We start from the raw sequence: 113393 nt of genomic DNA, 5'->3' as shown, positions 1-113393 counted from the left end.
AGGGCGGTCGGCATCGACTCGGTCGGCACGATGGCACTGCCGAGGAACGGCAGGAACGTCAGCGGCATCGGGATGTTGCTGGCCGTCTCGGGGTTCTTGGCGACCAGGCCGATACCGGCGGCGAGCCAGGTCAGCGCCAGGGTGAGCAGGGCGAGCAGGCCGAGGGCGGCGAGCCATTCGACGGGGGTGGCGGCGGGGCGGAAGCCCACCAGGAGCGCGACGGCGACGACGAGGACGATGCTGATCATCGTCTGGATCAGGCTGCCGACGACATGGCCGGTCAGGAACGAGGCGCGGGAGATCGGCATCGTACGGAAGCGGTTGACGATGCCTTCGGTCTTGTCCATGCAGACGCTGATCGCGGTGGTCAGGGCGCCGGAGGTGGCGGCCATCAGGATGATGCCGGGCGCAAGGTAGTCGATGTACTCGCCGCCCCCGGCGGCCGACGCCCCGATGCCGCTGCCCAAGGCGGTGCCGAAGGCGTAGTTGAACAGCAGCAGCATCATGACGGGCATGATGACGACGGTGAGCGTCAGGGACGGGTAGCGCAGCGCCTTCTTGAGGTTGCGCCGCAGCATCGTCCTGGAGTCCCGGACCGCGTAGGACAGGGTGGCCATCAGACGTTCTCCTCGGTCGGTGCGGCGGTGCCGGCGGTGCCGGCGGGGCGGGGCTGACCGGTGAGGGTCAGGAACACGTCGTCCAGATCGGGGGTGTGCACGGTGAGCGACTCGGCCCGTACGGCGGTCGTCTCCAGGGTGTCCAGGACGGCTCGCAGGGTGGTGACGGAGCTGTCGCCGGGGATCCGCAGGGTGAGGGCTTCCTCGTCCCGCGTGGCGAGGCCGAAGACGCCCGCGGCGGTGTCCAGGGCCCGGGCGTCGGCGAACCGCACCCGGATGTGGCCGCCGGGGATGCGCTGCTTGAGCTCGTCGGCGGTGCCCTCGGCGATCAGCTTGCCGTGGTCCAGCACGGCGATGCGGTCCGCGAGCTGGTCGGCCTCTTCGAGGTACTGGGTGGTCAGGAAGATGGTCACGCCGTCGTCGGCGACCAGGTTCCGGATGATCTCCCACATGGTGCGGCGGCTGCGCGGGTCGAGCCCGGTGGTGGGCTCGTCGAGGAAGATGATCCGCGGATCGCCGACCAGGGTCATCGCCAGGTCCAGCTTGCGCCGCATACCGCCGGAGAAGGTGGCGGCGGTCTTGCGCGCCACCTCGGACAGGTCGAAGCGGCGCAGCAGGTCCTTGGCCCGCCGCTTGCCCTCGCGCCGGTCGAGGTGGTGCAGGTCCGCCATGAGGAGGAGGTTCTCCTCGGCGGTCAGCAGGTTGTCGACGGCCGAGAACTGGCCGGTGACGCCGATCGCGGAGCGCACCGCGTCGGCGGCCCGGGTCAGATGGCGGCCCGCGATCCAGGCGTCGCCCGCGTCGGCGTCGATGAGGGTGGAGAGGATCTCCACGGTGGTGGTCTTGCCGGCGCCGTTGGGCCCGAGCAGGGCGAAAATGGTGCCTTCGGCGATGTTCAGGTCGATGCCGTCGAGCACGAGCTTGTCGCCGTAGGACTTGCGCAGTCCGGTGGCGGCGATCGCCGGTGCCGTGGTGTCCACGGCGATCGGCGCGGAGATCTGAGTGACGGTCATGCCGCTGTCCCTTCGGGTGCGGTGCGGTGGGCGTACGTGCGGTCAGGCGCGACGGACGACGACGTCACCGGTCGCGGTACGGGCGTGCACCTCGACGGTCTCGTCGGAGTCCGCGGGGCCGGCGGCGGAGCCGAGTTCGTTGCGTACGGCGCCGTACTTGGTGTTCAGGTCGAGCCAGGCCGCGGTGCCCTCGTGAATGCCCACGAGGAGGTCGCCGACGGAGGTGCGCAGGTCGATCCGGCCGCGGACGACGTCGCCGACGCGGATGCCGCCGCAGGAGGAGGAAGCGTCGACCCCGGCCAGGGCGACGTCGATGTCGATGCGGCCGTTGGCGCACTTGGCGCCGACGCTGCCGTGCGCGGTACCGACGGAGATGTCACCGTTGGCCGCGCTGGTCTTCAGGTCCCCGGCGACCTCGGCGATCCTGGTCGCGCCGTTGCCGTTCTTGACGGTCGCCGTACCGGTGACGGCTCCGACCTCGATCCGGCCCGCGCCGGTGATCTCGATGTGTCCGGCCGAGCGGTCCAGGCGGATGTCGCCGAGGTCGGTCTTGAGGTCGCCGCCGGCCACCTCGTCGATCTGGAGGTCGCCGAGCGAGGTCTTGAGCGTGACGTTCCCGAAGCGGCCCGCGCAGTGGAAGTGGCCCATGCCCGTGGAGCCCCGGACCTCCGACCCCGCGGGCAGTTCGACGCTCACCTCGACGGCGCCCGGCTTGCCGAACAGGGACCGCTTCTTGGGCGTCTTGACCGAGAGGCGACCGCCCGAGCAGGTGACCTGGGTCTGCTGCACGGCGCGCATGTCGTTGTCGTCGGCTCCGTTGCGCGGCAGCACCTCCACGACGGTGTCGGTGCGCTTGCCCGCGGTGATGCGGGCGGTGCCGCAGTCCAGCTCCAGGGTGGCGATGATCGGTTCCGGGGTCTCGAACGTAGGCATGGCTGTCCCGTCCTCTTGACGTGAGTGGTTGTTCCCGCTGGTGAGGCGGGTGCTGAGCGGGTCGGCGGGGCCGGTGTCCCCGGCCGGTGGAAGTGGGGTGGGGCGGGGCTCTAGCGGGCCCAGCCGACGAGGCCCTGGTTGTCCGGGTCCGGGCCGCGGTCCGTCGGGCCGGCGCGCTCCCCGCCGTCGAGGGCGGTGGACACGGCCCGCACCAGCCAGGCGTTGACCGACAAACCCTCCACGGTCGCGGCGCCCTCGGCTCGGACCTTGAGGTGGGCGGGGAGCCGGAAGTTGATCCGCGCCACGGCACCGTCGTCGGGGTCCGCGGGCGGCGGTGACGGTATCGCCGTGCCGGGTGCCGTGACCGGCTCCCGCGCCTCCCGGAACGGTTCGGGTACGGGCGGCGCCGTCACCACGAACTCCGGGTCCAGGCCCCGCAGCCGTACGTCGACCGAGCCCGGCGCCAGTTCCCGCGTGACCTCGCCCATGGCGGCGGACAGCGCGTCCAGGAGGGTCAGACGGGCGGCGGATTCCAGGGGCGCGGCGAGCCGCTCGGCGAGGGCGCGGGAGTCGTCGCCGCCGGTCTCCGCGGCGACAGCCAGCTCCTGCCGGAGGTTGTCGACGTAGGGCGTCAGGTCCATGGCGTCATCATGGCACATCAATGGCACCACTGACGAGCCAGATTGGCGTTCTTTCGTCGCTCAAGGCTGCGACCAGCAGGTTCACGGGTGAATCGGCGCGCCCTGATGCCGCACTGACAGGCCGAAGCTGGCAATGGCGCCACAGCGACACCACGGCGACACCGCGCGCACGGAGGGGCTTCCCGCGCCGCATCACGGCATTGCACCAGCGAAACGCCGTTATGGCGCCATGCCGCCGCCGGCTGGCGCCATTACTCCTCCGACCACCGACACCGGCCTGACGCTCGTGCCGAAGCCGCGCCGCCGTCGCGCCGAGTCCGTGCCGAGGCCCGCCCCGTTCGGCCTGCACCTCTTCCGCCCTTCCAGCGCTGCGGACACTGTCGCCGTAGCCATCGCTGTCGCCGTCCTCGTCGCCCTCACCGTCGTACCGGCGCTGCTCGGCTCAGCGCCGGTCGAGGTCCTACGCCGCCGGGACCGCGAGCACGTCTCCGGCAAGCCGCCCGGTGCCCGCGGTCAGCACCAGGCCGCCAGGCACGCGGCGAAGGAAGCCCGCCACCAGCCCGGCCTCGGCTCCCGGCGGGCCGGTCACGTCCTGCGCCACCCCGGCGCCGAAGTCCCGGTCACCGGCCAGATCGCGACATTCGTCGACTTCTCCCGGACCCACGACGACGACGCGCTGCTCCCCCACCTCGGGCCTCGCGACGGACTACGAGGTGTTCCGGGTGAGCCGGATGCCGGAGGCGTACGCCCAGCGCCTTCGTACCGCGCGACCACGAACTGGTCGGCTGACGGCGCGGACCGACCCCGGCCAGGCCCGGCTGCCGGACGCCGGACGCCGCCGGGCCTGCCGCGTACCTGGGCGGGCGCCCGGCCGCGCCCCGGACACGGGATCTAAGGTCGGAGGCGACCCGACCCGCGGACGGAAAGCACCCCCATGAAGGCCAGGACCAGCGCGAACGCGCTGCTGCAACTGCGCGGCGTCAGCCGTCGCTACGGCGACCGGCAGGCGCTGCACCCGATCGACCTCGACCTGGCCGCCGGGAGCTGCACGGCCCTGTTCGGCCACAACGGGTCCGGCAAGTCCACCCTGCTGCGCATCGCGTGCGGCCGGGACGCGCCGACCACCGGCACGGCCCGGTTCGCGGGCCGCAAGGTCGCCGAGGACGACCCGGAGGTACGGGCGCGGGTCGCGGTGGTCGGCGACAGCGTCGCCTGCTACCCCGACCTGACCGTCCGCGAACACCTGGAACTCGTCACCGTGGCGCATGCCGTGGACGACGCCCAGGCATGGATCGACCAGGTGCTCGCCGACCGCCGGCTGGCCGGTCACGCCCACGCGCTGCCGGGTTCGCTCTCCTCGGGCCAGTTGCAGTCGCTGCTGCTGGCCGCCGCGCTGGTCCGGCCGCGTGACCTGCTCGTCCTCGACGAGCCCGAGCAGCGGCTGGACCCCGACGCCCGCGCGCGGTTGGCTGCCCTGCTGGTCGCCGAGAAGGCGGACGGCGTGGCCGTCCTGCTCGCCACGCACCAGGCGGAGCTGGCCCTGGAGGTCGCCGACCGCATGATCGCGCTGGAGGACGGCGAGGTCGTCGAAACCGGCAGCCCGGCCGAGGTACTGGCGAAGCTGGGCGTCCGCTCATGACCGTACGCGATTCTGCGGAGGAGGCCGGGGAGCAGGCCGTGTGGAACGAGGCCGACGACGACCGCACCGCCGAGACGCTGCACTGGCTGCGCGCCAAGCGCCGCGCCCACCACCGGCAGCGCCGCCGCGACCGCGCCGTCCTCGTCTACTGCGTCGTCCTCGCGGCCCTGGGGTACGGCAGCGGCTACGCCCACCGCTTCCTGCGCGAACTCAAGCTCGGCGCGGACCACGGCAGCCTCGGCGCCGACCTCCAGCGCACCCTGCCGGCCGCCTTCGTCGCCGTCACCCTCGGGCTGGCCGTACTCGCCGCGCGCGACGCGCTGTGGCGCGGGCCGGTCGTGGTGTCCGGGCCTTCCGTCGGCTGGCTCCTCGCCCAGCCCGTACGGCGCGGAGCGGTGCTGCGCCCCGGCTTCCGTCGCTCCGCCGGACTGGCCGTGGCAGCGGGGCTGCTGGTGGCGGCGGCCGTGGCCGTGGTCCTTCAGGTCACCGGTCAGGCCTCGTTCGGCGGTGGGTTCCTGGCCCTGCTGCCGGCGGCGGTCTGTCTGCCGCTGCTGGCCGTCTCACTCGGCATGGCGGTGGAGCGCAGGCCGCACCTGGCACCGTACGTACGGCGCGCGACCGCACCCGCGGCCCTGCTGTGCGCCCTCGGCGCGGGCCAGGCCGCCCTGGCCGGCGCCGGCCACCGCTGGGCGCCCCTGGAACGGGCCGAACTGTGGTCCGGCCCGTGGGGCTGGGCGGCGCAGCCGGTGGTGTCCGTGACGGGCGGACCGGCGCACGGATGGCCGGTTGCGACCGTGCTCCTCGCGGCCGTGACCGCCGCGGCCGTCCGGTACGCCCACCGGGACGCCGCCCACGTACCCAACGCCCAACTGCGCAGCCGCGCGGCGACGGCCACGGCCGTCACGTCCGGGGTGTTCGCCCTGGAACTGCGGGCCGCGAAACTGGCTGTCCTGGAGGCCGGCGGCGACGAACCGAAGCGCTGGGTCCGCCTGCCGGCACCGCGGAACCGGCACCTGGTCGTCGTCTGGCGCGACCTGCTGGCCCTGCTGCGCGCGCCCGGAAGGCTGGGCCGCGCCGTCGCCTGGACGGCCGCTGCCGCCTCGGCGGCGGGGCTCGGCGCGGCGACGGCGGGCGAGAAACGCGTCCTCGGCCTGGCCGTGGGACTGCTGTGCGGCTACGCGGCGGTCGGCGCCCTCGCCGAACCGGCCCGCCTGGAGACCGACAACGTACGGCGGGCGGCCTGGTCCCCGTTCCGGCTGCGGACGCTGATGCTGCATCACGCGATCGTGCCCGCGGTGCTCGGCGCGCTGCTGGGCCTGCTCGCGGCCGTGCCGTACGCGGTGGCCGGCGCGGCGTGGACGCTCCTGCTCATGCCGCTGTGCGCGGTGCCGTTCGCGGCGGCGGCGGTCTTCGGCGCGTGCCGCGGACCGGCCCGTACCGACCTGCTGTTCGTCGGCGGCGCCACTCCGATGGGCGGCCCGGGACCGTTCGTGTTCGCCGCGTGGTACGCCGCCGGACCGCTCGTGTCGGTCACCGGCCTCGTCCTCGTCCTGAACGCGGCCCTCGGCCACGGCCTCGACCCTCGGTCCGTGGCCTCCGTGGCCACCGTGGCGGCCCTGCTCACGGCCGGTCTGCTGTGCTTCGTGGTGCGCTCGGCGGACCGGCTCGTCAAACACTGACTCGACACCGTCAGGGCTGCCGCGGGCGGCAGGGGCGCGTACGTGAGCGACGAACGCGCGGGCCTGGATTCCGGTAACCCGCCAGGAGGTGCCTGGCGGGTTACCGACGGGGCCCGTGGCACGTACCGCCCATCACTGTTCCCCTTCCCGCAGCCGGAACGGGGACGCCGGACCGCGGGCGGCCCTTGGCGTCCCGTGGTCGTCCGCGATCTCGGGTACAGCGCCCGCAGCCCGGCCGAAGCGGCGCACGCCCGGGAGGCCACGGCCGCTTCCCGTCCGCGCCAGGTGGGCCCCCGGCACCACCGGTACCGTTCCGTGGCCCGGTGGTCCACCGTGGAGGAACGCCGGGCGCGCCGGCGGCTGCGGTCCAGGTCGGGATTCTGCTGCACCGGGTGAACTCCGGTGGCGAGGAAAGCGTGCTCGACCTCGCGGACACGTCCGCAGGCAGAACCGCATCCGAAAATCGGCTGCCGTGCGCCGGGGCACCTGCGACGGTATGTCCATGAACGTCATGGAGCCCCGCCCCGTCGTCCGCCCGGCCGTGCCCGACGACCTCCCCGTCCTGCGCGACATCGAGCGTGCGGCCGGGGAGGCGTTCCGTGCCGTGGGCATGGGGCCGATCGCCGACGACGAGCCGCCTTCGCTGCCGGAGTTGGCGCGCTGTCAGGAGGCGGGGCGGGCGCTGGTCGCCTGTGCCGGGGTGGCACCGGGCGGTGTGCCGCTCGCGTACCTGCTCTGGGAGCCGGTCGACGGCTGCGCGCACATCGAGCAGGTGTCCGTCCACCCGGACGGCGCGCGGCGCGGGCTCGGCCGGGCGCTCATCGAGCGGGCCCGGCGGGACAGCGGGCTGCCGTCGGTCACCCTCACCACCTTCGCGGACGTGCCGTGGAACGCCCCGTACTACGCCCGGCTCGGCTTCCGTGTCCTGGCCGACACCGATCTCACCCGGGGCCTGCGCGAGATCCGGCGCCGGGAGGCGGAGCTGGGGCTGGACCGGTGGAAGCGGGTCTGCATGCGGCGGGACGGTTGACGCGAGCAGGGGGTGGCTGACTCGGGCGGCCGGAGGCCGATGGCCTGGTCGCGTGACTCGCCGGTGCGTCCCTGTTGCCCGGCGCTTCGGCTGACGGGGACCATCGCGGGATGAATCCACGTCAACCGGTCTCACCGCCCACCCCCGAACCTGTCGCGACGGGCGGCGACGGCGGCGGTGTGTCCGGCGCGGACGGGGCGCCCGCGCGCCTCTCCCCCGCTCGGCGGGTCTGTGCCGTCACCGCGGCGGGCTGCGTCGCCGTCCTGGTGCCCCTGCTCGGTACGGGGCTCGTGGTCGACGAGTCGTACGAGATCCGATTGCCCGGGGACGGGGGCACCGCGCTGCTGCGGGCGGTGCTGCTGGCCGCGCTGTGCGTGCAGGCCGGCGAGCTGGCCGGGGCGTGGCTCGCGCGGGGTGTGCGGGGCGCGTCGGCCGGGTTGCCGCGGGGCTGGTCGAAACGGGCCGCGTGGGTGGGAGCGGCGGTGGCCGTGGGGCAGTTGCTGCTGATCGCGGGGCGCGGATCGCCTCTGGCGGGGCTGTCGGGGCCGGCTCTGGTCGACGCGTACGCCACCCGGCCCGGCCTGTCGGCCCTCCTGGAAGCCAACGCCTTTCTGCTCGCCGCCTTGTGTGCCGCCTCCGGCCGTCCGGGATGGGCGGGTGTTCCGCTGGCCGCCGTCGTCATCGGCGAGGCGCTGCGGGCCCACCCCGAGACGGACACGCCGGAGATCGGCGTCGCGCTCACCCTCGCCCACCTGACCTCGACGGCACTGTGGGCCGGCGGCCTGCTGCACGTGCTGCGGATCCGGTGGCACTGGCGGCACGACGCGGCGGCGGGGCGGGAGTTGCTGCTGCGGTACGCGCGGCCGGCGGCGCTGCTGTTCGCCGCGATCACGGTGACCGGTGTGTGCAGCACACTGCGCCGGCTGCCGCTCGCGGAGACGTTCGGCACGGCGTACGGCCGTGTCCTGCTGGTCAAACTCGTGCTCGTCCTGGTGGTGAGCGGGCTGGCGCTGGTAGCCCGCAGGCGGTTGCGGCGGGAGGTGGCGCTGCCGGGGGCGGCGACCGGGCCGGCCCGTGCGGAGGTGGTGGCGCTGGCCGCGGTGGTGCTGGTTTCCGCCGTTCTGACCGCCGTACCGCTGCCGCCCGCGCCGTGAGGCTCGCGCCGTGCGCACGCATTTCCGTGCCGCTCGCGCGCGATAATGGCCGCATGTTCGATGCGAAGCGGCTGCGGGCCGTCTGCCTGGGCTTCAACGGGGCGGTCGAGGAGTTCCCGTTCCCCCGGAACCAGGAGGTGTGCACGTTCAAGGTCGGCGGGAAGATCTTCGCGTTGAGCAGCCTGGACGCCGGGCCGCTGAGTGTGAGCCTGAAGTGCGATCCGGACCTGGCGGAGCGGCTGCGGGCCGCGCACCCCGAGGTCGTGCCGGGCCACCACCTCAACAAGCGGCACTGGAACACCGTCTCACTGACAGGGACACTGGACGACCGGCTGGTCCTGGACATGATCGAGGACTCGTACGACCTCATCGTCGCGCGGCTGCCGCGTGCGCAGCAGCTCGTGCTGGACTGGCCGGGCCACGCCTGATCCCAGGGCGCGCGGCCCGGCCGTGCCGGCCGTTGCGTCCGGCCGTCAGGTGTGCGCCGCTTCGACGGGACCGGACGGTTCCGGAGCGACGGCCGGTGCGGCCGCGGCCTCCGGTTCCGGCGTCAGCCGCGCCGCCAGCCGCTCCCGCAGCTCGATCTTCCTGACCTTGCCGCTGACCGTCATCGGGAAGGTGTCGAGGACGTGTACGTACCGCGGCACCTTGTAGTGCGCCAGGCGGGAGCGGCAGAAGCGGGCCAGCTCGTCGCGGGTGAGCCCGTCCGCGGTGTCGCGCAGGATGACGCAGGCGGCGATCTCCTCGCCGTACTTGGCGTCCGGGACGCCGACCACCTGCACGTCCGCGATCTTGGGATGGGTGTGGAGGAACTCCTCGATCTCGCGCGGGTAGACGTTCTCACCACCCCGGATGATCATGTCCTTGATGCGGCCGACGATCCGCACGTACCCGTCGTCGTTCATCACCGCGAGGTCGCCGGTGTGCATCCAGCGCTCCGCGTCGATCGCCTCGTCGGTGCGCTCCGGCTCCTCCCAGTAGCCCAGCATCACGCTGTAGCCGCGGGTGCACAGTTCGCCCGGCTCGCCGCGCGGTACCGTCGCGCCGGTTGCCGGGTCCACCACCTTGACCTCGATGTGCGGCAGCACCCGGCCCACCGTGCCGGTGCGGTGCGCCAGGTCGTCGTCGCGCCGGGTCTGGGTGGAGACCGGGGACGTCTCGGTCATGCCGTAGCAGATGGAGACCTCGGCCATGTGCATCTCGGAGACGACCCGCCGCATCACCTCCTCGGGACACGGCGAGCCCGCCATGATGCCGGTGCGCAGCGACGACAGATCGTACGAGGCGAAGTCCGGGTGGTCCAGTTCGGCGATGAACATCGTCGGTACGCCGTACAGGGACGTGCAGCGCTCCTCCTGGACGGCCCGCAGGGTGGCCGGCGCGTCGAAGGCGGGGGCCGGGATGACGATGCAGGCACCGTGCGAGGTGGCGCCGAGGTTGCCCATGACCATGCCGAAGCAGTGGTAGAAGGGCACCGGCAGACAGACCCGGTCGTGCTCGGTGTAGCCGACCGTCTCGCCCACCCAGAAGCCGTTGTTGAGGATGTTGTGGTGGGAGAGGGTGGCGCCCTTGGGGAAGCCGGTGGTGCCGGAGGTGTACTGGATGTTGACCGGGTCGTACGGCGACAGTTCCTTCGCGCAGGCGGCGAGCTTCTCCCGCGGCACCCCGGCGCCGGCGGCCAGCAGACCGTCCCAGGTGGGGTCGTCGATGTAGACCACGTCGCGCAGGGCCCGGCTCTCGGCCCGCACCTGTTCGATCATCCGCCGGTAGTCGCTGCTCCTGTGCGCGACGGCGGAGACCAGCACGCTCATCCCGGCCTGCTTGAGCACGTACGCCAATTCGTGCACCCGGTAGGCGGGATTGATGTTGACCATGATGGCGCCGATGCGGGCGGTGGCGTACTGCACCAGCACCCACTCGGGGCAGTTGGGCGCCCAGATGCCGACCCGGTCGCCCTTGCGGACGCCCTTGGCGAGCAGCCCGAGCGCCACCTCGTCCACCGCCCGGCCCAGCTCCGCGTAGGTCCAGCGGCGCCCGCCCGCCACGTCGACCAGCGCCTCGCGGTCGCCGAACCGGCCGATCGCCCGGTCCAGGTCGGCGCCGATGGTGCGGTCGAGCAGCGGCCGGTCGCTCTCCCCCCGCGCGTACGCCTCCGGGCGGCGCTCCGTGCCGCTCTCCCGCGGTCCCGGCGGGTGGCTCGGCGGCCTGCTCATGTCGGTCATCGGTGGTCTTCCTCTCGGTACTCGGCGGCGCCGCCGCCCTCTTCGGCGGTGCGCTCGCGCAGTTCCACACGGCGGATCTTGCCCGAGACCGTCTTGGGCAGGTCGGCGAACTCCAGCCGCTTGACCCGCTTGTACGGGGCGAGCACCGCGCGGGAGTGCGCGAAGAGCTCCGCCGCGGTCTCCGGTCCAGGCTCCCAGCCGGCCGCCAGCACCACGTACGCCTTGGGTACGGCCAGCCGTACCGGGTCCGGCGCCGGCACCACGGCGGCCTCGGCGACCGCTTCGTGCTCCAGCAGTGCGCTCTCCAGCTCGAAGGGTGAGATCTTGTAGTCGGATGCCTTGAAGACGTCGTCGCTCCGGCCCGTGTAGAAAATGTAGCCGTCGGCGTCACGCGAACCGATGTCGCCGGTGCGGTAGTAGCCGTCGGCCATCGCCTCGGCGGTGCGCTCCGGGTCGCCGTGGTAGCCGGTGGTCAGTCCGACCGGCCGGGCCGACAGGTCCAGGGCGATCTCGCCCTCGTCGGCGGGCTCGCCGGTGACCGGGTCCAGCAGGACGACCTCGAAGCCGGGGGTGGGACGGCCCATGGAGCCCGGTTTGAGGGGCTGGCCCGGGGTGTTGGCGACCTGGACGGCGGTCTCGGTCTGCCCGAAGCCGTCGCGGATGGTGACGCCCCACGCCTCCCGTACCCGTTCGATGATCTCCGGGTTGAGCGGCTCGCCGGCCGCGACGATCTCCCGCGGCGGGTTCTTCAGCGCGGTCAGGTCGGCCTGGATGAGCATCCGCCACACGGTCGGCGGGGCGCAGAAGCTGGTGACGCCGGCCCGGTCCATCTCGGCCGTCAGCCGGGCCGCGTCGAAGCGGGTGTAGTTGTGGATGAAGACGGTGGCTTCGGCGTTCCAGGGGGCGAAGAGATTGGACCAGGCGTGCTTGGCCCAACCGGGTGAGGAGATGTTCAGGTGGACGTCGCCGGGTTTCAGGCCGATCCAGTACATCGTCGCCAAGTGGCCGACGGGGTAGGACGTGTGGGTGTGCTCGACGAGTTTCGGGCGGGCCGTGGTGCCGGAGGTGAAGTAGAGCATCAGGGGGTCGTCGGCCCGGGTGGGGCCCGTGGGCTCGTACGTCTCGGGGGCGGTGTACGCGTCCTCGTAGGCGAGCCAGCCCGCGGCGGCCGTCCCGGCGTCCCCGCCCACCGCGATCCGGGTGTAGTCGCCGGGCACGCCGGCGAACTTGCCGGTGTCCGCGGCCCGTACGAGCACGTGCCGGGCCCGGCCCCGCTCGACGCGGTCGGCCAGGTCGAGCGGGCCGAGCAGCGGGGTGGCGGGGATGACGACGGCGCGCAGCTTCATCGCCGCGAGGGCGGTCTCCCACAGCTCGGCCTGGTTGCCGAGCATGACCACGATCCGGTCGCCGGCGCGCACGCCCTGCGCGGCCAGCCAGTTGGCGGCCCGGTCCGAGACGCGGCGCAGTTCGTCGAAGGTGCGGCGGGTGTGGGTGCCGTCCTCCTCGACGATGTGCAGGGCGGTGCGGCCGTTGCCGTCGGCGATGTGGTCGAACCAGTCCAGCGCCCAGTTGAAGTACGCGGGGCGGGGCCAGGTGAAGCCCGCGCGGGCGGCGTCGTAGTCCTCGCGGTGGCGGAGGAGGAAGTCCCGCGCCGCGCGGAACTCGGCGGTGGGACCCGAGGACGTCCTCTCTCCCGTCACTTCCGTAACCCCCTTAACCCCACCCATACCGTCCGTACCACCCGTCGCACCTGTCGTATCCGTGTCCGCCATGTGTCCTCCTCATTGCCGCACCGCCTACCGCCATCGTGTAATCAGTGACGCAGGTCTCACCACCCCCGAACGGGGGGAAGCGGAGGTTTCGGCGTGCGGGTCGAATCGGAGTGCGGCGGGTCCGCCGACGTACGGGCGGCGCTGCTGCGGCTGCGGCGGACGAGCGGGCTGCCGGTGGCGTTCGGCGGGCTGCGGGACGGCACCGGCCGCTACCGCATCAGCGAGCTGACGGGTGCCGGAACCGCCGCGCTGCACGGCCTGGCCGTCCGGCACGGCAACGGCCTCGGCGGCAAGGCGGCCGAGCTCACCCGCCCCTTCGCGGTGACCGACTACCACGCGTCCGCCGTCATCAGCCACGAGTACGACGCCGCCGTGGCGGCCGAGGGACTGTGTTCCGTGCTCGCGGTGCCGGTCGTCGTGCGGCGGCGGGTGCGCGGGGTGCTGTACGGGGCGCTGCGCCACCCCGTACAGCTCGGCGACCGCCCGCTGTCCGCCGCGATGGAAGCGGCCCGCGAGCTGGAGCAGGCCCTGCTGCTCCAGGACGAGGCGCAGCGGCTGCTGTCGGTCGCCCGGCAGCCCGCGGCCGCCGATCCGGCGGCCTGGGAGGAGGTCCGGGAGGCACACGGCGACCTGCGGGGTCTGGCCCAGCGCGTCGCCGACCCGGTGCTGCGGCACGAGTTGCTGGCGGCGTGCGGACGGCTGGCGGCGGCGTCCGCTCCCGGGCGCGGCCGTACGGGCGACGGGCACGGCCGGACGCCGGGCGGGCACGGCCGGCCGGACGGCCCGGTGCTGGCGCCGCGCGAGGTGGACGTCCTGGCGTGCGTGGCCTCCGGCGCGACCAACGCGATGACGGCGGAACGGCTGGGCCTGCGCCCGGAGACGGTCAAGAGCTACCTGCGGTCCGCCATGCGCAAGCTGGGGGTGCACTCGCGGCTCCAGGCGGTGGTGGCGGCGCGCCGGGCGGGGCTGCTGCCGTGAGCCGGGTGGCGGTTCCTGCGGGGCCGTGGCTGTCGGTCAGTCCGCCCGGCCGGGGGAACCGGCGGCGGCCCGCATGCCCCGTACCGTCCGCAGGTAGTCGGCGATCGCGTCCCGGTTGCGGGTCAGGCAGTCGATGCGCCGGCTGAGCTGATCGTGTTCCTGCTCCAGAATGCCCGTCATCTCCGGTGTCAGATCGTCGAAGTGGATGCTCCGGGGCTCGGCCAGGCAGGGCAGGATCTGCCGGATGATCCGGGTCGGCAGCCCGGCGTCGAGGAGTCCCTTGATCTGCAGTACGCGGCCCACGTGTGCTTCCTCGTACGCACGGTAGCCGTTGCCGGACCGTCCCGGCGTGATCAGCCGCTGTTCCTCGTAGTAGCGCAGCAGACGCCGGGAGGTGCCGGTGCGCTCTGCCAACTCTCCGATCCTCATGCGCCTGAGCCTACGGCTCCGCTTCCGGCCCTCCGCTTGACCTTCCCATCGATGTGAAGGTCCGAGACTCGCGGGGCGGCCGGAACGCGGCCGCGGTGCGTCTGCGCAGGAGGAGGACCAGTATGGTCACGATCGATGTCCCCGCGTTCTACCGGGAATGGGCGGCTCGCAGCAGCGGCGTCCTCGACGCGGCCGCCGGGCAGGGGCCCGACAGCCTGGAGGACGTCCGGCTCGCCTACCGGCAGTTCTTCCAGGACTGCTTTCCGGCGCCGGACGGCGTGACGTTCACCCCGGTGGACGCCGACGGGGTGCCCGCCGAGTCGGCGGTCCCCGCGGACGCCGTCCCCGGCCGGTACCTGGTCTACCTGCACGGCGGTGCCTACCTCGTCGGCGACCCGCAGGGCTACCGTGGCCTGACCGGCGAACTCGCCCGGCGGCTGCGCGCCCGCGTTCTGGTGCCGGACTACCGGCTCGCGCCCGAGGCGGTCTTCCCCGCCGCCGTCGACGACGCCGTCACGGCCTACGGCTGGCTGCTGAAGCAGGGCGCCGCGCCCGAGAACGTGGTGTTCGCCGGCGACTCGGCCGGCGGCGCGATGGCGGTCAGCGTCCTCGTCGCGGCTCGCGACCGGGGACTTCCCCGGCCGGCCGCCTCGATCGCCGTCTCGCCCTGGGCGAACCTCGAACATACGGGGGCGACGATGCGCACCCTCGACGGCGTCGATCCGTCCGTCAGCCGTGCGGGGCTGCGCCGTGCCGCGGACGTCTTCCTGGGCAGCGCCCCGCCGAGCAGCCCGCTGGCCTCCCCCGTCTTCGCCGGCACCCGCGGGCTGCCGCCGGTCCTGATCCAGGTCGGCGGTCACGAGGTCATGCTCAGCGACGCCGTCCGACTGGCCGCCAAGCTGGCCGAGGACGCCGTGTCCGTCCGTCTGGACGTCGCACCGGGGATGGGACACGTGTGGCATCTGCTCACCGGTCACCTGCCCGCCGCCGACCGAGCCGTCGCCGACGCCGTCGCCTTCGCCGAGGCACACCTGCCCGCTGTGTGAGCGCGCCACGGGAGGGCGGGGCTGGGCTGGGCTGGACTGGACACAGCACGGCCGAGGACGGGGCACGAGAGCCCCGCCCTCGGCCGGCGACAGGTCAGGCCGGGCCGGTCACTCGTGGTGCGGCTGGTAGTACGAGCCGAGTTGCTGGTGGTAGTCCGGGTTGCCGAGGTGCTTCTCCTTGTCGAACTCCGGGGAGTTCTTGATCTCTTCCTTGGTGCGGGAGACGTAGATCTTGCGCTCGGCGGTGTCGACGGACGCGATGACGCCGGCCGGCAGCAGGACGTGCTTGCCGAAGATCCAGACTCCGGTGTCGACCACGATCCAGGCGGAGCCCATCTCGTCGGAGTGCTTGTCGACCTTGCCGATATGGCCGTCCGTGGCCTCGACCTTGTAGCCCGCGAGGTCCGTACCGGCCGTGTGGCCGGCGCCGGCCGGGTAGCCCCAGATGTCGGTCATGGAACGCTCCTTCGCGCGATCGGGACTCGGAACACGGCGCCGGGTGCCCGGCCGCACCTCACCCAAACGGCGGGGTGCGGCACGGTGCTCCGCTTCCGGCCACCGCGCCGCCCTCAGCGGTCGTCAACCGTCTCCAGCCGTCCTCGGCCGTTCTCGGCCCTTCTCGGCCCTTCTCGGCTCAGGAGCCTTCACCGGCGAACGGCAGGTACTCCGTCTCCAGCGCGGCGTCCAGCACCCGGGCCGTGCCGGGCGTGCGTTCCTCGACCAGCCCGGCGTGGACCAACCGCCGCAGCCGGACGCCGCCGAGGTAGCAGGCCGACAGGTCCCGTACGTCCAGGGCCAGGTCGGCCGGGTCGCCGGTCGGCCCGTAGGCGGTACCGGACGGGTCCGCGGTCAGGCGGAAGCGGCCGGCGTTGGCGGGCAGGGTGGCGTCGCGTATCTCCAGTACGAGGTCGACGGGGGCGGCCCAGGAGCGGGCGGTCAGGGCCCGTGCCACGTCCACCAGCCGGAGCCACATCGCGGGCCACTGGCCGGTGACGCGTACCTGGTCGCGGTCGGCGGCGAAGTGCAGCAGCGGGTCGTCAGGGGCGACCGCCCATGCCTGTACCTTGCGCGTCAGGTCGATGGAGGCGAGGTAGGACCAGAGGGCGGCGGCGGCCGGCGCGTCGTCCGCCTCCAGTTCCTCGACGGTGACGATGCCCTTCTCCCCCACCCGGTAGACGACGTACCCGACGGCGGGCGCGTCCTTGTCGCCGAGGACGACGACGCGCGCCGGGCCGCCCTTGGCGTCGTCACCGTCCTCGGCGTCGGCGCGCACCGCGCGCCGCCACCACGCCTCGCTGCGGGAGAGCCGTCCGCCGCGCCGCGCCCGGCCCGTCTCGTACAGCGGCGCGAGTAGGGTGACGGCGTCCGCCGGGGCGATCAGCCGCAGCGGGCGCCGGTCGGGCGTGATGCGCAGGGCCAGGGGCCGGGTGGTGTTGACCTCGACGGCGTACGCCTCGGTGGCGGGACCGAAGCCGAAGCGGCCGTAAATCGCTTCCTCCGACGCCCACAGGCAGGCCAGCGGCCGGTGGTCGGCGGCGCAGCGGCGCCACAGTTCGCCCATCATGCCGGTCAGCACGCCGCGCCGCCGGTGGGTGGGCGCTACCGAGACGAAGTCCAGTTCGGCGACGGGCAGTTCGCCGCCCGGCACGGAGAGGCCCAGGCGGTGTGCCGCGGCGAAGCCGACGATCTCCTCGTCGTCGTACGCCCCCACCCGCTCGCAGTTCAGCAGCAGTTCGCGCTGGCGCTTGCGGGTGGCGTCACCGGCCGTCACGTGGAAGGCGAGGTGCGCGAGGTCGAGTGCCCGGTCGACGTGAGCTTCGGGGATGCCCCGGATGTCCGTGGTCACCTCAGGGACGGTAACGCCGGGCCCCGCGCGCCGTCACCCGTTTTTACGCGACGGGCCACCGGGCCCGGCCGGACCGCCCGTCCCCGAGAAGAAGTCCCGCACCCGGTGGCGGCGCCCGTGCCGCCCGCGGTCGCCGTAGTCCGCACCGTACGGCTCGTCGTAGTCCCCCTCGCCGCCGTCCGGGTTGTTCAGGACGGCCCAGCTCACGGCCGACACCGCGGGCTCCAGCGACAGGCGGCTGACCGCCTCTTCGAGGAGGCTGTCGTCGCGCCGCTCGGTGGTCAGCTCGGCGGCGACGGTGACCCTCGGCGGCGTCCCGCCGTCCGGCCGTTCGGCGCCTTCGTCGCGGCTGTGCACCGCCCGCAGCCGGAAGCCGGGCCGGGTGACGGCCTGTACGACCAGCGTCCTGATGTGCGCCTCCTCGGTTTCCAGGCACACCGCCTCGAAGTAGTAGTCGGTCGCGACCTCCGCGCCGCCGCCCGGCTCCCGGTCCATCCGCCGGCCGAGCGGCCGCAGCACCAGGTTCGCGCCGACCACCCCGGCCGTGCCGAGCGCCGCGACCACGTACAGCCCGGTGCCCGCCAGGGCGCCGACCGCGGCCGAGCACCACAGCGTGGCGGCGGTGTTCAGGCCGCGTACGTTCAGTCCGTCGCGCATGATGACGCCGGCGCCGAGGAAGCCGATGCCGGAGACGATCTGCGCGGCGACCCGCGATCCGTCGTAGCCGGTGGTGCTGGTCGCGGCCGCGAAGCCGTACTGGGACAGCAGGACGAACAGCGCGGCGCCGGCGGCGACCAGCGCGTTGGTGCGCAGTCCCGCCATCCGGGCGCGCCACTGCCGTTCCAGGCCGATGACCGCGCCGAAACCCAGGCCGGCGGCGATGTTGCCGGCCAGCTGCCACTCGTTCACCATGATCCGCGCTCCTCCTCCGTGCGCCGGTGCGGGGCCGCCCGGAGGCGGGCCCCTGCTCCGGCTTGCTCTGTCGGCCTTCTCCATCGGCGGTTCACAGCCAGGTGTTGAACCGGCGGATGTACCAGGTCTTCACTCCCTGGGTCAGCAGGCAGTACGCCAGCAGCGTCCCGGCCAGCCACGGGAAATAGCTCAGCGGCAGTGCCGTCAGGCCGAGCGCCGGGGCGAGCGGCGAGAACGGCAGGGCGATGCCGAACGCCATGACCAGGGCGGTCATCAGCAGGACGGGCCGGGTGGCCCGGGACCGTACGAACGGGATCCTGCGGGTGCGCAGCATGTGCACCACGAGCGTCTGTGTCAGCAGCCCCTCGACGAACCAGCCGGACTGGAACAGCGCCTGGTGCGCCTCGCTGTTCGCCCCGAAGACGTGCCACATCAGCAGGAAGGTGGTGATGTCGAAGACCGAGCTGGTCGGTCCCAGGACGAGCATGAAGCGTCCGATGCCCCGGGCGTCCCAGGTCCGCGGCTTGCGCACGTACTCCTCGTCCATCCGGTCCCAGGGGGTGGCGAGCTGCGAGATGTCGTAGCAGAGGTTCTGTACGAGCAGTTGGGTGGCGAGCATCGGCTGGAACGGCAGGAAGGCGGAGGCGGCCAGCACCGAGAAGACGTTGCCGAAGTTCGAGGAAGCCGTCATCTTGATGTACTTGATGGTGTTGCCGAAGGTCCGGCGCCCCTGGAGGACGCCCTGTCCGAGGACGGTCAGGTCCTTCTCCAGCAGGATGATGTCGGCGGACTCCTTGGCGAGGTCCACGGCGGTGTCGACCGAGACACCGACGTCCGCCTCGCGCAGCGCCGCGGCGTCGTTGATGCCGTCGCCGAGGAAGCCGACGGTGTGTCCGGCGCCCTGCAGCGCGCGGACGATCCTTGCCTTCTGCACGGGGTTGACCTTGGCGAACACGGTCGTCGTACGGACCAGGGCGGCCAGCTCCGGCTCGTCGAGCAGATCGAGGTACGGCCCGGTGACGACGGTGCCCGCCTCGATACCGACGTCGGCGCACACCCGCGCCGCGACCAGCTCGTTGTCGCCGGTGACGACCTTGACGGCGATGCCGCTGCCGGCCAGCGCCCGCAGGGCCTCGGCGGCGTCCCGCTTCGGCGGGTCGAGGAAGGCCAGGAAGCCGCGCAGGGTCAGCTCCGCCTCGTCGGCGACGCCGTACGTCTCGCGGGTGGCGGGCAGCGTACGGGTCGCCACCGCCAGGACCCGCAGGCCCTGCCGGTTGTGGTTCTCGGCGGTCAGGGCGACCTGCCGGCGCAGTGCGTCGGTCAGCTCCAGCCGCTGCCCGCCGTCGGTGAGGTGGGTGCACAGTGCGAGGACCTCCTCCACCGCGCCCTTGGTGACGAGGAGGTGTTCGGCGGCCGGCCCGTCGAGGTCGTCGCGCCGCAGCACCACCGACATCCGGCGCCGCGCGAAGTCGAAGGGGACCTCGTCGACCAGCGTGAACCGCGCGTCGACGACCACCTCCTCGGCCTCGTGCATCCGGTCGACGACGGCCTGGTCCATGAGGTTGCGCAGCCCCGTCTGGAAGTGGCTGTTGAGGTAGGCGTACTCCAGCACCTCGCCGTCCTCGTGGCCGCGTACGTCGAGGTAGCGGTCCAGGACGACGCGGTCCTCGGTCAGGGTGCCGGTCTTGTCCGTGCACAGCACGTCCATCGCGCCGAGGTTCTGGATGGCGTTCAGGCGCTTGACGACGACCTTGCGCTTCGCCATGGCGACCGCGCCGCGCGCCAGGTTGGTGGTGACCACCATCGGCAGCATCTCGGGCGTCAGGCCCACCGCGACGGCCACCGCGAAGGTGACAGCCTCGGCCCAGTCGCCCTTGGTGAGGCCGTTGACGGCGAACACCAGCGGCACCATCACCAGCATGAAACGGATCAGCAGGAAGCTGACCTTCTTCACCCCGGCGTCGAAGCTGGTCTCCGGGCGCTCGCCCGCCAGCGAACCGGCCATCGACCCGAAGTAGGTGTCCCGCCCGGTGGCGACGACCACGCCGGTCGCGGTGCCGGAGGTGACGGAGGTGCCCGCCAGCGCCAGGTTGTCCGCCTCCACCGGGTCGGCGGTCGTGTGCTGACCGCCGTCCTCGGCCCGGGTGTCGGCCTTGGCGACGGGCAGCGACTCGCCGGTGAGCGCGGCCTGGGCGACCATGAGGTCCTTGGCGGACAGCAGTCGCAGGTCGGCCGGTACGAGGTCACCGGCGGCCAGCACGACGACATCGCCGCGCACGACGTCCGCCACCGGCACCTCCACGGTGGCCGGAGCCTGCGTACGGGCGGCCCTGCGCTGTACGGCGGTGGTCGTGGTGACCAGGGCGCGCAGCGCGGCGGCGGAGCTGCCCGAGCGGTACTCCTGCCAGAACCGCAGCAGTGCGCTGATCAGCACCATCGCGCCGAGGATCGGGATCTTGGGGTCGAAGGGCTCCTCGTCGGCGGCCTGGAGCCACTGCACGTACATGACGGCGGCCAGGCCCGTGAGCACGAGGATGAACGGGTTCCAGAACGCCTTCGCCAGTTGCGCGTACCAGCGCGGCGGACGCTCGTGCGCGATGACGTTGGGGCCGTCGTGCTCCAGGCGGGCCTCGGCGTTCTCCTGGAGCAGGCCGTCGCGTCCGGTGCGCAGGTCCTGGAGGACCCCGGACGCCGGGCGCGCGCTGATGGCGGCCAGGTGCTCGCCGACGGCGCGGGTGCGGGCCGCCAGTTCGGCGGCCTTCCGCTCCCGGCGGCACGGGCGGCGGCCCGGCGGAGCGAGCTTCTCGGGGGTGAGCAGATCGGTCATGACAGAACCTCCCTCCGTGCGGGGGCGCGGCGGCATGGGGCCATGACGGCATGCGGGCATGACGGCATGACCGGGCGGCGCGGGGCCCCGGCACAGGGAATTGCGTTATCGGTGATGTGGAATCACGGGAAAGGAAAGAGAGTGCGCGCACGCCGAAAAGCACCACGGCACAGCCGTACGCATTTCCGCGCGCCGGGCGTTGTGCGCGGCACACGGAAAAGGGAACGGAAATACAGAGCGCGGAGCAGGAGCAGCCGGGGGCAGCGCACACCGGCGGCCGCCGTCATCGCCACGCTCGGCGGCTTCCGGCAGCGGACATCCGGCACTTCTCAGCGGTAGTGGCCCACAGCGCGGCGGTACACCGGCCCCTTGCAGGGCACCGGTGTCAGCTCACGGGGAATTCAGCAGTCAGCACACTGCAACGCTGCGGCAAGGACTTCCTTCGGGACTCATCCCGATCACCTCCTTGCTCGCGCGGACACAAACCCGGGCGCCGCGCGTTCCGGCACCCGCACCACCGAATAATGCCATACCCGGCCCGCCGGCCTCTCCCCCTTTCGGCCAAGAATTTCCCAAGCACCGGTGTGATTCACCTCGCACCCGCCCTCCGGTACGGCATCATCGTCCGATGGGGACGGGAAATGCCACGGCCGTTGCGACCGGCACGGCATCACGGCGGCGGGCGGCCACGGCCGTCGCGGGCGCCCTCCTCCTCACCGCCACCGTTCCCCTCGTCTTCCGCGCCGCCGGTTCGGACGGCGTGACGCCCGTACCGCAACTGCTCGCCTTCCTGCCCTGGCTGCTGGTGCCCGCCGCGCTCGCCCTGGCACTGTCCCTCGCGGCGCGCTGGCGGCCCGGACTGTTCTGGGCCGCCGCCGTACTGCTCGGCCTGACGGCGTTCGTCCGGCCGTACGGCGACGACGCCCCCGCGCCGCGCGGAGAGCCCCTCGCCCGCCTCCGCGTCCTCACCGCGAACCTCGAATTCGGCCGCGCCACGGACGGACTGCTGGCCACGCTGCGCCGGGAGAGCCCCGACCTCGTCGCGGTCCAGGAGTGCGACCCGGAGCGCTGCGCCGCCGCCCTGGCCTCCCCCGCCGTCCGCGCGGCCTACCCCTTCCGCCTCCTCGCCGGACACGGCGCGTCCGAGGGCTCCGCCGTACTGAGCCGGTACCCGCTGCGCACGGACGGCGCGGTGGCGGGCGAACTCGCCATGCCCCGCGCGTCCGTCACCGTCCGAGGCCACCGCCTGCGCTTCCAGGTCGCCCACCCGATGCCGCCGCTGCCCGCCTCCCTGGCCACCTGGCGCACCGAACTCGGCCGCCTCCGCGACCTGGCGGCCACCCGCGGCCGCGAACCTCTCGTCATCGCGGGCGACTTCAACTCCTCCCAGGACCACGCCGCCTTCCGGGCCGTCCTGGACACCGGCCTGCACGACAGCGCCGAGCGGACCGGCAGCCCCCGCACCCCGACCTGGCCCGCCCGCACCACTCCCGTGCTGGGCGCCCAGATCGACCACGTCCTGGTCAGCGGCGCCCTGCGCCCCCGCGCGGCCCGCTTCCTGGACCTGCCGGACACGGACCACCGGGCGCTGGCCGTCGACTTGGAGCTGCACGCGGCGCGCTGAAGTGGCCCCTCCGTCAGCCCTCCCCCGGCCCCTGGTCCCGTTCGCGGCGGTCGTACGCGGCACGGGCCTCGGCGATCTCTTCCTGGTGCTCCTCGGTCCAGGTGACCAGCGCCTGGATGGTGTCGTGCAGGGTCGCGCCCAGGGGCGTCAGCTCGTAGTCGACCCGGGGCGGGACGACCGCGTGCACGGTACGGCGGACGAGGCCGTCGCGTTCGAGCTGGCGCAGTGTGACCGTCAGCATCCGCTGGCTGATGCCGTCGACCTCGCGGCGCAGTTCGGTGAAGCGCAGCGTGCGGCGGTCCAGCAGCGCGATGACGAGCAGCGACCACTTGTCGGCGACCCGGTCGAGGATCTGCCGGACCTCACAGCCCTCCCGTACGTCCCACTGCCGGGCGTCGTAGCCGCACGCGGCGCCGGGGGCCGTGCCGGGTCCGTGCGCGCCGTCGTCGCACGGCTCGGCCGGACGGGTTACCCCGGTGTGCCCGGGTGACTTCGAAGTGCCTTCTTCCATGGGGGTTCACGGTGCCGGAAGATGCGGTCGGTAACAAGAGGTAACCGACCGGCACAGGGAGCACCGACCATGGACCTCACCACCGCCACCTGGCGCCCGGGGACGGCGACCGTATGAGCGGCCGGAGCTGGGGCGTGCTGCTGGTGCTGTGCGGAGCGATCTTCCTGGAGGGCATCGACATCGCCATGCTGAACGTGGCGCTGCCGTCGATCCGGGCCGATCTCGGGCTGTCCACCGGCGCGTTGCAGTGGGTGATGAGCGCGTACGTGCTCGGCTACGGCGGCTTCATGCTGCTCGGCGGGCGGGCGGCCGACCTGTTCGGACGGCGGCGGATGTTCCTGCTGCCGCTCGCGGTCTTCCTCGTCTTCTCGGGCCTCGGCGGCATCGCGGGCGACGGGTGGACGCTCGTCCTGGCCCGGTTCGTGACGGGTGCCTGCGCCGCGTTCATGATGCCCGCCGGGCTGTCCGTCATCACCACCGGCTTTCCCGCGGGGCGGCAGCGCACCAAGGCCCTGCTGGTCTACTCGGGCACCGGGGGCGGCGGCTTCTCCGTCGGGCTGGTCGCCGGGGGCCTGCTCACGGCGGCCGACTGGCGGTGGGTGTTCTTCGCGCCGGTCGTCCTGGCGGCCGTGATCCTCGCCGCGGGGCTGCCGCTCATTCCGCGTACGGAGGCGATACGCGCGAAAGAGGTGCGTGCGGCCGGGACGCGTGCGACGCCACGCCCCCGGCTGGACCTCCCCGGCGCTGTCACCGTCACCGGCGCGATCCTCCTGTTCGTCCTGACCGTCGAGCGCGCCTCGCACGCCCCGCCGGTCCGGACCCTGGCCACCTTCGCCGCCGCTCTCGTCCTCCTGCTCGCGTTCGTGCTGATCGAACGCCGGTCGGCGGCGCCGCTGGTGCGGCCGGGCATCTTCCGTACGCGCTCGCTGGTCCGCGCCGGCCTGACCGGGCTGCTGTTCACCGCCGGCTTCTTCGGGTTCCAGTTCATCGCCGTGCTCTACCTGCGCGAACTGCGCGGCTGGTCCACGCTGCAGACGAGTTTCGCGATGCTGGCCATGGGTGCCGACGTGGTCCTCGCGCCCGTTCTGACGCCCCGGCTGGTCCGGCGGTTCGGCACCGCGCGGGTGATTCTGGGCGGCCTGCTGCTGGCGGTCGTCGCGTACGCCGCCTTCCTGCCGCTCGGCATGGACCGCGCGTACGCCGCGATGTTCCCGAGCCTCCTGCTGATCGGCATCGCCTTCGCGCTGGTCCACGGGCCGCTCACGATCACCGCGACGGAGGGTGTCGCCGAGCACGAACAGGGTCTGGCCGCCGGGCTTCTGTACACGTCCTTGCAGTTCGGCGCCGCGCTGGGCCTGTCGGCTGCCACCGCTGTCGCCACGGCCGTCGCGGGCGCCGCCACGGCCCCCGGCGACGGCGGTCTCCTCACCGCGTACCGCGCCGCGCTCCTGGTGCCCCTTCTGACCGCTGTGCTCGCCGTCCTGATCAGCCCGCGGAATCACCGCAGCCGTCGGCTCCGCCCCCTCACGCCACCGAAGCCGGCCCTATGCGGTCCAGGGGCGCGGGGTGGTCGTGGTGAATAGGGGTGTGGGCGCCGGTCAGGGGGGTGCCGGTGCCGCCGCGGCGGTTGGCGACGATCTCGGCGGCGATGGACAGGGCCGTCTCCTCGGGGGTGCGGGCGCCGAGGTCGAGGCCGATGGGTGAGCGCAGGCGGTTGAGTTCGAGTTCGGTCAGGCCGATGGCGCGGAGGCGGGCGAGGCGGTCCAGGTGGGTGCGGCGGGAGCCCATGGCGCCGACGTAGGCGACGGGGAGGCGCAGGGCGCGTTCCAGGAGGGGGACGTCGAACTTGGCGTCGTGGGTGAGGACGCACAGGGCGGTGCGGGCGTCGAGTTCCTGGGTTTCGAGGTAGCGGTGCGGCCAGTCGACGACGACCTCGTCCGCGTCGGGGAAACGGGCGCGGGTGGCGAAGACGGGACGGGCGTCGCAGACGGTGACGTGGTGGCCGAGGAACTTTCCGGCGCGTACGAGGGCTGCGGCGAAGTCGATGGCGCCGAAGACGATCATGCGCGGGGCGGGGACGGAGGTCTCGACGAGGAGGCGGACGGGTTCGCCGCAGCGGGAGCCGTCGGCGCCGATCTCGACGGTGGCGGTGCGGCCGGCGTCCAGCAGGGCGCGGGTCTCGTGGGCGGCGGTGCGGTCCAGGCCGGGGTGGCCGCCGAGGGTGCCGGTGACGCCGCCGTCAGGGCGTACGAGCAGGGCGCCGCCCAGGAGGCGGGCCGGGCCGCCGACGACCCGGGCCACCGCCGCGGCTTCGCCCGAGGCCGCGGCGGCCAGGGCGGCGGTGAGGGTGGCGGCGCGGCCCGTACCGTCCTCCGCGCGGGCCGCGCCACCGTCACCCGGTGTGCCCGGCGTGCCCGGTGCGTCCGTTTCGTCCACGCCGTACGGCTGTACCGGAGTGACGAGGATGTCGATGACGCCGCCGCAGGTCAGGCCGACCGCGAAGGCGTCCTCGTCGCTGTAGCCGAAGCGCTCCACCACCGTTTCCCCGGTGCGGAGCGCTTCCAGGCACAGCTCGTAGACCGCCCCCTCCACACACCCGCCGGAGACCGACCCGATCGCCGTGCCGTCGCGGTCGACGGCCAGGGCGGCGCCGGGCTGGCGGGGGGCGCTGCCGCTGGTGGCCACGACGGTGGCCACCGCGAAGGGGCGTCCCTGCCGGGCCCACCGGTGCAGCTCGTCGGCGATGTCCAGCATGTCGGTCTCCTTACGGGTGGGTGCGGGGCGGGTGCTACTTGACGCCCAGCCAGTTCTCGATCGGGTGCAGCGCGAAGTAGACGAGGAAGATCAGGCTGAGTACCCACATGAAGGCGCCGACCTCCCGCCACTTGCCCTGCGCGGTCTTGATGGCGGTGTAGGCGATGACGCCCGCGCCGACGCCCGCGGTGATGTTGTACGTGAAGGGCATCAGCGCCACGGTGAGGAACACCGGGACCGACACGGATCGGTCGCTCCAGTCCACGTGCTTGGCGGCGCTCATCATCATCGAGCCGATGACGACGAGGGCGGCCGCGGCGACCTGGGCGGGCACGAGCTGGGTGAGCGGGGTGAAGAAGAGGCAGGCCGCGAAGAACAGACCGGTGACGACCGAGGACAGGCCGGTACGGGCGCCTTCGCCGACGCCGCTGGCCGACTCGATGAACACGGTCTGGCCGGACGCGCCCGCGACACCGCCGATCGCGCCGCCCGCGCCGTCGACGAACAGCGCCTTGGACAGGCCGGGCATCCGGCCCTTGTCGTCGGCGAGCTGGGCCTCCGTACCCACGCCGATGATGGTGGCCATGGCGTCGAAGAAGCCGGCCAGCACCAGAGTGAAGACGATCATGCCGACGGTGATCGCGCCGATCTGGTCCCAGCCGCCGAACTCCACGTGTCCGAAGAGCCCGAAGTCGGGCGCGGCCACCGCGCTGCCGTGCAGCTCGGGCGAGGTGCCGCCCCAGTCCTTGTCGGTCAGGCCGCCGAGGCTGGTGGCGAGGACGGACAGGACGGTGCCGATGACGATGCCGATGAGGATGGCGCCGGGGATGTTGCGGGCCTGCAACATGAAGATCAGCAGCAGCGTGACGGCGAAGAAGAGGACCGGCCAGCCGGAGAGTTCGCCGGTCAGGCCGAGCTGTACGGGGCCGCCGGCGCCCTTGCCGACGAAGCCGGCCTTCACCAGGCCGAGCAGGGCGACGAACATCCCGATACCCATGGTGATGGCGTGCTTGAGGGCCAGCGGGATGGCGTTCATGATCATCTCGCGGAGGCCGGTGACCACCAGGAGCATGATGACGACGCCGTACAGCACACACATGCCCATCGCCTGCGGCCACGTCATGTACGGGACGACCTGCGAGGTCAGCGCCGCGGACACGTTCAGCCCGGCGGCCAGGGCCAGCGGCACCTTGCCGACGAAGCCCATCAGCAGGGTGCAGACCGCCGCGCCGAACGCCGTGGCCGTCACCACCCCGGCGCTCGCCAGGGTGGTCTTCTCGACGTCCGGCGTGGCCAGGATGAGGGGGTTGAGCAGGAGGATGTAACACATCGCCATGAAGGTGGTGATGCCGCCGCGCACCTCGCGCGCGACCGTCGACCCTCTGTCGGATATGTGGAAGTACCGGTCGAGCCAGGACCGGCCGGCGGGCTGCCGCGAGCCGGCGCCCGCGTCTTCCGCCGTGGTCTTCGGCTCCAGGAACTGCTGGGTCATGGTGCCTTACTCCCAAGGTTCATAGGGGCCCTCGCGTCACGCGCGCACCGCGCCGCGAGATTTGGGATGGAACATCGGCTGCACGACCCGGGGGACGGCCCAGGCGCCTGCGGCGGGGCAGCCGTACGGCGGTGACCGGCACCGCGTACGGCTGCCCGGCCGGAGCGGCTATGTACCGGTGAGGTGCTCCGGACGGACCGGAGTCCTGTTCAGTTCGAGCCCGGTCGCGTTCCGGATCGCCGCGAGGACGGCCGGGGTGGACGACAGGGTGGGGGCCTCGCCGATGCCGCGCAGCCCGTACGGGGCGTGCTCGTCGGCGAGTTCGAGCACGTCGACCGGGATGGTCGGCGTGTCGAGGATGGTGGGGATCAGATAGTCCGTGAAGGAGGGGTTGCGCACCTTCGCGGTCTTCGGGTCGACGATGATCTCCTCCATCACCGCGACGCCGAGGCCCTGCGTCGTACCGCCCTGGATCTGGCCGACGACGGAGAGCGGGTTGAGCGCCTTGCCGACGTCCTGGGCGCAGGCCAGTTCGATGACCTTGACCAGGCCGAGTCCGGTGTCCACCTCGACGACCGCGCGGTGCGCGGCGAAGGAGTACTGGACGTGGCCGTTGCCCTGGCCGGTACGCAGGTCGAACGCCTCGGTGGGGCGGTGCCGCCACTCCAGCTCCAGATCGACGGCCTCGCCCTCCAGGACGTCCACGAGGTCGGCGAGCACCTCGCCGCCGTCGGTGACGACCTTGCCGCTCTCCAGGACGAGCTCGGCGGTGGCCCACGCCGGGTGATGGGTGCCGAACTTGCGGCGGCCCAGCTCCAGGACCTGCTCGCGCACGTGCTCGCAGGTGTTCTTCACCGCGCCGCCGGTGACATAGGTCTGCCGGGAGGCGGAGGTGGAGCCCGCCGAGCCGACCTGGGTGTCCGCCGGGTGGATGGTGACCTGCTCGACGCCCAGCTCGGTACGGGCGATCTGCGCGTGGACGGTGATGCCGCCCTGGCCGACCTCCGCCATCGCGGTGTGCACGGTCGCGACCGGCTCGCCGCCGACGACCTCCATGCGGACGCGGGCGGTGGAGTAGTCGTCGAAGCCCTCGGAGAAGCCGACGTTCTTGATGCCGACGGCGTAGCCGATGCCGCGCACGACGTCCTCGCCGTGCGTGGTGTTGGACAGTCCGCCGGGCAGCGCGCGGACGTCGGCGCCCTCGGTGGTCACCCACTGGTGCTCCGGCGGCAGCGGCATCGCCTTGACGCGGCGGAGCAGTTCGGCGACCGGCGCCGGGGAGTCGACCTGCTGCCCGGTCGGCAGCAGGGTGCCCTGCTCCATGGCGTTGAGCTGCCGGAATTCGACCGGGTCCAGGCCCAGCTTCTTCGCCAGCTTGTCCATCTGCGCCTCGTAGGCGAAGCACGCCTGGACGGCGCCGAAGCCGCGCATGGCGCCACAGGGCGGGTTGTTCGAATACAGGGCGATGGCCTCGATGTCCACGTCCTCGACGGCATAGGGGCCGACGGAGAGGGAGGCGGCGTTGCCGACGACGGCCGGGGAGGCGGACGCGTAGGCACCGCCGTCCAGCACGATGCGGCACTTCAGGTGGGTGAGCTTGCCCTCCTTGGTGGCGCCGTGCTCGTACCAGAGCTTGGCGGGGTGCCGGTGGACGTGGCCGAAGAAGGACTCGAACCGGTTGTAGACGATCTTGACGGGCTTGCCGGTGCGCAGCGCGAGCAGGCAGGCGTGGATCTGCATCGACAGGTCCTCGCGGCCGCCGAAGGCGCCGCCGACGCCGGAGAGCGTCATCCGGACCTTCTCCTCGGGCAGGCCGAGGACCGGCGCGATCTGACGCAGGTCGGAGTGGAGCCACTGGGTGGCCACGTACAGGTCGACGCCGCCGTCCTCGCCCGGTACCGCGAGGCCGGACTCCGGGCCGAGGAACGCCTGGTCCTGCATGCCGAAGACGTACTCGCCGGTGACGATCACGTCGGCGCGGCGGGCCGCCGCGGCGGCGTCGCCGCGCACGATGGGCTGGCGGTGCACGATGTTGGGGTGCGGTACGTGCCCGGCGTGGGAGTCGTCGCGGTTCTCGTGGACCAGCGGCGCGCCCTCGCGGGTCGCGGACTCCTCGTCGGTGACCAGCGGCAGCTCGGCGTACTCGATTCTGATCTTGGCAGCGGCGCGGCGGGCGGTCTCCGGGTGGTCGGCCGCGACCAGCGCGACCGGCTCGCCGTGGTGGCGGACCTTGCCGTGCGCCAGGACAGGCGTGTCCCGGATCTCCAGGCCGTAGTTCTTCACGTCCGTGGGCAGGTCGTCGTAGGTGAGGACCGCGTACACGCCGGACTGGGCGAGCGCCTCGGAGGTGTCGATGGAGACGATCTCGGCGTGCGCGACGGTGGAGCGCAGGGTGAAGCCCCACAGCATGTCCTCGTGCCACAGGTCCGAGGAGTACGCGAACTCGCCGGTCACCTTGAGGGTGCCGTCCGGGCGGAGCGTGGAGGCGCCGATGCCCGCGTCGGTCTTGCCGCCCTGGGTGAGGTGGGTGGGCGTGCGGGTGACTCCGGTCATGGTCAGGCCCCCGTTCCGACGGTCCGCACGTCGCCGCGGGCGGCGGCGAGCCGGACCGCGTCGAGGATCTTCTCGTAGCCCGTGCAGCGGCACAGGTTGCCGGACAGTGCCTCGCGGATGTCCGCGTCGGACGGCTGGGCGTTGCGCTCCAGCAGTTCGTCGGCGGCGACCAGCAGACCGGGCGTGCAGAAACCGCACTGCACGGCGCCCGCGTCGATGAACGCCTGCTGGATCGGCGCGAGCCCGGCCTGCTCCCCCGTCCGGCCGTCGGCGCCGGCCGGCTTGGCCTGCCAGCGCCGCGCCGCGTCCAGGCTCGTACCGGCTGCATCGCCGGCCGCCGTGCCTGTCTCCGTCCCGCAGGCGCCGGTGGCGCAGCCGCCGCGCTGCGCGCGCTGCCCGGCGAAGTCGGCCAGCCCCTCGACGGTGACGACCTCGCGGCCCTCCGCCTGGCCGGCCGCCACCAGGCAGGAGCACACCGGCACACCGTCCAGACGGATCGTGCAGGAGCCGCATTCGCCCTGCTCGCAGGCGTTCTTCGAACCGGGCAGGCCCATCCGCTCGCGCAGCACGTACAGCAGGCTCTCGCCCTCCCATACGTCGTCGGCCTGCTGCTCGCGGCCGTTGACGGTGAATGTCACGCGCACTGGGCGCTCCTCTCGTTGCCGCGGTAGGACTCCCAGGTCCAGCCGAGGGTGCGGCGCGCCATGATCCCTACCGCGTGGCGCCGGTACTTCGCGCTGCCGCGCACGTCGTCGATCGGGTTGCAGGCGCCCGCCGCCAGCTCCGCGAACTGCTTCGCCACGGACGGCGGCACGGGCCGCCCCGACTCCCAGAAGCCGCCCTCCTCCAGCGCCGCCGCCAGGAACTCCTCGGCGGCCGTGGCGCGTACGGGGGTGGGCGCTGCCGAGCCGATGCCGGTCCGTATCGTCCGGGTGCGCGGGTGCAGCGCGAGACCGAAGGCGCACACCGCGATGACCATCGCGTTGCGCGTGCCGACCTTGGAGAACTGCTGCGGGCCGTCCGCCTTCGGCAGGTGCACCGCGCGGATCAGCTCGTCCGGCTCCAGCGCGTTGCGCTTGACGCCCAGGTAGAACGCGTCGATCGGGATCGTGCGGCGGCCGCGGACCGACTCGGCCTCGACCTCGCCGCCGGAGGCGAGCAGCGCCGGGTGCGCGTCGCCGGCCGGGGAGGCGGTGCCCAGGTTGCCGCCGACGCCGCCGCGGTTGCGGATCTGCGGGGAGGCCACGGTGTGCGAGGCGAGCGCCAGGCCGGGCAGCTCGGCGCGCAGGTTCTCCATGATCTGCGTGTACGGCACGGACGCGCCCAGCCGTACGGTCTCCTCGCCCACCTCCCACTCCCGCAGGTCGTCGATGCGGTTCAGGTCGAGCAGGTACTCCGGGCGGCGGTGGTCGAAGTTGATCTCGACCATCACGTCGGTGCCGCCCGCGATCGGCACAGCGGTGGGGTGCTCGGCCTTGGCGGCGAGCGCCTCCTCCCAGCTGGCGGGGCGAAGGAAGTCCATACGGGGGCTCTCTTCCACGAATCTTCGGTGCGGCGGAACGCCGGGCCGGCCGGGCACCGGATCCGCTCGCGAAATCGGGTCGTCCGCTGCCCGGAACGAGGACTTTCGGCCCTCGCGTCCGCCGGGCTGTTCATGTCGTGTTTACGCGGTCGGGCCAAGTGAACGCGCCGGGCACCCGCCGGGTGCAGTCACCGAAACCATGAAGCGGTTGGCTGGCCACGGCGCATGTCTTGTAGATTCGAACGAAAGGCGGGGCCCAGAAACCTCGCGGCATTCCACCGGCAACATCGGACAGAAAAGAACGGCGGGCGAGAGACCATGCGGCTCCGCGCACTCCTGGACACCGGCACGCTCGGCCTGCGGCTGCTGGGCGGCGAGGAGGAACTGGACCGGACCGTGCGTGGTGTGATGACCACCGACCTGCGCGACCCCAGCCGCTACCTGTCCGGCGGCGAACTGGTGCTCACCGGGCTGGCCTGGCGCCGCGAGCCGACGGACTCCGAGCGGTTCGTCCGCATACTGGCCGCGGCCGGGGTCGCCGGACTGGCCGCGGGCGAGGCCGAACTGGGCTCGGTCCCCGACGACCTGGTGGCGGCCTGCGCCCGGCACCGCCTGCCGCTGTTCTCCGTCGTCGAGGCCGTCTCGTTCGCGTCGATCACCGAGTACGTCGTACGGCAGGTCTCCGGCGAGCGGGCGGGCGACCTGGCCGCCGTGGTGGACCGGCACCGCCGCCTGATGACGTCCGGGCCGGCCGGTGGCGGCCCCGAGGTCGTCCTGGACCTGCTCGGCTCGGACCTGGACCTGCGCGCCTGGGTGCTGTCCCCCACCGGCCGGCAGATCGCCGGGTCCACGCTGGCCGGGTCGGGCCCCGAGCTGCCCGCCGAGGTGGGCGCACGGCTGGCCGGGGAGCACCTGGCCGCGTCCCGCACCGGCCGCCGCGGCCCCTACCGGCTCCCGCTCGGCGGCACCACGTACTCCCTCTTCCCCATCCGGAGCACCGGCCGGGACCTGCGCGAGACCGTGCTGTCCGACTGGCTGCTGGCCGTCGAGGCGGACGCGGGCGACTGGGCCGAGGAGCGGCTGGACCTGCTGCACGGCGTCACCCAACTGATCGCCGTCGAACGCGACCGCCGCGACGCGGCCCGTACGGTCCGCAGGCGCCTCGCCCAGGAGGTCCTCGAACTGGTCCAGACGGGCGCCGCGCCCGCCGAGATCGCCGCGCGGCTGCGGGTGGCCGCCCCGGTGCTGCTGCCCGGACTGGGCACCGCCCCGCACTGGCAGGTCGTCGTCGCCCGCGTCGAGTGGGAGGGCGGGGACGTGCCCGGCGGGCCGGTCGCCCAGTCGCTCCTGGAAGAGGTGCTCGTCGACCCCGGTACGTTCGGGCCCGACCCGTCCGACCGGATCGCCGTCGCGCACACCGGCGACGAGGCGGTGGCCCTGGTACCGCTGCCGGCCGTACCGGAGGACGGCGACGCGCGGGAGAGCCGGGACGCGTCCGCCGCCGGGCTCCAGGCCGACACCCTGCTGTCCGTCGTCCAGGAACCGCTGTCCCGCGGACTGGCCGACGACGGGCGGCTGACCCTCGGCGTCAGCGCCTCCGTCCACTCGGCGGAGGGCCTGCGCGGCGCCCTGGAGGAGGCCCGGCACGCCCGCCGGGTCGCCGCCGCCCGCCCCGGCCGGGTCTGCGCGGCGGGCCACGAGGAGCTGGCCTCGCACGTCCTGCTGCTGCCCTTCGTGCCCGACGACGTACGCCGCGCCTTCACGGCCCGCCTCCTGGACCCGCTGCGCGACTACGACCGCCGCCACCGCGCCGAACTGATCCCCACCCTGGAGGCGTTCCTCGACTGCGACGGCTCCTGGACCCGCTGCGCCACCCGTCTCCACCTGCACGTCAACACCCTCCGCTACCGGGTCGGCCGCATCGAGCAGCTGACGGGACGCGACCTGGCGCGCCTGGAGGACAAGCTGGACTTCTTCCTGGCGCTGCGGATGAGCTGAGACGCGTACGCGGGCGGGCGGCAGGGCGCACATCCGGCCATAGCCGAATGGCGCGTATGTACCGCTCCGGCGGCCGATACACAACTGGTCACCTTCCGCCGTCAGTTGACTCACTGTCAGCAGTGCCGGGAAGCAACGGACCGGCATCACCCGTTCGGGCGTATCCCGGCAGCCCGGCCGAACGGCGCGCCCCGAGCCCCCCGGCCCATGGGGCGCCGCACCCCGCCCGCCCCCCGAGCGCGCCGTCGACCCCGTAACGCGTCCAAGAGATTGTGAAATCATTCACCTTCCCCCTTGGCCGGGCGGCGGAATCCGTGCTGAGATGCGCCCACTGCTTCTCAGATCCAGCTCAACGGTGCGCTCGGGGAGGGCAATGTGGCGGACACCGCCATGTCAGGAGCCGCAGGATCCGCGGAAACGGTGGGAACCGCGGAACCGGCGAAACCCGCGGAAACCCCACACACCGCGGGGCCGGCGCCGGGGGTTCCGGCGGCCAGGTCGGCGGCCGGGGCGGACGCCCTGGGCCGCGCCGTGTGGCGGCTGCGGTCCCGTGGCTGCTGGGACGACGCGGCGGCGCTGCTGGAACCCCACGCGGCGGGATTCCCCCCGTACGCGATCCGCCGCGCCGCGCTCCTCGTGGAGCGCTGCATGTTCACCGCCACCGGCTGGGCCGCGGCCGAGGACGCGCTGCGCGCCGCCGAGGCGCTGGCGGGCGACAACGACGAGCGCGGCGCCGCGGCCTGCGAGCGCGGCCAGCTCGCGTACGCCGCCACGGTCCTCGGCGTGCGCGACCGCGCCGACGAGGCACGCTCCGCGCTCGGCCGCGCCGCGGCACTGCTGGCACCGGCGGCGCCCGGCCGCCCGATGCTGGACTTCCGGCGCGGCCTGATGGCCGAACACGTCGCCGACAGCCCGGACTCCGCCCGCGCCGCCTACCGCCGCGCCCACGCGGGCGCCACCGCGCACGGCGACACCCTGCTGCTGTCCTTCACCTGGCGCCATCTCGCCGGTCTCGCCCTGCGCGACGGTGAACTGGCGGAGGCCCGGCACGGCTTCGCCGAATCGCTGCGCATCCGCGAGGAGCTGGGCTTCCTGGTCGGTACGGCGCCGGCCCTGGTCGCCCTCGCCGACGCGGCTCCGCCGGAGGAGGCGGAGGGACTGCGCGCCGAGGCCGCCCGCCTCTTCCGTCTCATGGGCGGCGTACCGACCTGGCTCGCCGAGCACCTCGCGGACGTACCGGTGGCGCCCGCGCCTTCGTAGGGCACGGCATGCCGCGCTGTCGGGGCATATGTCGCTCCGCGCGCCCCACGGACCCCGAATTTGGCCTCAAGTCGCACTGTCCGTGCGGGACTTGGCACTGGATGCTGGTGCGGTTGACTCCCAACCTTCGGCAGCGCCTTTCAGGAGGCCACACCTTGGCAGCAGGAGCACCGCACCCATCGGCCGGCCCGGACTGGGGAAAGGCGGATTTCGAGGCCATCTACGACCGTCCCGACCCGCGTACGTACTTCCGTACGCTGCGTCCGCTCGACTATCAGATCCCGCACCACGGCCAGGGCGTCTTCCGCGCCCTGGCCGAGTCCCTGCAACGGCGCCGCCCCGGCCGCCCGCCGCTCCAGGTCGTCGACCTGTGCTGTTCCTACGGCGTCAACGCCGCGCTGCTGAACCACAAGCTGAGCCTCGACGACCTGTACGACCGGTACACCGACGCCCAGGAGACCGGCGGTCTGCCGCCGGGCCGGCTGGCCGCCGAGGACCGGACGTTCTTCGACGAGCTGCGCCGTCCGGAAGCGGTACGGATCCTCGGCATCGACGCGGCCCGGCACGCGGTCGGCTACGCCGAGCGCGTGGGCCTGCTGGACGCCGGGTTCGCCGAGAACCTGGAGGCCGCGGAGCCCACCGGGCGGCTGCGCGACGCCTTGGCCGGCACCGACCTGATCACCGTGACGGGCGGCGTGGGCTACATCTCCGCCACCACCTTCGGCCGGCTGCTCGCCTGTACGCCCACCGCGCCCTGGGTCGCCGCGTTCGTCCTGCGGACCGTGTCGTACGCGCCGGTCGCCGCGCTGCTCGCGGACGCGGGCCTGGTGACCGAGCGGCTGCCCGCGCGCACCTTCCGCCAGCGCCGGTTCGCCGACCTCGCGGAGCGCCGGGCCGCCTTCGGCGCGCTCCAGGACCGGGACCTGGACACCACCGGCAAGGAGTCGGACGGCTTCTACCACGCGGACCTCTACCTCTCCCGGCCCGCGGCGGACGTGGCGGCGCTGCCTCTGGAGCGGCTGCTCCCCTGAGGCCCGTCGCCGCTCAGTGCGGGCGGCGGGCCGACGCCAGGTGTTCGCGGGCGATCCGCTCGACGATCGCGTACTCCCGGGCCATCAGGGCGTCCAGCAGCGCCGTGTGCTCGGACGCGGCGGCGAGCAGGTCGGCCGTGCGGAGCGGGGTGCCGCCGGGCGCCGGCCACTGCGTACGGCGGTGCAGGTCGTCGGCGACCAGGAGGAGCTGGCGGTTGCCGGTGAGCGCGAGCAGCGCGTGGTGGAAGGCGTGGTCGGCCTCCGCGTAACCGGCGCGGTCGCCGCGGGCGGCGGCCGCGACGCCGGCGGCGGCCAGCGGGCGCAGGTCCTCCCACCGCTCGGCCGGCAGCGCCCGGGCCAGCCGCAGCAGCGCCGGTATCTCCAGCATGGCGCGCACCTCGGCCAGCTCCGCGAGGTCGCGGTGGGTGCGCTCGGCGACGCGGAAGCCGCGGTTCGGGGCGACTTCGACCGCGCCCTCTCCGGCGAGCGTCTGCATGGCCTCCCGGACGGGCGTGGCGGAGACGCCGTAGCGGACGGCGAGCGCGGGGGCCGAATAGACCTCGCCGGGACGCAGTTCACCGGATATCAGGGCTTCGCGGAGGGCGGCGAGCACCTGGCCGCGTACGGAATGCCGCTGCGGCTGCTTGCGGGGCACGGCGTCGGTGGCGGAAGCGGGGGCCGGGACCGCCACCCCTCCTCGTACGCCGCCGGGCACTGCCCTGGAGGGAGCCGTGAGAGGGGACAGCGGCACGGGCACGAACGCCGTGGCGGGGTCGGGCACGCCGGGGTCGTGCTCGAACGCGGTGTCCGGCGCGCCGGGTCCGGTGGGCGCGGCAGGGTGCCGCGCGGGCACGTCGCGTCCGGTGTGCTCGCCCCGCACGGGCTGCGAGCCGCCCTGCGCGGGCACCTGGGCGCGCAGCCGCGGCACCGGTTCCGCTCTGCCCTGCTCCATACGGGTTCCTCCTCACGTCCTCCAGCACCATAGGCGCCCCCTGTGACAGTTCAAACCCGGCTCAAAACCGCCGAAGATCGGGTAAGGTAAGCCTTACCTGCCAACGGACGTGATAACGGTGGTGCCCCGCATGGCCTCTCTGCTCGCCGCCCGGCCGCGCATCGAGCCCTTCGCCGTGGCGTACGCCCGGCTGACCGAGGTGTTCCCCACCCTGACGGTGACCGACTGGGAGGCGGCGGCGCCGCACGGCGAGGGCTGGGTGACGGCCGCCGGGCTGGCCACCGACCCCGCGACCCTGGACGCCTTCCTGGCCTGGGACGACGCACAGGTGGTGGCGGACTACGGACAGCGGGCCCGCCCCGACGTCGTCGCCACCTTCGCGCTGCACCGCTACGCCTGGCCCGCCTGCCTGCTGATCACCATCCCCTGGTTCCTGCACCGGCGGGTGCCGCGGCTGCCCGTCGAGGCCGTCGCCCACCATCGCGAGCAGGGCCGGATGGCCGTACGGGTGCGCTCGTTCGCGTGCCTGCCCGGCGACCCGGCCGCCGCGCTGCCCGGGGCCCGGGTCGTCCCGGACGAGGAGGCCCTGCGCGCCGAGGTGCGGGAGGCGGTCGCCGAGCACCTCGGGCCGGTCCTGGACGCCTTCCGGCCCCGTGTGCGGCGCGGTCCCCGGGCCCTGTGGGGCATGGTGTCGGACGAGATCGCCGAGGGCCTGTGGTACCTGGGCCACCTGCTGGGCGAGGAGCCGAGAGCGGTCGCCGAGCTGAAGCGGCTGCTGCCGGGCGGCACGGCCCCGTACCCGGGCGGCGCCGCCTTCCGCGAGCTGGCCGGTCCGGACGGTGCGGCGCTGCCCACCCGGGACCGGGCGAGCTGCTGCATGTTCTACACGCTGCGCCCCGAGGACACCTGTGTGACCTGCCCGCGTACGTGCGACGCGGATCGCATCAGCCGCCTCACCGCAACCACCTGACACCCACACCACCCGATCGAGTCGTCAAATTCGAACTCAACCCTGCTTCCCTCCAGGGGAGTTCGAGCCGAACACACCCATCCGTAGGTCTCCGCACTCCCTTGCGGTGCTCTTGCCCCGAAACCCCCCGGCGCGGCGGACGGATTCCGCCAGGATGTCGCGCGAACCGCGTACGCCGAGGGCAAGGGGTCCCTGGATGAGAATGACCGATATATCGCTGAATTGGCTGGCTCCGGGAGTGCTGCTGCTCGTCGGCATCCTCTCCGCCGTGTTCGTGGTCCTGCGCGGCAAGCGCTCGTCCGAAGCGGCGTCGGGGAGCGAGGACTCCTGGGAGCGCAGCGAGGAACGCAGGCGCCGGAAGGAGGCCGTCTACGGCACCGCCTCGTACCTGCTGCTGTTCTGCTGCGCCGCGGTGGCCGCGGCCCTCTCCTTCCACGGGCTGGTCGGCTTCGGCGTGACCAACCTCAACCTCTCCGGAGGCTGGGAGTACCTGGTGCCCTTCGGGCTCGACGGCGCGGCGATGTTCTGCTCCGTGCTCGCCGTGCGGGAGGCCAGCCACGGTGACGCGGCGCTCGGCTCGCGCCTGCTCGTCTGGCTGTTCGCCGGGGCCGCCGCCTGGTTCAACTGGGTGCACGCGCCCCGGGGCTTCGGCCACGACGGCGCGCCCCAGTTCTTCGCCGGGATGTCCCTGTCGGCGGCGGTCCTCTTCGACCGGGCGCTCAAGCAGACCCGGCGGGCCGCGCTGCGCGAACAGGGGCTGGTACCGCGTCCGTTGCCGCAGATCCGTGTCGTACGGTGGCTGCGGGCCCCCCGGGAGACCTTCGGCGCCTGGTCGCTGATGCTGCTGGAAGGCGTACGGACCCTGGACGAGGCGGTCGAAGAGGTACGCGAGGACCGGCGGCAGAAGGAGCAGAACCGTCACCGCAGGCGGGAGCGGGACAAGCTGGACCGCGCCCGCATCAAGGCGATCAACCGCCAGCACCGGCACTGGAGCCGCGGCCGCGGCGGCCGGCAGGTCCCGCTGACGGCCGGCGCCCCGACGGCGCACGGCTCACCCGCCGCCGCGCAGCAGGCCGGCGCGGAACCTGCGATAGCCGGCGACCCGGAATCCCTGCCGCCCGGACCGCTGTCCACGGGGTCCGACCCAGTGCATCCGGTCGGTTCCCGCCCGGCGCTGAAGGCCGTGCACGGCCCCGGCACCGATCCGGCGGGTCCGTACCGGCGGACCGTGGACCTGACCGCCGAGGACGACACCCAGGCACTGCCCCGGCTGGACTCCCTGGAGGAGAAACTGGCCCAGATCGAGAAGCAGTTCGGCTGACCCGCGGCGGACCGGGCCCGCACCCCCGGCCGAGGCCCTGTGGTCACATTCCCGTGGTTCCGCCCGGAGGGCGGGCCGCGCGGCGTCCGGTGCACTCCGCTGCGCTCCGTCTCGGCTCTTTCATCCATCCTTCGGAAGCCGAGCCGATCGCAAGGCGCCGGGGCGCCCTCGATGAGGGTCCCCCAGCGGTAGCCGGGGGAGCCGCGCGGCAGGCGGGGAGGTGACGACAGATCCTCAGTCAGGCCGGTCCGCCGCCCAGCTCGAACCAGACGCACTTGCCCACGCCGTGGGCCTTGACCCCCCACGCGTCCGCGAGGGAGTGCACCAGCATCAGCCCCCTTCCCGAGGTGCCGTCCGCCGTCGGCGGGCGCAGTCTGGGCCGCCGTCCCACGAAGTCCCGTACTTCCACCCGCAGCCGGTCGGTGACCGTGGCGGTCACGACGGCGCCCCCGTCGGTGTGCACGAGGGCGTTGGTGACCAGCTCGCTGATGAGCAGTTCCGCTATGTCGGCGTCCCCGGACTCCCCCCACTGGCGCAGGAGCTGACGCAGCTCGGCGCGTACGCCCGCCACCGCCGTCAGATCCGCTTGCCGCAGTGTGCGTTCCATCGTCCCCGGCAGCCGGGTGCCGTTGCGGACGCCGGCGCGTCCGTCCACCGGTCCGGCTCTGTCATCGCGCCGCACAGACTGACGCTTCATCCTCCCCGCCCCGTACGCATTTCCGTGCCGTGGTCTCGAACAGCTTCACGGTCATGCATTCCCACCCGACCCGGCGCCATGCTTCGGCCCACGAGACGGCACGACAGCAGACCGCAGGCATGTGCCCGCGGCTCACCTCGGGGAACGTCCCGTCAGAGCCCGCACCCGAGCTCCGCCGGGGGCGGGACCGCCCCCTCAAGGGCGCGGGATGTTGCGGAGGTTGGAGCGGGCCATCTGGAGCATCCGGCCGACCCCGCCGTCCAGCACGATCTTGCCGGCCGAGAGCGCGAAGCCCTGGACCATGTCCTTGCTGATCTTCGGCGGCATGGACAGCGCGTTGGGGTCGGTGACGATGTCGACCAGGGCCGGACCCTTGTGCTTGAAGGCGTCGCGCAGCGCGCCGCGCAGTTCCTTGGGCTTCTCCACCCGTACGCCGTGCGCCCCGGCGGCCCGCGCGATGGCGGCGAAGTCCGGGTTGTGGTTGTCGGTCCCGTAGGCGGGCAGGCCGGCGACCATCATCTCCAGCTCGACCATGCCGAGCGAGGAGTTGTTGAAGAGGACCACCTTCACCGGCAGGTCGTGCTGGACGAGGGTGAGGAAGTCGCCCATCAGCATGGAGAAGCCGCCGTCGCCGGACATCGAGACGACCTGGCGGCGCCGGTCGGTGAACTGCGCGCCGATCGCCTGCGGGAGGGCGTTGGCCATCGATCCGTGGGTGAAGGAACCGATCACGCGGCGACGGCCGTTGGGACTGATGTAGCGCGCCGCCCAGACGTTGCACATCCCCGTGTCCACAGTGAAGACCGCGTCCTCCGCCGCCTCCTCGTCCAGCACGGACGCGACGTACTCGGGGTGGATCGGCGTGTGCTTGTCGACCTTGCGGGTGTAGGCCTTGACGACGCCTTCCAGGGCGTCGGCGTGCTTCTTGAGCATCCGGTCGAGGAACTTGCGGCTCTTCTTGGGCGTGACACGCGGATTGAGACAGCGCAGCGTCTCGCGTACGTCGCCCCAGACCGCGAGATCCAGCTTGGAGCGGCGCCCCAGCCGCTCCGGACGCACGTCGACCTGCACGATCTTCACGTCGTCCGGCAGGAAGGCGTTGTACGGGAAGTCCGTGCCCAGCAGGATCAGCAGGTCGCACTCGTGCGTGGCCTCGTAGGCCGCGCCGTAGCCGAGCAGACCGCTCATGCCGACGTCGTACGGATTGTCGTACTGGATCCACTCCTTGCCGCGCAGCGCGTGGCCCACCGGGGCCTTGAGCCGCTCGGCGAACTCCATCACCTCGGCGTGTGCCCCCGCGGTGCCGCTGCCGCAGAACAGCGTGATCTTGCCGGCGTCCTCGATCATCCGGACCAGCCGGTCGATCTCCGCGTCACCGGGGCGCACGGAGGGGCGCGAGGTGACCAGCGCGGTCTCGATGGAGCGCTCGGGCGCCTCCTCGTCGGCGATGTCACCGGGCAGCGAGACGACCGCGACGCCGCTGAGCCCGATGGCGTTCTGCACGGCGGTCTGCAGCACCCGCGGCATCTGGTCCCGGGTGGAGATCATCTCGCTGTAGTGGCTGCATTCGGTGAACAGCCGGTCGGGGTGGGTCTCCTGGAAGAATCCGGTGCCGATCTCGCTGGAAGGGATGTGCGAGGCGAGCGCGAGCACCGGGGCCATCGAGCGGTGGGCGTCGAAGAGGCCGTTGATCAGGTGCAGGTTGCCGGGGCCGCAGGAGCCGGCGCAGGCCGTCAGCCGGCCGGTGATCTGTGCCTCGGCGCCCGCCGCGAAGGCGGCGACCTCTTCGTGGCGGACCTGCACCCAGTCGATCGCGGCGTTGCGGCGGATCGCGTCGACGACGGGGTTGAGGCTGTCGCCGACGACTCCGTAGAGCCGCCGCACGCCGGCGCGCACCAGAATGTCGACGAACTGCCCGGCCACGGTCTGTTTCGCCATGTCGCCTCGCTCCTCCGGTGCTGGACCGAGGGGCGGGCACCTGCCCGACAATGGCCCTTTTATGGCATTCCTTCGGTTCTACCACTCCCCCGGGCCCGTGTCCGGCCGGACTACGCCTGCCGCGTCACTTCGGTGCCGCCGCGCGCACCACCGCGCCCGCGTGTCACTCCGGTCCCTCCCCGCCCACCCCGTCGCGCCCCTCCCAGACCGCCACGGCCGTGCGGTCCCGGCCGTACCCCTCCGCGTGCAACCGGACGTCGGCCAGGAACGACGCGAGGCCCGGTGGCCCGCCGCCGGACCAGCGGGCGGCCAGCCGGCCCGCGAAACCGGCCGCCTCGGTCAGCGGGCCGGCGAACCCGGCGCTGCACAGCAGCAGGGTGTCGCCGGGCCGGGTCACACAGGCCCGGAAGCGGAACGGCTCCGGCCACGTCCGCGGCGCGGGTTCGTACGGCGGACGCCACTGCTGCCCGGACGGCGCGCGGGGCAGGCCGGGGAGGGCACCGCCCGGGTCCGGTCCGGACGGGACGAGGCCGGGACCGGCGTCGGACGGCAGGCGCAGGTAGGGGCCGGTGCCGGACGGCAGACCGGGATCAGGGCGGGTGTCGGGCGGCAGGCGCAGGTCGGGGCGGGTGTCGGGCGGCAGGCGCAGGTCGGGGCGGGTGTCGGACAGCGGGCGGAGGTCGGGGCGGGTGTCCGGTGGCCGCTGGACGCCCCGACGGAGCGCGTCCGTGGCGGGGTCGCCGGGAAGCGGCCAGGGCGGCGTGGCGCCCGGCGCCTCCTGCGCGCGTGCCTCACCGTCCGCGGAGCCGTCGCCCGGCTGCCCGGCGGCGTCCGGGCCGGTCCCGGCGACTGCCGCGTCCTGCCGGGGCGGCGCGGGCTCCAGGTCCTGCCAGGCGCCGTTGCGCAGCCGGAGGAAACCACCCGCCCCGACACCGAAGAACACCCGGGTGCGGCAGGCCGGATCGGCGGGCAGCAACAGGCAGCGCAGCGCCGCCGTGTACTGCTCGGGGGCCATGCCCTGCTCGCCCGCGTCCGCGCGGAGCCTGCCGTAGCTGCGGTCGGTGAGGCGGTGCAGGCCGGATTTGAGGGCGCAGCGGTCACCCGTACGGACGTCCTCGGCCAGCCGGGGGTAACTGCGGCCGACGGCGCCGCCGATCCAGCGGCAGACGTCACGGGCTGCACGGTGGGCGCCCGCGTACGCGTACGCCCCGCCGTCGCCCCCGACCGCGGTGGCCACGGCGACCAGGATCAGGGCCTGCTGCCCGGCGCCGAACCGGGCGGTGAGCAGGGCGTCCCCGCGTGGCTCGGCCCGGCGGCGGGCCGCTTCGCCGCGCAGCGAGGCGGCGCGCAGGGTGAGCGGGCCGTATCCGGCGCCGTCCAGTTCCGTGTCGGGTACGAGGTCGTCGAGGGCGGCCGGGTCCGCGGTGGGCAGGGCCATCGGCTCGGGGGCGGCTCCGGATGCCCGGCTCACCGCGCGGAAGGCGGAGTCCACACGGTCGTCGAGCGTGTCCGGGGCCGTCGCGGGGCCGGTGTCCCGCGCCGCTTCGCCGTGGTCCTCGTACAACTCCCGCCACCAGGAGTTCTCGTGGTGGCGCCGATCCCCCTGTGGGTTCATGCGGCGTATTGTCCACCGGCCGGCGGCCCGGAGACAGGGGCACGGCGGGCTCCCGGCGGGTACGCGCCACGGAGGGTGCCCGGCCGGTTCCGGCCACCGCGGGCACCGCACCCCGGCCCCGGCGCCCCGGCTCGCGCTGCCGGGACCGCGGTACCCCGGTCCCGGCAGCGCGGTCCCGGCGGTCGGGCCACGGACGCCCCGCCCCGGGCCCCGGCCGAGGAGCGCGCCGGGCCCGCTTCCGGCACGCTGGGGCCATGGGCGTGTGGCAGTTGCTCGCGGTCGGTCTCGTCTTCCTGCTCGGCCTGCTCGGCGTGCTGGTCCCCGGGGTGCCGGGGCCGCCGATCGTGTGGGCGGGCGTGCTGTGGTGGGCGATGACCGAGCAGACCTCTCTGGCCTGGTACGTCCTGTTCGGCGCGAGCGCCGTGCTGCTGATCGGCCAGGTCCTCAAGTGGCTGCTGCCGCCACGCGACCCGAAGGCCGCGGGCGCGCCGTACCGCACGCTGTTCCTGGCGGGCGTCGCGGGGATCGCCGGTTTCTTCCTCGTACCCGTGGTGGGGGCCGTGCCGGGCGCGGTCGGTGTGCTGTACCTGCTGGAGCGACAGCGGCTGGGCAGTCACGGTGACGCGTGGGCCGCCACCCGTACGGCCATGCGGTCCATCGGGTTCGCCGTGCTGACCGAACTCCTCGCCTGCCTGCTGGTGGTGGGCGCCTGGACGGGAGCGGTCATCGCGAGCTGACCCTCCTGGGGGCCGGTACCGGTCTCCTGCCACAGGTGGTGCAGGGCGTACGACCGCCACGGCCGCCACGCGTCCCGGGCCGCCCCGCCGCTGTCGCCGCCCACCGGCCCCACGTCCGGGTCGCCCAGCGCCCGCATCCTGATGTACGCGGCGGCCGCCGGGCCCACGCCGGGCAGGGCGCGCAGGGCCCGTCCGGCGGCCTCCCGGTCCGCGCCCGCGTCCAGCGTGACCGCGCCGTCCGCGAGCGCGGTGCACAGTGCGCGCACCGCGTCCGGCACCTCGTCGCCGGTCAGCGCGGCGGGCCCGGGAAAGAGATGGGTCAGTGCGCCGTCCGCCGCGTCCAGCGGCTTCCCGTACGTCCGTACCAACTCGGCGGCGCGCTCGGGCGGCCCGCCGAGGACGGTCCGTACGGCCAGTTCCTCCGGGTCGGCGGCGCCCGGCGAGCGCAGCCCGGGGCGGGCCGCGACGAGCGGCCCGAGCAGCGGGTCGGAGCCCAGCCGCTCGGCGACGGCGAACGGATCGGCGTCCAGGTCGAACAGGCGGCGCATCCGCTGGACGGCGGTGGACAGTTCCCGCAGGTCGGTCAGGTGCAGGCGGCACTCCAGCCAGCCGCCGTCCGTACCCCGGGCGGCCGCGCCCACCGGTCCGGCGCGCGGCCGGCGCGGCGGCCGGGCCCCGGTGTGCTCGTCGACCTCGGCGACACCGCTGCCGTGGGCCAGGCGCAGCGTACGGCGGTACGTACGGGCGCCCCGGCCGCCGCGTACCTCCTCCACGCCGGGCACCGCGCGCACCTGGAGGAAGTCGAAGATCTCGGCGGCCGCGTACGGCCCCCGGTAGGCGAGCCGCAGCGGCACCCCGGCAGGCGCCGCCTGCCGCACGGCCCCGGCCCTGTCCCCACCCGGCACGCCCTTGTCCGCCCGGGCCCCCGCCGCCGCTCGCAGCTCGCTCGGCGTACTGGCGTAGATCTCCCGCATCGTGTCGTTGAACTGCCGGATGCTGGCGAATCCGGCGGCGAAGGCCAGGTCGGTGACCGGCAGGCCGGTGGTCTGGAGCAGCAGGCGGGCGGTGTGCGCACGCCGGGCCCGCGCCAGGGCCACGGGACCGGCGCCCAGCTCGGCGGTGAGCTGCCGCTGCACCTGCCGCGCGCTGTAACCCAGCCGCCGCGCGAGCCCGCCGACGCCCTCCCGGTCGACCACACCGTCGCCGATGAAGCGCATGGCACGGCCGACCAGGTCGGCCCGGACGTTCCACTCCGCCGACCCCGGCACGGCATCCGGACGGCACCGGCGACAGGCCCGGAACCCGGCGCCCTGCGCGGCCGCCGCGGACGGGTAGAACCGCACGTTCGCGCGCTTGGGGGTGACGGCCGGGCAGCTCGGGCGGCAGTAGATGCCGGTCGTCACGACGGCGAAGAAGAACTCCCCGTCGAAGCGCGCGTCCCGGCTGGACACCGCCTCGTACCTGGTCTCGTCATCCATCACACGATCCAGTGTGCGCCACGCCCCGGCCGGCTTCTGGCGGAAATCGGACATCACGCCGGGGCGGGGCCCGGTCCGGCCCACCCGCCAAGACCTGGAGAAGTTCACTCCGCGGCAGGCGGCTCCCCCCGGCCGGAGGCGAAGGCGCCCGCCGGAAGCCGGCCCAGGCGTCGCGGGCCCTGGCGGCCGACGCGATCACCTCGGGGATCTGGTCCAGAAGCCCCTTCAGCGCGAAAAGCAGCACGGATGCCACGCCGGCGATGGCGAGAACGATGATGATGACGGTGCCGTCCACCGATCCGTACCTTCCCTGTCATGGGCGGGACCGGTGGCATAGACAGCCTCGATCCGTCCCTTCCGGTCGGGACCGGGACACCTACGCCGATGCGGGACGTCGATGATCTCGGGTGGGCCGGCATCTCACTTCCGACCCAGGTGTTGCAGCGCCCCGCCATAGGCTTGTCGATGGCGGGGCGCCGCTGGGTGACGAGCTCACCGATTCCGTGGGGTCACCTCACCTCCGGGCGCCACCCCGCTTCCTCTCCCCCAGGTGGCGACCCAGGGCCTGCTTCTGCTTCCAGTCCCGGCGGATTTCCGCGCGCAGTCGGGCGTCCGTCTTGGCCACGATGCGCTCGTTCTCCCGCAGCAGCTTGCGGTAGCTCTCCAGCCGCCGCTCCGGCAGTGCGCCGCTGTCGACGGCCGACAGCACCGCGCAGCCTGGTTCCGTAGCGTGCGCGCAGTCGTGGAAGCGGCAGCGCGCGGCCAGTTCCTCGACGTCCGAGAAAGCGCGCGCGAGACCCGCGTCGGCGTCCCACATGCCGACGCCGCGCAGCCCCGGGGTGTCGATGAGCACTCCACCGCCGGGCAGCACCAGCAGGTCCCGGGTGGTCGTGGTGTGCCGGCCCTTGCCGTCCCGGTCGCGGGCGGCCCGTACGTCCTGGACGTCCTCGCCCAGCAGCGCGTTGGCGAGCGTGGACTTGCCCGCGCCGGACTGGCCGAGCAGGACGGACGTACCGCCCGCGACCACCGCGGCCAGGGCGTCCAGCCCTTCGCCGGCGGCCGAACTGACCGCCAGCACCTGCACGCCGGGCGCGGCGGTCTCCGTGTCCGCGACCAGGTGCGCCAGTCCTGCCGGGTCGCCGACCAGGTCGGCCTTGGTCAGGACGACCAGCGGCTGTGCCCCGCTCTCCCAGGCCAGGGAGACGAAGCGTTCGATGCGCCCGAGGTCCAGCTCGACGGCGAGCGAGACCGCGACCACGGCGTGGTCCACGTTCGCCGCCAGTACCTGTCCTTCGGACCGCTTGGAGGAGGTGGACCGTACGAACGCGGTACGCCGCGGCAGCAGCGCCCGCACCGCACCGTCCCGGCCCGCGCCGACCTCGCCGAGGTCGATCACCGCCCAGTCACCGGTGCACGGCACGCGCATGGGGTCGCCGGTCGCCACCAGCGCGGTGTCCGCCAGTACGGTCCGGACGCCGTCCCCGTCGGGCACCACGGCGTCCACCCGCCCGCGGTCGACGCGGACGACACGGCCGGGCACGTACCCCTGCCCGGCGAAGGGAGCGAAGCTCTCCGCGAAGCCGTCGTCCCAGCCGTAATCGGTCAGCGGGCGCGGCGAAGCGGAGGAGGAAACGGAAGACGATTGCAAGGGAAACCCTTCACAAGGGTGGCCCCGGCTCCCCGCGCACGGCGCGCGGCGGAAAGTGAGAAAGGGTCAGCCGGGGACCACGGAGGTGGAATGGATGAACTTCTGGTTGCGGGCAGCGCCCGTCACAGAGACAGCCATCGGTCACACCTCCCCTTCTTCACTCGGCCGGACATGGCGGCCGGTCACGGCCGCGTCGAACACCCTCACCGTAGAGGTGCGCGCGCTACGACGCCAACGGTTTTTTCACCGCCTCCGCTCCACAGGCACCCGATGTGTACGAAGCTGGGCGACAGCGAACTGCAACGGGAATGGTTCAGCCACCTCACTGGACGGCGAGGAGAGTCGCCATGCGGACCGGCATCGTCACGACAGCAGGGCCGGGTGTGGAACACCTGGCCGCCCGCGCGGAGGAACTCGGCTTCGACAGTTTCTGGGTGTACGACACGCCGATGCTCCACGGCGATCCGTTCGTGAGCCTCGCCCTCTGCGCCAAGTCCACCCACCGGATCAGGCTCGGCATCGGCGTCACCTCACCGGCGCTGCGTTCCGCGCCCGCCGCGGCGGCGGCCGTCAGCAGCCTCAACGCCCTGGCCCCCGGCCGCATCGTCTGCGGGGTCGGCACCGGCAACACGGCGCGCCGCACGCTCGGCATGCGGCCCACGAAGCTGGCGGAGCTGGAGTCGTTCACGGCCGCTCTCCAGGATCTCACCGCGGGCCGCGAGACGGACCACCGCGAGGGAAACCGGTCCAGCAGGGTGCGGTTCCTGCACATCGGACCGTACGTCAACACCGACGCTCCCGTGGAGTTCGTCGTGGCCGCGTTCGGCCCGAAGGCCGCCGCGGTCGCCGGCCGGCTCGGCGCGGGAGTGATCTCCTACGCGATGCACGACCCCGCGGTCTGGTCAGCCCTCGGCCGGGCCCGTCGGACTGCGGCGCGGGACGCGGGCAGCGCCGGGCAGACCCGCTCGTACCTGATGACCTCCCTCCATGTCCTCGCCGACGGCGAGGACCGTTACGGCGACCGGGTCAAGGACTCGACGGGACACATCGCACTGAGCGCACTGATCCTCGCCGCGGAGAACTCCGCCTTCCGCGCGGCCCTCCCTCCGGAAGAGGCCGCCGCCGTCGACCGCCTGCTCCAACTCCGCGGCACCACCCCCACCGACCCCAAGCGTCACCAGACGCTCTACCGCAACTACCTGGGCCGGCTGTTCCCCGAGGACCGCGAACTCGTCGTGCCCTCCCTGATGGACCGATTCGGCCTGGTCGGCACCAGGGACGAGGTCGTCGAACGGATCGGCACGCTGGGGAAGTCGGGGGTCGACGAGCTGCTGATCCAGCCCGTCGTCGACCCGGAAACCGAAATGGCCGAGTTCGCGCGACTGCTGGCCTGACGGTCGGCGAAGGACGGCCGTCGGACCGCCCTGCCCCTCCGGGCGGTATCCGGGCGGCGCTCAGGCCCCGTTCCGCGGGCTCCGGGGCCACCCCCGGCGTGCGGTGCCGGCCGGGGGCCGGTGGTGGGCTCCAGGGTGTCTGGGTGGCTCTGGTGCGGGCGTGGACAGACCGGTTTGACTCCTGCCACGATGGGGTCATGTCCCTACAGACAGACCGGTCTTCCCTGGCCGGTCCGGATGCCCTGGGGGTCCGTACCCGGCTGTTCGGTTCCTGTGCCGTGCTGACCGTACGGGGCGAGATCGACTACGGCACCGTGCCGGTTCTGGACGAGGCCGTGGAAGCGTTGCCGTCCGGCCTGGGGAGTGTGGTTCTGGAGATGACCGGAGTCACGTTCATGGATGCGGCCGGACTGCACTTCCTGCGGCGCCTGGAAGCCTACGGGCAGCGGCGGCGCATACCGGTGCGTGCGCTCAACCTGCGCCGTCAGCCTCAGCGGGTGATGGAACTGGCCCGCAAGTGGCCCGGCACGCCGCAGTCGTGCGCGTACCCCGGCCGTACGGCCCCGGCCGGGGTGCCGACGGTCCAGGAACCGCAGTGAGACGGCGCTCCCTGGCGGCCCTGCGGCTGGCCACCACCCCGGGGGCGCGGCGCGCGAAGAAGGAGCAGGCGTCCGGCGGCCCGGACGGCGCGGCGCGCAGCGGCGAGGAGACGGTGGTGGAGCAGTTGCGGGCGGAGAACGCGCAGTTGCGGCAGGCACTCGACAGCCGGCCGGTGATCGACCAGGCCCGCGGCATCCTGATGGCCACCGAGTCCTGCACCGCCGAGCAGGCGTGGGACATCCTGCGCCGGACGTCCCAGCACACGAACACCAAGGTGCACGAGGTCGCCGGCGAGGTGGTCGCGAGTGCCACCGGGGCGGTCGCTCCGGAGCCGGTGCGGACGCAGTTGCAGGCCGCGGTGGAACGGCACCGGGCCGCCCGGCGCACGGACGGGTGAGAGGAAGGCGAGTGACGGGCAGGCGGGGGCGGCGGGCCGCCGTCGCCGGTGCGTGCGGGCGGCCGCCGTACCGGTCCCGGTGCTCAGTCCGTCAACTGCGGCAGCACCTTCGTACGGTAGAAGTCGAAGAACCCCCGCTGCTCCGGGCCGATCTGGTTGACGTAGACGGAGTCGAACCCGGCCTCGGCGTACGCGTGCAGCGCGGACACATGCGCGTCCACGTCGTCGCCGCAGGTGACCGCCTCCGCGACGCGTTCGGGGGTGACCAGTTGGGACGCCTGCTCGAAGTGGCGGGGCGTGGGGAGGATCTGCGGGAGCTCGCCGGGGAGCTGTTCGTTGGCCCAGAGGTGGTGGGCGGTGCGTACGGCCTCGTCGCGGTCCTGGTTCCAGCAGACCTTGACGCCGCCGAGGACGGGCTTGTTGCCGCCGCCGCCCCGGCGGAAGCGTTCGACGGCGTCCGCGTCCGGCGTCATGGTGACGAAGCCGTCGCCGACGCGGGCGGCCAGTTCGGTGGCGTTGGGGCCGAACGCGGAGACGTCGATGGGCACCGGTTCCGCGGGGACGGTGTAGAGCCGGGCGTTCTCCACGGTGTAGTGCTTGCCGTGGTGGCTGACCTCGCCGCCCTCGAAGAGCTGCCGCATCACCTGGACGGCCTCCTCCAGCATCTCCAGCCGCACCGACGCCTGCGGCCAGTGATCGCCGAGGATGTGCTCGTTGAGGGCTTCACCGCTGCCCACGCCGAGCCGGAAGCGGCCGTCGAGGAGCACTCCGCTGGTGGCCGCCGCCTGCGCCGTCACCACGGGGTGCAGCCGCATGATGGGGCAGGTCACCGCGGTTTCCACGGGCAGTGAGGTGACCTGGGACAGCGCTCCGATCACCGACCAGACGAAGGGGCTCTGGCCCTGGGCGTCGTTCCACGGGTGGAAGTGGTCGGAGATCCACAGCTTGGTGAAGCCGGCCTGCTCCGCCATGCGCGCCTGTTCGACCAGTTCCGCCGGGCTGTGCTCCTCGCAGGAGAGGAAGTATCCGTAGTCGGTCATCGGGGCTCCGTGCGGTCTCGACGGCCCTGCGGAGGGCCGGGGTGGGTGGCTGATGGCTCGCCCCCGGGGGTGCTGCGCCGGGTAACCCTTTCGCGGCCGGGAAAACCCGCCCGGGGTACGCCGGGGTCGTGCCGTCGGCGTACCGCTGTCGTACGCAAACGATTCGGCTCGGGCGATCGGGGTACTGGAGCTGCCACGACAAAGAACACCGCTTTAGACTTATAAGCGGCTTTTGGGTGGCTGGAGAGCGGTGATCCCGACCGGCGGACCGGGCTGTCCGGCGGGCCGACCGGTGGACCGTCCGGCAGACCGGCCGCCAGACCGGCCGCCAGAACTAGGAGATCCGCGATGCGAGCGAACGTCTGGCACGGCAAGCGTGACGTCCGCGTGGAGAACGTCCCCGACCCGCAGATCAAGCAGCCGACCGACGCGGTCGTCAAGGTCACGTCCAGCGGCCTGTGCGGATCGGACCTGCATCTGTACGAGGTCCTCACGCCGTTCATGACACCGGGCGACATCCTGGGGCACGAGCCGATGGGCATCGTGGAGGAGGTCGGCTCCGAGGTGACCGACCTGAGTCCCGGCGACCGGGTGGTGATCCCCTTCCAGATCGCCTGCGGTTCCTGCCGGATGTGCGGCGACGGCCTCCAGACGCAGTGCGAGACCACGCAGGTGCGCGAGCACGGCTCGGGCGCCGCACTGTTCGGATACACCAAGCTCTACGGCTCGGTGCCGGGCGCGCAGGCCGAGTTCCTGCGGGTGCCGCAGGCCCAGTACGGGCCGATCAAGGTGCCGCACGGCCCCGCCGACGACCGCTTCGTCTACCTGTCGGACGTGCTGCCGACCGCCTGGCAGGCGGTGCGGTACGCCGGTGTCACCAAGGGCAGCAGTGTCGCCGTCCTGGGCCTGGGGCCGATCGGCGCGATGTCCTGCCGGATCGCCCGGCACCTCGGGGCCGAGCAGGTGATCGGCATCGACCATGTGCCCGAGCGGCTGGCGCGGGCGCGCCGCGACGGGGCGACCGTCTTCGACCTGGACGCCTTCGACGACGAGGACGGGCTGCTGGACGCCGTCAAGGACATCACCGACGGCCGCGGCCCGGACGCCGTCGTCGACGCGGTGGGCACCGAGGCGCACGGCAGCCCCGCCGGAAAGCTCGCGCAGCAGGCGGCCGGGCTGATGCCGTCGCGCTGGGCCGAGAAGCTGATGAGCAAGGCGGGGGTGGACCGGCTGGGCGCCCTGCACCTGGCGATCTCGATGGTGCGGCGCGGCGGCACGGTCTCCATCAGCGGGGTGTACGGCGGGATGAGCGACCCGATGCCGATGCTGGTGATGTTCGACAAGCAGCTCACGTTCCGGATGGGGCAGGCCAATGTGCGGCGCTGGGCGGACGACATCCTCCCGCTGCTGACCGACGAGGACCCGCTGGGCGTGGACGACTTCGCCACGCACCGGCTGCCGCTGGACCGGGCGCCCGAGGCGTACGAGATGTTCCAGAAGAAGACCGACGGCGCGATCAAGGTGCTGTTCACCCCGTGACGGGGCGGCACCTGGCGCGCCCGGGGACCCACGGGGCGACGGGAAAGGACCGGTCATGCCGCATTTCGCTGCCGCACCGCCGATCGCGGGGCTGACGGCCCTGGTGACGGGCGGGTCCCGCGGCCTGGGCCTGCTGATGGCGCGTCAGCTCGTGGCGCGCGGCTGCCGGGTGACGGTCCTGGCGCGCGACGCGAAGGAGCTGGCGGAGGCCGCCCGGTCGCTGTCCCGCCCCGGCGGGCCGGCGGTCGGTACGGCGGTGTGCGACGTCCGCGACCGGGCGGCGGTCGAGGCCGTCGTCGAGGACGTGGCGGCGCGGGAGGGCGGGCTGGACATCGTCATCGGCAACGCCGGGGTCATCCAGGTGGGGCCGTCCGCGTCCGTGGGCCACGAGGCGTTCCACGACGCCATGCGGACCATCTTCGACGGGGCGCTCAACACCTCCCTGGCGGCCCTCCCCCACTTGCGGCGCAGTCCGGCCGGCGGGCGGCTGGCGCTGATCGGTTCGGTCGGCGGTCTGCTGGCCGTACCGCATCTGCTGCCGTACTCCTGCGCCAAGTTCGCGGTCGCCGCGCTGGCCGAGGGGCTGCACGCGGAGGAGAGCGGGTACGGGGTGTCGGTGACGGCGGTGCACCCGGGGCTGATGCGGACCGGGTCCCATCTGCACGCGCAGTTCGGGGGCGACGCCCCTCGGGAGTACGCATGGTTCTCGGCGCTGGCAGGCACGCCCGTACTGTCGATGAACGCCGCGCGCGCCGCCGAGCGCATCGTCTCCGGCGTACAGCGCCGCCGCCCCCGTGTCGTCCTGACCCCGGCCGCCCATCTGGCCGCCAAGGCCCACGGCCTGGCACCCGTCACCACCACCCGCCTGTCGTCGGTCCTGGCCAGGGTCCTGCCGCGGGACGCGGTGGGCGAACCCGGCGTGACCGAGGGCATCGCGGTGGAGAACGGCGGGCGGGCCCCCGCCTCGCGGCTGCGCAAGGTGTTCAGTGCCCTCAACGACCGGGCCGCCGGGCGCCTGAACCAGTACGGGCGGGCGGCGCCGCCCGCCCGCTGACCGGCGGTCCGGCCCGGCGCCCCCGGGTCCGGGCCCCGGAGACAAGGCAACACGGCCGGATCTGTACGTGACCGGCCCACGCGGAAGGACGGACACGGGTGAGCCCACGCGGAGCCGCACTCTTCGACGTCGACGGAACGCTCGTCGACAGCACCTATCTGCACGCCGTCACCTGGTGGGAGGCGTTCCGGCAGTCCGGGCACCGGGTGCCCATGGCGGAGATCCACCGGACCATCGGCATGGGGTCCGACCATCTGATCGGCCAGTTGCTCGGCGAGGACCGGGACAGCGACGAGGACGAGACGATCCGGACGGCGCACGGCACGCTCTTCGCCCAGTACTGGGAGCGGCTGGCCCCGCTCGACGGCGCCGCGGAGCTGCTGCGGGCCTGCGCGAAGCGCGGCTGGACGGTGGTGCTGGCCAGTTCGGCGCACGGGCCCGAGCTGGAGGCGATGCGCCGCGCGCTGGACGCGGAGGACGCCATCGCCGCGGTCACCAGCTCCGACGACGTGTCGGCGAGCAAGCCGGCTCCCGATCTGGTGCGGAGCGCGCTGGAACAGAGCGGTGTCGCCGCGGACTCCGCGGTCTTCATCGGGGACACCGTCTGGGACGTACGGGCCAGCCACCGTGCCGGGGTGCCGTGTCTGGCGGTGCTCAGCGGCGGCTATCCGGAGCGTGACCTGCGGGAGGCGGGCGCGCACGAGGTGTACGAGGGTCCGGCGCACCTGGTCGAACGGCTGGACAGCAGCCTGCTCGCGGCGCCGGGAAGGCGATGACGGCGGGGCCGGTCCGCGACGGGCACCACCCCGCACCGTGGCCGGAGGCGCGCACGGCGGCGCTGGAGGAGGCGCTGCGCGCCCGCGTGGACGGCGAGGTGCGGTTCGACGCGGGCAGCCGGGGCGCGTACGCCACCGACGGGTCGAACTACCGTCAGGTGCCGATCGGCGTGGTGGTGCCGCGGACGACCGACGCGGGCGCGGAAGCCGTCGCGGTGTGCGCGGAGTTCGGCGCGCCGGTGCTGTCGCGGGGCGGCGGGACGAGCCTGGGCGGCCAGTGCACCAACACCGCGGTGATCATCGACTGGACCAAGTACTGCGCCGCGCTGCTGTCCGTGGACCCGGACGCCCGTACGTGTGTGGTGGAGCCCGGCATCGTGCTGGACGAGCTGAACCGGCAGTTGGCGCCGCACGGGCTCAAGTTCGGGCCCAAGCCGTCGACGCACAGCCACTGTGCGCTGGGCGGCATGATCGGCAACAACTCCTGCGGCGCGTCCGCGCAGGCGTACGGCAAGACGGCGGACAACGTACGGCGGCTGGAGGTCCTGACGTACGACGGGCTGCGCTGCTGGGTCGGCCCGACGTCCGAGGACGCGTACGAGGAGGCGGTCGCCGGGGGCGGTCGCAAGGGACAGCTCTACGAGGGGCTGCGGAGCATCGCCACGCGCTACATGGCCGACGTCCGCCGCGACTTCCCGGACATCCCCCGGCGGGTCTCCGGCTACAACCTGGACGCGCTGCTGCCGGAGCACGGCTTCAACTTGGCCCGCGCGCTGGTGGGCAGCGAAGGCACGCTGGTCACCGTCCTGCGCGCGGAGCTGGAGCTCGTGCCCGTACTGCCTTACGAGGCGATGCTGGTCCTCGGCTACCCGGACATCTGCACGGCCGCCGACGACGTACCGCACCTCCTCCAGCACGGTGACCCGACACAGCTTGAGGCCATAGACGGCCGGATGGCGCAGTTGATGCGGGAGGAAGGCGCCTATCTGGACTCGCTGGAGAACTTCCCTGAGGGCGAGAGCTGGCTGCTGTTGCAGTTCAGCGGTGACAGCCGGGAGGAGGTGGACTCCCAGTGCCAGGCACTGCTCGACGGGATCGGCCGGTCCACGGACGACGCGTCGGTGGCCTTCTCCGACGATCCGGGGCGCGAGCGGAAGATGCTCAAGGCGCGGGAGGCAGGGCTCGGCGTGACCGCCCGGCCGCCGGACGACCGGGAGACCTGGGAGGGCTGGGAGGACTCCGCGGTGCCGCCGGACCGGCTCGGGGACTACCTGCGGGACCTGGGCGACCTGTTCCACGAGTTCGGCTACGACCACGCGGCGCTGTACGGGCACTTCGGGCAGGGGTGTGTGCACACCCGCGTCCCGTTCGACCTCAGGAGCGCCGAGGGCGTCGCGGACTTCCGCGCGTTCCTCTTCCGCGCCGCCGACCTGGTCGCCTCGTACGGCGGGTCGCTGTCCGGCGAGCACGGGGACGGACAGGCCCGCGGGGAGCTGCTGCCGCGGATGTTCGGCGAGCGGCTGGTGACGGCCTTCGCCGAGGTCAAGGGGCTGTTCGACCCGGAAGGACGGATGAACCCCGGCAAGGTCGTGCACCCGGCCGGCGTCGACGAACACCTGCGCCTGGGCGCCGTCTGGCGGCCACGGAGCCCGGACACCCGCTTCGCGTACCCCGACGACGACCGCAGCTTCACCCAGGCCGTGCTGCGCTGCGTCGGCGTCGGCAACTGCCGTACGCACGAGGGCGGCGTGATGTGCCCCTCGTACCGGGCGACGGGCGAGGAGGAGCACTCCACGCGCGGCCGGGCCCGGCTGCTGTTCGAGATGCTGGGCGGGCACGCGGACTCCCCGGTCACCGACGGCTGGCGCTCCACGGAGGTACGGGACGCGCTGGACCTCTGCCTGGCGTGCAAGGGCTGCAAGTCGGACTGCCCGGTCGGTGTCGACATGGCGACGTACAAGGCGGAGTTCCTGTCCCATCACTACGCGGGGCGGCTGCGGCCCGCCGCGCACTACTCGATGGGCTGGCTGCCGCTGTGGGCCCGGCTCTCCCGGCTCGCTCCCGGGCTGGTCAACGCCGCGCTGAACGCGCCGGGACTGGCCCGGCTAGGCAAGCGCCTGGCCGGGGTGGCCGCCGAGCGGGACGCGCCGGTCTTCGCGGCGGAGTCGTTCGTGCAGTGGTGGCGGGCGCGCGGCACCCCCGAGCCCGACCCGGCGGACCCGCGGACGGTCGTGCTGTGGCCCGACACGTTCAGTACGTACTTCCATCCGGGCGTCGCGAAGGCGGCGGTGCGGGTGCTGGAGGACGCCGGGTTCCGGGTCGCCGTGCCGGAGCGTGCGGTGTGCTGCGGACTGACGTGGATCTCCACCGGTCAGCTTGACACCGCCGGGCGGGTGCTGCGGCGGACCCTGGACGTGCTGCGGCCGTGGATCGAGGCCGGCACCCCTGTCATCGGACTGGAGCCGTCCTGCACCGCCGTCTTCCGCGTCGACGCGCCCGAGCTGCTGCCGGACGACGAGGACGTACGGCGCCTGGCGCGGCAGTTCCGCACCTTCTCCGAGCAGTTGGTCCATCACGCCCCCGAGGGCTGGCGGCCACCGTCACTGGGCCGGTCGGCGACCGTGCAGACGCACTGCCACCAGCACGCGGTGCTGGCGTTCGACGCCGACCGGGAGCTGATGCGCCGGGCCGGGGTGGATGCCGACGTACTGGACGCCGGGTGCTGCGGGCTCGCCGGGAACTTCGGCTTCGAGCGCGGGCACCACGGGCTCTCCACCGCCATCGCGGAGCAGGGCGTGCTGCCTGCCGTACGGGACACGCCGCCCGGCGCGCTCGTGCTGGCCGACGGCTTCAGCTGCCGTACGCAGATCGAGCAGGGCGGCACCGGGCGGCAGCCCGTACACCTGGCCGAGGCGCTGGCCCTGGCGCTCGACCGGCGGCTGCCCGCCGACCGTCCCGAGCGGACCGCCGACCGTCCGGCCCCTCCCGCGGCCGGCACCGGCCGCCTGCTGACCGCCGCCGCGGCCGTGGCCGCCGGCGGCGCGCTGGCGGCCGTCACCCGTTTGCTGGTGCGCAGGCTGCGCCGCTGATCCCCGGGCCGGGAACCGTGCAACCGTTTGAGGCGGGTACGTCCGTTTGAGAACGGTCCGGTCAGCCGTGCATCCGTGGAGCCGGGGCGGGCACACGGAAAACCGGGCCGGCACCCGCCGTCGCGATTTGTGAGAGGAAAGAACCGCATGACCACCAAAGTTTCCGACCACATCCTCCAGCGCCTGCGCGAATGGGACGTCGACCATGTCTTCTCCTACGCGGGGGACGGCATCAACGGCCTCCTCGCGGCCTGGGGGCGGGCGGACAACCAGCCGAAGTTCGTGCAGGCCCGGCACGAGGAGATGGCCGCGTTCGAGGCCGTCGGGTACGCCAAGTTCTCCGGCAAGGTGGGCGTGTGCGCGGCGACCTCCGGGCCCGGCGCGATCCACCTGCTGAACGGGCTCTACGACGCGAAGCTGGACCACGTCCCCGTGGTCGCCCTCGTGGGCCAGACCGCGCGCAGCGCGATGGGCGGCTCCTACCAGCAGGAAGTCGACCTGATGGCCCTGTACAAGGACGTCGCGTCGGAATTCTGCGAGATGGTGACCGTCCCCGAGCAGCTCCCGAACGTCATCGACCGGGCGATGCGGACCGCGTACGCCAAGCGCACCGTCACCGCGGTCATCATCCCCGGTGACGTGCAGGAGCTGGAGTACAGCGCGCCGACGCACGAGTTCAAGATGGTGCCGTCCAGCCTGGGCGTGTCGCAGTACGCGCCGGTGCCGGCCGACGAGGAGCTGCGGCGCGCCGCCGAGGTGCTGAACGCGGGCGAGAAGGTGGCCATCCTGGTCGGGCAGGGGGCCCGGGGCGCCCGCGAGCGCGTCGAGGAGATCGCCGAGCGGCTGGGCGCGGGGGTGGCCAAGGCCCTGCTCGGCAAGGACGCGCTGTCCGACGAGCTGCCGTACGTGACCGGCGCCATCGGGCTGCTGGGCACCCGGCCCAGTTACGAGCTGATGCAGGAGTGCGACACGCTGCTGGTGATCGGCTCCAGCTTCCCGTACTCGCAGTTCCTGCCCGAGTACGGGCAGGCCCGCGCCGTGCAGATCGACATCGACCCGTTCATGGTCGGCCTGCGCTACCCCTTCGAGGTCAACCTCGTCGGTGACGCGTCCGCGACCCTGGAACGGCTGCTGCCGCTGCTCAAGCACAAGAAGGCGCGCAAGTGGCGGGAGCAGATCGAGTCGAACGTCGAACGCTGGTGGCAGGTCATGGAGCGGCGCGCCGCCGTGCAGGCCGACCCGGTCAACCCGGAGTACGTGGTGCACGCGCTCGACGCGCTGCTGCCCGACGACGTGATCCTGGCCGCGGACTCCGGCTCGGCGGCCAACTGGTACGCGCGGCACCTGCGGCTGCGCGGCTCGATGCGCGGTTCGCTGTCCGGGACGCTGGCCACCATGGGGCCGGGCGTGCCGTACGTCATCGGTGCCAAGTTCGCCCACCCGGAGCGGCCCGCGCTGGCGATCGTCGGTGACGGGGCGATGCAGATGAACGGCATGGCCGAGCTGATCACCGCGTCCAAGTACTGGCGGGAGTGGAGCGATCCGCGCATGATCGTCGCGGTCCTCAACAACGAGGACCTCAACCAGGTGACATGGGAGATGCGGGCCATGTCCGGGGCGCCGCAGTTCGAGGAGTCGCAGCGCATCCCGGACGTGCCGTACGCCGACTTCGCGCGCTCCATCGGCCTCGGGGGCGTCCGGGTCGAGCGGCCCGAGGAGGTGGAGAGCGCGTGGCGGCAGGCGCTCGCCGCGGACCGGCCGTTCGTCATCGACTTCCGTACCGACCCCAACGTGCCGCCGATCCCGCCGCACGCCACGCTGGACCAGATCGAGGCGGCGGCGAGCGCGATCCTCAAGGGCGACCCGGAGACGGCCGGGGTGCTCAAGCAGGGCGTCAAGGCGAAGATCCAGGAGTTCCTGCCGGGCGGCAAGGGCCGCGGGGAGGGCCAGGACTGACCGGCGGGCCGGGCCCGGCGGCGGACGCCGGGCCCGGCCCCCACACCCACCGAGTTGCACGAGTCGAACGGCAAGGAGGCACCGTGGCCAGGTTGACGGCGCTCAAGGACTGGCGGCACTGGCGGCGGGGGCGGGCCCTGCGCCCCGCCCCCGGCGCGGACGACGTGGAGAACGCGACCCAGCGCGTCCTGATGTACGGGGTACTGCCCATGTGGTTCGTACCGGCCGTCGCCGACTGGGTGATGCACCGGCGTACGGACATCGAGCGGACCACCGGCGTCAAGGAGTCGGCGATCCACGCGGTGATGATGGCGGAGGCCGGGGTGCCGGTGCTGGCCGGACTGGTCGCGCGGATCAACCCGCTGGTGCTGTCGATGATGGGCGGGGCCGCCGCCCTGCACAGCGCGACCGCCATCTGGGACGTGACGGTGGCCACCGAGGACCGCGAGGTACGCCCGGTGGAGCAGCACATCCACAGTTTCCTGGAGGTGCTGCCGCTGGCCGCCGTGGTCATCACGTCCTGCCTGCACTGGGAGTCCGTACGGGACCTCGCACGCGGCGGAAAGCGGCCGGACGCCTGGAAACTGCTGCCCAAGGAGCGTCCGCTGCCCGGGAAGTACCTGGCCGGTATCGCGGCCGGGGTGGGCACCTGCGTCGCCCTGCCGTACGCGGAGGAATTCATCCGGTGCGTACGGGCCCGCAAGTCGGGCGTCTGAGAAATCGTTACGGTCCGGGTTTGACGGGTATCCGTAGTGCCAGCAACGGAACACGGCAGGTCGAGGAGGAATGTCATGCCCGCAGGATCGAACTCCAAGCGCGAGCGCCAGTACGAGCACATCAAGGAAGGCGCCGAGAAGCGCGGCACGTCCAAGGGCCGGGCCAAGGAGATCGCGGCCCGTACCGTCAACAAGGAACGCGCCCGCTCCGGCGAGTCCAAGACCGCCAGCAAGTCCTCGACCAAGGACCGCAAGTCGGCGCCCGAGCGCGGCGGCCAGCGCTCCGGCAACCGCACCGGCTCCAAGGGCCCGACGCGCGACCAGCTCTACAACGAGGCCAAGCAGCGCGGTGTGGAAGGCCGGTCGAACATGAACAAGGACCAGTTGGCCAAGGCCCTGGGCCGCTGAGCCGGCGGAGCGGCCATGGGCAAGGAACCGCTGCGGACCTATCAGTCCAAACGGCATTTCGACCGGACGTCGGAACCACGGGGCGGCGATGCGGCGGACTCTCCGGATTCTGCCGCTTCTGCCGCTTCTGCCGAGAAGCCGCGCTTCGTGGTGCAGATCCATGACGCGAGCACCATGCACTTCGATTTCCGGCTGGAGGTCGACGGGGTGCTCAAGTCGTGGTCCGTACCGAAAGGGCCGTCCTCGGACCCGAAGGACAAACGGCTGGCGATGCCGACCGAGGACCATCCACTGGACTACCGGGATTTCGAGGGCGTCATCCCGAAGGGCGAATACGGTGGCGGTACGGTCATCGTGTGGGACCAGGGCCGTTATCGCCCGATGTCGCACGACAAGAAAGGCCGTGCGGTCCCTTTCGCCGAATCGCTGGAAAAAGGCCATGCGACGTTCTGGATGGAGGGGAAGAAACTGCACGGCGGTTATGCCCTCACCCGGTTCCGCGGCGGCCCCGGCAGCGACGAGCGGGAATCCTGGCTGCTGGTGAAGGCCGACGACGCCCACGCGGACGGGCAGGGCACGCCCGATCCCCGCCGGGCGCGCTCGGCGCTGAGCGGGCACACGCTCAAGCAGGTGGCCGAGGACGTGGCGGCGGAGTCCGGCGAGGACGCCGGGTAGAGCGGAGTCCGGCGAGGACGCCGGGTGGACGTGATGTCACCGCTCGACGGGCTGCCGCCCGCCCGGCACCGCCCGCCGGGCGGCTGACCGGGGCCCGGGCACCTGCGGGAGGCCCGTGTAGTTCTCGGCCAGCTCGGCGGCCGCGTGCGGCGAAGAGGCGATGCGGTCGAGCTGGGAAAGCTGGAGGCGGGTGTCGAACGCGCTCTGGCCGGGGGCCGTGTGCAGCGTCGTCGTCATGAAGTACGAGAAGTGCTCGGCCCTCCAGACGCGGCGCAGGCAGGCGTCGGACCAGCCGTCCAGCAGCTCGGTGGAACCGGTGTCCTTCAGGTGGGCGAAGGCACGGGCCAGTCCGGTGACGTCGGAGACGGCGAGGTTGAGCCCCTTCGCGCCGGTCGGCGGGACGATGTGCGCCGCGTCCCCGGCGAGCAGCACCCGCCCGTACCGCAGGGGTTCGACGACCACGCTGCGCATCGGCAGGACGGACTTGGCGGTGATCGGGCCGCGCGCCAGTTCCCAGGGGCCGTCGGTGGCGGAGCGGGCGTCGAGTTCGTCCCAGATCCGCCCGTCGGGCCACTCGGCCGGGTCGGTGCCGTTGGGCACCTGGAGGTAGAGGCGGCTGACGGTGGGTGAGCGCATGCTGAACAGGGCGAAGCCGCGCTCGGAGTGGGCGTAGACCAGCTCGTCGCAGGACGGCGGCACGTCGGCGAGGACGCCGAGCCAGGAGTACGGGTACGCGCGTTCGTACGTCCGGCGTGCTCCGGTCGGCACCGCGTCCCGGGTGACGCCGTGGAAGCCGTCGCAGCCCACCACGTAGTCGCAGGTCAGAGTGTGTTCGCGGCCCTGGTGCGCATAGTGGATCGCGGGCCGTGCGGTGTCCGCGCCGGTCACGGCGAGCGCGCGTGCCCCGAAGACCAGCGGTCCGCCGTCGGCGAGCTGGAGGCCGATGAGGTCCTTGACCACCTCGGTCTGCGCGTAGACGACCACGCTGCGGCCGCCGGTCAGGGCCGGGAGATCGACACGGTGCGAGCGGCCGTCGTAGCGCAGCCGGATGCCGTGGTGGACGAGTCCGTACCGGTCCAGGCGCTCCGCCGCGCCGCAGGCGCGCAGCGTGTCGACGGTGCCCTGTTCCAGGATTCCGGCGCGCTGACGGTGTTCGACGTAGGCGCGGTCGCGGCTCTCCAGGACGACGCTGTCGATGCCGGAGCGGTGCAGCAGCCGTGCCAGGAGCAGTCCCGCCGGGCCGCCGCCGACGATGCCGACCGTGGTCGTGCGACGCATCGGGATCAGCTCTCTTCGCGGTGCTCGGCGAGGACGCGGTCGGCCGGCGCGAACGCGGAGTTCGCCGCCGGCACGTCGCAGTAGACGGCCGACTGGAGCAGTACTTCGCGGATGTCCTCGGGAGTCAGGCCGTTGCGCAGGGCCGCACGCAGGTGCAGGGCCAGTTCGTCGTGGTGGCCGCGTGCCACCAGGGCGGTGATCGTGACGCAACTGCGGGTGGGCCGGGGCAGTCCGGGGCGGGTCCGGATCTCGCCCCAGGCGTAGCGGGTGAGGAAGCTTTGGAAGACGGCGGTGAAGGCGGTGGTGCGGGCGGCGGCGCGGTCGACGTGGTCGTCGCCCAGGACGGCGCGGCGGACGGCGGTGCCCGCGGCGTGCCGGGCGCGGTCGTCGGTGGGGTGTGCCGGCGACGGGGTGGCCGTGAGGTGGCCGAGGAGGGCGGCGAGGACGGGTACGGGCTGTTCGGCGTTGGCCAGGTGGGCGGCCCCGGCGACCTCGGTCAGGCTCGCGGCGGGGATGCCGTCCGCGAGTTCGCGGGCGTGGGCGGGTGGCGTCGCGGGATCGTCGCGGCCCGCGACGACGAGGGTGGGCGCGCCGATCCGGTCCAGTGCGCCGCGCAGGTCGTACGTGGCGAGCGCGTCGCAGCAGGCCGCGTACCCTTCGGGCGCCACGGCCCGCAGCCCGGCCAGCAGTCCGTCCGCCGCCGGTGACCGGGCGAAGCCGGGGGTGAACCAACGGCCGGCGGCCGTGGCGGCGACCGGTGCGAGGCCCTGTGCCCGGACGAGGGCGGCCCGTTCGTGCCACGCCGCGGGCTCGCCGAAGCGGGCGGAGGAGCACAGCAGGGCGAGGGACGCGATCCGCTCGGGGTGGTGCACGGCGAGCCAGGCGCCGACCGCGCCGCCCAGGGAGATGCCCGCGTACGCGAACCGGTCGAGGCCGAGGGAGTCGGCGAGTGCGAGGACGAGGCCGCCGAGGTCGGCGACCGTGCAGGGCCCGTCCGTACGGCCCGTGCCTGTGCCTGCGCCCGTGAGCACGTCGGACGGTGTCCCGCCGTGGCCCGGCAGGTCCCAGCGCACCACGCGGAACCGGCGTGCCAGCGCCGCCATCTGGGGCTCCCACACCTGGAGCGAGGTGCCGAGGGACGGCCCCAGGACGAGCGGAGGCGCGTCGGCGGGCCCGTCCTCGCGGTGGTATGGGGGAACGGGGGACGTCATGCGTTCTCCTGAGCGGTCGGTGCGGCGCGGTGGGTGCCGGAGCGGCGCAGGGCGCGGTCCACGAGCGCGCCCGCCGAGCCCGTGTACGCGGCCGGGTCGGCGAGTTCCCGCAGCCGCGCCGCGGGGAAGGCCGCCGCGGCGTCGGGGTGGTCCTCGCGCAGGGCGCGGTCCAGCGTCTCGGCCAGGCCGGTGCCCTCGTCCGCCGCCCGGCGCGACACCTCGGTGAGCAGCCGTTTCGCGGTGTCCCGCCCGAGGTGGGCGCCGAGGGCGGCCGCCAGACGCTCGGCGACGGCCAGTCCGCCGGTCGCGGCGAGGTTCGCGCGCATCCGCCCGGTGCGCACCCGTAGGCCCGCGGTCAGTCCGGCCGCGTCCCGGGCGGCGCCGCCCACCAGGCGCAGGGCGTCGCGCAGGGGCTGCCACTCCGCGTGCCAGGCCCCGGCCGGCCGTTCGTCCTCGGCTGCCAGCGACCCGTACAGCACCCCGGCCAGGGCCGGGACCTGCCGGGCAGCGGCGGCGATCAGCGTGGCCCGTACCGGGTTTGACTTGTGCGGCATGGCCGACGAGCCGCCGCCGCCGTCTTCGGCCAGCTCCGCGGTCTCCGTACGGGACAGGACCAGCACATCGGCGGCGACCTTGCCGAGGGCGCCCGCGGTGTGGGCCAGCGCGCCCGCGAGGTCGGCCACGGGGGTGCGCAGCGTGTGCCAGGGCAGGACGGGCTCGGCGAGGCCGGTCTCGGCCGCGTACGCGGCAAGCAGCCGCAGTCCGAGGTCCGTGCCGGGGCCGGGGTCCATGCCGGGACCGGGGTCCATGCCGGGACCGGGGTCCGTGCCGGGGCCGGAATCCGGGTGCGAGCCGTCGGCCTCCGCGAACGCGTGGAACGCCGCGAGGGTGCCCGCCGCGCCGCCCAACTGCGCGGGCAGCGCGGACCGTACGGCGGCGAGCCGACCCCGGGCGTCCAGGACCAGCGTGCGCCAGCCCGCCGCTTTGAGGCCGAAGGTGACCGGTACAGCGTGCTGGGTGAGCGTACGGCCCGCCATCGGGGTGTCACGGTGCTCGGCCGCCAGCCGGCCCAGGGCCGCGGCGGTCTCGTCCAGGTCGCCGAGGACGGCTTCCAGCGCGCGCGAACAGACCAGCATCGTCGCGGTGTCGAGGATGTCCTGGCTGGTGGCGCCGCGGTGGACGTACGCGGCGGCACGGGCGTCGCGCGCGGCCACGGCGGTGGTGAGCGCGGCGATAAGCGAGATGACCGGGTTGCCGCCGGAACGGGCCCGTACCGCGAGGTCGCGGGGGTCGTGACAGCCGGCGTCGCCCGCCGCGGCGGTGACGGCTCCGGCCGCCGCGGGCGGCGCCAGGCCGACTGCCGCCTGCGCCCGGGTCAGGGCCGCCTCCGCGTCCAGCAGGGCCCGTACGTACGCGGCGTCGCCGGTGGCGGCCTCGACGGCGGAGTCCACCCGGCCCGGCGCCAGCAGGCCGTGATCAGCGGAACTCAAGGAAAACCGTCTCCTCGCACTCCTCGCCGCCGTCCGCGGCACCGTCCCCGGCGTCGGCCGCCTGGAGGCGGATGTCGAAGCGGTACCGGCGCTCGCCGTCGGCCCGCGCGACCAGCGTGCGCGCCCGGCGCTCGGGGAGCCGGGACAGCAGCGGGTCGGCCGCGTGCGCCGCCGTGTCCTCCGGGAAGTAGATCCGGGTGAACAGGTGGTGCAGCAGGCCGCGGGCGAAGACGCACACCGCGATGTACGGCGTCGCGTCCGGGCGGCCCGCCGGGGCCGTGGCGGGCAGGGTGCGCAGGACGTAGCGGCCGTCCGCGTCGGTGGGCACCCGGCCGAAGCCGGTGAAGTCCACGCCGTCGCGGCCGACGACCGCGCCGGTCGCCGGGTCGCGGCGCAGCGAACCGGGCGCGCCGCGCAGGCCCCCGTCCGGACCGGCCTGCCAGAACTCCAGCAGCGCGTCCGGCACCGGCTCCCCCGCGCCGTCCACGACCCGGCCGTACACGGTGACGGTGTCCGGGTGGCCTGCGGGCGCCATGTCGCCGCCGCCGGGGAACGGCAGCGCGAAGCCGTAGAAGGGGCCGATGGTCTGGGAGGGGGTGGGGGCGAGCGGTTCGGGCGCTTCTGGATTCTCCGGCGGTTCCTGGACGGCACCGGGCTGCTGCGGTACGCCTTCGCGGCGGGGCGTGGGCCCGTGCGACGCGGCCTCGTGCGGGGTCGCGGACATCAGCGGTCCTCCTCGGTCCAGGTGGCGGCCGGTCCGTCCAGCACGATGTCCCAGCGGTAGCCGAGGGACCACTCCGCGCGGGCGAGTTCCGGGTCGTACGCGCAGACCAGCCGTGCGCGGGCCTGCGGGTCGGTGCACGCGGCGAGGATCGGGTCGTACGGGAACAGCGGGTCGCCGGGGAAGTACATCTGGGTCACCAGCCGCTGGGTGAAGGCGGTGCCGAAGAGCGAGAAGTGGATGTGGGCCGGGCGCCAGGCGTTGTGGTGGTTGCGCCACGGGTAGGCGCCGGGCCGGACGGTGGTGAACGCGTACCGGCCCTCGTCGTCCGTCAGACAGCGGCCGACGCCGGTGAAGTTCGGGTCGAGCGGGGCCGGGTGCTGGTCGCGCTGGTGGGCGTACCGGCCGGCGGCGTTGGCCTGCCAGATCTCGACGAGCTGGCCGCGCACCGGGCGTCCGGCGCGGTCCCGTACCCGGCCGGTCACGGTGATCCGCTCGCCGAGCGGCTCGCCGGCGTGCTGCCGGGTGAGGTCGGCGTCCAGGGCCGTGACGTCGGTGCCGCCGAAGGCGGGCCCGGCCAGTTCGACGGCCTCCGGGTCGCGCAGCGTGTCGAACGCGGCCTGGGGCTGGACCGGGTGGCGCAGGCGGGTGCTGCGGTACGGGGCGAAGTCGCGGCCGGGGTGCGCCGGTACGGGGCCGCCCGCCGTGCGGGCGTGGGCGGCGGCCGTGTGCAGGGCGGCGATCTCCCGGTCGATGGCGGACTGCGGTTCGGGGTCGGGTTCGGGGCCGGGGGGCGGTGTCGCCGGTACTGCCGCCGGGCCGGCCGGGGCGGTGGCGACCGGGTGGGCCGGGGGTGCCGGGGTGGCGGATGCGCCGGGAGGAGTCATCGGGAGTTCTCCAGGGACAGAGCCTGAGACGGCTGCGGAGGCGTCCAGCGGTGGGCGGCGCCCGGCGTCCGGCGGCGTGCGGAGCCCGTCCGCCCCGACCGCCCTGGCACGTGCCGCCTCGCGCTCATGATGCCCTCCCGCCGGCTGCTTTGAGGGCGCGCAGGGCGGCCAGTTCGGCATCGGTGGGCGCCTGGGTGGTCGTCAGGTCCGGTGCGACGCGCAGGTCCCAGCCGGTCGCCTCCCGTGCCTGCTCCGGCGGCACGCCGGGGTGCAGCGCGCTCAGCACGAGTTCGGCGGTGTCCGGGTCCGGGCGCAGGACGCCGAGGTCGGTGACGACGGCGGTGGGCCCGGAGCCGCGCATGCCGAGGGCGGCGCGGTCGCCCGGCCCGGCGCCGTGCCCGACGGTGGTGACGAAGTCGAGTGCGGGCACCAGGTTGCGGCGGGTGTGCCGCAGCACGATGAGCACCGCGCCGCAGTTCGCGGCGATCTCGGGGGCGCCGCCCGCGCCGGGCAGCCGCCCTTCGGACCGGCCCGGGCCGCGGTCCACGACGGTGGTGTTGATGTTGGCGAACCGGTCGAGCTGGGCGGCCCCGAGGAAGCCCACGTCGATCCGGCCGCCCTGCAGCCAGTAGTTGAACATCTCCGGCACGGACACCACCGCGTCGGCGGTGTCGGCCAGTTCGCCGTCGCCGATCGACAGGGGCAGCCGGGTCGGCCGGGAGCCGATGGTGCCCGACTCGTACACCAGGACCAGGTCCGGGTTGACGGTGCGGCGCGCCAGGTTGGCGGCCGTGCTGGGCAGCCCGATGCCGACGAAGCAGCTCCGCGCGCCGGCCAGCGCGCGGGCCGCGTTGACCTCCATCAGTTCGTCGCGGCCGCAGTGCGCGGCGTCGGCCGTACCGCTCATCGGGAACTCCTTCGCACGTTCGGCACGTCCCGCACGTTCGGCACGTCCCGTCCGCTCCGCACGTTCTCGTCGATCCACCGCAGGAACGTTTCCCGGTCGCGGGAGACGGCGTCCCACCGCTGGTAGAAGTCGTTGTCCCGGACCGAGTACCCGGCCGCGTACGAGGGGTGGGCGCCGCCGGGCACGAGCGCGACGGCGTCGATCACCCAGCCGGGCAGGACCACCGAGCCGGGCCTGGGCTCCAGGGCGCCCTCGACGATCTCCTCGACGGTGACCAGCACCCGCCCGGCGGCCAGCACCGCTTCCTTCTGCACCCCGGTCAGCCCCCAGAGCTGCACATTGCCCTGCCGGTCGGCCTGCTGGGCGTGGACGACCGTGACGTCCGGGTTGAGGGCGGCCACGGCGGCCAGTTCCTCGCCGGTGAACGGGCAGGTGACGGTGGAGATGGTGTCCGTACGGCCGGGCATGCCGCTGCCGCGGTAGCCGCGCAGCACCGCGAACGGCAGCTTCGAGGCACCGGCGACATAGCGGTTGGCCATCCCCGCGTGGCTGTGCTCGTCCAGCTCCAGCGGGTGCGGCCAGCCGTTCTCGACCGCGTCGCGGAAGCGGTGCAGCGAGCCGACGCCTGGGTTGCCGCCCCAGGAGAAGACCAGCCTGCGGGCGGCGCCCGCGCCGATCAACTGGTCGTAGACCACGTCCGGGGTCATGCGGGCCAGGGTCAGGCCGGTGACGCCCTGCCGGATGATCTCGTGCGCCGCGGCGAACGGGATCAGGTGGGTGAAGCCCTCCAGCGCGACGGTGTCCCCGTCGTGGACCAGGTCCCGCACGGCCTCGCGCAGGGAACGGATGTCGGCCATGTCCTCGCCCTCGCGTCGTCCTGGGTGCCGGGGCGGCAAGGTCTTCCACCCGCCCGCCCCGCCCGCCTTGTTCGCCAGGTGAACTTTGGTTCATAATGAGCGTGCCCCGAGTCTGGGTCCCTCTCCCGGCCGTGTCAACGGGTCGGCGGGTACGGTTCCGACGAGATGTCCGCACCGTGGAGAGCCCATGACGCACCCCGCCACCGACCCGCCACGGCCGCCCCAGGGGGCGGTGGGCCCGCTGATGCGCAGCCTGTCCGTGCTGCGGGCGCTCTCCGCGGACGGCGGACGGCAGGCCGTCGGCGACCTGGTCCGCGCGACCGGACTGGCGCGCTCCACCGTCGACCGCGTTCTGAGCACCCTCGCCCGCCTGGGCCACGTACGCGTCGAGGGCCGGGACGCGGTGCTCGCCCCCGGTCTGCTGGAACTCGGCAACGCCTACCTGGCCGCCTCCGAGCTGCCCGACCGGCTCGCCCCGGCCGCCGACCGGCTCGCCGACACGCTCGACGAGTCGGTCTCGCTCGCCGTACCGGACGGCGACGGAGTGCGCTTCGTGCACCAGGCGACGCGGCGGCGGGCGATGTCGCTCGCCTTCCGCATCGGCGACCTGCTGCCCGCCGAACGGGGCGCGGTCGGCGCGCTGTTCGCCGCCGACTGGGACGAGGACGCCTGGCTGCGCTGGCGGCAGCGGCACGCGGCGGACCCCACGGACGCCGGTTTCCCGGCCGTACCGCCGCGCCGGCGCGAGAACACCGGTACGGAACAGCCGTGCCCCGTGACGGAGTTCGCCGCCCGGGTCGAAGCGGCCCGGGCCACCGGCTGGTCACTGGACGACCAGTTGATCGAACCAGGCCTGGTCGCCGTCGCCATGCCCGTACGCGACCCCCTGGGCCGCCCGGTGTGCGCGGTGAGCGTCGTCAGCCACACCAGCCGGCTGACCGCCGAAGACCTACCCGCCGCCGTCCTCCCCCAACTCCGCAAGACGGTGGCGGAGATGGAACACTCCCTGACCGCCCCCGCCGCTGTCTCGACCGCCGAACCGTCCCCCACCCGGCACGCCTCCTGGACGCGCGCCTCCAAGCGGGAACTGGGCCCCGAGTTCGTCGAGTCCCTGGCCCGCGGCCTGCTCACCCTCACCGCGTTCGGCACCGGCCGGGCCGCACTCCCCCTGACCGCCGTGGCGGAGGCCACCGGCCTGGCCCGCGCCACCGCGCGCCGCGCCCTGCTCACCCTCGAACACCTCGGCTATCTCACCTCGGACGGCCGCCTCTTCCGCCCCGCACCGAAGATCCTGGAACTGGGCTTCGCCCCGCTCTCCGGACTGTCCCTCCCGGACATCGCCCGGCCCCACCTGGCCGCGCTGGTGGAGCAGGTGCACGACTCCGCGTCGATGGCGGTGCTGTCCGGCACGGACATCCGGTACGTGGCCCGGGTCCCCACCGTACGGATCATGAGCGTCAACATCACGGTGGGCACCCGCTTCCCCGCGTACCCGACCTCCATGGGCCGGGTCCTGCTCGCGGACCTCACCCCGGCGGAACGCGCCGCCCACCTCGCCCGCGCCGACCTCACCCCCCTCACCCGGCACACCGTCACCTCGCCCGAGCGCCTCGCCGTCGTACTGGAGCAGACACGCGAGGACGGTTACGCCCTGGTGGACCAGGAATTGGAGGAGGGCCTCCGCTCGATCGCCGTCCCCGTACGCGACCGCCACTCCCGGGTCGTCGCCGCGGTCAACGTCTCCACCCACGCGGGCCACCGCTCCCCCACCGAGGACCGCGACACCCTCCTGCCCCCGCTACGAGCGGCCGCGGCGCGCATCGAGGCGGATCTGCATACGGCGGGGCGGTACCTGAGGATTCCGCTCGCCTGAGAAGCCCGGAGCACCGGCGCCGGTCCCGCCGAGGGCTCCGGAGCTTCACTTGAGGCCAACGGACGGTGGGCACTGGAAGGCCAGTGTTCCCCATGGAAACAAGCACCTCCGGGTCAAGGCATGTGGGGAAAGTGGCTGTGGGGGAACTGTGGGTGTGTGTTTCTGTTGCGAAGTGAACAACACCGACAGCTCCGGGACGCCTGAGGAGAGACCGAGCCCCCGCGTCCGGCGAAGAACTGATGCCGATGTCGAGGGGTGCGTGCGGGTGCTCGCGGAAGTCCATCGGCGTGACGGCTACCCGGTGAACTGGCCTGACAAGCCCGGCGAGTGGCTGTCACGCGGGCCCCAGCTCGACTCCTGGGTGGCCGGACTTGAGGGACGCATCGTCGGGCATGTCAGTTTGTCGCGAGGTGGCAAAGGCGACCTGGCTCCGGCGTTGTGGAGCGAGCGGAACGGGACGACGCGGGCTGCGACGGCTGTGGTCAGCAGGCTGTTCGTCGCCCCGCGGGCGAGGGGGCATCGGATCGGCGCGCTGCTGATCGGCCAAGCGGTGCGGCACGCGCGGCATCGTGGTCTGCATCCGGTACTCGACGTCGTCGCATCCGATGTGGCGGCGGCGGCCCTGTACGAGCGGTTGGGCTGGGAGCTGATGGCCACCGTCGAGCAGGCGTGGGGTCCGGATCAGACGGTGACCATCCACTGTTACGCAGCGCCGTCGTGAGGTGCCCCTGCTACGGCCCGGCCCAGCCCGCCCCCGTTGCGGCCAGCCCGGCCCGGCCCGCTGCTCGCTCCGGAGCGCCGTTGTCCTCGCGATCGCCCACGACGCGGCGAACAACGGGCGCGCGCCGTCACCCCCAGGGCGTCGGCCCGGCGCCGTTCGACCATGCCACCAACCGGTCGCCGTCGAAGCAGCGGATGCCGCAGGTGTCGGCGTAGTCGACGGCCGGTTCGGTGAAGGTGCTGGTGGTGACGACGGCGGCGACCTCGGCCTCGTGCACCGTGTAGCAGGTGCCGCCGAAGCGCTGCACGTCCTGGGAGCCGACCTTGTTGTCCGGACAGTAGCGCTTGCACTGGATGATGATCCGCCGGCCGTCGGCTGTGGTGGCCAGGACGTCCGCGCCCAAGTCCCCCGCGCCGCCGACCACCTCGACGTTCCGGCAGCCGTCGCGTTCGCAGAGATGGGCTATCGCCTGCTCGAAGGCGTACGCGTCCATGGCGAGGAAGTCCTCGACACTGCCCCACCGGGCGGCCACGGGATCGGGCTCGGGATCGGCCACAGGAGCTACGACAGCCGGGGCGGCTTCCTCCGCCGCGGCCGCCAGGGCCACCTCCGCTTCGGCCTCCGCCTTCCCCGCCCGCGCGGCCCGCCGCAGTTCGCGCAGGCGCGGCATGCCCCGGATCGCCACGACGACGAGGGCCACGACGAACGGAAGGGCGACGACGCTCACCACAGTGGCCGGGCCCGGGTGCTCCGTCGCCCACCGGACCACTTCGCGGACGGCGAGGAAGCCACCGCACAGAAGGACCCCGATCACGGCCAGGACGAACATCGTCCGCCGCATCGGGTACGTACGGCCCCGGGGCCCTGGTGATGCCCCGTCAACTTGCGTGGGTGCGGCCACCGGCGCTGCTCCTTCACTTCCGCGGGACGGTTACGGCTCCTCTTCCACCTCCTGCCCCGCGGCGGCCGATCCATGATCACCACGCCCCACCCGTCGCGCCCGCCTCCGCCGCACGTTCGCCACATCCCGCGCCACAGCCAGCACAACCGCCCCCACGACGAACACCACCGCCCCGAGCGCGGCCGAAGAGGTCAGCATCGGATACACAAGGTCTCCCAAGGAATAGGCGGCGCATTCTCCGCGCCCTGGAAAACACCATGCGGCACCCGCTCACCGCCCACCCCTTCCTCACCACCGCCCCGCGCGCCTCTTCACCCGAATTCAGCACACACGACCCAGGCCCCTCCCCAGCGCCTAGCCTGCCTCGTAACTCCGGTTCGGGTGCGACGTCAAGCTGGTCGTGCAGGTCGTCACCGCTCAACGCCGTGAGCTCATAGAGGTGTTCACCGGGCTTCGCCCGGACGAGTTCCAGCGTCCGGTGCGGGCTGTCCACCGTGAGGGCGGCAAGGCCCTGGACCCGGACCGGCCGGGCCGTCCGTGGGCACTGACACTGGAGGGCCGGGTGCTGCTGGTGGCGATGTACTGCCGTACCAACCTCACCATGCGCCAGCTCGCCCCGCTGTTCGGGATCTCCCCGGCAGCCGTCGGCCGGATCATCAGCCGGCACGGCCCACTGCTGGCCCTGGCGCCGGGCAAACGCAAGCCTGGACGGCACCAGGTCCTCGTCGTGGACGGCACGCTGGTGCCCAGCCGGGACCGGACGGTGGCCGCCTCGTCCAAGAACTACCGCTACTCGGCGAACCTCCAGGTCTTCACCAAGGCCGGGACCCGGCTCGTGCTGGCCGCCGGCCGGCCCCTGCTGGGCAACCTCAACGACTGCACCGTTTGCACCGAGTCCGGCATCAAGGACGCCTGCGCAACGCGACCGTCATCGCCGACGGCAGCTACCAGAGCACCGGGATTCTCATGGCCCACCGGCGCCGGGCCGGACAGGACCGGCTTCCGGTCTGGAAGGAGCAGCGCAACGCCTTCCACCGGCAGGTCCGGGCCCGGGTTGAGCACGCCTTCGCCAGATCGAAGAATTGTAAGATCCTGCGGGACTGCTGCCTCAAGGGAGACGGTGTCTACTGGGCCACCAGCGGCGTCGCCCACATGCATGACCTCGCCCTCAGCCGAGCCTGATCGACATCGCGAGACAAGCTGTACCAGGGCACCGGGTGATGGTCGCCCCAGGGCTTCGCGTGTCGTCTCCGCAGTCGGCAGCTATGCCCCGCAGGCGCTCCCGACGCAGAGGGGCGGATCGTATTCCTTGCCATCGTTGCAGTAAAGCCACCAGGTGTCTCCCGACTTGTATCCGTGCGGCTGTACGCGGGTCAATGCGGGGATCCAGCTCTTCCCCTTCTCGAAGTTCCAGTGCTCGGGCCTCAAGTTGCGGGCGTAGCCGCCCAGCCTGTGGTCGGCTCCGATGTGGGCGGAGGCGTGCCAGAAGTACTTGCCGTTCCAGACGCGAAAGTAATTCTTTGTGGGGTCTTCTTTGTAGGCGCCGAACTGCCACTTGGCTGCGTCGCTGGTGCTTCCGGCGACGTAGCACCACCCGGCCCAGTTGATCCCCAGGTAGCCCCATAGCACCCCGCCCTTCCACAAGAAAACGGGCTTGGGTTCGATATCGCCCACCTCCGAGACAGGCGGCATTGTCTCCTCAGGCGTGAGTCCCTGGTCAGGGTCTTTATCTGGAGGTACCGTCACCGGGCTAGGACCTTCTCCCTGCGGCAGCGGACCCGGGTCAGGGCCTTGTCCCGAAAAGATTGCTGGTTCCAATGGGGCCGGTGCTTCGTCGTTCGGCATGCCATTCCCCTTCTCTGGTGTCACGTAGTGGATCGACGCCCACGTGTCTCCCGCGCTCGGTGTGTTCTTGATCCTCACATCGAATGACGGGCAACCCCGCCCCCGGGGGCATGTCGAACCTCCTGCCATTTTCGCTACGCGCTACCCCACATGCCCGCCTATGCAGACCAGACGGGGGATCGTGAATCCCGCCTGCTAAGGCACAGCCCTCGTCTCGGGTATCACGCCGCTACGAGTTACGAGAGAGCTTCTAACACACGGGATGCGGCTGCCGCTGGGGTTCATGGAAAGGCCGCCGGGCGACTGTTGGCGCTGGCTACGATCCGCCTCGTGCCGGTGGAGTTTCTGACTGAGGCGAGCCGCCCAGGGTCGATCAGGGGCACTGACCCACCCCGCTCACGTGGCAGCCGCGCAGGAAACGGGGCATGGGTCGTTCCGGTGCCAGCATTTACATGTGGCACCCGTTGCCAGCGATTCACTCGAATGGGTGAACGACTATGCCTACCGCCGCGCATCCAGAGATGCATCCCTCCCCTGAGGAAAAAGGGGGCTCATTCGAGGAGGGCAAGCCTGGAGTCGATGGCGGGACCGACGACTCCGACACCCCTCTCCCTCTGCGGCGTCACGAACGCGTCGTCATCGAAACGGAACACCGAGAGGCTCACGTGACAGACGGCGTCCGCGGCAGCGCTGAACGGGATTTCCAGCCCGTCCACCGGACCCATACGGCCCAGTTGCTCCAGCGTGGTACGGATCCGTGTCGAGACCGTCATGGTCACCTTTTCCGAGCGCTCCCGGCCCCGGGTGACATCCTCCTCCGGATCACCGACCAGGAACCGCCCCCCGGCATCCCTCGCCGGCCTTCTGCCGCAGCGTTTCGGAGAACGCCGGCACCTGCGACCACAAGAAGTAATTCGTGTACCCCGCGAAGAGAAGTTCCCGGCCCCCGATCAGCTCGCCCCATACGTCGGAAGGACAGGCGGACCGGTACGGATAGCTGCGCACCAGTTCCCGGTCGTGCCCGGTGCTTGCCGTAGCCGAGCGCAGGGCATTGTTCAAGTCCCCTCCCCCGGACATTCGGGTCTTCTCGCGAACGCAGCGCCTCGACGGCCCAACTGTCCGCCGCCAGATACAGATTGGCCCTTGAGGGGGCTCAGAGGTCATCTCATTTGGCTGGGTCGGCTGTTCGCTGTGGTGCAGATTGTGGAACGGTTGGTTCCCGGCGAATGGTGGGGGTTGTTCCAGCGGGTGGTGCCTGCGGCGTCATTCGGGCCATCCGGGCGATGGCCCACCGCCGGTTCACCGCATGGATGAAGGTCAGGGTGTGGGCCGAGCTCCGCCGCCTGGTCCTCGACGAACTCAGGGCCCGCAGCGACCGAGCGGACCGGTCCGCCCCTGTCCGTCGGAATCTCCGGCGCGAACGTGCACGACAGCCAGGCCCTGGTCCCGCTGGTGAAGGGCATACCCCCGATCCGCTCCCGCCTCGGCCGCCGCCGACGCAAGCCCGGCAGGCTCCACGCCGACAAGGGCTATGACTATCGCTACCTGCGGCAATGGCCGGCGCAGCGAGGCATTCGGCACCGCATCGCCCGCAAGGGCGTCGAGACCTCACAGCGGCTCGGACGACACCGATGGACCATCGAACGGGCCATGGCCTGGCTCGCCGGGTGCCGTCGACTCCACCGCCGCTACGAACGCAAGGCCGAGCCCCCCTCGCTTTCACCAGCCTCGCCTGCACCCTCACCTGCTACCGCGGACTCAAGACGACTCCATGCGTTGTGAAAGCTCAGCCATGATGGCAAGCGTGAGCAAAGAGACTGCGCTTGAGGCCGTATCACGCCTGTACCAAGAGTTCATGACATTGCCTTTTCCTCCCAGACTGGCTGGCGCGGACCGGGCCGGCTTCGATCTGGTGATGCTGGACTCGGACACCGCAGGCTGGGTTTTCACCTGGATCAAGAACGGCGGCGAGCTCGACGCGCGAGCTCGGAGCGGTCTGCTTCGCTCCATCGCCCGCCTGGACCAGGTCATACCTGTACTCAGTGAAGCGGACCACCCTGAATACTGGCACCGCCTGCACGAGATGGCTCGTCTTGTCGCGGATTCCCCCCAGGCAGACGCCAATGAGATGACCTCTCAACCCTGGAACGCATGACCGATCCGACGCCGCACTCCACCGCCCCGATCATCCTGCCGCTGCCGCTGGAAACGGCTCCTGCTCCCGTCGAAGGCTGCGCGGGTGACGCCGAACCCAGGCCACCATTGCGCGTCCGCGCTGTCCACGCATCGCTCGACCACCCGGCAAATGATGCGCCCGTATCCGGACGATAAGCTTTCGTCCTGATTTTCCATGCACAAGGGGGGCACATGTCCGCTGAACCACACACCGAAACCGGGGCCGGGACGCGGATCGAGTTCGCGTACCGCATGACCGTCGAGGACTTTCGTGAGGGGTTGCGTGCCCGGGCGCGGGTCTCGGTTGCTGCGCGGCGCTACAGGTTGCTGGTGATCGTGGGGGCTGTGCTGCTGCTCGGGGTCATGGTGTGGACCTGGGTGGCCGAGGGGACCGTGGACGTGCCGCTCGTGGTGGTGCCGGTGGCGTTGCTGCTGATGATGTTCGTGTCGCCCTGGATACTGGCCCGGCAGTTCCATCGGCAGGCCGAGGCGATGGGCGAGTTCCGGGCGGTGGTGGACGAGAGCGGTGTCACGGTCACGAACCGGCAGCGGACCAGTGCTCTCTCCTGGCGGGCGGTGAACCGTTACGCCGAGACGCCGCGGGCGTTCGTGCTGCTGAGCGGGGACCGGAACATCACGGATATGACGATCCTGCCCAAGCGCGGCGCCGCCCACCCCGCCGACGCCGAGCGGCTGCGGGCTCTGATCGAGGGGCGGCTGGTTCGTGTCTGAGGACCGGAGTGGGTCCGTGTCCGCCTTATGGCCCCGGCGTCCGTCGACACCGGCCGCCTCGTACGTTCCGGCCGCCCCGGACACCCCCATACGCCGGCGCGGCGCGGCCAATCCCTGCGTTCTACCGGTGCTGGTTGTCGTGCGGCCTGGCAGGCCTTCGGCGTGCGGCCCTACAGGCCCGGCGCTCGTCCCTCAGTGCCGCCGGTGACGCTTCGTACGCGTGTGCAGTCGTGCCCGGATGTCGGCCGGGGGCAGGAAGTGGGCCCAGCGTTCGGGGTATTCCGCCGGGGGTGACGCGCCCGGGTCGTCGCCGTCGTCGCCGTCGTCCTCGTCGCCGTCGTCCGGCTGCGGGTCGCCGGTGAGGGCGGCATCCGCGGAGTCGGCCGTGGCGCCGAGGCCGACGGCGGCCAGGGCGGAGCTCTGGGCCGCCGCCACCTCGCGGGCCCGGCGTTCCTTCTCGGCGCGGCCGGCGGCGGTGGCGACCGAGGGCCATACGCGGTCGAAGGCGGCGTTCATGGCCGCGCCGACCAGGACCGCGAAGGCGGAGACGCCGATCCAGAGGAGGACGGCGACGGGTGCGGCGAGGGAGCCGTAGATGGTGGGGCCCTCTACGGTCTGGGTGAGGTAGACGCGCAGCAGCAGGCTGCCCAGGACCCACATGGCGAGGGCTACCACCGCGCCGGGGATGTCCTCGCGCCAGGGTGAGCGTACGGGGACGGACACGTGGTAGAGGGTGGTGAGGAAGGCGACGGAGAGGATGAGGACGACCGGCCAGTACAGGATGCGGATGGCGGTCCCGCTCGCCGGCAGCCAACTGACGACGGTGTCCGGGCCGACCACCATCAGCGGCAGCGCGACCGCGCCGACGACCAGCGCGGCCAGGTAGAGCACGAAGGCCAGCAGCCGGGTCCGGACGATGCCGCGCCGCCCGTCCAGCCCGTACATGATCGTGATGGTGTCGACGAAGACGTTGAGCGCGCGGGAGCCGGACCACAGGGCGATGGCGAAGCCGAGGGAGATCACGTCCGGGCGGCGGCCGGTGAAGATGTCGTCGAGCAGCGGCCGGGCGATCTCGTTGACGCCCTTGCTGGACAGTAGGGTGTCGGACGCGCTGAGGATGTTCTCGCGGATGTGGTCGATGGTCTCCCGGCCGATCCAGGGCTCCATGTAGCCGAGCAGGCCGATGAAGCCGAGGAGCAGCGGCGGCAGCGACAGCAGGCAGAAGAACGCGGCCTCGGCGGCGAGCCCGGTGACGCGGTACTCCATGCAGGAGTTGACGGTGTCCTTCAGCAGCAGCCAGGCGAGGCGGCGTTTGGAGACGTTCCGGTACAGGACCCGGGCCCGGTGCAGACGGCCGGCCGGCCGCTGCGCTGCTTCGTTCACTGGCTGCACCTCCTTACCGTATCTGCCATGGCACCCACCACTCATACGGTCACGAACCAGCCTCCGCCGCTGGTCGGGTACGACGTCTTCGCGGCGGACGCGGCGCTCACCGAGGGCGTCGCGCGGCACGTCTCGCCCGCTCTCCGGGAGGAGGCGCGGCAGGAACTGGGCGAGCTGGGCCGGGCGGCGGGCTCCGCCCACGCGCAGCGCTGGGGTGCGCTGGCCGACGGCAATCCACCCGTCCTGCGTACCCACGACCGTTACGGCCACCGGGTGGACGAGGTGGAATTCCACCCGGCGTGGCACCGGCTGCTGGGACACGCCGTCTCCTCCGGGCTCACCGACGCCTGGTCACGGCCGGCCGGGCACGTCCGGCGTACCGCGGGGTTCCTGGTGTGGACGCAGGCCGAGGCGGGGCACGGCTGTCCGCTGTCGATGACGCACGCGGCGGTGCCCGCGCTGCGGGCCGACCCGGCGCTGGCGGCGGAGTGGGAGCCGCTGCTGACCTCGCGGGTGTACGAGCCGGGGCTGCGGCCGGTGGCGGACAAGCCGGGCGCGCTGGCCGGGATGGCGATGACGGAGAAGCAGGGGGGCAGTGACGTGCAGGCGACCACGACGGTCGCGGAGCCCCTGTCGTCCGACGGGGAGTACGTCCTGACGGGGCACAAGTGGTTCTGTTCGGCGCCGATGTCGGACGCGTTCCTGGTGCTGGCGCGGACGCCGGGGGACGCGTCGCGGCGGGCGGACGGGGACGGGGGCGGGCTCTCCTGTTTCCTGCTGCCGCGGGTGCTGCCGGACGGCAGCCGCAACTCCTTCCGCATCCAGCGGCTCAAGGACAAGCTCGGCAACCGCGCGAACGCGTCGGCCGAGGTCGAGTTCGACGGCACGACCTGGGCGCGGCGGGTCGGCGAGGAGGGGCGCGGCGTCGCGACGATCATCGAGATGGTCGCGGCGACCCGGCTGGACTGTGTGACGGGCTCGGCGGCGGTGATGCGGCAGGCGGTGGCGCAGGCGCTGCACCACACCACGTACCGGGAGGCGTTCGGCAAGCCCCTCGCCGAGCAGCCGCTGATGCGCAACGTCCTCGCGGACCTGGCGCTGGAGTCGGAGGCGGCGACGGCGCTGGCGCTGCGGCTGGCCGCGGCGTACGACGCGGACACCGACCAGGAGCGGCACTTCCTGCGGCTGGCGGTGCCCGCGGCCAAGTTCTGGGTGACCAAGCGCTGCACACCGGTGGCCGCCGAGGCGCTGGAGTGCCTGGGCGGCAACGGTTACGTGGAGGAGTCCGGAATGCCGCGGCTGCTGCGCGAGTCGCCGCTGAACTCCGTGTGGGAGGGGTCGGGCAACATCCAGGCGCTGGACGTGCTGCGGGCGCTGCGCCGCGAACCGGCGGCGCTGCACGCCTTCCTGACGGAGATCGGTACGGCCCGGGGCGCCGACCACCGGCTGGACGGCGCGATCAAGGGACTGCTGACCGAACTGGCCGACCTGGAGGGCATCGAGGCCCGCGCCCGGCGGCTGGCGGAGCGGCTGGCGCTGGTCCTCCAGGGCTCCCTGCTCGTACGGTACGCGCCGCCCGAGGTCGCCGATGCGTTCTGCGCCGCGCGCCTGGGCACCGACCACGGCACCTCCTTCGGCACCCTGCCGCACACCCTCGCCCTGCGCGCGATCGTGGAGCGGGCACGGCCGGTGGCGGAGCGGTGACGTACCAGGAACCGGCGCGCCGCGACAAGCGGTGAAGTACGCGGTGGCGGGCCCGGTTCCCTCAGGAGGGGGGTCGGGGTCCGGGGCCCGCCACCGTGTGGTCGGGGAGCGGTGCCGCGCCGACCCGGCGCCGCTCCCCGGTCTCGGACCGGTCCTCAGGACCGGCCCGCGAGGTCTGTCGCCGCCCGTCGCCGCTGCGGCCCGTACCGGGCGGCCGGAGCGCGGCGGCTCCCGGCGGCACGGGCTCCGGGAACGGCGGCCCCGACGGCACGAGGGGTTCCGCTCACCATGACGTCGCCCCCTCTCGTCCTGCCGGTCACCTTCCTCGCCGCCGTCATAGGCCACAACAGTTGCAGCCGGTTGCAACCAATTGACGCAATCCCGCGTTCGGAGCGGCCCGGTGACGGCACCATGGGGCGGCAACCCACGGACAGTGCACGACGGAGAGAAGAGCGTGAGCGACAGACCGAGCGACATGGGCATCTGGTCGGCCCAGGAGGTACGCGAGACGACGCGGCGGCTCGCCTCGCTCCGTGAGGCCGCGCTCTGCGACGGCCGGACGGCCGCCGCGCCCCGTGCCGTGATCTGCGAGTCCTGGCGCCGGGCGCTGGACCGCGGCGTCGACCCGGACCGGGACCGGCGCGAACGGCCGCTGACCGTCGAGGAGCTGGAGCACCGGCGGCACAGCTCCCGGCTCGCCTCGCTGCTGCCGCTGTTCAACAGCGGTCTGCTGCCGGCCGCCGACGCCGCCCAGCAGATCATGGTCGTCACGGACGCCGAGGGCCGGGTGCTGTGGCGGGAGGGCTGCGCGCCGGTCCGGCGGATGGCCGACCGGCACGGCTTCGACAAGGGCGCGGACTGGACCGAGGAGATCGTCGGCACCAACGCCATCGGGACCGCGCTGGTGGCCCGCCGCCCCGTCCTGGTGCACTCCGCCGAGCACTTCGTCCGTACCCACCACCAGTGGACGTGCGCCGCGGCGCCGCTGCACGATCCGCGCGACGGGCGGCTGCTGGGCATCGTGGACGTGAGCGGCCCGGCGCACACCTTCCATCCCAGCACCCTGTCGCTGGTCTCCGCGGTGGCCCGGCTCGCGGAGGGCGAGCTGCGCGAACGGCACCACGGCGCGCTGGACCGGCTGCGGGCGAGCGCCGCGCCCGTACTGGCCCGGCTCGGCGGGCAGGCGCTGGCCGTCGACAAGGACGGCTGGACCGCGGCGGTCATCGGGCTGGCGCCGCCGGACCGGGTCGCCCTGCCCAAGTCCCCGGAGGCCGGGCCGCTGTGGCTGCCGCGCTACGGGATGTGCACGCTGGAGCCGCTGCCCGGCGGCTGGCTGATCCGCGTCGGCGCGCCGCAGGGCGAGGAGCCGCGGACCAGCCGGGTGCTGCTGGACCTCGGCAGCCGTACCCGGCCGGCCGTCACGGTCACCGGCCCGGCGGGTAGCTGGACGCACGAGCTGAGTCCGCGCCACGCGGAGGTGCTGTTCGTGCTGGCGCACCGGCCGGAGGGGCGCAGCGCGGCCGACCTGGCGCAGGACCTCTTCGGGGACCGTGCCCGGACGGTGACGGTACGGGCCGAGCTGTCCCGGTTGCGCCGCCATCTCGCGAGTGTCCTGGCGCACCGCCCGTACCGGTTCGCCGACGGGGTGGACGTGGAACTGCGGCTGCCACCGAGCCCGGTGGACCTGCTGCCGCACTCGACGGCACCGGCGGTGATGGCGGCACGACGCGCGTGAGGGGGCGCGGGGCCCCGCCCCGTACGTCCCGGGCTCCCCGTACCTCCCGTACGCCTCGTAAAAGCGGTGCGGTCCACCCGCCCCTTGGGTAATCTGGCACCGCTTCGAACATCAGCTCCCCAGGAGGACGTCGCAGAACGGGAGCAGCCCACGCCACGGTGCGCGTGCGGCCGGGCGAGCGGGCGACACGACCTTTCGTGCTCGACCCCGCCCTCCTGGAGGATCTGACATGCCCATCGGCCTCGGCCTGCCCATCGGCGCCCCCGCATCCCTGCTGACCTGGGCCCGGCGCGCCGACGCCGTCCCGTTCCGCAGCGTCGCGCTGCTCGACCGGCTGGCGTACGGCAATCCGGAACCCCTGATCACCCTGGCCGCCCTGGCCGGCGCCACCTCCCGCGTACGGTTGCAGACCGAGGTGCTGCTCGCGCCGCTGCACCGCACCGCGCTGCTCGCCAAGCAGGCCGCCACCCTCGACGTGCTCTCCGGCGCCCGGTTCACGCTCGGCATCGGGCTGGGCGGACGCGCGGACGACTACGCGGCGGCGGGCGTCGACCAGCGCACCCGCGGCCGCCGGCTGGACGGCCAGACGGCCCGGCTGCGTTCCGTCTGGGCCGGTGAGCCGTACGGCGCGGGCGCCGGCCCGGTCGGCCCCGCGCCGGCCCGTACCGGCGGCCCGGAAGTGCTCTTCGGCGGCTTCGTACCGGCCGTGGTCCGGCGGGTGGCCCGCTGGGGCGACGGCTTTCTCGGTGCGGCGCTGCCGCCGTCGATGATGGACGGGCTGTTCCGCGACGTGGAGAAGGCGTGGGACACGGCGGGCCGGTCCGGCCGCCCGCGGCTGGTGGCACAGGTGAACGTGGCACTCGACCCGGAGCCCGTCCTGGACGAGGCCCGGCGCGAGGCACGCGCGTACTACGGGCCGTTCGCGTACACCGACCACGTCGTGAACGGACTGCTCACCACGGAACGCGGCATCCGCGACGCGGTGGCCGCCTTCCGCGCCATCGGCGCCGACGAGGTGATGCTCTACTGCTGGGCCACCGACCCGGACCAGGTGGAGCGCATCGCGGACGCGGTGCTGTGATCCCGGCCGGGCCGCGCGGGCGGTTCCCGCGCGGCCCGGCCGCTCACCGGGACGCCCCCGCGGCTGCTGTGCGGTCGCGGCGCCGTGATGTGCTGCCCCCATGACTCTCACCGTGACCACCTGGCACCTCGAACAGACCTCTCCCGACGACCTGGCCCCCGCCGTCGCTCCCCCGGCGGAGCAGCGGGTCCGGATCGCCCGGGCGGAGGTGGCCTCGCCGGAGTTCAGCCGGTTCCTTTACACGTCGGTCGGCGGGGACATCACCTGGACCGACCGGCTGGGCTGGTCGTACGGGCAGTGGGAGGAGTTCCTCGGGCGGCCCGGCGTGGAGACGTGGGTGGCGTACGAGCGGGACACGCCGGCCGGGTTCGTGGAGCTGGACGCGCAGGCCGAAGGGGCCGTCGAGATCAGCTACTTCGGGCTGCTGCCGGCGTTCCGGGGGCGACGGATCGGTGGGCATCTGCTGGCGTACGGGACGGCGCGGGCCTGGGACCTGGACGAGCGATGGCCGGAGCGTGAGCGGACCCGGCGGGTGTGGGTGCACACGTGCAGCAAGGACGGGCCGTACGCACTGGACAACTACCGGCGCCGCGGCTTCCGGGTGTACGCGACCGAGGAGACCGAAGAAGCGGAGGTGCCCATTCCGGGTCCGTGGCCGGGCGCCTGACCCCGGGCGGCAATTCCTGGCGATATGCCGTAAAACGGCAGGGCGGGACCCGCGGAGCCCGCCCTGCCGTGGCGTGACCGAGGCCATACCTTCTCACCATCCGGGACACTCTTGTCCATATTCTGGAAGACGGTGGACTGGCTAAAGAGCGCCATGACACGCTTCCGTCATGTCTACAGCTGGAATTGCCTTGGTGAGTCGGCGGCACGTCGACCTCGGCCGCCTGTCCAGCGCCATCTGTCCGGCGGGCTGACAGTCTCAGCAACGTCGCCTTTTCGCCGTCCCCACCGTCGCGGACGCGCGGGCACCCTGATCCGACCTGCCCCGGGCATTTCTGTACCCAGCCCCTTGCGCCGAGGCGCGTCTTCGCAGGTCACGGTGGGGTTGCCGCTGCCGTCCCCCCTCACCGAGCCGCCCAGAAGGACATACCGCCATGGCCGCCACCCCCGAACGAACCGGTTCCGCCACGACCCGCCGCAAGGCCGGACGCCATCGCGGTGAGGGCCAGTGGGCCGTAGGTCACTTCACTCCGCTGAACGGCAACGAGCAGTTCAAGAAGGACGACGACGGTCTCAATGTGCGGACACGCATTGAGACGATCTACGCCAAGCGCGGTTTCGACTCGATCGACCCCAGCGATCTGCGCGGCCGGATGCGCTGGTGGGGCCTCTACACCCAGCGCAAGCCCGGGATCGACGGCGGCAAGACCGCGGTACTGGAGCCGGAGGAGCTGGACGACACGCACTTCATGCTGCGGGTCCGGGTCGACGGCGGCCGGCTGAGCGTCGCGCAGCTACGGGCCATCGGCGAGGTCTCCCAGGAGTACGCGCGCGGCACCGCGGACATCACCGACCGGCAGAACATCCAGTTGCACTGGATCCGCATCGAGGACGTCCCGGCGATCTGGGAGAAGCTGGAGTCCGTCGGCCTGTCGACGACCGAGGCGTGCGGCGACTGCCCCCGTGTCATCATCGGCTCGCCTGTCGCCGGCATCGCGGCCGACGAGATCATCGACGGCTCGCCCGCGATCGCGGAGATCGAGCGGCGCTTCATCGGCAGCAAGGAATTCTCGAACCTGCCGCGGAAGTTCAAGACGGCGATCTCCGGCTCGCCGGTGCAGGACGTGGTGCACGAGATCAACGACGTCGCGTTCGTGGGCGTCGAGCACCCCGAGCACGGCCCCGGCTTCGACCTGTGGGTGGGCGGCGGCCTGTCCACCAACCCGCGGCTCGGCGAACGGCTGGGCGCATGGGTGCCGCTGGAGGACGTGCCCGAGGCGTGGGCCGGTGTCGTGGGGATCTTCCGGGACTACGGCTACCGGCGGCTGCGCAACCGCGCCCGGCTGAAGTTCCTGATGGCGGACTGGGGACCGGAGAAGTTCCGCGAGGTACTGGAGAACGAGTACCTGAAGCGGAAGCTGACCGACGGCCCGGCGCCCGCCGAGCCCAGCAGCCGCTGGCGCGACCACGTGGGCGTGCACCGCCAGAAGGACGGCCGGTTCTACGTGGGCTTCGCGCCGCGCGTGGGCCGGGTGGACGGCGCCACCCTCGTCAAGATCGCCGAACTGGCGGCGGCGCACGGCTCGGACCGGCTGAACACCACCGTCGAACAGAAGATGATCATCCTTGATGTGTCCGAGGACCAGGTCGAGCCGCTGGTCGCCGGGCTGGAGGCGCTGGACTTCCAGGTCCGGCCCTCGCCCTTCCGGCGCGGCACGATGGCCTGCACCGGCATCGAGTTCTGCAAGCTGGCGATCGTCGAGACCAAGGCGCGCGGCGCCTCGCTCATCGACGAACTGGAGCGCCGGATGCCGGACTTCGAGGAGCCGGTCAGCATCAACATCAACGGCTGCCCGAACGCCTGCGCCCGCATCCAGACCGCGGACATCGGCCTCAAGGGCCAGTTGGTGCTGGACGCCGACGGCAACCAGGTGGAGGGCTACCAGGTGCACCTGGGCGGCGCGCTCGGACTCCAGGCGGGCTTCGGCCGCAAGGTCCGCGGCCTGAAGGTCACCGCCGACGAGCTGCCCGACTACGTCGAGCGGGTGCTGACCCGGTTCCAGGAGCAGCGCGAGGAGGGCGAGCGGTTCGCCACCTGGGCCGCCCGCGCGGAAGAGGGTGCGCTGAAGTGAGCGGGCGGGCCGCGCCGTTCTACTGCCCGTACTGCGGGGACGAGGACCTGCGCCCTTCCGGGGAGGGACACGGCGCGTGGGAATGCGGGGCGTGCGCCCGCGCGTTCCGGCTCTCGTTCCTCGGACTGCTGGCCAAGGGCGTCACCGCCCCGGCCCGGCAGCACGACAACCCTCAAGGGGGCAGCAGCACATGACGGCAACTCAGGAACGGACGGAAGCCGAGCTGGCGGCGCTCGCCGAGCGGGCGGGCCGCGACCTGGAGGACGCCTCCCCGCTGGAGATCCTCACCTGGGCCGCCGGGGCCTTCGGCGAGCGCTTCTGCGTCACCTCCTCCATGGAGGACGCGGTCGTCGCGCACCTGGCCGCGCGCGCCTTCCCCGGTGTCGACGTGGTCTTCCTCGACACCGGCTACCACTTCCCGGAGACCATCGGCACCCGGGACGCGGTGGCCGAGGTGATGGACGTCAACGTCATCACCCTCACGCCGCGGCGGACGGTGGCCGAGCAGGACGCCGAGTACGGGCCGAAGCTGCACGACCGCGACCCGGACCGGTGCTGCGCGCTGCGCAAGGTCGCGCCCCTCGAAGCGGGCCTGGCCGGGTACGACGCCTGGGCGACCGGGCTGCGCCGCGACGAGTCGCCGACCCGGGCCGGTACCCCGGTCGTGGGCTGGGACGCGCGGCGCCGCAAGGTGAAGGTCTCGCCGATCGCGCGCTGGACGCAGCAGGACGTGGACACGTACGTCGCCGAGCACGGGGTGCTCACCAACCCGCTGCTGCTGGACGGCTACGCCTCGGTGGGCTGCGCGCCCTGCACCCGCCGGGTGTCGGCGGGCGAGGACGCGCGGGCCGGCCGCTGGGCCGGCAGCAACAAGACCGAATGCGGGCTGCACTGATGAGCGGCCCCGGGGAGTCCGGCCAGCAGACGCCGGACCACGAGGACATCCAGGACCTTCGGGAGCGAAAGATGACGGGCGCCACGGTGTGGCTGACCGGACTGCCCAGCGCCGGCAAGACCACGATCGCGTACGCGCTGGCGGAGCGGCTGCGGGGCGAGGGCCACCGCGTCGAGGTGCTGGACGGGGACGAGATCCGCGAGTTCCTCTCGGCGGGGCTCGGGTTCAGCCGGGCGGACCGGGACACCAACGTGCAGCGCATCGGCTTCGTCGCCGAACTCCTGGCGAGCAACGGCGTCAAGGCGCTGGTGCCGGTGATCGCGCCGTACGCGGACTCGCGGGAGGCGGTGCGCAAGCGGCACCAGCGCGAGGGGACGCCGTACCTGGAGGTGCACGTGGCCACGCCGGTCGAGGTGTGCTCCGAGCGGGACGTGAAGGGCCTGTACGCGAAGCAGGCGGCGGGCGAGATATCCGGGCTGACCGGCGTCGACGACCCGTACGAGCAGCCCGAGTCGCCCGATCTGCGCATCGCGTCGCACACCCAGACCGTCCAGGAGTCCGCGGCGGCGCTGCACGCGCTGCTCACCGAGAGGGGACTGGCATGACGACCGCCGCTGCCGTGAGCACGGGCGCCGGGAGCCCCGGCGGGACCGGGAAGGCCGGGGACGCCGACAGCCCGTACGCGCTGAGCCATCTGGACGCGCTGGAGTCCGAGGCGGTGCACATCTTCCGCGAGGTGGCGGGCGAGTTCGAGCGGCCGGTGATCCTCTTCTCCGGTGGCAAGGACTCGATCCTCATGCTGCACCTGGCGCTGAAGGCGTTCGCGCCCGCGCCGGTGCCCTTCGCGCTGCTCCACGTGGACACCGGTCACAACTTCCCCGAGGTGCTCGACTACCGCGACCGCACGGTGGCCCGGCACGGACTGCGGCTGCACGTCGCCTCCGTGCAGGACTTCATCGACCGCGGCGAGCTGCGCGAGCGCCCGGACGGCACCCGCAACCCGCTCCAGACCGTGCCGCTGCTGCACGCCATCGAGTCGCACCGCTTTGACGCGGTGTTCGGCGGCGGACGCCGGGACGAGGAGAAGGCGCGCGCCAAGGAGCGGGTCTTCTCGCTGCGCGACGAGTTCGGCGGCTGGGACCCGCGCCGCCAGCGCCCCGAGCTGTGGCAGCTCTACAACGGCCGCCACTCCCCCGGCGAGCACGTCCGCGTCTTCCCGCTGTCCAACTGGACGGAGCTGGACGTGTGGCAGTACATCGCCCGCGAGAAGATCGAGCTGCCCGCCATCTACTACGCCCACGAGCGCGAGGTCTTCGCCCGCGGCGGCATGTGGCTGGCGCCCGGCGAGTGGGGCGGCGCCAAGGACGGCGAGCGGGTCGAGACGCGGCGGGTGCGCTACCGCACCGTCGGTGACATGTCCTGCACCGGCGCCGTCGACTCCGACGCGGACACCATCGAGGCCGTCATCGCGGAGATCGCCGCCTCCCGGCTCACCGAGCGGGGCGCCACCCGGGCCGACGACAAGCTGTCCGAGGCCGCCATGGAGGACCGCAAGCGCGAGGGGTACTTCTGATCATGAGCACGAACACGATGGTCGATCCGGTCGACGTGGCCGGTACGGCCGCCACCTCGCTGCTGCGCTTCGCCACCGCCGGTTCGGTGGACGACGGCAAGTCCACGCTGGTGGGGCGGCTGCTGCACGATTCGAAGTCGGTGCTGGCCGACCAGCTCGAAGCGGTCGAGCGGGCCTCGCTGGGCCGCGGTCAGGAAGCGCCGGACCTGGCGCTGCTGACCGACGGGCTGCGGGCCGAGCGGGAGCAGGGCATCACCATCGATGTCGCCTACCGCTACTTCGCCACGCCCCGGCGCCGCTTCATCCTCGCCGACACCCCGGGCCATGTGCAGTACACCCGCAACATGGTCACCGGCGCCTCCACCGCCGAGCTGGCCGTGGTGCTGGTCGACGCCCGCAACGGCGTGGTCGAGCAGACCCGCCGGCACGCCGCCGTCGCCGCGCTGCTGCGCGTCCCGCACGTCGTCCTCGCCGTCAACAAGATGGACCTGGTGGACTACGCGGAGCCGGTCTTCGCGGCGATCGCCGCGGAGTTCACCACGTACGCCGCGTCCCTGGGCGTACCGGAGATCACCGCGATCCCCATCTCGGCGCTGGCCGGCGACAACGTCGTGACCCCGTCCACGAACATGGACTGGTACGGCGGGCCGACCGTGCTGGAGCACCTGGAGACCGTGCCGGTCGTCGCCGACCCGTCCGAGGACCCGGCGCGTTTCCCGGTGCAGTACGTCATCCGCCCGCAGACCCCCGAACTGCCCGACTACCGCGGCTACGCGGGGCAGATCGCCTCGGGTGTGCTCCGTGTCGGCGACGCGGTGACGGTGCTGCCGTCGGGCCGTACCAGCACCGTCGAGGCGCTGGACGTGCTGGGCGAGGCGGTCGACGTGGCCTGGGCGCCGCAGTCGGTGACCGTACGGCTCGCCGACGACCTGGACATCTCGCGTGGCGACCTGATCGCCCCGGCCGCCGCGCCGCCCGCCGTCACCCAGGACGTCGAGGCGACCGTCTGCCATGTCGCCGACCGGCCGCTGAAGACCGGCCAGCGGGTGCTGCTCAAGCACACCACCCGTACGGTCAAGGCGATCGTCAAGGACATCCCGTCCCGGCTGACGCTCGACGACCTCTCCCAGCACCCGGCGCCCGGCGAGCTGGCCGCCAACGACATCGGCCGGGTCGTGCTGCGCACCGCCGAGCCCCTGGCGCTGGACCCGTACGCCGACTCCCGGCGTACCGGATCGTTCCTGCTCATCGATCCGGCGGACGGCACCACGCTGACCGCGGGGATGGCCGGGTCCGCGTTCGCCGAGGCGGCCGAGGCCGCGGCGGCGGTCGCGGACGACGACGCGGAATGGGACTTCTGACATGAGCGCTCCCCTGACCCCGGACACCGTCGCGACCTTCGCGGACGCCTTCTCGACGTTCGCGAAGGAAGGCGGCCGGATCGGCAGCGGCGCGCTGGGCAGCGGCCAGGGCGGCGTCGGGCGATGTGTGCGCCGATGACGTACCGCCACGTGTCCCCCACGCCCCCCTTCCGAAGATCCACCGCTCTGCCGGGCCCGCCGTAGGCGCTCACCGCCCGGCCCTCCGAGAGGACCCCCTCCCGTGTCTGCCGTACGCCACCGCCTGCTGGCCGCCCTCGCCGTCGTCCCCCTGCTGACCGGCGCTCTGGGCGCGTGCGGGTACGGCTCCCGCGCCAAGCAGGACGAGCAGGGCGCGGTCGCGGCGAAGGGACCGAAGACCGACGGTCTGGACCGGGTCAAGGTCGGCTACTTCGCCAACACCACGCACGCCACCGCGCTGGTCGGCGACCGGAAGGGCTTCTTCCAGAAGGAGCTGGGCGGTACGAAGTTCGCGCCGTCGGTGTTCAACGCGGGCCCGGCGGAGATCGAGGCACTGAACTCCGGTGCCATCGACATCGGCTGGATCGGCCCGTCCCCCGCCATCAACGGGTGGACCACCTCCCAGGGCAAGAGCCTGAAGATCATCTCGGGGTCGGCGTCCGGCGGCGTCTCGCTCGTCGTCGACCCCAAGAAGATCAAGAGCCTGGACGATCTCCAGGGCAAGACGATCGCCACCCCGCAGTTGGGCAACACCCAGGACGTGGCGCTGCTCAACTACCTGGCCGAGAAGGGCTACCGGGTCGACGCGACCACCGGCAAGGGCGATGTGACCGTCCAGCGCACCGAGAACAAGGTCACCCCGGTCGCCTTCCGGCAGGGCAGCATCGACGCCGCGTGGGTGCCCGAGCCGACCGCCTCCAAGCTGGTCGCCGAGGGCGGCAAGGTGCTGCTCGACGAGAAGAAGCTGTGGAAGGACGGCAAGTTCGTCATCACGAACGTGATCGTCTCGCAGAAGTTCCTCAAGGAGCACCCGAAGGCCGTCGAGGCGGTACTGCGCGGCTCGGTCAAGACCAACACGTACATCAGGACCCATCCGGCCGAGGCCAAGCAGGCGCTCAACGACAAGCTGGCCGACGCGGTCGGCAAGGCGCTGCCGCCGTCCGTGATCGACCCGGCGTTCCGCAACACCGACGTCACCGACGACCCGCTGGCCGCCACCCTCCAACTGGAGGCGGACCACGCGGTCCGGGCCGGCCTGCTGAAGAAGCCCGCCCTCAAGGGCATCTACGACCTCACGCTGCTCAACAAGGTGCTCAAGGCCGAGGGCAAGCCGGCGGTCGACGACGCCGGTCTCGGCAGCGAATAGCCCGCGCACGCATCCCAGGAGGTGACACCGATGACGACCACCACGCTCAGCAAGCCCGGCAGCCGGCCGTCCGCCCCGGCGGACGCGGGCGGCGCGGCCCCTTCGTACGCCGCTCGCATCGACCATGTCTCGAAGTCGTTCGGCCGCCCCGGCGCGCAACAGCACGTGCTGGACGACATCAGCATCGACGTCGCGCCGGGCGAATTCGTCTGCCTGCTGGGGGCGTCGGGCTGCGGCAAGTCGACGCTGCTCAACCTGGTCGCCGGACTCGACGGGCCCTCGGCGGGCCGCATCGAGACGCCCGGCGGCCGGCCGGCCCTGATGTTCCAGGAGCACGCGCTGTTCCCGTGGCTGACCGCGGGCCGCAACATCGAACTGGCGCTGCGGCTGCGCGGGGTGCCGCGCGCGGAGCGCCGGGGCGAGGCCGAGCGGCTGCTGGAACTCGTACGGCTCAAGGGCGCGTACGGCAAGCGGGTGCACGAGCTGTCCGGCGGGATGCGGCAGCGCGTCGCGATGGCCCGCGCACTCGCCCAGGACAGTCAACTCCTGCTGATGGACGAGCCGTTCGCCGCACTGGACGCCATCACGCGCGACGTGCTGCACGACGAGCTGACCCGCATCTGGCGGGACGCCAACGACGGCGCCACCGGCCACGGCGGCCTGTCCGTCCTGTTCGTCACCCACAACGTCCGGGAGGCGGTGCGGCTCGCCGAGCGGGTGGTACTGCTGTCCTCCCGGCCCGGCCGGATCGCCCGCGAATGGACCGTGGACATCCCGCATCCGCGGCGCATCGAGGACGCGGCGGTCGCCGACCTTTCCGTAGAGATCACCGAACAGCTCCGTGGGGAGATCCGCCGCCATGGCCAGCACTGAGACCGGACCGGCCGCCGAGGCCGCCGGCACCGCCGACGGACCCGAGGCCGACGCGGCACCGGCCCCCGCCCCGGCCGAGGAGGCGCCCACCGCCGCGCAGCCGGACGGCGCGCAGCCGGACCGCTCCGGCGGCGACCTCGCCGGCCTGGAAGCGGGCCTGGACGCCCTGGACACCAAGGTCTCCGACCGCCAGCCCTGGCTGCGGACGCTGGCCGCCAAGGCCGTGCCGCCGGTCGTCGCGATCGCCCTCGTGCTCGGCCTGTGGCAGCTCGCCTACCACTTCGAGCTCAAGGACCACTACCTGCTGCCCAGCCCGGTCGACGTGGCCCGGTCCCTCCAGGACAAGTGGCTCGAAGGCACCCTGCTCGACTACGTGTGGACGAGCGTGTCGCGCGGCGCGCTCGGCTTCCTGGCGTCGGTGGTGATCGGTACGCCGCTCGGCCTGCTGGTCGCCCGCGTCAAGCCGGTACGGGCCGCGATCGGCCCGATCCTCAGCGGACTCCAGTCACTGCCGTCGGTGGCCTGGGTGCCCGCCGCCATCATCTGGTTCGGGCTGAGCGACGCCACCATCTACGCGGTGGTGCTGCTCGGCGCGGTCCCCTCCATCGCCAACGGCCTGGTCGCCGGCGTCGACCAGATCTCGCCGCTCTACCTCCGCGCGGGCCGCACGATCGGCGCACGCGGACTGACCGGCGTACGGCACATCCTGCTGCCCGCCGCGCTCCCCGGCTACCTCGCCGGGCTCAAGCAGGGCTGGGCGTTCTCCTGGCGCTCCCTGATGGCCGCCGAACTCATCGTCAACGCCGCCGACCTGGGAACCGGCCTCGGCCAGCTCCTGGAACAGGGCCGCGAGCTCCAGGACATGTCCTGGGTACTGTCCGCGATCCTGCTCATCCTCGTCGTCGGCATCGGCATCGAGCTGCTGATCTTCGGGCCGCTCGAACGCCGGGTGCTGCGCAGCCGCGGCCTGCTGGTGAAGAGCTGACCCATGGACACCGGCCCGGCCCGCCCCGCCCTCCTCGTCATCGCCCACGGCAGCCGCGACCCGCGGCACGCGGCGGCCGTCACCGCGCTCTGCGCGCGAGTACGGGCGCTGCGCCCCGGCCTGCGTACCGAGGTCGCCTTCCTCGACTTCAATGCGCCGGGTGTGCCCCGGGCGCTGGAGCGGCTGGCGGCGGACGGCGTACGGGACGTGGTGGCCCTGCCGCTGCTGCTCACCCGGGCCTTCCACGCCAAGACGGACATCCCGGCGGTCCTGCGTGAGGCCGCCACGCGGCTGCCGCGCCTGGCCGTCCACCGGGCCGAGGTCCTCGGCCCGTCCCCGCTGCTGACCGCCGCGCTGGACCGGCGGCTGTCCGAGGCCGGGCTGCGGCCCGGCGACCGGCGCTCGACCGGGGTCGTGCTGGCCTCGGCGGGCTCCTCCGACCCGGAGGCGATCGCAGTGATCGCTGACATCGCGCGGGAGTGGCGGCGTACCACCGGTTGGTACGCCGTGCGGCCTGCGTTCGCCTCCGCCTCCCTCCCCCGCACGGCCGACGCCGTACGGGCCCTGCGGGCCGAGGGCGCCGAACGGGTGGCGGTGGCCCCGTACGTGATCGCCCCCGGCCGCCTCCCGGACCGCATCGCGCACGGCGCCGAGGAGGCGGGCGCCGACATCCTCGCCGACGTCCTGGGCCCGGCGCCGGAACTGGCCCGTCTGCTGGCCCGGCGGTACGACGAGGCCCTGCGCAGGGAAGTACCGGCGCTGATCGCCTGACCGGGCCGCCTTCAGACGCACGGCGGCAGCCGGTGCAGTTGTACGTCGGTGAGCCGGCCCGATGCCACCCGCGCCGTCATGTACGTGCAGTACGGCTGCCGTCGGCGATCGGTCGGTGAGCCCGGATTGAGCAGGCGCAGGCGGCCGTCCTCGGTGGTGGTGTCCCAGGGGATGTGGCTGTGGCCGAAGACGAGGACGTCGAGGTCCGGGTACCGCTCGGCGCAGCGGCGTTCGCGGCCCTGCTTCTGGCCGGTCTCGTGGACCACGCCCCAGCGCAGCCCGCCGAGTTCGGCGTACGCCACCTCCGGCAGGCGGGCGCGCAGGTCCGGGCCGTCGTTGTTGCCGTACACGCCGACGAGCCTGCGGGAGCGTTCCTCCAGCAGGTCCAGGGTGGCGGTGTCCACCCAGTCACCGGCGTGCACGACCACGTCGGCTCTCGCCACCTGCTCCAGCAGCTCCGGCGGCAGGGCCTTGGCGCGCTTGGGCAGGTGGGTGTCGGACATCAGCAGCAGGCGCACGGGCCGACCGTAGCTCCTCTCACCGGTGGTCGCGTCCCACGGGCGTGCGTGTCCTCACGGGCGGTCGCGTCCCCCGGCCGTTCGTGTCCTCACAGGCAGTCGCGCGGCAGTGTCTCGTTCCAGGTGCGGGAGAAGACGCGGTGGTCGTTCTCGTAGCCGTCCAGGGTGGCGTCGATGTGGAACTCCTTCTCGGAGCACCGCAGTTTCTGGTGGGTGACCACCCGGACGTCCCAGTCGCCGCGCCGGAAGCGCATGGTCCACAGGGTCTCGCCGGTGGCGGAGGTGAAGTCGTCGGCGACGGTGGTGTACCGCTCGTAGGCGCGCCGCCCGACCTCCATGCCGGTGTCCTCCAGCCGTGCCAGACCACGGTCCTTGACGATCTCCAGCTCGGACGTGTACCCGACCAGGTCACGCTTGACGTCCCAGCGCTCCTCCGGCGGGGTGAGCTGGGTGACGGTGAGCGGCCGGGCGCCCTCCGGCTCGCCGAACGGGCGCGGGGGCAGCCGGTCCGGTTCGGTGGTGGGCCGTACCGGCAGGGTCAGGGTGCTGCTGCCCTCGTGGACGCTGAGCATGGCGGGCCGGGGCGGCGGCCAGGCCAGCGGCCAGTACGAGGTGGACAGCGACAGCCGGATGCGGTGGCCGGGCGGGAACGCCTGGGCGACGCCGTTGAGCTGGATGGTGGCCCGGTAGCGCCGGCCGGGCTCCAGGGGTTCCGGCTCGCCGACCGTCTCGTGGTGGGCGAGGTTGAGCACGCCGTAGGTCACCCGGGTGGCCCGGCCGTCGGGGGCCACGTCGGTGAGGCGGGCGGCGACCATGGCGACCGGTTCGCTGACCGACAGGTCGAGTTCGACGGTGGGCGAGCCGAGGATCTCGACACGGTCGGTGAGCCGGTCGCTGTCGAAGACCAGCGAGCCGCCGTCCTCCTCGCGCTGGTCGTACGGGAGGTCCGGCGGGGCGTTGTAGGAGGCCCACTTGCCGGCGAACTGGCCTACGGACAGCGGCGACTGCACGGTCAGCACCCTGCAGTCGCGGTCGCCGCACTCCTCGCCATCGGCGCCGATGCGGTGCCGGAAGAGCGGGCGGGCGACGGAGCGGACGTGCGGGGAGGGCCAGTCCGGCTCGCCGACCCAGCGGCCCGGCCGGGTCTCGTAGGACGTGGACGGCGGCACGCTGTCCTGCATCCAGGCGCTGAGCATCGGCCCGTCCATGACGCCGTTGTCGGCGCCCTTGAGCCAGTGGTCCCACCAGCGCACGACTTCCTGGAGGTAGCCGATCGCGGGCCCGGGTTCCCCCAGATGGGGGAACTTGTGCGACCAGGGGCCGATCAGGCCCTTGCGCGGGACGTCGAGGTTGCCCAGCAGCCGGGTCACGGCGTTGGAGTAGCCGTCGGCCCAGCCACTGGAGGCGAGGACCGGGCAGCGTACGGAGCTGTAGTCCTCGCAGACCGAGGCGTGCCGCCAGTAGTCGTCGCGGCGCTGGTGGCGCAGCCAGTTCAGGGCCCACGGCTCGGTGTGCTCCAGCCGTTCGCGCCACATCCCGCGCCAGCGGCCGCCGACCACGGCCGGGTCGGGCGGACAGGTGGCGTAGGCGAACATGGTGCCCGCCTCGGCGAGGTTGTCGGAGAGCAGTTGGCCGCCCATGTAGTGCATGTCGTCGGCGTACCGGTCGTCGGTGAAGGACGCGATGACGATGGCGCGCAGGCTCTCGGGCTGCCGGGCGGCGACCTGGAGGGCGGCGAAGGCGCCCCAGGAGAGGCCCATCATGCCGGTGTTCCCGTCGCACCAGGGCTGGTCGGCCAGCCAGGCGAGGATGTCCTCGGCGTCGGCCTGCTCCTGCTCCAGGTACTCGTCCTTGAGGACGCCCTCCGACTCGCCGGTGCCGCGCAGGTCGACACGGACGCAGGCGTAGCCGTGGCCGGCGATGTAGGGGTGGTGGATCGAGTCGCGTACGGCGGTCAGGTCGCCTTTGCGGTACGGGATGTACTCCAGCACCGCCGGCACCGGTTCCTCGTCGGACGCCGTGGGGCGCCAGATGCGCGCCGACAGGCGGGTGCCGTCGGAGACGGGGATGGTGACGTGGTCCTCCTCCGTCGTCGCGCAGGGCAGATTGCTCACGAAGCGCATGGGGCGACCTTCTCCTTGCTGTCGTGCGGTCGGCGCGGCCGGCGGACCGGTCGCGCCGGTTCAGCTGTCCCGGCCGGCGGGTCCGGCCTTCTCGCAGGCCAGGTGCAGGGCCGCCACGCAGTGGTCGTACTTCTCGCGCAGCTCCTCTTCACTGTCGCCCCCGGTGAAGACATGGGCCAGTTCGAAGCTGTAGCTGTCCTGCTGCTCCATGTCCGACAGGTGCTGGCCCGGCTCGGGAATCACGTGGATCCGCGTGCCCGGGATCTCGCGCTCGATGCGCTCGATCTCCTCCTGGGAGGGCACCGCGCGGGCGACGCCGTCGGCGAACCAGCGGTAGTACCACTTGGCGGCCGTCCGGTAGCGGCCCTCGCGGTGCGGCATCGACGGGTCCTCGCCGAGGGCGAGGCGGAGCATGGCGTGGTGGTTGGGGGCGCCGTCGACGTACTGGAAGAGTTCGGCGTGCGACTGGGAGTGCCGGGGGTTGACCTCCAGCACGTTGATGTCGTCGGTGTGCGGGTCGTAGAAGTACTCGATGCTGAACGTGGCCTCCTGCATCCCGATCTGCCGCATCACGCGGGCGGAGGCCTCGCGCAGCCGGCGCAGCACGGTCTCGGGGAGCGTCGAGGGGTACTGGTGGCGCAGGAAGGACGAACTGCCGGGGTAGTCGATGGAGTCCAGGACGCCGTAGACCGTGACCTCGCCGTCGTGCACGTAGCCCTCGACCGCGACCTGGATGCCGGACAGCGCCTCCTCCGCCAGGCAGACCTGCCCGCCGACGCCCGCCATCTCCGGGGGGAGGTCGAGGCGGTCGAGGATGTACTCGAAGGGCTGGCCGACGCGGCCGATGCCCTTGCGGATCTTCTCGACAGCCGCCCGGAACTCCGTCTCGTCCTGGACGCCGTAGGCCAGCTCCGAGGAGTACGCGAGGGCGGGCTTGAGCCACATGGGGAAGCCGACGCCCTCGGGCGGGCGCGGCGGGTCCGCGTGCAGGTCGACGCGGCCGAAGCGCGGATGGGTGTCGACGGCCTTCTCCTGCTCCAGCCGGCTCCAGTACTTGTGCTCGCACTTGACGACCGACTCCAGGCCGGTGCTGCGGGTGCCGTAGCGCTCGCTCAGGATCGGTACGAGGGTGCTGACCGGGAAGTCCCAGTAACCGACGATGGCGTCGATGCTGCCGTCGAAGGAGTCCAGCAGTTGCTGGGCCTTGTCCAGGAGGTCGGGTACGGAGACCTCGCCGACCTGGAGTTCCTTGACGGTGAGCAGCGGATGGAAGCGGTACCGGTCCGCGTCGGGAACGTCGTGCAGTGCGGGCAGGTTGGCCGCCTCCAGGCCGATCACAAAGATGTTCTTCTGGCTCACCGGGTGATCCTCCTCGCCGCTCGCTGTCCGGCGAGGCACGCGAGTACCCGCCGCGATCGCGGCAAACCCCGGGGAGTCGGCCGGCCGGCGACAAGAGTGCTGGTGGGCGGCGTGACGCGGTGAGGAGGCGGGGTTTCCGACCCCAGGACACCTGTCCGATTAATCCGCTATTGCCCGGGTACTGGAGGGGCGGCCGCCCGGCAGCCCGCCGGACGGCCCACCCCACCCCCGTCAAGCGGAGGACCCATGAGCGACACCAACCCGATCGAACTCCAGAAGGCACTCAAGGGCGCGCACTACCCGGCGAGCAAGGACGACCTGGTCTCCTGCGCCGAGGGCAACCACGCGGGCCGCCAGATGATGGACAAGATCTCCGACATCCCCGGCAAGAGCTACGAGAACCCCGCCGAGGTGGAGAAGGCCGTCTTCAAGGGCCGGTGAGCCGGGTACGGACGAGCCGGGGGCGGGCGCGCGACGCCCCACCGGACCGGTGAAAGCCGCCGGGGCCGACGGGACGCGTCGTCCCGCCGGCCCCGGCACGCTTCTCAGGCCGTGGCGGCATGCCGCTCAGGCCGGAGGGTTGCCTCGCAGGCCCGGCACACCTCAGGCCACGGACCGGTAGTCCGCCGCCACGGCGGGGACGGGCGCCGGCGCCAGCCAGGCGATCTGCCGGCGGGAGCGCAGCAGGGCGCCCGCGCCGATCGCCACGGCGATGATCAGGCCGCCGGCCACCAGGGCGCCCCGGGCTCCGACCGCCTCCATCAGGAGGCCGAGCAGCGGCGGCGCCACCAGGCCCCACACCGTGCTCGCACTGCGCCACACGCCCAGCACCCGGCCCCGCATGTTCGCGGGCGGGTCCGTCTGGAGCACCGTCGTACCGGCCGTGTCGGAGACCGACTCGACCACCGACATGGGCAGCACCAGGACGAGCAGGACGATCAGCGACGGCGACAGTCCGGCGAAGACCTGGAGCAGCGCACCGGCGGCGGCCAGCGCGCCGACCAGCTTGACGGAGGGGTTGCGGAGCCGGGCCGCGAGGATCGCGCCGACGATGCCGCCCGCCGCCAGCACCGAGGAGACGGTGCCGAACGCTCCGGCGCCCGCCGCCAGCGGGCCGGTGACCAGGACCGCCAGGGTCAGCTGGTAGTTACGGCCGAAGATCGCGCTCAGCCCGGTGATGGCGGCCAGCGCGACCAGGCGCGGACGGCGCATGAAGAACGCCAGCCCGTCCCTGGCCCGGTCGCCGATCTCCTCCTCCGGCGCGCCCACGGCCTCCACGGCCTTCTCGGTGGCCCGCGAGGACTTCGCGGGCGCCCGCAAGGCCTCGCCGACCGGTCGCAGGAAGGGGATGACGGCCGCGACGAACAGGAAGGACACCCCGTTGGCCGCGTAGGCGGCACCGGTGCCCAGGAAGCCGACGGCGACACCCGCCAGGGCCGTACCGCCGAGGCGCCCGACACTGTGCACCAGCGAGCCGACCGCGATGGCGGACGGCACGTCCTCCCGGCGCACGAGGTCGTTGCCGAGCAGGGCGGTGGCGGGTCCGTCGATCGTGGCGATCAGGCCGGTGACGGCGGCCAGCGCCATCAGCAGCCCGTAGTTGAGCTGGCCGGTCGCGACCAGGGCCGCGGTCGTGAAGGCGACCAGGCCCAGTACGGCCTGGCTCAGCCCGGCGGTGAGCTTGCGCGGCCAGCGGTCCACGGCGGCACCGCCGAACAGGCCCATGACCAGTCCGGGCCCGGCCTGCACGGACAGCGACAGACCGGTGGCCGCGGCGGAGCCGGTGAGCTGCAGCACCAGCAGGTTCTGCACGGTGAGCTGCATCCAGGTGCCGGCGTTGGACACCAGGTTCGCCACCGACCACCAGCGCATGCTGCGGTAGCGCAGGGAGCGCCACGGCGCGTGGTCGCCGCCGTCGCCCTTGGCCTTGCGGCCCAGGAGGTACCGGTAGCCACCGGCGCGGCGACGCACATTTTTTTCGGTTTCGACTGTTTCGGGGGTTTCCGGTGCGGGAATCGTTGCGTGAGAATCCGCCTGCGCCGGGACACGGGCAGCGGAACGGACGGAAGAAGACACAGCGGCAGAAACTTCGTGAAGAGCCCAGCAGGCTCGGAGCGCGGCTCGGCGGGCACGGGGCACGTCTGCGTGCGGCGTGGGCACCGATTCGGTCGGAATGCCGGCCTCTCCCGGTCCGTGGCGACGGACCCTCTCAGGCGCAGCAATGTGCCATCTTCACAGACGCTTCCCGACCGGGGGAACACCCGGCCGGGAGGTGGTCGCGCCGTGGACGCGCGCGAGGCCCCTCGATCCCGTGTGCCGCAAGGGGTTAAGGGGGTGGGTGGGGTTGCTCACAGGGGTGGTTCGGGGAGATCCGGGCCGGGCGGTCGGGGGCCTACGGGTTGGCGAGAACGGGGCCGGGGGCCGACGAGACCGTAGCCCGGGGGCCGTAGCCGGGGGCCGACGAGACCGTAGCCCGGGGGCCGAGGGCCGGGGCCGGGGCCGGGGAGACCGTAGCCGGGGAGGTCGGCGAAGCCGGGGCAGGGGCCGCCGCGCCGGATCAGGGCCGGGCCGGGGCCGAAGCTCACGCCCGAACCGAACCTGGGCCGAACCGCCCGCCATACGGGGTGAACGCTCACATCCCCCCACCGGGGGCCTACCCGGGCGTAGCCGCACCGAAGCCCGCGTCCCCGAACCTCCGTGAACCCGGCGGCGTCGCGGGTGTACGCAAGAGCCGGGTGAACCCATGACAACGAAAGCCTCCCCCGGTCGCGGCCCGCACCCGCCACCCGCACATTGGAGTGCAGCGGGGCTTGCCGTGGAGGCGGGCCCGCGCTGTCCCGTACCGCCCCGCGCCGGGGGTCCGGCGTCGATGGGCACGTTGGAATGCCGAGGAGGCACCCGTATGGCCCCGGCCCGCCCCCGTCCGCGTGATCCGTTCCGTTCGTCCGAGCGGCCTCGCATCCTGGTGCTCAGGGCGCTCGGTCTCGGGGACCTGCTGACGGCGGTGCCCGCCCTGCGGGCCCTGCGCACCGCCCATCCGCTGCACGAGCTGGTGCTGGCGGCCCCCCGCCGTCTCGGCGAGGCCGCCGCGGCCACGGGCGTGGTCGACCGGCTCCTGCCCGCGTCGGCGCCCGCCCGCGGCGTGCCGCAGGTGATCGACTGGACCGGCCCGCCGCCTGCCGTCGCCGTCGACCTGCACGGCAACGGGCCCGCCAGCCACTTGCCGCTACAGGCGCTGCGCCCGGCGCGGCTGCTCGCGTACGCGCATCCGGCCACCCCGCGGATCGCGGGCCCGGTCTGGCGCGAGGACGAGCACGAGCGCAGCCGCTGGTGCCGTCTGCTGACCTGGTACGGGATTCCGGCGGACCCGGAGGATCTGCGCATCGGGGCGCCCTCGGAGCCCTCCCCCGCGCCCGGCGCTGTCGTGGTGCACCCGGGGGCGGACGCCGGGGCGCGCCGCTGGCCGCCGGAACGGTTCGCCGCGGTGGCGCACGCCCTGCACCGGGCGGGGCGCCGGGTGATCGTCACCGCGGGTGCCGGCGAGGGCCCGCTCGCCCGGCAGGTCGCCGCGCAGGCGGGGCTGCCGCCGTCGGCCGTGCTGGGGGGCGCGGCGGACGTGCCGTTCGGGGAGCTGGCGGCGCTGGTCGCCGGGGCCCGTGCGGTGATCGTGGGCGACACCGGGCTCGCGCACCTGGCCAGCGCCCTCGGCACGCCGTCCGTGGTGCTCTTCGGCCCGGTGGCGCCGCGGCTGTGGGGCCCGCCCCGGACGCCCCGGCACCAGGTGCTGTGGCACCCGGGCCACCTGGACCGGGCGCGCCCCGGCGACGCGCACGGCGATCAGCCGGACGGGCGGCTGCTCCGGATCACCGCGGCGGAGGTGCTGAGGGCCGTGGCGCGGCTGCCCGAGCCCGTCCGGGTTCCGGAGCGGCCGGTCGCGGCGCCGGTGCTGTGAGGGTGCCGGGAGCGCGGAGCGCCGCCGGGGCTTCCGTGCGGGCGGCGCTGTGACCGGAGGCCGCCCGCCGCGGGTCCTGCTCACCGGCTGGTTCAGCTTTCTGCACGGCGAGGTGACGGCCGGCGACATGCTCGCGGCCGAGGCCGTGCAGGCCGCGCTGGACGGTGCCGGGGTCGCGTACGACACGGCCTGGTCGCCGGCGTTCCGGCCGGGCGCGCTGCATCTGGACGGCGCCGATCCCGCCCGGTACACCGATCTCGTCTTCGCCTGCGGCCCGGTGCACTCCCGTCCCCCGCCGGACGGCGGGCCGAGTCCGCTGCTCGCGCTGCACGACCGGTTCGCGGGGTGCCGCCGGGTGGCCGTCGGCGTGTCCGTACCCGACCCGGACGATCCGGCGGTGACCCGCTTCGACGACGTCCTGCCCCGCGACGCCGCCGGGCAGCCGGCCGGGGCGCGGGATCTGAGCCTGCGGGCTCCGGCGGCGTCCGGTCTTCCGCTCGTCGGCGTCGTCCTGACCGGCGGGCAGCACGAGTACGGCGCCCGCCGCCGGCACCGCGAGGTCGGCGACGTGCTGACGGACTGGCTGGTCACCGTCGAGGCGGCGCGCCTGCCGATGGACACCCGCCTGGACGCGCGTGACTGGCGGCTGCCCGCGACGCCGGACGAACTGCACGCCGTACTGGCCCGGCTGGACGTGGTGGTGACCACCCGGCTGCACGGCATGGTCCTGGCGCTGCGGGCGGGCACGCCGGCGCTCGCCGTGGACCCCGTCGAGGGCGGCGCTAAGGTGAGTGCCCAGGCGGCGGCGCTGGACTGGCCCGCGGTGCTGCGCTGCGAGCAGGCGGGCGCGGCCGAGCTGGACCGGCTGCTGGCCTGGTGCCTGTCGGAGCGGGGCCGGGCCCGGGCGGCGCGGTACACGGTCCGGCCGGGCGGCGGCGGGCTGCTCGACGGGCTGCTGCGGTGCCTGGCCCAGCCGTACGGGTGACTGTGGGGCGGCCGTCGTCCCCAGGGCTCGCCGGGGAAGTGCGCTGCTCCGTACGTGGTGTCGCCGGTCGCCGGGGGGCCTGCGGCCCGGAGGCGGCCGACCGGGTAGCGGGAGCTGCCGGGAGAGCGACTTTTCACCATAAGACATGTCGCAGAGGGTCGCAGTGTCGCCTAGCGTGACGTTTTTCCTGAAGCAGGCGAGGCACCCGATTCGGGGCAAACCCCTAGCTGAGGGAGTCCCATGAACGCCGCTCTTTCCCGGAACTGGAAACACGCCGTGGTGACCGGCGGCGCGGGTTTCGTCGGTTCGCACCTGTGCACCGCACTGCTGGCCCAGGGCGCCTCCGTCACCTGCGTCGACGACCTGAGCACCGGAACAGCGGAGAACATCGCCCAGCTACGGGGGATATCCGGGTTCACGTTCGTGGAGGCCGACGTCACCGAGCCGTTCCGGATCAACCGCGAAGTGGACCTCGTCCTGCACTTCGCCTCCCCGGCCTCCCCCGCCGACTACCTGCGGCTGCCCCTGCACACGCTGGACACCGGCAGCCTCGGGACGCGCAACGCGCTCGCCGTGGCGCGGGCGCACGGGGCGCGGTTCGTCCTCGCGTCGACCTCCGAGGTCTACGGCGACCCGCAGCAGCATCCGCAGAGCGAGACCTACTGGGGCAACGTCAACCCGGTCGGCCCGCGCAGCGTGTACGACGAGGCGAAACGTTTCGGGGAAGCGCTGACCACGGCCGAGGCGAACACCCACGGCACCGACACCGGCATCGTGCGGCTGTTCAACACCTACGGGCCGCGGATGCGGGGCCACGACGGCCGCGCCGTGCCGACGTTCATCCGGCAGGCGCTGGCCGGGGAGCCGCTCACCGTCACCGGGGACGGGCTGCAGACCCGCTCGCTGTGCCATGTGGACGACACCGTCCGGGGCATCCTCGCGGCGGCCGCCTCCGACCTGCGCGGACCGGTCAACCTGGGCAACCCGGTCGAGATCACCATGCTCGAACTCGCCCGGCTGATCACCGAACTGGCCGGCTCCCGCTCCCCGGTCCGGTACATCGAGCGGCCCACCGACGACCCCGCGGTCCGCTGCCCCGACATCACGATGGCCCGCGGCAAGCTCCAGTGGGAGCCCGAAGTGGCGCACCGGGACGGCCTGGCGCGCACCGTCGCGTGGTTCCGCAAGCGGCAAGGGGCCTGACACCGCCTCCGGTTCCGGCCGTCCCGGGGCCGGAGCCCGCGGCGTGCGGCCGTCCCGGCCGAGACCGGGCGGCGGGCCGGGCGCCGTCCATCCCGACGAAAGGCCAGCGAAACCCCATGCGCATTCTCGGCATCAACGCGCTCTTCCACGACCCCGCCGCCGCTCTCGTCGTCGACGGGCAGACCGTGGCCGCCGCCGAAGAGGAACGCTTCTCCCGACGTAAGCACGGCAAGCGGCCGGTGCCCTTCTCCGCCTGGGAGACGCCCGACCAGGCCGCCGCCTGGTGCCTGGCCACGGCCGGCCTGCGCCCGGAGGACCTGGACGCGGTGGCGTACTCCTTCGACCCCCGGCTCGCCCGGCCCGCCGACCAGATGGGCCTGGACGACCCCTGGGACCACCTGCGCCTGACGTACGCGCGCGAGGCCCCCGGGTTCCTCAAGACCGCGCTGCCGGGGCTCGACCCGCAGCGGGTGCGCTACGTACCGCACCACATGGCACACGCCGCGTCCGCCGCGTTCGGCGCGCCGGACGCCGACAGCTCCTCGGTGCTCGTGCTCGACGGCCGCGGCGAGGCGACCTCGCACCTGGCCGCACAGCGCGTCCAGGGCAAGCTGGAGCCGCTGTACGGGCAGGAGCTGCCGCACTCGCTCGGCCTGGTCTACGAGGAGCTGACCGCGCACCTCGGATTCCTGCGCTCCTGCGACGAGTTCAAGGTGATGGCGCTCGCCTCGTACGGCACCCCGCGGATGCTGCCCGAACTGCGCCGCTACGTGTACCCCACCGGCGACGGCGGCTTCCACGCCGCGCACGTGCCGTGGAGCGACCTGTGCGTGCCGCGCCACCCGGACGAGCCGTGGAGCCAGGCGCACGCCGACCTCGCGGCCAGCGCCCAGCTCGTCCTGGAGGAGACCCTGCTGGACCTGGCCCGCTGGCTGCACGGCCGTACGCACGACAGCGTGCTGACGCTGGCCGGCGGGGTGGCGCTGAACTGCGTGGCCAACGCCCGGATCGCGCGCGAGGGGCCGTTCGCCCGGGTGTGGGTGCAGCCCGCGGCCGGTGACGCCGGGACCGCGCTCGGCGGCGCGCTGCTGCTGAGTGCCCAGGGCGGCGAGGAGCCCGCGCCGATGCCCGGCGCCGACCTCGGCCGCGGCTGGTCCGACACGGAGCTGGAGGCGTGGCTGCGGACCGCCGCCGTGCCCTTCGAGCGGCCGGCGGACATCGCCGCGACCGTCGCCGAGGCGCTGGCGGAGAACGCCATCGTGGCCTGGTTCCAGGGGCGTTCGGAGTACGGTCCGCGGGCGCTCGGCCACCGCTCCCTGATGGCGCACCCCGGGCACTCCGCGAACCTGGAACGGCTCAACGACGTCAAGGGCCGTGAGCAGTTCCGGCCGGTCGCGCCGATGGTGCTCGCCGACCGGGCGGGCCGGATCTTCGACGGCCAACTGCCCAGCCCGTACATGCTGTTCGTGCACGACGTGGCCAAGGAGTGGCGGGAGCGCATCCCGGCCGTGGTGCACGTGGACGGCACCGCCCGCATCCAGACGGTGGACCCGGCCGACGAGCCGCTGGTGGCCCGGATGCTGGCCGAGTTCGAGCGGCGTACGGGGCTGCCCGTCGTCGTCAACACGAGTCTGAACACCGCGGGCCGCCCGATGGTCGACGACCCGCGGGACGCGCTGGAGTGCTTCGGTTCCACCCCCGTCGACCTGCTGGCCATCGGCCCGTTCGCGGTACGGCGGGACGCGTTCTTCGCCGCCGGGAACCGGTCGGCGCACCGTGCCGGGGTGCTGTCCTTCCCGGCCGGGATCGAGGAGGAGCTGGCGCCCGCCGCGTACGACCGGCTGGCGCGGCCCGTGGAGGCACCGGTCGCGGGCAGCGGTGAGGGGGCGGTCCGATGACCTCGCCGACCGCCGCCGACCACACGGTGGTGATCCCCACCCTCGGGCGGCCCAGCCTGACGGCGTGCCTGCGGGCGCTGGCCGAAGCCGAGGGCCCGCCGCCGCTCCAGGTGGTGCTGGTGGACGACCGGCCGCTGGACGACTGCACCCCGCTGCCGGCCGAGATCCCCGAGGCGCTCCGCGACCGTACGAAGGTCGTGCCGGGCTGCGCGCGGGGGCCCGCGGCAGCCCGCAACACCGGCTGGCGGGCGGCGGACGCGACACCGTGGGTGGTCTTCCTCGACGACGACGTGGTGCCCGGCCCCACCTGGGGCACGGACCTGGCCGCCGATCTCGCCGCCGCGTCACCGCGGACGGCCGGGATCACCGCGCGGATCGCCGTACCGGTGCCGCCGGAGCGCCGGTCCACGGACTGGGAGCGCAACACCGCCGGACTGGCCACCGCCAAGTGGATCACCGCGGACATGGCGTACCGGCGGGACGCGCTGGAGTCCGTCGACGGCTTCGACGAGCGGTTCCGGCGCGCCTTCCGGGAGGACGCCGACCTGGCGCTGCGGGTCCTGGCGGCCGGCTGGACGCTGGCGGCCGGCACCCGCCGCACCACGCATCCGGTGCGGCCCGCCGGCCGCTGGGTCTCCGTGCGGCTCCAGGCGGGCAACGCCGACGACGTCCTGATGACCCGTAAGCACGGCCGGGACTGGTGGCACCACGCGGACGCGCCGCGCGGCCGGCTGCCGTGGCACCTGGCGGTGACGGCGGCGGCCGGGGCCTCGCTGGCCTGTGCCGCGGCCGGGCGGCGCCGGGCGGCGCTGGCGCTGGCCGGGGTGTGGCTGGGCGGGACGGCGGAGTTCGCGTGGGCGCGGATCGCACCGGGGCCCCGTACCCGGGACGAGGTGGTCACGATGGCGGTGACCAGCGCGCTCATCCCGTCGGCGGCCGCCGGGCACTGGCTGCGCGGGCTGGTGCGGCACCGCCGGGTGGCGCCGCTGGGTGTCCGGCCGGCGCCCGTCGCGCCGCTGGCCGAGCCGCAGCCGGTTCCGGAGCGGGTGTAACCCGTGGGCGCGGACAGGGAGCAGGGGGCCACGGCAGTCGCTGCCCCGGTGGCGGGCCGCGAGGAGCCCGGGCGTCTGTGGCTGTACGCGCCGGGGCGGAGTGCTCCGGCGCGGGTGCCGGTACCGGTGCTCGCGGGGCGGCAGCGGCCAGGCGCCGCAGGCCCGTTGGAGGCGGTGCTCTTCGACCGGGACGGGACGCTGGTGGCCGACGTGCCGTACAACGGTGACCCTGCGCTGGTCGAGCCGATGCCCGGAGCGCGCGCGGCGCTGGACGCCGTACGGGCGCGTGGTCTGGCGGTGGGCGTGGTGAGCAACCAGTCCGGCGTCGCACGCGGCCTGCTGAGCAGCGCGCAGGTCGCGGCCGTACGGGAGGAAGTCGAGGACCGGCTCGGGCCGTTCGGCGTCTGGGCGGTGTGCCCGCACGGGCCCGGTGACGGCTGCGGTTGCCGCAAGCCCGCGCCCGGACTGATCCTCGCGGCCTGCGCGTCCCTCGGTGTCTCCCCCGCGCGGGCCGCCGTGGTCGGCGACATCGGCGCCGATGTGGACGCGGCGCGGGCCGCCGGCGCGCGCGGGGTGCTCGTGCCGACGCCGGTGACGCGCTCGGAGGAGGTCGCGGCGGCGCCGGAGTACGCCGGTGATCTGCCGGGTGCCGTACGCCTGTTGCTGTGCGGCCCGGGTGACGGGGAGGGCGCCGTATGAGCACGGCCCCGCGCACCCTCGTCGTGCGGCTGGACAGCGCGGGCGATGTGCTGCTGGCCGGTCCGGCGGTACGCGCCGTGGCGGCGGGCTCCTCGTACACGGCGCTGCTGTGCGGCCCGACGGGCGAGCGTGCGGCGCGGCTGCTGCCCGGCGTGGACGAGGTGATCGTGCACGACGCGCCGTGGGTGGGGCTGCGGCCCGGGCCGGTGGACCGGCAGGCCACGGAGGCGCTGGTGGACACCCTCGCGGCGGGCCGGTTCGACCGGGCTCTGGTGCTCGTGTCGTACCACCAGAGCCCGTTGCCCGCGGCGCTGCTGCTCAAGCTGGCCGGGATCGGCTGGATCGCGGCGGACAGCGTGGACTATCCCGGTGCCCTCCTGGACCTGCGGCACCACCGCAAGCCGGAGCGGCACGAGGCCGAGGCCGCGCTGGACCTGGCGCGGGACGCCGGGTTCGCCCTGCCGCCGGACGACGACGGCGCCCTGGGCGTCCTCCCGCCGCCCGACACCACGCCGCTGACCGGCGGCGACCCGTACGTGGTGCTGCACCCGGGAGCCGCCGTGCCGGCCCGCGCCTGGAGCGCGGCGCGGGCGACGCGGGCGGCGGGCGCGCTGAGCGCGGCGGGGCACCGGGTGATCGTCACCGGCGGCCCCGGCGAACGGGACCTGACCGCCGCCGTCGCGGGCGGCCACGCGCTGGACCTCGGCGGGCGCACCGACGCCCACCAGCTCGCCGGGGTACTGGCCCGCGCGCGGGCGGTGGTCGTCGGCAACACCGGTCCCGCGCACCTGGCCGCGGCCGTGGGGACGCCGGTCGTCTGCCTGTTCGCGCCGGTGGTCCCCGCGCTGCTGTGGGCGCCGTACAGGGTGCCGCACGTCCTGCTCGGCGACCAGGAGGCGCCGTGCGCGGGCAGCCGCGCCCGGCGGTGCCCGGTGCCCGGCCACCCCTGTCTCGACACGGTCAGCGACACCGCGCTGCTCGCGGCCGTGTCCCGGCTGACCGGCCCCGGCCGGCCGCCGGCACCGCCCGCGGCCGGGCCCGCCCGGTCCGCGACCGACACCGAACGAGGTGCGACTGTATGAACATCCTGCTCTGGCATGTCCACGGGTCCTGGACGACCGCGTTCGTCCAGGGACCGCACACCTACCTGGTGCCGGTCACCCCGGACCGCGGTCCCGACGGGCTGGGCCGGGCCCGTACCTTCCCCTGGCCCGACTCGGTGGTCGAGAAGACCCCGGCCGAGCTGCGGCACGCCCCCGTCGACCTGGTCGTCCTGCAACGGCCGCACGAGGCCGGGCTGGCGGAGCGCTGGCTGGGCGGGCGCCGCCCCGGCCGTGACGTGCCCGCCGTCTACCTGGAGCACAACGCGCCGGACGGCGACGTGCCGCACACCCGCCACCCGTGCGCCGACCGCGACGACCTGGTCCTGGTGCACGTCACCCACTTCAACCGGCTGTTCTGGGACAGCGGCGGCACCCGTACGGAAGTCATCGAGCACGGCATCGTCGACCCCGGCCACCAGTACACCGGCCGGCTCGCGCGGGCCGCCGTCGTCACCAACGAGCCGGTCCGCCGCGGCCGTACGGTCGGCACCGACCTGTTGCCCGCACTGGCCGAAGCCGCCCCGCTGGACGTCTTCGGCATGCGCACCGAAGGGCTCGCCGCACACCTCGGCCTGCCCCCGGACCGCTGCCGCACGGCCGACCTCCCGCAGGCCGAACTGCACGAGGCGATGGCGCAGCGCCGCTTCTACCTGCACCCGGTGCGCTGGACCTCGCTCGGCCTGTCGCTCCTGGAGGCCATGCACCTGGGGATGCCGGTGGTGGCCCTCGCCACCACCGAGGCCGCCGAGGCGGTGCTGCCCGGCACCGGCACGCTCTCCAACCGGCCCGAGACCCTGGCCCGGGCCGCCCGGACGTACCTGGAGGACCCCGACGCGGCGGCCGAGGACGGCGCGCGGGCCCGCCAGGCGGCGCTGGAGCGGTACGGGCTGAAGCGCTTCCTGCACGACTGGGAACGCGTCCTCACGGAGGTGTCCGCATGACTTCGCCCGGCACCGTCCCGCGCCTGTCCGTCGCGCTCGTGTCCGAGCACGCCAGTCCGCTGGCGGTCCTCGGCGGCGTCGACGCGGGCGGCCAGAACGTCCATGTCGCGCGCCTGGCCGGCGCGCTGGCCGACCGGGGGCACCGGGTGACCGTGTACACCCGGCGCGACTCCCCCGAACCGCCGGACGAGGTCGTGCTGCGGCCCGGCGTACGGGTCCGGCACGTCCCCGCCGGGCCGCCGCGGCACGTGCCCAAGGACGCGCTGCTGCCGTACATGCCGGCGTTCGGCGACCATCTCGCCGGACAGTGGCGGGTACGGGCGCCGGACGTGGTCCACTCGCACTTCTGGATGTCCGGCCTGGCCGCGCTGCGGGCGACCCGTGAACTGGGACTGCCGCTGGCCCACACGTACCACGCCCTGGGCACCGTCAAGCGGCGCCATCAGCAGGACTCCGACACCAGCCCGCGCTCCCGCGTCACCGACGAGACCGCGATCGGCGAGGGCTGCCACCGGGTGATCGCCACCTGCCGGGACGAGGTCACCGAACTGGGCCGGATGGGCATCACGGAGAGCAAGATCGACGTGGTGCCGTGCGGGGTCGACACGGCGCGCTTCACCCCCGACGGGCCGGCCGCCGACCACGGCACGCGGCGCCCGCTGCTCCTCCAGCTCGGCCGGCTCGTCCCGCGCAAGGGCGCCGAGGTGTCCATCGCCGCGCTGGCCCGGCTGCCCGAGGCCCGGCTCGTCATCGCCGGGGGGCCGCCCGCGGACCGGGTGGACCAGGACCCCGAGGTACGGCGGCTGCGCGGACTGGCCCGCGCCGCCGGGGTCGCGGACCGGGTGAGCTTCACCGGCGGCGTGCGGTGCGAGGACGTACCGCAACTGCTGCGCGCCGCCGACGTGGTGCTGTGCCCGGCGGACTACGAGCCGTTCGGCATCGTGCCGCTGGAGGCCATGGCCTGCGGCACACCGGTCGTGGCCACCGCCGTCGGCGGCCAGCTGGACACCGTGTCCGACCCGGACTGCGGGCGGCTGGTACCGCCCCGCGATCCGGCCGCGCTGGCCCGCGCCGTCGGCGAACTGCTCCTGGACGGCGCGGTACGGGCCGCCTGCGGCGCCGCCGGCCGCCGCCGGGTACTGGCCCGGTACGGCTGGGAACAGGTCGCGGCCGGCACCGAAGCCGTCTACCTCGGTGTCCTGAGCCCGCGGCCCGCCGCCGTCACCGAGGTGGTGTGACCACCGGCCGCGCGCCCCGCCGTTCGACCGGCCCGGCACCGCGTCCGTCCCCCGGGCTGTCCCTCGTCGCCGTCCGACGCCCTGTCCCCGCCGCAGACGTACGAAGGAGGTGCGGGCCCCAGCGCCACCGGCGCCCGGGAGCCCGACGACCATGAGCCAACCCCTTGACGCCGCACACCGCCACTGCCAGTCGCTCCAGGACGCGGTGCGCACCTTGCGCCGGAACAGCCTGCGCCGGCTGGCCGAGTGGGGCACCCACCTCGGCGCCGTACTGCCCGTCGGCGGCCGGCTGCTCGCCGCCGGCAACGGCGGCAGCGCCGCCCAGGCCCAGCACCTGACGGCCGAACTCGTCGGCCGCTACCAGCAGGACCGGCCCGCCTACTCCGCCATCGCGCTGCACGCCGAGACCTCCAGCGTCACCGCCATCGGCAACGACTACGGCTTCGACCAGGTCTTCGCCCGGCAGGTCGCCGCGCACGGCCGCCCCGGCGACGTCCTCCTGCTGCTGTCCACCTCCGGCCGCAGCGACAACCTGCTGGCCGCCGCCGAGACCGCGCGGGACGCCGAGCTACGGGTCTGGGCACTGACCGGCCCCCGGCCCAACCCGCTGGCCGACGCCGCCGACGAAGCGGTGTGCGTGGACTCCCCGAGCAGCGCGACCGTCCAGGAGGCGCACCTGATCGCGGTGCACATCCTGTGCGAGCACTTCGACGCCGTCGGTGGCGCGCCCCGGCCCGCGCAGGGCACGGCGGTCGTCCCGCTGGAAGCCGCGGTGGCGGACCGGGACGGCGCGCTGTGAACGCCCGCCGTGGCGACGCGCCCGGGAGGCGGTCATGAGGAACCGTCGGCCTCTGGTGGTCGTGGGCGACGTCCTCCTCGACCGGGACATCGACGGTGACGCCTCGCGCCTGGCGCCGGACGCGCCCGCACCCGTCGTGGACGTCACCGACGACCGCAGCCGGCCGGGCGGCGCCGGCCTCGCCGCCGCGCTCGCCGCGCGGTCCGGGCGCGACGTGGTCCTGGTGACCGCGCTGGGCCCGGACCCGGCGAGCGAGGCGGTACGGCGCGCCCTGCGCGGGACCGTACGCCTGGTGGAGCTCCCCCTCGACGGCGGGCTCCCCGAGAAGACGCGGGTGATGGCCTCCGGCCGCCCCCTGGTGCGGTTCGACCGCGGCGGCGGACGTCCGGGCGAGCCCGGCCCCGCGGTGCGCGAGACGCTCGCCGGGGCCCGCGCCGTCCTGGTCGCCGACTACGGGCGCGGTACCGCGGCGGCGGTCCACGGCCTGCTCGCCGAGGTGGCGCACCGGGTCCCGCTGCTGTGGGACCCGCACCCCAAGGGCGGCACGCCCGTACCGGGCGCGCGGCTGGTCACGCCCAACGCGTCCGAGGCCCGTGCCCTGACCTCCAGCGAGGACCGGTCGCTGCGCGCCTGCGCCGTACGGGGCGCCCAACTGGCCGCCGAATGGCGGGCCGCGGCCGTCGCGGTGACGCTCGGCGTACGCGGCGCGCTGCTGGCCAGGGCGGGCAGCGACTCGCCGATGCTGGTGCCCGCGCCGTACCGGGCCGACGGCGACCCCTGCGGGGCGGGCGACTGCTTCGCCGCCACGGCGGCCGCCGCGCTGGCCGACGGCGCGCTGCCCGAGGAGGCCGTACAACGGGCCGTCGCCGAGGCCGCCGCCTTCGTCGCGGCGGGCGGCGCGGGCAACCGCGCCCTGTGGCGCACCGCTCCGCCGCCGGACCGGCCGGCCCCGGAGCGGCCCGCCGACCCGTTCGAGCTGGCCCGGTCCGTGCAGGCCAGGGGCGGGACGGTGGTCGCCACCGGCGGCTGCTTCGACCTGCTGCACGCCGGGCACGTCGGTCTGCTGGAGAGCGCCCGGCGGATCGGTGACTGCCTCATCGTCTGCGTCAACTCCGACGCGTCCGTCACCCGCCTCAAGGGCCCGGGGCGGCCGCTCACCCGGGCGGCGGACCGCACCCGCGTGCTGGCCGGGCTGGGCAGCGTCGACGCCGTCGCGGTGTTCGAGGAGGACTCCCCCGTCGAACTGCTGCGGCGGCTGCGGCCCGACGTGTGGGTCAAGGGCGGCGACTACTCCGTGGACGCACTCCCGGAGGCGGCCACCCTGCGGGAGTGGGGCGGCCAGGCGCTCGTCCTGCCCTACCTGGACGGCAGGTCGACGACCGCGCTGGCCCGGCGGGCGGCCCGCGCCGCCGCGCCGGGCCCGGGGTACCGGTCGTGACCGCCCCGGCGGCAGGACTGCCGGCCACCCGCACCGTGCCGGACGGCCGACGTGCCCCCGAGGCCCCGCGCGTGGGCATCGTCATGATCACCAGGAACCGCCGCGAGCGCCTGCTCGGCACGCTGGAACGGGTGACGCGGCTGCCCGAAGCGCCTCCCGTCGTGGTCGTGGACAACGGCTCGTCGGACGGCACCGCCGACGCCGTCCGCGCGCGCTTCCCCGCCGTGCGGGTCCTCACCCCCGGCCGCAACCTCGGCGCGGTCGGCCGTACGTACGGTGCCGCCGCCCTCGACACACCGCTCGTCGCGTTCAGCGACGACGACTCCTGGTGGGAACCCGGCGCCCTGGCCCGCGCCGCCGAGGTGTTCGCGGCGCACCCCCGGCTGGGACTGGCCGCCGCCAGCACCCTCGTCGGTACGGACGCCGCCGCCGACCCGCTCAACGCGGTCCTCGCCGCCTCCCCGCTCGGCCGCGAACCCGACCTGCCGGGACCGTCCGTCCTCGGCTTCCTGGGCTGCGCCGCCGTCGCCCGCCGGGACGCCTTCCTGGAAGCCGGCGGCTACCACCCCGTACTCCACTTCGGCGCCGAGGAAACCCTGCTGGCCATGGACCTCGAAGCGCGCGGCTGGGGCGTCGCCTACTGCCCCGCCCTCGTCGCCCGGCACGAACCCGACGGCGCGGGCGGCGCCCCCCGCCCCGGCCGCACCGCCCGCGTACGCCGAAACGCCCTGCTCACCGCCTGGCTGCGCCGCCCGCTCCGGCACGCCCTCGCACACACGCTGCGCCTGGCACTGGACGGCCGTACGGACCCGGAGGCACGCCTGGCCCTGAGCGAGGCGGTACGCCGCCTCCCGGCCGCACTGGCACGCCGACGGCTGCTGCCGGGGCTGGTGGAACGCCGGGTGCGGACGCTGGAGCTGACGCCGTGACCAGGGAACTTCGTCTGCCCGACCGCGGGCGCGGGGCCGTGAGCGGGGGTGGGGGCCGGGGCGGGGGCGCGTCGCCATGAGCGAGGACGGCGGGGGCGTCACCATGGCCGAGATCCTGGGGCGTCCCGCCATGGCCGAGGCCCTGGGCCGCGTCGCCATAGTGAAGGTCGGCAACTGTGTCGCCATGGCCGAGGACCCGGACTACTTCACCGCAGCCGAGGACTTCGGCCGTCCCGCCGTGGCCGAGGAGGGCAGCCACACCGCCATGGCCACGGACGGCAGCCACACCGCCACTACCGAGGACCCGAGCCGCACCGCCAGGACCGAAAACGGCAGCCACACCGCCATCGCCACGGACGCCGACCGCCCCGCCATAGCCCAGGCGCCGAGCCGCACCTTCATAGCGAAGGACGGCAACTGTGTCGCCATGGCCGAGGACCCGGACCGCTTCACCGCAGCCGAGGACTTCGGCCGCACCGCCGTGGCCGAGGAGGGCAGCCACACCGCCATGGCCACGGACGGCAGCCACACCGCCACTACCGAGGACCCGAGCCGCACCGCCAGGACCGAA

General features: G+C 73.5%; 101 protein-coding genes and 3 pseudogenes (1 of these 104 running past the window's edge). 63 read left to right on the top strand and 41 right to left on the bottom strand.

From position 1 onward, the window contains the following. The 4 genes from AB0A97_RS20675 to AB0A97_RS20660 all read right to left on the bottom strand — a co-directional run. A protein-coding gene (locus AB0A97_RS20675) for an ABC transporter permease (RefSeq protein WP_361151772.1) crosses the window boundary here: on the bottom strand, positions 1 to 617 show its 5' portion. It extends 175 nt beyond the left edge of the window; the window shows 617 of its 792 coding nt (coding positions 1–617); the start codon lies at positions 615 to 617; its stop codon lies beyond the left edge, outside the window. Next, a complete protein-coding gene (locus AB0A97_RS20670; protein ID WP_361151770.1) occupies positions 617 to 1630 on the bottom strand; it encodes an ATP-binding cassette domain-containing protein in 1014 nt (337 codons plus the stop codon). The genes AB0A97_RS20675 and AB0A97_RS20670 overlap by 1 nt, the downstream gene beginning before the upstream one ends. A 42-nt stretch (positions 1631 to 1672) precedes the next feature. Continuing rightward, positions 1673 to 2563, bottom strand: a complete 891-nt coding sequence (locus AB0A97_RS20665; protein WP_361151768.1) for a DUF4097 family beta strand repeat-containing protein — start codon at positions 2561 to 2563, stop codon at positions 1673 to 1675. A 110-nt stretch (positions 2564 to 2673) separates the two neighbouring features. Then, positions 2674 to 3204, bottom strand: coding sequence for a hypothetical protein (locus AB0A97_RS20660; RefSeq protein ID WP_361151766.1), 531 nt, complete (start codon positions 3202 to 3204; stop codon positions 2674 to 2676). A gap of 229 nt (positions 3205 to 3433) precedes the next feature. Here AB0A97_RS20660 and AB0A97_RS20655 point away from each other — a divergent pair, with 229 nt between their 5' ends. From AB0A97_RS20655 to AB0A97_RS20630, 6 genes are all read left to right on the top strand, one after another. Further along, positions 3434 to 4099, top strand: coding sequence for a hypothetical protein (locus tag AB0A97_RS20655; protein WP_361151764.1), 666 nt, complete (start codon positions 3434 to 3436; stop codon positions 4097 to 4099). Positions 4100 to 4138: 39 nt separating this feature from the next. Further along, positions 4139 to 4843: an ABC transporter ATP-binding protein gene (locus AB0A97_RS20650; RefSeq protein WP_361151761.1), complete on the top strand. Its 705-nt coding sequence runs from the start codon at positions 4139 to 4141 to the stop codon at positions 4841 to 4843. Beyond that, positions 4840 to 6522, top strand: coding sequence for a hypothetical protein (locus AB0A97_RS20645; protein WP_361151759.1), 1683 nt, complete (start codon positions 4840 to 4842; stop codon positions 6520 to 6522). Before AB0A97_RS20650 ends, AB0A97_RS20645 begins: the two co-directional genes overlap by 4 nt. A gap of 502 nt (positions 6523 to 7024) precedes the next feature. Continuing rightward, the gene (locus tag AB0A97_RS20640) at positions 7025 to 7552 is read left to right on the top strand and encodes a GNAT family N-acetyltransferase (protein ID WP_361151756.1); all 528 of its coding nucleotides are present in this window, start codon (positions 7025 to 7027) and stop codon (positions 7550 to 7552) included. Between the two features lie 110 nt (positions 7553 to 7662). Next, positions 7663 to 8706: a CopD family protein gene (locus AB0A97_RS20635; protein ID WP_361151753.1), complete on the top strand. Its 1044-nt coding sequence runs from the start codon at positions 7663 to 7665 to the stop codon at positions 8704 to 8706. Between the two features lie 53 nt (positions 8707 to 8759). After that, a complete protein-coding gene (locus AB0A97_RS20630; RefSeq protein ID WP_361151750.1) occupies positions 8760 to 9134 on the top strand; it encodes an MmcQ/YjbR family DNA-binding protein in 375 nt (124 codons plus the stop codon). 45 nt (positions 9135 to 9179) lie between these two features. Here the strand turns inward: AB0A97_RS20630 and AB0A97_RS20625 are convergent, their stop codons facing one another. Both AB0A97_RS20625 and AB0A97_RS20620 read right to left on the bottom strand, forming a co-directional pair. Further along, on the bottom strand, positions 9180 to 10928 hold the full coding sequence (locus AB0A97_RS20625) for an AMP-binding protein (RefSeq protein ID WP_361151747.1): 1749 nt from the start codon (positions 10926 to 10928) through the stop codon (positions 9180 to 9182). Continuing rightward, positions 10925 to 12628, bottom strand: a complete 1704-nt coding sequence (locus AB0A97_RS20620) for an AMP-binding protein (protein ID WP_361151746.1) — start codon at positions 12626 to 12628, stop codon at positions 10925 to 10927. The genes AB0A97_RS20625 and AB0A97_RS20620 overlap by 4 nt, the downstream gene beginning before the upstream one ends. A 165-nt stretch (positions 12629 to 12793) precedes the next feature. On the opposite strand from AB0A97_RS20620, the gene AB0A97_RS20615 reads away from it, so the two are divergent. Further along, complete coding sequence (locus tag AB0A97_RS20615) at positions 12794 to 13678, top strand: helix-turn-helix transcriptional regulator (RefSeq protein WP_361151744.1); 885 nt, start codon at positions 12794 to 12796, stop codon at positions 13676 to 13678. A gap of 36 nt (positions 13679 to 13714) precedes the next feature. On the opposite strand, the gene AB0A97_RS20610 is transcribed toward AB0A97_RS20615, so the two are convergent. Then, positions 13715 to 14107 carry a MerR family transcriptional regulator gene (locus AB0A97_RS20610; protein ID WP_361151742.1) on the bottom strand — a complete coding sequence of 131 codons (393 nt, stop codon included), beginning with the start codon at positions 14105 to 14107 and terminating at the stop codon, positions 13715 to 13717. Positions 14108 to 14229: 122 nt separating this feature from the next. Between AB0A97_RS20610 and AB0A97_RS20605 the strand changes: the two genes are divergently transcribed. Continuing rightward, positions 14230 to 15153: an alpha/beta hydrolase gene (locus tag AB0A97_RS20605; protein WP_361151739.1), complete on the top strand. Its 924-nt coding sequence runs from the start codon at positions 14230 to 14232 to the stop codon at positions 15151 to 15153. 108 nt (positions 15154 to 15261) lie between these two features. Here the strand turns inward: AB0A97_RS20605 and AB0A97_RS20600 are convergent, their stop codons facing one another. From AB0A97_RS20600 to mgtA, 4 genes are all read right to left on the bottom strand, one after another. Further along, complete coding sequence (locus AB0A97_RS20600) at positions 15262 to 15609, bottom strand: PRC-barrel domain-containing protein (protein WP_361151736.1); 348 nt, start codon at positions 15607 to 15609, stop codon at positions 15262 to 15264. Between the two features lie 178 nt (positions 15610 to 15787). Further along, positions 15788 to 16999: a GNAT family N-acetyltransferase gene (locus AB0A97_RS20595; protein ID WP_361151733.1), complete on the bottom strand. Its 1212-nt coding sequence runs from the start codon at positions 16997 to 16999 to the stop codon at positions 15788 to 15790. A 33-nt stretch (positions 17000 to 17032) separates the two neighbouring features. Continuing rightward, positions 17033 to 17911, bottom strand: coding sequence for an MgtC/SapB family protein (locus AB0A97_RS20590; protein WP_361151731.1), 879 nt, complete (start codon positions 17909 to 17911; stop codon positions 17033 to 17035). Positions 17912 to 18002: 91 nt separating this feature from the next. Next, positions 18003 to 20738 (bottom strand): magnesium-translocating P-type ATPase, encoded by a 2736-nt coding sequence (mgtA, locus tag AB0A97_RS20585; RefSeq protein WP_361151728.1) that lies wholly within the window; start codon positions 20736 to 20738, stop codon positions 18003 to 18005. A gap of 628 nt (positions 20739 to 21366) precedes the next feature. Here mgtA and AB0A97_RS20580 point away from each other — a divergent pair. After that, positions 21367 to 22362 (top strand): endonuclease/exonuclease/phosphatase family protein, encoded by a 996-nt coding sequence (locus tag AB0A97_RS20580; protein WP_361151726.1) that lies wholly within the window; start codon positions 21367 to 21369, stop codon positions 22360 to 22362. A 13-nt stretch (positions 22363 to 22375) separates the two neighbouring features. Here AB0A97_RS20580 and AB0A97_RS20575 read toward each other — a convergent pair whose 3' ends face one another. Continuing rightward, positions 22376 to 22873, bottom strand: a complete 498-nt coding sequence (locus tag AB0A97_RS20575; protein WP_361151723.1) for a helix-turn-helix domain-containing protein — start codon at positions 22871 to 22873, stop codon at positions 22376 to 22378. Positions 22874 to 22986: 113 nt separating this feature from the next. Here AB0A97_RS20575 and AB0A97_RS20570 point away from each other — a divergent pair, with 113 nt between their 5' ends. Then, positions 22987 to 24456, top strand: a complete 1470-nt coding sequence (locus AB0A97_RS20570; protein ID WP_361151720.1) for an MFS transporter — start codon at positions 22987 to 22989, stop codon at positions 24454 to 24456. On the opposite strand, the gene AB0A97_RS20565 is transcribed toward AB0A97_RS20570, so the two are convergent. The 5 genes from AB0A97_RS20565 to AB0A97_RS20545 all read right to left on the bottom strand — a co-directional run bounded on the left by AB0A97_RS20565 (position 24398) and on the right by AB0A97_RS20545 (position 31194). Next, positions 24398 to 25627, bottom strand: a complete 1230-nt coding sequence (locus AB0A97_RS20565; protein WP_361151717.1) for an XdhC/CoxI family protein — start codon at positions 25625 to 25627, stop codon at positions 24398 to 24400. The genes AB0A97_RS20570 and AB0A97_RS20565 overlap by 59 nt on opposite strands. 34 nt (positions 25628 to 25661) lie before the next feature. Further along, positions 25662 to 27119 carry an NCS2 family permease gene (locus AB0A97_RS20560; RefSeq protein ID WP_361151714.1) on the bottom strand — a complete coding sequence of 486 codons (1458 nt, stop codon included), beginning with the start codon at positions 27117 to 27119 and terminating at the stop codon, positions 25662 to 25664. 168 nt (positions 27120 to 27287) lie between these two features. Next, positions 27288 to 29672, bottom strand: a complete 2385-nt coding sequence (locus AB0A97_RS20555) for a molybdopterin cofactor-binding domain-containing protein (RefSeq protein ID WP_361151711.1) — start codon at positions 29670 to 29672, stop codon at positions 27288 to 27290. A 2-nt stretch (positions 29673 to 29674) separates the two neighbouring features. Continuing rightward, positions 29675 to 30316, bottom strand: coding sequence for a (2Fe-2S)-binding protein (locus tag AB0A97_RS20550; protein WP_361151708.1), 642 nt, complete (start codon positions 30314 to 30316; stop codon positions 29675 to 29677). Further along, positions 30307 to 31194, bottom strand: a complete 888-nt coding sequence (locus AB0A97_RS20545) for a xanthine dehydrogenase family protein subunit M (protein WP_361151706.1) — start codon at positions 31192 to 31194, stop codon at positions 30307 to 30309. Before AB0A97_RS20545 ends, AB0A97_RS20550 begins: the two co-directional genes overlap by 10 nt. Before the next feature lie 318 nt (positions 31195 to 31512). On the opposite strand from AB0A97_RS20545, the gene AB0A97_RS20540 reads away from it, so the two are divergent. The 3 genes from AB0A97_RS20540 (at position 31513) to AB0A97_RS20530 (ending at position 35483) form a co-directional block, all read left to right on the top strand. After that, positions 31513 to 33192, top strand: a complete 1680-nt coding sequence (locus AB0A97_RS20540; RefSeq protein ID WP_361151704.1) for a PucR family transcriptional regulator ligand-binding domain-containing protein — start codon at positions 31513 to 31515, stop codon at positions 33190 to 33192. Positions 33193 to 33567: 375 nt separating this feature from the next. Next, entirely contained in the window at positions 33568 to 34452 is an 885-nt protein-coding gene (locus AB0A97_RS20535; protein WP_361151702.1) for a hypothetical protein, read from the top strand. A gap of 155 nt (positions 34453 to 34607) precedes the next feature. After that, positions 34608 to 35483 (top strand): hypothetical protein, encoded by an 876-nt coding sequence (locus AB0A97_RS20530; protein WP_361151701.1) that lies wholly within the window; start codon positions 34608 to 34610, stop codon positions 35481 to 35483. Between the two features lie 13 nt (positions 35484 to 35496). On the opposite strand, the gene AB0A97_RS20525 is transcribed toward AB0A97_RS20530, so the two are convergent. Then, the gene (locus tag AB0A97_RS20525; protein WP_361151974.1) at positions 35497 to 36174 is read right to left on the bottom strand and encodes a GntR family transcriptional regulator; all 678 of its coding nucleotides are present in this window, start codon (positions 36172 to 36174) and stop codon (positions 35497 to 35499) included. A gap of 391 nt (positions 36175 to 36565) precedes the next feature. Here AB0A97_RS20525 and AB0A97_RS20520 point away from each other — a divergent pair, with 391 nt between their 5' ends. Both AB0A97_RS20520 and AB0A97_RS20515 read left to right on the top strand, forming a co-directional pair. Next, on the top strand, positions 36566 to 37405 hold the full coding sequence (locus tag AB0A97_RS20520; RefSeq protein ID WP_361151699.1) for a (2Fe-2S)-binding protein: 840 nt from the start codon (positions 36566 to 36568) through the stop codon (positions 37403 to 37405). Between the two features lie 196 nt (positions 37406 to 37601). Next, positions 37602 to 38726, top strand: a complete 1125-nt coding sequence (locus AB0A97_RS20515) for a DUF2637 domain-containing protein (RefSeq protein ID WP_361151697.1) — start codon at positions 37602 to 37604, stop codon at positions 38724 to 38726. Between the two features lie 238 nt (positions 38727 to 38964). On the opposite strand, the gene AB0A97_RS20510 is transcribed toward AB0A97_RS20515, so the two are convergent. The 3 genes from AB0A97_RS20510 to AB0A97_RS20500 all read right to left on the bottom strand — a co-directional run bounded on the left by AB0A97_RS20510 (position 38965) and on the right by AB0A97_RS20500 (position 42976). Then, the gene (locus tag AB0A97_RS20510) at positions 38965 to 39333 is read right to left on the bottom strand and encodes an ATP-binding protein (protein WP_361151972.1); all 369 of its coding nucleotides are present in this window, start codon (positions 39331 to 39333) and stop codon (positions 38965 to 38967) included. Between the two features lie 285 nt (positions 39334 to 39618). Continuing rightward, positions 39619 to 41361 carry a pyruvate dehydrogenase gene (locus tag AB0A97_RS20505; protein WP_361151693.1) on the bottom strand — a complete coding sequence of 581 codons (1743 nt, stop codon included), beginning with the start codon at positions 41359 to 41361 and terminating at the stop codon, positions 39619 to 39621. A 163-nt stretch (positions 41362 to 41524) separates the two neighbouring features. Then, positions 41525 to 42976, bottom strand: coding sequence for a protein phosphatase 2C domain-containing protein (locus tag AB0A97_RS20500; protein ID WP_361151691.1), 1452 nt, complete (start codon positions 42974 to 42976; stop codon positions 41525 to 41527). A gap of 254 nt (positions 42977 to 43230) precedes the next feature. On the opposite strand from AB0A97_RS20500, the pseudogene AB0A97_RS20495 reads away from it, so the two are divergent. Further along, positions 43231 to 43704: pseudogene (locus AB0A97_RS20495) on the top strand (DUF456 domain-containing protein); the annotation flags it as partial. On the opposite strand, the gene AB0A97_RS20490 reads toward AB0A97_RS20495, so the two are convergent. The 3 genes from AB0A97_RS20490 to rsgA all read right to left on the bottom strand — a co-directional run bounded on the left by AB0A97_RS20490 (position 43590) and on the right by rsgA (position 46839). Next, positions 43590 to 45191, bottom strand: coding sequence for an AlkA N-terminal domain-containing protein (locus AB0A97_RS20490; protein WP_361151689.1), 1602 nt, complete (start codon positions 45189 to 45191; stop codon positions 43590 to 43592). The pseudogene AB0A97_RS20495 and the gene AB0A97_RS20490 overlap by 115 nt on opposite strands. Next, entirely contained in the window at positions 45184 to 45486 is a 303-nt protein-coding gene (locus AB0A97_RS20485) for a hypothetical protein (RefSeq protein WP_361151686.1), read from the bottom strand. The genes AB0A97_RS20490 and AB0A97_RS20485 overlap by 8 nt, the downstream gene beginning before the upstream one ends. Positions 45487 to 45705: 219 nt before the next feature. Further along, the gene (rsgA, locus tag AB0A97_RS20480; protein WP_361151684.1) at positions 45706 to 46839 is read right to left on the bottom strand and encodes a ribosome small subunit-dependent GTPase A; all 1134 of its coding nucleotides are present in this window, start codon (positions 46837 to 46839) and stop codon (positions 45706 to 45708) included. Between the two features lie 347 nt (positions 46840 to 47186). On the opposite strand from rsgA, the gene AB0A97_RS20475 reads away from it, so the two are divergent. The 3 genes from AB0A97_RS20475 to AB0A97_RS20465 all read left to right on the top strand — a co-directional run bounded on the left by AB0A97_RS20475 (position 47187) and on the right by AB0A97_RS20465 (position 49230). After that, the gene (locus AB0A97_RS20475; protein WP_361151681.1) at positions 47187 to 48233 is read left to right on the top strand and encodes an LLM class flavin-dependent oxidoreductase; all 1047 of its coding nucleotides are present in this window, start codon (positions 47187 to 47189) and stop codon (positions 48231 to 48233) included. 197 nt (positions 48234 to 48430) lie between these two features. Then, positions 48431 to 48832: an STAS domain-containing protein gene (locus AB0A97_RS20470; protein ID WP_361151678.1), complete on the top strand. Its 402-nt coding sequence runs from the start codon at positions 48431 to 48433 to the stop codon at positions 48830 to 48832. Continuing rightward, positions 48829 to 49230 carry an ANTAR domain-containing protein gene (locus AB0A97_RS20465; RefSeq protein ID WP_361151675.1) on the top strand — a complete coding sequence of 134 codons (402 nt, stop codon included), beginning with the start codon at positions 48829 to 48831 and terminating at the stop codon, positions 49228 to 49230. The genes AB0A97_RS20470 and AB0A97_RS20465 overlap by 4 nt, the downstream gene beginning before the upstream one ends. An 83-nt stretch (positions 49231 to 49313) precedes the next feature. On the opposite strand, the gene AB0A97_RS20460 is transcribed toward AB0A97_RS20465, so the two are convergent. Continuing rightward, positions 49314 to 50270 carry an LLM class F420-dependent oxidoreductase gene (locus tag AB0A97_RS20460; RefSeq protein WP_361151673.1) on the bottom strand — a complete coding sequence of 319 codons (957 nt, stop codon included), beginning with the start codon at positions 50268 to 50270 and terminating at the stop codon, positions 49314 to 49316. 348 nt (positions 50271 to 50618) lie between these two features. Between AB0A97_RS20460 and AB0A97_RS20455 the strand changes: the two genes are divergently transcribed. From AB0A97_RS20455 to AB0A97_RS20420, 8 genes are all read left to right on the top strand, one after another. Continuing rightward, positions 50619 to 51809, top strand: coding sequence for a zinc-dependent alcohol dehydrogenase (locus AB0A97_RS20455; protein WP_361151671.1), 1191 nt, complete (start codon positions 50619 to 50621; stop codon positions 51807 to 51809). A 55-nt stretch (positions 51810 to 51864) separates the two neighbouring features. Further along, positions 51865 to 52863, top strand: a complete 999-nt coding sequence (locus AB0A97_RS20450; RefSeq protein ID WP_361151668.1) for an SDR family NAD(P)-dependent oxidoreductase — start codon at positions 51865 to 51867, stop codon at positions 52861 to 52863. A gap of 98 nt (positions 52864 to 52961) precedes the next feature. Further along, positions 52962 to 53639, top strand: a complete 678-nt coding sequence (locus AB0A97_RS20445; protein WP_361151666.1) for an HAD family hydrolase — start codon at positions 52962 to 52964, stop codon at positions 53637 to 53639. Next, positions 53636 to 56728 carry an FAD-linked oxidase C-terminal domain-containing protein gene (locus tag AB0A97_RS20440; RefSeq protein WP_361151663.1) on the top strand — a complete coding sequence of 1031 codons (3093 nt, stop codon included), beginning with the start codon at positions 53636 to 53638 and terminating at the stop codon, positions 56726 to 56728. Before AB0A97_RS20445 ends, AB0A97_RS20440 begins: the two co-directional genes overlap by 4 nt. Positions 56729 to 56875: 147 nt before the next feature. Continuing rightward, positions 56876 to 58684, top strand: coding sequence for a thiamine pyrophosphate-requiring protein (locus AB0A97_RS20435; protein ID WP_361151661.1), 1809 nt, complete (start codon positions 56876 to 56878; stop codon positions 58682 to 58684). An 83-nt stretch (positions 58685 to 58767) separates the two neighbouring features. After that, entirely contained in the window at positions 58768 to 59400 is a 633-nt protein-coding gene (locus AB0A97_RS20430; RefSeq protein WP_361151658.1) for a diguanylate cyclase, read from the top strand. Between the two features lie 75 nt (positions 59401 to 59475). After that, positions 59476 to 59808, top strand: coding sequence for a plasmid stabilization protein (locus AB0A97_RS20425; protein WP_361151655.1), 333 nt, complete (start codon positions 59476 to 59478; stop codon positions 59806 to 59808). Between the two features lie 15 nt (positions 59809 to 59823). Continuing rightward, on the top strand, positions 59824 to 60483 hold the full coding sequence (locus tag AB0A97_RS20420) for a DNA polymerase ligase N-terminal domain-containing protein (protein WP_361151652.1): 660 nt from the start codon (positions 59824 to 59826) through the stop codon (positions 60481 to 60483). A gap of 36 nt (positions 60484 to 60519) precedes the next feature. Here AB0A97_RS20420 and AB0A97_RS20415 read toward each other — a convergent pair whose 3' ends face one another. From AB0A97_RS20415 to AB0A97_RS20385, 7 genes are all read right to left on the bottom strand, one after another. Beyond that, on the bottom strand, positions 60520 to 61761 hold the full coding sequence (locus AB0A97_RS20415) for a 4-hydroxybenzoate 3-monooxygenase (protein ID WP_361151649.1): 1242 nt from the start codon (positions 61759 to 61761) through the stop codon (positions 60520 to 60522). Positions 61762 to 61766: 5 nt separating this feature from the next. Continuing rightward, entirely contained in the window at positions 61767 to 62972 is a 1206-nt protein-coding gene (gene pcaD / locus AB0A97_RS20410; RefSeq protein ID WP_361151646.1) for a 3-oxoadipate enol-lactonase, read from the bottom strand. Then, the gene (gene pcaB / locus AB0A97_RS20405; protein WP_361151643.1) at positions 62969 to 64462 is read right to left on the bottom strand and encodes a 3-carboxy-cis,cis-muconate cycloisomerase; all 1494 of its coding nucleotides are present in this window, start codon (positions 64460 to 64462) and stop codon (positions 62969 to 62971) included. The genes pcaD and pcaB overlap by 4 nt, the downstream gene beginning before the upstream one ends. After that, positions 64449 to 65186: a protocatechuate 3,4-dioxygenase subunit alpha gene (gene pcaG, locus AB0A97_RS20400; protein WP_361151640.1), complete on the bottom strand. Its 738-nt coding sequence runs from the start codon at positions 65184 to 65186 to the stop codon at positions 64449 to 64451. Before pcaG ends, pcaB begins: the two co-directional genes overlap by 14 nt. Next, complete coding sequence (gene pcaH / locus AB0A97_RS20395; RefSeq protein ID WP_361151637.1) at positions 65186 to 66070, bottom strand: protocatechuate 3,4-dioxygenase subunit beta; 885 nt, start codon at positions 66068 to 66070, stop codon at positions 65186 to 65188. The genes pcaG and pcaH overlap by 1 nt, the downstream gene beginning before the upstream one ends. A gap of 124 nt (positions 66071 to 66194) precedes the next feature. Next, positions 66195 to 66977 carry a CoA-transferase gene (locus tag AB0A97_RS20390; protein WP_361151634.1) on the bottom strand — a complete coding sequence of 261 codons (783 nt, stop codon included), beginning with the start codon at positions 66975 to 66977 and terminating at the stop codon, positions 66195 to 66197. After that, entirely contained in the window at positions 66974 to 67834 is an 861-nt protein-coding gene (locus tag AB0A97_RS20385; protein ID WP_361151631.1) for a CoA-transferase, read from the bottom strand. Before AB0A97_RS20385 ends, AB0A97_RS20390 begins: the two co-directional genes overlap by 4 nt. A gap of 187 nt (positions 67835 to 68021) precedes the next feature. Here AB0A97_RS20385 and AB0A97_RS20380 point away from each other — a divergent pair, with 187 nt between their 5' ends. Both AB0A97_RS20380 and AB0A97_RS20375 read left to right on the top strand, forming a co-directional pair. Beyond that, a complete protein-coding gene (locus tag AB0A97_RS20380; protein WP_361151628.1) occupies positions 68022 to 69707 on the top strand; it encodes an IclR family transcriptional regulator C-terminal domain-containing protein in 1686 nt (561 codons plus the stop codon). 259 nt (positions 69708 to 69966) lie between these two features. Beyond that, positions 69967 to 70428 (top strand): GNAT family N-acetyltransferase, encoded by a 462-nt coding sequence (locus AB0A97_RS20375; RefSeq protein ID WP_361151969.1) that lies wholly within the window; start codon positions 69967 to 69969, stop codon positions 70426 to 70428. A gap of 127 nt (positions 70429 to 70555) precedes the next feature. On the opposite strand, the gene AB0A97_RS20370 is transcribed toward AB0A97_RS20375, so the two are convergent. Next, a complete protein-coding gene (locus tag AB0A97_RS20370; RefSeq protein WP_361151625.1) occupies positions 70556 to 71329 on the bottom strand; it encodes a restriction endonuclease in 774 nt (257 codons plus the stop codon). 400 nt (positions 71330 to 71729) lie between these two features. Here AB0A97_RS20370 and AB0A97_RS20365 point away from each other — a divergent pair. After that, positions 71730 to 72511, top strand: a pseudogene (locus AB0A97_RS20365) (transposase). A gap of 81 nt (positions 72512 to 72592) precedes the next feature. On the opposite strand, the gene AB0A97_RS20360 reads toward AB0A97_RS20365, so the two are convergent. From AB0A97_RS20360 to AB0A97_RS20350, 3 genes are all read right to left on the bottom strand, one after another. Continuing rightward, entirely contained in the window at positions 72593 to 73075 is a 483-nt protein-coding gene (locus AB0A97_RS20360; RefSeq protein WP_361151622.1) for a hypothetical protein, read from the bottom strand. Positions 73076 to 73725: 650 nt separating this feature from the next. Then, positions 73726 to 73947 (bottom strand): hypothetical protein, encoded by a 222-nt coding sequence (locus AB0A97_RS20355; RefSeq protein WP_361151619.1) that lies wholly within the window; start codon positions 73945 to 73947, stop codon positions 73726 to 73728. Positions 73948 to 73996: 49 nt separating this feature from the next. Beyond that, positions 73997 to 74233 (bottom strand): hypothetical protein, encoded by a 237-nt coding sequence (locus AB0A97_RS20350; protein WP_361151616.1) that lies wholly within the window; start codon positions 74231 to 74233, stop codon positions 73997 to 73999. Positions 74234 to 74365: 132 nt separating this feature from the next. Between AB0A97_RS20350 and AB0A97_RS20345 the strand changes: the two are divergent. The 3 genes and pseudogenes from AB0A97_RS20345 to AB0A97_RS20335 all read left to right on the top strand — a co-directional run bounded on the left by AB0A97_RS20345 (position 74366) and on the right by AB0A97_RS20335 (position 76081). After that, a pseudogene (locus AB0A97_RS20345) lies at positions 74366 to 74970 on the top strand (transposase). 8 nt (positions 74971 to 74978) lie between these two features. Then, on the top strand, positions 74979 to 75329 hold the full coding sequence (locus AB0A97_RS20340; RefSeq protein ID WP_361151613.1) for a hypothetical protein: 351 nt from the start codon (positions 74979 to 74981) through the stop codon (positions 75327 to 75329). A 212-nt stretch (positions 75330 to 75541) separates the two neighbouring features. Further along, a complete protein-coding gene (locus AB0A97_RS20335; protein ID WP_361151610.1) occupies positions 75542 to 76081 on the top strand; it encodes a YcxB family protein in 540 nt (179 codons plus the stop codon). 192 nt (positions 76082 to 76273) lie between these two features. On the opposite strand, the gene AB0A97_RS20330 is transcribed toward AB0A97_RS20335, so the two are convergent. Beyond that, positions 76274 to 77473: a YihY/virulence factor BrkB family protein gene (locus AB0A97_RS20330; RefSeq protein WP_361151607.1), complete on the bottom strand. Its 1200-nt coding sequence runs from the start codon at positions 77471 to 77473 to the stop codon at positions 76274 to 76276. Positions 77474 to 77491: 18 nt separating this feature from the next. On the opposite strand from AB0A97_RS20330, the gene AB0A97_RS20325 reads away from it, so the two are divergent. The 16 genes from AB0A97_RS20325 (at position 77492) to AB0A97_RS20250 (ending at position 92585) form a co-directional block, all read left to right on the top strand. Continuing rightward, a complete protein-coding gene (locus tag AB0A97_RS20325; protein WP_361151604.1) occupies positions 77492 to 79168 on the top strand; it encodes an acyl-CoA dehydrogenase family protein in 1677 nt (558 codons plus the stop codon). Between the two features lie 454 nt (positions 79169 to 79622). After that, on the top strand, positions 79623 to 80903 hold the full coding sequence (locus AB0A97_RS20320; protein ID WP_361151601.1) for a GAF domain-containing protein: 1281 nt from the start codon (positions 79623 to 79625) through the stop codon (positions 80901 to 80903). Positions 80904 to 81132: 229 nt separating this feature from the next. Continuing rightward, positions 81133 to 81984: an LLM class flavin-dependent oxidoreductase gene (locus AB0A97_RS20315; RefSeq protein WP_361151597.1), complete on the top strand. Its 852-nt coding sequence runs from the start codon at positions 81133 to 81135 to the stop codon at positions 81982 to 81984. Positions 81985 to 82084: 100 nt separating this feature from the next. After that, positions 82085 to 82651 (top strand): GNAT family N-acetyltransferase, encoded by a 567-nt coding sequence (locus AB0A97_RS20310; RefSeq protein WP_361151594.1) that lies wholly within the window; start codon positions 82085 to 82087, stop codon positions 82649 to 82651. 169 nt (positions 82652 to 82820) lie between these two features. Beyond that, positions 82821 to 82904, top strand: coding sequence for a putative leader peptide (locus AB0A97_RS20305; protein ID WP_331785330.1), 84 nt, complete (start codon positions 82821 to 82823; stop codon positions 82902 to 82904). Positions 82905 to 83084: 180 nt separating this feature from the next. Next, positions 83085 to 84782, top strand: coding sequence for a nitrite/sulfite reductase (locus AB0A97_RS20300; protein ID WP_361151592.1), 1698 nt, complete (start codon positions 83085 to 83087; stop codon positions 84780 to 84782). Further along, positions 84779 to 84976, top strand: coding sequence for a hypothetical protein (locus AB0A97_RS20295; RefSeq protein ID WP_361151589.1), 198 nt, complete (start codon positions 84779 to 84781; stop codon positions 84974 to 84976). The genes AB0A97_RS20300 and AB0A97_RS20295 overlap by 4 nt, the downstream gene beginning before the upstream one ends. Beyond that, on the top strand, positions 84973 to 85677 hold the full coding sequence (locus AB0A97_RS20290) for a phosphoadenylyl-sulfate reductase (RefSeq protein WP_361151587.1): 705 nt from the start codon (positions 84973 to 84975) through the stop codon (positions 85675 to 85677). The genes AB0A97_RS20295 and AB0A97_RS20290 overlap by 4 nt, the downstream gene beginning before the upstream one ends. Before the next feature lie 71 nt (positions 85678 to 85748). Further along, entirely contained in the window at positions 85749 to 86282 is a 534-nt protein-coding gene (gene cysC, locus AB0A97_RS20285; protein ID WP_361151965.1) for an adenylyl-sulfate kinase, read from the top strand. Next, positions 86279 to 87250, top strand: coding sequence for a sulfate adenylyltransferase subunit CysD (gene cysD / locus AB0A97_RS20280; RefSeq protein ID WP_361151585.1), 972 nt, complete (start codon positions 86279 to 86281; stop codon positions 87248 to 87250). Before cysC ends, cysD begins: the two co-directional genes overlap by 4 nt. Positions 87251 to 87252: 2 nt before the next feature. Then, positions 87253 to 88611: a GTP-binding protein gene (locus AB0A97_RS20275; protein ID WP_361151582.1), complete on the top strand. Its 1359-nt coding sequence runs from the start codon at positions 87253 to 87255 to the stop codon at positions 88609 to 88611. A gap of 1 nt (position 88612) precedes the next feature. Beyond that, positions 88613 to 88750 carry a hypothetical protein gene (locus AB0A97_RS20270; protein WP_361151581.1) on the top strand — a complete coding sequence of 46 codons (138 nt, stop codon included), beginning with the start codon at positions 88613 to 88615 and terminating at the stop codon, positions 88748 to 88750. Positions 88751 to 88852: 102 nt separating this feature from the next. Next, positions 88853 to 89956 (top strand): ABC transporter substrate-binding protein, encoded by a 1104-nt coding sequence (locus AB0A97_RS20265; protein ID WP_361151579.1) that lies wholly within the window; start codon positions 88853 to 88855, stop codon positions 89954 to 89956. A 30-nt stretch (positions 89957 to 89986) separates the two neighbouring features. Next, positions 89987 to 90829 (top strand): ABC transporter ATP-binding protein, encoded by an 843-nt coding sequence (locus AB0A97_RS20260; RefSeq protein ID WP_361151576.1) that lies wholly within the window; start codon positions 89987 to 89989, stop codon positions 90827 to 90829. Next, positions 90816 to 91814: an ABC transporter permease gene (locus AB0A97_RS20255; RefSeq protein ID WP_361151574.1), complete on the top strand. Its 999-nt coding sequence runs from the start codon at positions 90816 to 90818 to the stop codon at positions 91812 to 91814. The genes AB0A97_RS20260 and AB0A97_RS20255 overlap by 14 nt, the downstream gene beginning before the upstream one ends. 3 nt (positions 91815 to 91817) lie before the next feature. Further along, positions 91818 to 92585, top strand: coding sequence for a sirohydrochlorin chelatase (locus AB0A97_RS20250; RefSeq protein WP_361151571.1), 768 nt, complete (start codon positions 91818 to 91820; stop codon positions 92583 to 92585). A gap of 11 nt (positions 92586 to 92596) precedes the next feature. On the opposite strand, the gene AB0A97_RS20245 is transcribed toward AB0A97_RS20250, so the two are convergent. From AB0A97_RS20245 to AB0A97_RS20235, 3 genes are all read right to left on the bottom strand, one after another. Beyond that, entirely contained in the window at positions 92597 to 93103 is a 507-nt protein-coding gene (locus AB0A97_RS20245) for a metallophosphoesterase (protein ID WP_361151569.1), read from the bottom strand. 89 nt (positions 93104 to 93192) lie between these two features. After that, positions 93193 to 95226: a CocE/NonD family hydrolase gene (locus tag AB0A97_RS20240; protein ID WP_361151566.1), complete on the bottom strand. Its 2034-nt coding sequence runs from the start codon at positions 95224 to 95226 to the stop codon at positions 93193 to 93195. Positions 95227 to 95286: 60 nt separating this feature from the next. Then, positions 95287 to 96585, bottom strand: coding sequence for an ATP-grasp domain-containing protein (locus AB0A97_RS20235; RefSeq protein WP_361151564.1), 1299 nt, complete (start codon positions 96583 to 96585; stop codon positions 95287 to 95289). A gap of 246 nt (positions 96586 to 96831) precedes the next feature. Between AB0A97_RS20235 and AB0A97_RS20230 the strand changes: the two genes are divergently transcribed. Further along, positions 96832 to 97026, top strand: coding sequence for a DUF2795 domain-containing protein (locus AB0A97_RS20230; RefSeq protein WP_361151561.1), 195 nt, complete (start codon positions 96832 to 96834; stop codon positions 97024 to 97026). A gap of 162 nt (positions 97027 to 97188) precedes the next feature. Here AB0A97_RS20230 and AB0A97_RS20225 read toward each other — a convergent pair whose 3' ends face one another. Continuing rightward, the gene (locus tag AB0A97_RS20225) at positions 97189 to 98457 is read right to left on the bottom strand and encodes an MFS transporter (protein WP_361151962.1); all 1269 of its coding nucleotides are present in this window, start codon (positions 98455 to 98457) and stop codon (positions 97189 to 97191) included. Between the two features lie 1030 nt (positions 98458 to 99487). Here AB0A97_RS20225 and AB0A97_RS20220 point away from each other — a divergent pair. From AB0A97_RS20220 to AB0A97_RS20160, 13 genes are all read left to right on the top strand, one after another. Continuing rightward, positions 99488 to 100537 (top strand): glycosyltransferase family 9 protein, encoded by a 1050-nt coding sequence (locus tag AB0A97_RS20220; protein ID WP_361151558.1) that lies wholly within the window; start codon positions 99488 to 99490, stop codon positions 100535 to 100537. 127 nt (positions 100538 to 100664) lie between these two features. Beyond that, entirely contained in the window at positions 100665 to 101522 is an 858-nt protein-coding gene (locus tag AB0A97_RS20215) for a polysaccharide pyruvyl transferase family protein (RefSeq protein WP_361151959.1), read from the top strand. 240 nt (positions 101523 to 101762) lie between these two features. Next, entirely contained in the window at positions 101763 to 102725 is a 963-nt protein-coding gene (locus tag AB0A97_RS20210; RefSeq protein WP_361151555.1) for a UDP-glucuronic acid decarboxylase family protein, read from the top strand. 116 nt (positions 102726 to 102841) lie between these two features. Next, positions 102842 to 104623, top strand: coding sequence for a carbamoyltransferase C-terminal domain-containing protein (locus tag AB0A97_RS20205; protein ID WP_361151553.1), 1782 nt, complete (start codon positions 102842 to 102844; stop codon positions 104621 to 104623). Beyond that, positions 104620 to 105675, top strand: coding sequence for a glycosyltransferase (locus AB0A97_RS20200; RefSeq protein WP_361151550.1), 1056 nt, complete (start codon positions 104620 to 104622; stop codon positions 105673 to 105675). Before AB0A97_RS20205 ends, AB0A97_RS20200 begins: the two co-directional genes overlap by 4 nt. Positions 105676 to 105789: 114 nt before the next feature. After that, complete coding sequence (locus AB0A97_RS20195; RefSeq protein ID WP_361151956.1) at positions 105790 to 106374, top strand: HAD-IIIA family hydrolase; 585 nt, start codon at positions 105790 to 105792, stop codon at positions 106372 to 106374. Continuing rightward, positions 106371 to 107456, top strand: coding sequence for a glycosyltransferase family 9 protein (locus AB0A97_RS20190; RefSeq protein ID WP_361151547.1), 1086 nt, complete (start codon positions 106371 to 106373; stop codon positions 107454 to 107456). Before AB0A97_RS20195 ends, AB0A97_RS20190 begins: the two co-directional genes overlap by 4 nt. Next, positions 107453 to 108418, top strand: a complete 966-nt coding sequence (locus tag AB0A97_RS20185; RefSeq protein ID WP_361151545.1) for a glycosyltransferase — start codon at positions 107453 to 107455, stop codon at positions 108416 to 108418. The genes AB0A97_RS20190 and AB0A97_RS20185 overlap by 4 nt, the downstream gene beginning before the upstream one ends. Then, on the top strand, positions 108415 to 109656 hold the full coding sequence (locus AB0A97_RS20180) for a glycosyltransferase (protein WP_361151543.1): 1242 nt from the start codon (positions 108415 to 108417) through the stop codon (positions 109654 to 109656). Before AB0A97_RS20185 ends, AB0A97_RS20180 begins: the two co-directional genes overlap by 4 nt. A gap of 151 nt (positions 109657 to 109807) precedes the next feature. Next, entirely contained in the window at positions 109808 to 110455 is a 648-nt protein-coding gene (locus tag AB0A97_RS20175; RefSeq protein WP_361151541.1) for an SIS domain-containing protein, read from the top strand. A 34-nt stretch (positions 110456 to 110489) separates the two neighbouring features. Beyond that, on the top strand, positions 110490 to 111893 hold the full coding sequence (rfaE2, locus tag AB0A97_RS20170) for a D-glycero-beta-D-manno-heptose 1-phosphate adenylyltransferase (protein ID WP_361151538.1): 1404 nt from the start codon (positions 110490 to 110492) through the stop codon (positions 111891 to 111893). Positions 111894 to 111928: 35 nt separating this feature from the next. Continuing rightward, positions 111929 to 112822 (top strand): glycosyltransferase, encoded by an 894-nt coding sequence (locus AB0A97_RS20165; protein ID WP_361151954.1) that lies wholly within the window; start codon positions 111929 to 111931, stop codon positions 112820 to 112822. Between the two features lie 76 nt (positions 112823 to 112898). Then, the coding region (locus AB0A97_RS20160) for a hypothetical protein (protein WP_361151535.1) at positions 112899 to 113393 on the top strand (495 nt) is incomplete at its 3' end.

Origin of the sequence: Streptomyces sp. NPDC045470 (assembly GCF_040646595.1) — a bacterium.
In the GTDB taxonomy this organism is placed as follows: domain Bacteria; phylum Actinomycetota; class Actinomycetes; order Streptomycetales; family Streptomycetaceae; genus Streptomyces.
Note: the sequence above shows the minus strand (reverse complement) of the source record. Positions and strands in the feature narration are given on the sequence as shown.

Excerpts from the sequence above, each read along its gene's own strand:
- AB0A97_RS20670 (WP_361151770.1), bottom strand. The coding sequence starts at position 1,630 with ATGACCGTCACTCAGATCTCCGCGCCGATCGCCGTGGACACCACGGCA.
- AB0A97_RS20665 (WP_361151768.1), bottom strand. The coding sequence starts at position 2,563 with ATGCCTACGTTCGAGACCCCGGAACCGATCATCGCCACCCTGGAGCTG.
- AB0A97_RS20660 (WP_361151766.1), bottom strand. The coding sequence starts at position 3,204 with ATGGACCTGACGCCCTACGTCGACAACCTCCGGCAGGAGCTGGCTGTC.
- AB0A97_RS20655 (WP_361151764.1), top strand. The coding sequence starts at position 3,434 with ATGCCGCCGCCGGCTGGCGCCATTACTCCTCCGACCACCGACACCGGC.
- AB0A97_RS20650 (WP_361151761.1), top strand. The coding sequence starts at position 4,139 with ATGAAGGCCAGGACCAGCGCGAACGCGCTGCTGCAACTGCGCGGCGTC.
- AB0A97_RS20645 (WP_361151759.1), top strand. The coding sequence starts at position 4,840 with ATGACCGTACGCGATTCTGCGGAGGAGGCCGGGGAGCAGGCCGTGTGG.
- AB0A97_RS20640 (WP_361151756.1), top strand. The coding sequence starts at position 7,025 with ATGAACGTCATGGAGCCCCGCCCCGTCGTCCGCCCGGCCGTGCCCGAC.
- AB0A97_RS20635 (WP_361151753.1), top strand. The coding sequence starts at position 7,663 with ATGAATCCACGTCAACCGGTCTCACCGCCCACCCCCGAACCTGTCGCG.
- AB0A97_RS20630 (WP_361151750.1), top strand. The coding sequence starts at position 8,760 with ATGTTCGATGCGAAGCGGCTGCGGGCCGTCTGCCTGGGCTTCAACGGG.
- AB0A97_RS20625 (WP_361151747.1), bottom strand. The coding sequence starts at position 10,928 with ATGACCGACATGAGCAGGCCGCCGAGCCACCCGCCGGGACCGCGGGAG.
- AB0A97_RS20610 (WP_361151742.1), bottom strand. The coding sequence starts at position 14,107 with ATGAGGATCGGAGAGTTGGCAGAGCGCACCGGCACCTCCCGGCGTCTG.
- AB0A97_RS20605 (WP_361151739.1), top strand. The coding sequence starts at position 14,230 with ATGGTCACGATCGATGTCCCCGCGTTCTACCGGGAATGGGCGGCTCGC.
- AB0A97_RS20600 (WP_361151736.1), bottom strand. The coding sequence starts at position 15,609 with ATGACCGACATCTGGGGCTACCCGGCCGGCGCCGGCCACACGGCCGGT.
- AB0A97_RS20590 (WP_361151731.1), bottom strand. The coding sequence starts at position 17,911 with ATGGTGAACGAGTGGCAGCTGGCCGGCAACATCGCCGCCGGCCTGGGT.
- mgtA (WP_361151728.1), bottom strand. The coding sequence starts at position 20,738 with ATGACCGATCTGCTCACCCCCGAGAAGCTCGCTCCGCCGGGCCGCCGC.
- AB0A97_RS20580 (WP_361151726.1), top strand. The coding sequence starts at position 21,367 with ATGGGGACGGGAAATGCCACGGCCGTTGCGACCGGCACGGCATCACGG.
- AB0A97_RS20575 (WP_361151723.1), bottom strand. The coding sequence starts at position 22,873 with ATGGAAGAAGGCACTTCGAAGTCACCCGGGCACACCGGGGTAACCCGT.
- AB0A97_RS20570 (WP_361151720.1), top strand. The coding sequence starts at position 22,987 with ATGAGCGGCCGGAGCTGGGGCGTGCTGCTGGTGCTGTGCGGAGCGATC.
- AB0A97_RS20565 (WP_361151717.1), bottom strand. The coding sequence starts at position 25,627 with ATGCTGGACATCGCCGACGAGCTGCACCGGTGGGCCCGGCAGGGACGC.
- AB0A97_RS20560 (WP_361151714.1), bottom strand. The coding sequence starts at position 27,119 with ATGACCCAGCAGTTCCTGGAGCCGAAGACCACGGCGGAAGACGCGGGC.
- AB0A97_RS20555 (WP_361151711.1), bottom strand. The coding sequence starts at position 29,672 with ATGACCGGAGTCACCCGCACGCCCACCCACCTCACCCAGGGCGGCAAG.
- AB0A97_RS20545 (WP_361151706.1), bottom strand. The coding sequence starts at position 31,194 with ATGGACTTCCTTCGCCCCGCCAGCTGGGAGGAGGCGCTCGCCGCCAAG.
- AB0A97_RS20540 (WP_361151704.1), top strand. The coding sequence starts at position 31,513 with ATGCGGCTCCGCGCACTCCTGGACACCGGCACGCTCGGCCTGCGGCTG.
- AB0A97_RS20520 (WP_361151699.1), top strand. The coding sequence starts at position 36,566 with ATGGCCTCTCTGCTCGCCGCCCGGCCGCGCATCGAGCCCTTCGCCGTG.
- AB0A97_RS20515 (WP_361151697.1), top strand. The coding sequence starts at position 37,602 with ATGAGAATGACCGATATATCGCTGAATTGGCTGGCTCCGGGAGTGCTG.
- AB0A97_RS20510 (WP_361151972.1), bottom strand. The coding sequence starts at position 39,333 with ATGGAACGCACACTGCGGCAAGCGGATCTGACGGCGGTGGCGGGCGTA.
- AB0A97_RS20505 (WP_361151693.1), bottom strand. The coding sequence starts at position 41,361 with ATGGCGAAACAGACCGTGGCCGGGCAGTTCGTCGACATTCTGGTGCGC.
- AB0A97_RS20500 (WP_361151691.1), bottom strand. The coding sequence starts at position 42,976 with ATGAACCCACAGGGGGATCGGCGCCACCACGAGAACTCCTGGTGGCGG.
- AB0A97_RS20490 (WP_361151689.1), bottom strand. The coding sequence starts at position 45,191 with ATGGATGACGAGACCAGGTACGAGGCGGTGTCCAGCCGGGACGCGCGC.
- AB0A97_RS20475 (WP_361151681.1), top strand. The coding sequence starts at position 47,187 with ATGCGGACCGGCATCGTCACGACAGCAGGGCCGGGTGTGGAACACCTG.
- AB0A97_RS20470 (WP_361151678.1), top strand. The coding sequence starts at position 48,431 with ATGTCCCTACAGACAGACCGGTCTTCCCTGGCCGGTCCGGATGCCCTG.
- AB0A97_RS20460 (WP_361151673.1), bottom strand. The coding sequence starts at position 50,270 with ATGACCGACTACGGATACTTCCTCTCCTGCGAGGAGCACAGCCCGGCG.
- AB0A97_RS20455 (WP_361151671.1), top strand. The coding sequence starts at position 50,619 with ATGCGAGCGAACGTCTGGCACGGCAAGCGTGACGTCCGCGTGGAGAAC.
- AB0A97_RS20450 (WP_361151668.1), top strand. The coding sequence starts at position 51,865 with ATGCCGCATTTCGCTGCCGCACCGCCGATCGCGGGGCTGACGGCCCTG.
- AB0A97_RS20440 (WP_361151663.1), top strand. The coding sequence starts at position 53,636 with ATGACGGCGGGGCCGGTCCGCGACGGGCACCACCCCGCACCGTGGCCG.
- AB0A97_RS20435 (WP_361151661.1), top strand. The coding sequence starts at position 56,876 with ATGACCACCAAAGTTTCCGACCACATCCTCCAGCGCCTGCGCGAATGG.
- AB0A97_RS20425 (WP_361151655.1), top strand. The coding sequence starts at position 59,476 with ATGCCCGCAGGATCGAACTCCAAGCGCGAGCGCCAGTACGAGCACATC.
- AB0A97_RS20420 (WP_361151652.1), top strand. The coding sequence starts at position 59,824 with ATGGGCAAGGAACCGCTGCGGACCTATCAGTCCAAACGGCATTTCGAC.
- AB0A97_RS20415 (WP_361151649.1), bottom strand. The coding sequence starts at position 61,761 with ATGCGTCGCACGACCACGGTCGGCATCGTCGGCGGCGGCCCGGCGGGA.
- pcaD (WP_361151646.1), bottom strand. The coding sequence starts at position 62,972 with ATGACGTCCCCCGTTCCCCCATACCACCGCGAGGACGGGCCCGCCGAC.
- pcaG (WP_361151640.1), bottom strand. The coding sequence starts at position 65,186 with ATGTCCGCGACCCCGCACGAGGCCGCGTCGCACGGGCCCACGCCCCGC.
- pcaH (WP_361151637.1), bottom strand. The coding sequence starts at position 66,070 with ATGACTCCTCCCGGCGCATCCGCCACCCCGGCACCCCCGGCCCACCCG.
- AB0A97_RS20390 (WP_361151634.1), bottom strand. The coding sequence starts at position 66,977 with ATGAGCGGTACGGCCGACGCCGCGCACTGCGGCCGCGACGAACTGATG.
- AB0A97_RS20385 (WP_361151631.1), bottom strand. The coding sequence starts at position 67,834 with ATGGCCGACATCCGTTCCCTGCGCGAGGCCGTGCGGGACCTGGTCCAC.
- AB0A97_RS20380 (WP_361151628.1), top strand. The coding sequence starts at position 68,022 with ATGACGCACCCCGCCACCGACCCGCCACGGCCGCCCCAGGGGGCGGTG.
- AB0A97_RS20355 (WP_361151619.1), bottom strand. The coding sequence starts at position 73,947 with ATGACGGTCTCGACACGGATCCGTACCACGCTGGAGCAACTGGGCCGT.
- AB0A97_RS20335 (WP_361151610.1), top strand. The coding sequence starts at position 75,542 with ATGTCCGCTGAACCACACACCGAAACCGGGGCCGGGACGCGGATCGAG.
- AB0A97_RS20325 (WP_361151604.1), top strand. The coding sequence starts at position 77,492 with ATGGCACCCACCACTCATACGGTCACGAACCAGCCTCCGCCGCTGGTC.
- AB0A97_RS20315 (WP_361151597.1), top strand. The coding sequence starts at position 81,133 with ATGCCCATCGGCCTCGGCCTGCCCATCGGCGCCCCCGCATCCCTGCTG.
- AB0A97_RS20310 (WP_361151594.1), top strand. The coding sequence starts at position 82,085 with ATGACTCTCACCGTGACCACCTGGCACCTCGAACAGACCTCTCCCGAC.
- AB0A97_RS20305 (WP_331785330.1), top strand. The coding sequence starts at position 82,821 with ATGTCTACAGCTGGAATTGCCTTGGTGAGTCGGCGGCACGTCGACCTC.
- AB0A97_RS20300 (WP_361151592.1), top strand. The coding sequence starts at position 83,085 with ATGGCCGCCACCCCCGAACGAACCGGTTCCGCCACGACCCGCCGCAAG.
- AB0A97_RS20290 (WP_361151587.1), top strand. The coding sequence starts at position 84,973 with ATGACGGCAACTCAGGAACGGACGGAAGCCGAGCTGGCGGCGCTCGCC.
- cysC (WP_361151965.1), top strand. The coding sequence starts at position 85,749 with ATGACGGGCGCCACGGTGTGGCTGACCGGACTGCCCAGCGCCGGCAAG.
- cysD (WP_361151585.1), top strand. The coding sequence starts at position 86,279 with ATGACGACCGCCGCTGCCGTGAGCACGGGCGCCGGGAGCCCCGGCGGG.
- AB0A97_RS20275 (WP_361151582.1), top strand. The coding sequence starts at position 87,253 with ATGAGCACGAACACGATGGTCGATCCGGTCGACGTGGCCGGTACGGCC.
- AB0A97_RS20270 (WP_361151581.1), top strand. The coding sequence starts at position 88,613 with ATGAGCGCTCCCCTGACCCCGGACACCGTCGCGACCTTCGCGGACGCC.
- AB0A97_RS20260 (WP_361151576.1), top strand. The coding sequence starts at position 89,987 with ATGACGACCACCACGCTCAGCAAGCCCGGCAGCCGGCCGTCCGCCCCG.
- AB0A97_RS20255 (WP_361151574.1), top strand. The coding sequence starts at position 90,816 with ATGGCCAGCACTGAGACCGGACCGGCCGCCGAGGCCGCCGGCACCGCC.
- AB0A97_RS20250 (WP_361151571.1), top strand. The coding sequence starts at position 91,818 with ATGGACACCGGCCCGGCCCGCCCCGCCCTCCTCGTCATCGCCCACGGC.
- AB0A97_RS20240 (WP_361151566.1), bottom strand. The coding sequence starts at position 95,226 with ATGCGCTTCGTGAGCAATCTGCCCTGCGCGACGACGGAGGAGGACCAC.
- AB0A97_RS20230 (WP_361151561.1), top strand. The coding sequence starts at position 96,832 with ATGAGCGACACCAACCCGATCGAACTCCAGAAGGCACTCAAGGGCGCG.
- AB0A97_RS20225 (WP_361151962.1), bottom strand. The coding sequence starts at position 98,457 with ATGCGCTGGTGGTCGGTGGCGAACCTGGTGTCCAACGCCGGCACCTGG.
- AB0A97_RS20220 (WP_361151558.1), top strand. The coding sequence starts at position 99,488 with ATGGCCCCGGCCCGCCCCCGTCCGCGTGATCCGTTCCGTTCGTCCGAG.
- AB0A97_RS20215 (WP_361151959.1), top strand. The coding sequence starts at position 100,665 with ATGCTCGCGGCCGAGGCCGTGCAGGCCGCGCTGGACGGTGCCGGGGTC.
- AB0A97_RS20210 (WP_361151555.1), top strand. The coding sequence starts at position 101,763 with ATGAACGCCGCTCTTTCCCGGAACTGGAAACACGCCGTGGTGACCGGC.
- AB0A97_RS20205 (WP_361151553.1), top strand. The coding sequence starts at position 102,842 with ATGCGCATTCTCGGCATCAACGCGCTCTTCCACGACCCCGCCGCCGCT.
- AB0A97_RS20200 (WP_361151550.1), top strand. The coding sequence starts at position 104,620 with ATGACCTCGCCGACCGCCGCCGACCACACGGTGGTGATCCCCACCCTC.
- AB0A97_RS20190 (WP_361151547.1), top strand. The coding sequence starts at position 106,371 with ATGAGCACGGCCCCGCGCACCCTCGTCGTGCGGCTGGACAGCGCGGGC.
- AB0A97_RS20185 (WP_361151545.1), top strand. The coding sequence starts at position 107,453 with ATGAACATCCTGCTCTGGCATGTCCACGGGTCCTGGACGACCGCGTTC.
- AB0A97_RS20180 (WP_361151543.1), top strand. The coding sequence starts at position 108,415 with ATGACTTCGCCCGGCACCGTCCCGCGCCTGTCCGTCGCGCTCGTGTCC.
- AB0A97_RS20175 (WP_361151541.1), top strand. The coding sequence starts at position 109,808 with ATGAGCCAACCCCTTGACGCCGCACACCGCCACTGCCAGTCGCTCCAG.
- rfaE2 (WP_361151538.1), top strand. The coding sequence starts at position 110,490 with ATGAGGAACCGTCGGCCTCTGGTGGTCGTGGGCGACGTCCTCCTCGAC.